Source organism: Treponema sp. UBA6852 (assembly GCA_002449305.1).
Taxonomy (GTDB): Bacteria; Spirochaetota; Spirochaetia; order Treponematales; family Treponemataceae; genus Treponema_D.
Window position 1 is genome coordinate 1 of sequence record DKDI01000006.1, and the last position, 115,343, is coordinate 115,343.

Consider the following 115,343-nt stretch of genomic DNA (forward strand, 5'->3'; position numbering starts at 1 on the left):
CCGGGATGTTCAGCTATGTCGGCTGGAATCTCTTCGGAAGCTCTGTTGGTGTATTCAAAAATCAGATTGTGAATATCCTTCTGAATCAGTTTTTCGGTTCACTTGCGAATGCTGCCAGGGCGATAGCTTCTCAGGTAAGCGCGGCGGTAACAAGTTTCAGCCAGAATTTCTCAACGGCAATACGTCCACAGATTATAAAGACTTATGCTGCGGAACAGAAAGAGGAATGTCTTTCTCTGACTTTCCGAGGCTGCAGAATGACATTTTTTCTGATGTATATTTTTACGCTTCCGCTTGCGCTTGAAATGCCGTTTGTCTTGGATGTCTGGCTGAAAAATCCGCCTGAAAATGCAGTTATTTTTGCGCGCCTCGTTTTGATTGATGCATTGGTCGATTCAGTGAGCTACCCAATTATGACGCTTGCTCAGGCTACCGGAAAAATAAAGCTTTATCAGAGTGTTGTGGGCGGAATTCTGCTTATGAATCTTCCTGCAAGCTATGTATGCCTGAAATGCGGACTTCCTGCATACAGTGTTCTTGTTGTTGCAATCTGTATAACATTTATTGCTTTTGTTGTTCGTCTTTTTATTATAAAAGCTTTAACGGACTTTTCTATACGAAGTTTCTTAATGAGCGTATGCCTGCCGATTTTTGCCGTTGCAGTTCTGTCTGCGGTTGTGCCTGTTGCCGCACGGTATTTCATTAAAGACAAAATTCTGAATTTTATCTGTGTTGTTTTTTTATCTGTCGCCTTTACTTCGGTATCAGTCTTGTTTGTTGGAATGAATAAATCAGAGCGTGTTTCTGTCTTAAATATGATGCGAAGGAGGATTTTTAATGCCTAGTCTTCCTTATGAAAAATGCTCTGGATGCGGCGCATGTGTTCAAATCTGTAATAAATCCGCAATTTCGATGATTGCAAACGATGAAGGATTTTTGTATCCGAAAGTTGACTCTTCTCTTTGCGTTGAATGTAGGCTTTGCGAGAAAACTTGCCCGGTTCTGAATGCAAAAACCTCAACTGGTTTTTCAGAAAGAAAAGCGTATGCGGCAATCTGCAGTGACGAGAAAATCCGTCTTGAAAGCTCTTCCGGCGGAATGTTCACGGTTCTTGCTGAAAAAGTGATAGCTGAGGGAGGCGTTGTTTTCGGTGCGGAATTTGACAGTGATTTTTCTGTAATGCACGGCTGGACTGATTCCGTTTGCGGGCTTGAGAGATTCCGTGGATCAAAGTATCTGCAGAGCCGCACGGAAAGCAGTTTTTTGGATTGCAGAAAATTTCTTGATGATGGAAGAAAGGTCCTTTACACAGGAACACCGTGCCAGATTGTCGGATTAAAGGCATTCCTAAAAAAGGACTATGAGAATCTTTTTACCGTTGACGTTATATGCCACGGAGTTCCAAGCCCGGCTCTCTGGCAAAAGTATATAAAATTCCGCGAAAAAAAATCCGCTTCGCGGATCGTGAAAACAGCTTTCAGGCGGAAGAATGACGGCTGGAAGCTGTTTTCACTGTCATTCACTTTCGCGAATGGCAGTGAATACAGCGTAAATCAATCTAAAGGAATGTGGATGCTTTCATTCAATAAAAATGTGATGATGCGGAATTCCTGCTATGATTGTGTTTTTAAAGGTTCTAAAATTCTTTCGGACATTACAATCGGAGACTTTTGGGGAATTCAAAACTATATTCCAGAAAAAGATGATGACAAAGGATATTCTATCTGTTTTTTAAACACTGATAAGGGGAAAAAACTTTTCAAATCTGTAAAAAGTTCACTTTTTGTTGATGAAATAAAAAATTACGACTGTAAAAGATTTAATACGCAACTTTTATATTCTCTCAAGCTTCCAAAAAATCGCAAAAAATTTATTTCGATCTGCTTAAAAAAGGGGTTTGATGTTGCATATAAAAAATATGTCAAAGTGAAGTTTCCAGTTAGAGTTTACTATGCTTGCCGACGGTTTGGAGGAAAAATCTTACGAAGATTAGGACTTAGAAAATGAAAATTGGAATAATGACTTGCTGGCAACCAGATGATAATTATGGTACTCAGATTCAAGGATTTGCACTACAGAAATACCTTGAAAAAATTGGTAATGATGTTTTTTTGATTCAGTATCATAGATTTGATGATATTTTAACTATAAAACGACCTTTTTGGAAAATTCTAAAAGGTTTGAATCCCTATTTGTTGATGCGTTTTATTAAGAACAAGTTGGATTCTAAAAACCAAAAAAATGAAACTTCTTTACATAATCGCAATGCTCCAGAATTCAGAAAGAAATATCTTCATTTATCACAAAATTATTATACATTCGATGAATTAAAGGAATCTCCTCCAAAAGCGGATGCTTATATTGTCGGAAGCGATCAGGTTTGGAATATTCAGTATTTACAGAAAAATAATCTGAACGCACATTTTTTGAATTTTGGAAAAAGTGAAACAAAACGGATTTCTTATGCTGCAAGTTTCGGTTTTTCAGAAGATAAATTGAATGAAAAATTTGCGATGGCAGTAAAACCTTTGATTTCCCACTTTGATGCTATCAGTGTACGAGAAAAAAGCGGTCTTGAAATCTTAAAGAAAATCGGTATCAAAGATGCAGTCCAGGTATGTGATCCAACTTTTCTTCTTACACCTGATGAATATCTTGAATTTTTCAAAGATGAAAAAGTTGTATTGCCAAAAAAAGAATATGTATTTGTATATGAACTTTCTGCAAGCTCATCTTTGGATATTAAAAAGATAAAAACATGGGCGTATAAACAGGGGCTTGATGTTGTATATGTAACAGGTCACGGAAAGTGTACTTCGGAGAAGAGAATATTTCCATCAGTACCGCAGTGGGTTAAATTTATAGCAAACGCAAGATATGTAATTACTAATTCTTTTCACGGAACAGTGTTTTCTCTTTTCTTTCATAAACCAGTTGCTGCCTTTTCTTTAAAAGGTTGTGCAAAAACTACAAATTCAAGGCTTGATACGCTAAATATGATGGTAGGACGGAATTTGACAATTCATAAAGCTTATGACTTTGAAAAAACTCTTTTGTCCAATTTTGACTGGAATTTTTTTGAAATACAAAAAAAAGAACTAAGAGAGAGAGGCATAAATTTTCTTTCAAACGCTTTAGTAGGGAAATAAATATATGTTGTATTGGTTGGATTAAGATATTCAAAATCAAATTCATAAAGGAATAAATAGATTACTTGAAATAATAAAATAATTGCAAGGAGGCACACTGAAAAGACAATTGATTTTTGATAAAACAACGGTATTTTCCTGTTGTTTTATAAGTTCTTTGACATTTCTATTTTTGATTTTACTGAGGCGAAAACGGAATCTTGTGCTATACTGTAACAGAAAATATTTGTATATTTATTACAGGAGGTATGTAATAAAAACTTTGTCTAAAATAGCGTCAAAGTTTTTATTCACAAGTTTGCGTTGCAAACTTTTTTATAAACTTCAATTTCCGCTGGAAACTTGCGTCGCGAGTTCACTTTGTTGCGAAATTGTGCAAAAAGTCAAATCGGAAATTGATATTTCCTCATTGACTTTTTATTGGAGGTTGATATGCGCGTGCTTTCAAAAGAGTATCAGGAACATTTGAAAAAGAATGAAGTTTATCAGTTTATTGTAAATCATCCGAAGCCTGATTTTAAGGAACTGGATAAAGAATGTGATGATTTTGAATTATGGATTTCAAATGTACATAAAAAAGAACGTTCAAAGTTGAAGGAGATTTCTAAAAAGTGATTGTTGAATTCTCGGTTTTAGACACAGACGATTTTTCAATTGAGCATATCTTTGATTCTTCGGAGAATGAGTCCTTGATTGCTGACTTTTGTGCACTGAATGGAGCAGAAGGGCTTGAAAATTACCTGAAAAATCAGGCTGCATCAGATGAAAAAGACTTGAACGCAAGAACGTATCTTGTAAAAGATAAAGTTTCGGGTGAACTTGCGGCTTATTTTACTTTGCGGAGCGGACTTATAACAATTCAAGTCTTTCATGAAAGTTTTGATACAATTCCTGCTGTTGAGCTTTCTAATTTCGCAGTGAATAAGAATTATCGTAACAATCATCCTGAGACGGCAAAAATCGGAGCATTTATACTAAGACGTTTTATCATTCCGCTTTGCCAGACGATGAGCAAATACATTGGGCTTGCTTCTCTTTATATTTATGCTCTCCCAGATGAGAAACTGATTGAGCATTATACGAAACTGGGGTTTACACGCCTTCCAAAAAAGCAGGAAAAATTCGTTCAGAACCATATAAAGCCAAAATATGACGAAGACTGCGTGTTCATGTTCCAAAATCTATAAGCATTAGCCTCTCTTAAAATTCAAAAATAGAAATCAGATAAAATCAATTCTCTTTTCAGCTAGAATAAATGGCTGGAACAATTCAAACAAAATATTCACATTACGACTATCTCATCGTAGGCTCTGGCTTGTATGGGGCGACTTTTGCCAATCTTGCTGCTAAAGCCGGGAAAAAGTGCCTTGTCATAGACAAACGTCCGCAGCTTGGCGGAAATGTTTACTGCGAGGATGTTGAGGGAATCCATGTCCACAAGTATGGCGCGCATATCTTCCACACCTCAAACAAAAAAGTCTGGGATTTTGTGAACAGCTTTGTTCCGTTCAACCGCTACACAAACTCGCCTGTCGCAAACTTCCGTGGAAAACTTTTCAACCTGCCGTTCAACATGAACACTTTCTACCAGATGTGGGGCGTAACAACACCTGCGGCAGCGATGGCAAAAATCGAGCAGCAGAAAAAGGAAAGCGGAATCACCGAGCCCAAAAACCTTGAGGAGCAGGCAATAAGCCTTGTGGGGCGCGACATCTACGAAACTCTTATAAAGGAATACACCGAAAAGCAGTGGGGACGCAAATGTACGGAGCTTCCGTCTTTCATCATAAAGCGGCTTCCGGTACGGTTCACTTTTGACAACAACTATTTCAACGACGCATATCAGGGAATCCCAATCGGCGGCTACAACAGACTTGTTGACGGACTTCTTGCCGGAATCGAGACGAAAACGAACGTTGACTATTTTACAGACCGTGAGAAATGGAACGGCATTGCGGAAAAAATCGTTTTCACAGGAAAAATCGACGAGTTCTTTGGCTACAAGGTTGGAAAGCTTGAATACCGAACAGTCCGCTTTGAGACAGAAACTCTTGACGTTCAGAATTTCCAGGGAAACGCGGTTGTGAACTACACAAGCCACGGCGAGCCGTTTACAAGAATCATAGAGCACAAGCATTTTGAGCCGGAAAATCCTGCATATTCACAAAATAAAACAGTAATCTCAAAAGAATACTCAACCGAATGGCACGAGGGAGTCGAACCCTTCTACCCGGTGAAAGATGCGAAAAACGCAGAAGTCTACAAGAAATACAAGGAGCTTGCAGAAGCCCAAGACAAAGTGATTTTCGGCGGTCGTCTGGCGGAATACAAATACTACGACATGGACGATGTGATTGAAAAGTGCATGAAAGACTGGGAGGAAGAAAATGAAAGGTAAAGTAACTCTGAACAAAGACAATTGCAAGATCCTGATATGCTGCCACAAGCCTTGTGAGCTTCCTCCTAATCCGGACGGACTGTTTCTGCCTATTCAAGTAGGAGCGGCAATCAGCAATGTTGATTTGGGAATGCAGCGTGATGACCAAGTGAACGGCGAACCATGCGACAACATCAGCGCAAAGAACAAAAGCTACTGCGAGCTTACAGCTCTTTACTGGGCATGGAAAAACATAAAGAAACTTTATCCTAATCTTGAATATATCGGTCTGAACCATTACAGAAGATATTTCAGTTTTGACAAGAAGAATTGTTTTGATGATGCAGTAGTTCTTCCTGAAGACGAAGTGAAGAATTACAGTTTTGACAAGACGAAATTGGAGAAAATCCTCTCAAAATATGATGTGATGATGGCAAAGTCGAGAGTCTATCCTTATTCATTGGAAGTTGACTATTCGGTATGCCATGTTTCAGAAGATTTACGCACTTTAAAAAAGATAATACATGAGAAATATCCTGAATACGACAAGGATGTTTATAGTGTGATGACCTGCGGATGTAGGTTATCACCCTATAACATGACTGTCATAGGGTGGAATGACTTTGACGCGTACTGCACATGGCTGTTCAATATACTTTTTGAGGCTGAAAAAAAAATCGATATATCAAAATATAATGCTGTTCAGGAACGCATTTTTGGATACATGGCGGAACGGCTTTTTAATGTATGGGTACGACATAATATAAAAAAGATGAAACTTCTAAATATCTTGAAATTTGTTGATGCAAAGACTCATTCTGGATTATGGCAATTTGCTTATCTGTTGAGAAATAAATTCTTGGGAAACATTTCTTTGATTGGAATGACGAAATTTTCTGAGGAATATTATGTAAAAATACTGATGTATTGAAAATCTAGGAAATTAATAATGGACGTTTCAATCATAATCGTAAACTACAACACAAAAGAGCTGACAAGAAACTGCCTGAAATCAGTCTTTGAGCAGACAAAAGATATTTCATTTGAAGTTATCGTTTCGGATAACTGCAGCAATGACGGCTCCGTTGAGATGATAAAATCCGAATTTCCGCAAGTGATTCTTATAGAAAACAATGCGAATCTAGGATTCGGGGCGGCAAATAACCGTGGACTAAAAATTGCGAAAGGAAAATACATTTTCTATCTGAACAGCGATACGATTTTGCTGAACAATGCCGTAAAGATTTTTTTTTGCTACTGGGAAAATTCTTCTGAAAAAGAAAAAATCGGGGTTTTGGGTTGTAACTTATCGGATGATAAAGGAAACTGCATACATTCTTGGGGGAAATTTCCGACATATAAAAATATTTTTAAATCTCTTTTTTATTGCCTTTCTGTTTCGTATGGAATGAAAAAAATTTGGAAATTCTTTTTTAAAAAAATAGGCATAATAAAACCTTTTTATGGCAACGTTGAATATATTACTGGCGCAGATAATTTTCTTTTGAATAATACAGACGCATTTTTTGATGAAAGATATTTTATGTATTTTGAAGAATCTGATTTGCAACTGAAACTTAAACATAAAGGAAAATCTAGTGTTTTAATACAAGGTCCTCAAATCATTCATTTTGAAGGTGCATCTTCAAAAGATAAAAATGAAAATTCTATGAATTATGATTTTCAAAAAAAATCAGTTGTGCTTTATTGGACGTCTTGCTGTAAATACGCTGAGAAAAATCTTTCAAGTGAAATGAAATTGTACTGTTTAAAAAGAATTCTTTTGTTTATATACAATTTGAAAAAAAACAAAAAATCAAAATCTCTGTTTTTAGAGGCTCTGAAATGACTATATATATTTTTTTCTTGTTTTTTTTACTTTTTTTTGCCGGTCGCTACAGTGTAAATAATAAGTATCTTTCAAAAAATTTACGGCTGATATTTTCTTTTGTGCTTATACTCTTATTTGCTGCGCTTAGATTTGATGTAGGATATGATTATCCAAATTATTGGCATTCAATTTTTCCAGATTTGAATAAAGATGAAGTTTACCGTTGGGAACTGTTTCCACGTTTTCTAGCTTTTTATTGTAACGAGTATAAATGTCCTTGGATGTTTTTTATTATTACAAGTGTTTTTGCATATTCTCTTGTTTATTATGGAATAAAGAAGTATTCCATTTCTTATTTTGAATCAACAGTAATTTATATCTCTTTATTTTTTTTGAGCGGATTAAGCACAGTTCGCCAGACTGTTGCAGTTTCTATAGTATTTTATTCTGCCAAATACATATTTGAACGTAAAATGCTTAAGTACATAGTTTTATGCATATTTGCATGTTTGTGGCATAAATCCGCTTTAATAGCAATTCCGATTTACTTTATTTACAACTATATAAATATTGCATTCTCTGTGATTTTCTTATCTATTATTTTAATTTCAAAGTTTTTTATTTTCAAAAAACTAAAAGAGCTAGGGCTTATGTTGTCTTACCTTGATGCATTGGAAAATTTAAAAGGCGGCTCTCTTATGAAGTATTTTTATATTTTAATTACTATATATTTGATTTTTATATCCTTGATTACCGGAACTTACAACAAGTCAAAACGTTTTTTTTCTATATTCATTTTGGGATTTTCTTTTCCACTAATTTTCGGTGGACACATGGGATTGCGATTTTCTGAGTACTATAACATTTATCTTTGTTTTGTCTATCCTGTTGTTTTTAGCAAGTTTAAAATAAAAGAACGGGCTTTAAACTTAATAATTTTCTATTTTGTCTTTATATTTACATTGCGTATTTCTGCAAGCAATATTACTCGTTCTCCATATATTCCTTATCAGTCAATACTTTTTATTAATAAGACGGATTTTACAAATTTAAAATCATTTAGATATAACTAAAGAGGAAGCTGTTTTAATATGAAAGTTCTGTTTATTTCCAAAGACTTTAAACAGTCTCAGTCTAATGGCGGTTTTGTAGTATCAAAAAGAAATTATGATTTATTCTTAAAACTGTTTGGTAAAGACAATATTGATTTATATGTTTTTCCAGTTCCAACATTTGTATCAAAAATAAAAGGACTTTTATTTAACCGTGATTACGGAATTACAAAAAAGATAGAGAATGAAATAAAAACGAAGATAAGCAGAGGAACATATAATTATGTATTTTTCAATTCTTCGTTATTTGGAAATCTTATTGAATACTGTAGAAACGGTGGCATCAAGACAATTACATTTTTTCATAACATTGAAAAAAAATATTATCACGATGTGTACAAATATAAAAAATCAGTTTCAACATATTTCTTTTATAAATATGTATCACGACTTGAAAAAAAATCATGTTTATTTTCAGACTGCAAAATTGTTTTGAATGAAAGAGATTCTGAAAAAATGCAAAAAGAATATTCTGTTCTGCCGGAATTGATTTTGCCTATTAGCATGGATTCTCATATCAATTTGACAAAATTCAATAACTCAAAAAAAGGAAAATGCGGTTTTATTGGCTCTGATATGTTTGCAAATAAAGACGGTATGTCATGGTTCATTAAAAATGTACTTCCTCACATTAACAAGCAATTTGTTGTTGCTGGTTCTATATGTGATTACTTAAAAGAGAGATTGTCAGCAAATTATGAAAATTTGGAAATGTTGGGGCATGTGGATAATGTTGATGATTTTTATAATTCCGTTGAGTTTGTTGTATCACCAATATTTCTTGGTTCTGGAATGAAAACAAAATCTGTTGAAGCTTTGTCTTATGGAATTCCAATAATAGGAACAAAAGAAGCCTTTGTTGGAATTGATTATAAAAATATTGGAGAACTTTGTCAAAGTGCTTCTGAGTTTATTGAAAAAATAAACAATTTTGATATTTCAAAATATAGTGGACATCCATATAAATATTTTGAAAAAAATCTTTCAAACTCAGTTGTATTGAAAAAATTAAAAACTTACATTGAAGGATGTGAAAAATGGATGCTCCACAAGTTTCAATAATAATGCCGTGCCACAACGGAGAAAAATATCTTCCAGACTCAATCACTTCTGTTATTTCTCAGACTTATACAGATTGGGAACTTCTTGTTGTAGACGACAATTCCACTGATAATTCTGTAAAAATAATAGAAGATTTATGCAAAAAAGATGCACGGATAAAATTGCTTCATACAGAAACATCATCCGGTATGCCGGCAACTCCTCGCAATGTCGGAATAAATGCTGCATCCGGTCGGTTTATTGCGTTTCTTGACTGTGATGATATGTGGCTTCCGACAAAACTTGAGCATCAGCTGCCGCTCTTTGAGACAAAAAATGTTGCGGTTGTATTTTCGTATTACGCAAAAATGAATGCCGATGGAAATTATGGAAATAATTCAATATCTTCTCCTGTTTTTGTTTCATACAATTATATGCTAAATGGAAACTGCATTGGAAATCTTACAGGAATGTACGACACAAAGAAATGCGGAAAAGTTTTTCAAAAGGAAATCCACCACGAAGATTATGTCATGTGGCTTGAAATTCTAAAGAAAGGATTTTTTGCAATCAACACAAATTCTGTGGAAGCCGTTTACAGAGAAAACAAATCTTCTGTTTCAGGCAGCAAATTGAAAATATTCAAATGGCAGTGGAATATTCTTCGCAAGGAGTTAAAAATTCCGTTTTTCAAAGCTTTTAAATATTTTCTTAATTATGCGGCTAGCGGATTCCTAAAATTCATAAAGTAGTAGATTAGGGCGTTTCCTGCCATTGGCAGGACGGGCTTTGCACCGTTCCGCTGTCGCTCCATTCGACGCAGCAAACTGCTTACGAACGCCTTCGGTGCGGTTTCAATCCCTAACGCATCTCTATATTTTGGAGGTTAAAACAAAATGACAATAACAGTTATCGGTGGCTCTGGGTTTGTAGGAACCCGGCTTGTAAAGAGGCTTCTGGATGCAGGACATAATGTAAGAATCGCGGACAAAAGAAGAAGCGTTGCATATCCTGATCTCTGGCTCCGCTGCGATGTGCGCAATTCCGGGAATGAGACGAACGAGTTTCCTGCGAGCCTTACGGACGAAGCTATGGCTCCGGGTGCGTATGAGGTTGCAAAGAAAGCACAGCCGATGCATTCTCTTCTGGAAGTTTTGAAAGGAAGCGATGTCGTTGTGAATCTTTCAGCCGAGCACCGCGACGATGTTTCTCCAAAATCCTTGTACGACGAAGTGAACGTGAAGGGCAGCGAGAACATCTGCAAAGCCTGCACGGAGCTTGGAATCCATCACATTTTCTTTACAAGCTCAGTCGCAGTCTACGGATTTGCCCCGGTCGGAACAGATGAGAGCGGCGGGATAAAATATTTCAACGACTACGGACGCACAAAGTATCTTGCCGAAGGAAAATACCGTGAGTGGCTTTCTTCCGACAAATCGAACTGCCTTACAATAATCCGCCCCACGGTGATTTTCGGCGAGCAGAACCGCGGAAACGTGTACAACCTTCTGCGCCAGATTGCAGGCGGAAAATTTCCGATGGTGGGCAAGGGCACAAACCGCAAGAGCATGAACTACGTTGAGAATGTTGCGGCGTTCATTCAGTTTTGCATTGAGAACGAGGAAAAGCTTCCCTGCTTTGAAAAGGAATACGACGGAACATCAGCCGGAAAGCAGCACCTGTTCAATTACTGCGACGAGCCGGCATACGACATGAACCATCTTGTGCTTGACGTTTACAAGCACCTCGGAAAACAGAAGAAGCATCTTGTCCATTTTCCGTACTGGCTTGCATATCTAGGCGGAAAAGGATTCGACCTGCTCGCGTTCATCCTGCACAAGAAGTTCGCAATAAACTCAATCCGTGTAAAGAAATTCTGCCAGAATACTTACTTCAAGTCATCAAGAGTTCCAAAGACAGGCTTTTCCGCACCGGTATCGCTTGAGGAAGGCTTGCGCCGCACAATTGACTACGAGTTTGTGAAGAAAGTGCAGGGGCATACTTTCAGCTGCGAGTAGATTTAAGAAGTTATTTTAACAACACATATCATTGTATAGCTTTATTCAATAATGGTATGTGCTGCATATTTTTCCTAGAGTGCCAAAAACGGTCTGTTAAATACTTTTTGAAGCCGGTAAAGCATTTCCAGTGTCGGATTTGTCTTTTTGGGATTTTCTAGCCGTTGATACTGTTGGTATGACATTCCGGCTTTTGCGGCAATTTCTTTTTGTGTTTTATGACCGCGGGTTTTTCGTAGCTCTATGGCAAAGGCGATTTTTGGAGAAACTTCAATTTCTAAGCCCTCATTGCATTTTGGTTCAGGAATCGGAAAGTTTTCTTCAATATCTGTTTCAAGAACAGCCTCCAATGCCTCTTTTGCCATTTTTTTTTGCATCGTCTACAGAAGTTCCGAATGTGGTTACATTTGCCATGTCTGGGAAATGTACAATATACATATTTTCATTTTGTTTTTTTATATCACAATAATATTTCATTGTTTCAGATGTGAGCAGCTTTATAATAGGTTGTTAGATCAAGTCTAGTAACATCTATTAAAATCAACACTTCACCTTGAATGTAGAAATCGCATGGTTGAGCGTTTCTACAGAGGCGTTGTTTTTGCTTACAGTTTCTGTGATTTTGATTGCGGCGGAAAGCAGAGTAGTTGCAGCGTCTTTGCATTCTGTAAGATTTTGCTCTACGCTTGAGTTCAAGTTAACAAGTTCACTGCAAATTGAGGACGCGGCGGTTGTAACTTCCACAATTTTTTCAGTTCCGGATTTTACGATTTTGGAACTGCTTTTCATGTTGTCAAGCGCGCTTAAAATTTCCTGGGCTTTTTGTCCTTGCACTTCTGCGGAAGATTTCAAGCTGTCTACAGAAGTACTGATGTTTCCGATTTTTTTGATTGTATTTTCAAAAGCTTTTTCAACGTCCATTGATGTGTCTGAAATTGTATCAATTTGAGTTTGTATAAGCTTGAGCGACTCAGAGGAGGTTTTTGCCTGCTTCGATGTTGTTTCTGCAAGCTTGCGGATTTCATTTGCAACAACAGCAAAACCTTTTCCGGCAGCACCAGCGTGGGCGGCTTCAATTGCGGCGTTCATGGCAAGAAGATTTGTCTGGCTTGCAACGGATGCAATCATTTTGTTTGTGTCAAGAAGATTTTTTGATTTCTCTTTTACTTCAAGAATCTGCGCAACTGAATTTTTTAGCTCATTTTTATTTTTGTCCGCAAATTCTACAAGCTCTGAAACATCTTTTGATGTTTCGGCAATTTTTTCATTTACCGCAAGAAGGTTGTTTGCCACAATTTCAATCGAGTCAGATGAATTGTCAATTGTTCTGTCCTGATTTTCAATTTCAGATTTAAGATTGTTGATTTGAGTTACGATTTCTGTAACTGACTGGCTAATTTTATCAACTGAACAAATCTGCGTTTGAACACTTTGCGCAACATTTTCTACGGAACCGTTTGCTGTTTCAACGCTTTGTCCAATTACATCTGAGGCTTCTGAAAGATTTTCTGTAATGTACCCGATGTCGCTTGCGGAATTTCTAATGTTTTTAATGAGAGAAGAAAGGTCAATGATAATGTTGTTGAATCCTTCTGCAAGCTCTGCCGCTTCTTTTGTGCTGCCTTCTTTTACTTCTTTTGTAAAGTCGCCCTGTGCAATTTCATTGCAGTTTTCAGCCATAAGTTTAAATTCTTTGGCGCTTGCTTTTGCACTGAAAAGAAGAATCGCCATTGCGGTTACAATTGCCGCAGTTATTATAAGTAAAACTTTTAATATTGCTGAATAGCTGTTTTTTGTAAAATCGGAAACTGGGCCATAAACTACAATGTACCATGGAGTAGAAGATGATTTGCATGCTCCATAAAAAATTCCACCCTTTATAATTGCATTTGCTGAATAAAAGAAATTATCTTTGCTAAAGTTATACTTTTTAAATTCAGGCTCATCAAAAATTGATTTTTCCATTAAAAACGATGTGTCGTCATTTGTAATAAACAGACCGTCTGTATTTACTATATATGCCTTTGCATTTTCAGAAATTTTAATATCCGACATTGCCACAGAAAGATTGTTAAGGATTATATCGATCGCGGCAACTCCAAGCAGATTGTTGTTTTCATCTTTTACGTCCTTGCTGATTGTTGTGCAGATTGAGTTTGTCATTGTGTCAACATAAGGATCTGTAATTGCAAATTCTCCGGAATTTTTTACAGCATCTTTAAACCACGGACGCTCAGGGGGAAGCCAGTCAGAATCAGGATTCCAGCCGGAACTGTCAGAATAAAATCCGCCTGGCTCATAGCGTGAAATTAAAGTTCCGTAGTAGAGGGAGAAATCTTCTGGCATATTTACAGTGAGAGCTTTTGTTGCGAGGTCTGCTGTTTCTTTGTCGTGCTTTTCTTTTACAATGTTCCGCAAGTGGTCAATTTGAGTTTCATATCCTTGAATAATCGTTGAGATTTTTCCGTCAAGATTTTCAATTGAAGTTTTTGTGATTTTTTCAATATCTGTGTTTATTGTTTTATTTAATACAATAAGAAAAGAACCAATTATAAATGTTGAAGCAAGAATTAATGGCAAAATGTTTCCCAAAAACATTTTTGTGGAAAGTGAAATATGTTTGTTTTTCATACAGCCTCTTTGAAATTTATTATTGATTAATAGTTCATTTCTTATAGCTAAAAAAGGGCTGCCAAATTTTGACAGCCCTTTTGCTGAAAATCAGTTTATTTTATTTTGTTGCTCCAGGAATCGCCTTCTCGAATTCCTTGTTTCCGTGTGTGTAGCGCGGAAGAATTTTCGGAGAAACAAGGTCGGATTTTATTCCGGCTGCGTCGCGTTCTTTTTCAAACGCCTTCACATGGTCAAGGTTCATTTTTGAAGTTTCAGAAAGCTGAATGTCCTTGAACATCTTACCAGCCTCAATTCCGGCCTCGCGTCCGAACACGACAACGTCAAGCAAAGAATTTCCCATCAGGCGGTTTGTTCCGTGAACGCCTCCTGAGGCTTCTCCTGCTACAAGAAGATTTGAGACATTCGTGTGGCAGGTCTTGTCAATCTCAACGCCGCCGTTCTGGTAATGGAGCGTAGGGTAGACAAGAATCGGTTCCTTTCGGATGTCGATTCCGTACTTGATGAACATATTGTACATCGCAGGAATTGACTTGAGGATTGTTCCTTCCCCGTGAATCATCTCGATCATCGGAGTGTCGAGCCAGACAGCGTCCTGAACCTCGTTGTGTACTCCGCGTCCGTTGCGAACTTCCTTGATGATTCCGGATGCGTTCACGTCGCGTGTCTCAAGCGGATGAATGTAGACTTCTCCGTTCTTGTTAATCAGCTTTGCGCCGAGCGAGCGTACTTTTTCAGTAACGAGCTTTCCGAGAATTTGGGTCGGATATGCGGCTCCCGTCGGATGGTACTGCAGCGAGTCCTGGTACAGAAGCTTTGCGCCGGCTCTGTATGCGATTACAAGACCGTCAGCAGTCGCTCCGTAGTGGTTTGATGTCGGGAAGCCCTGGTAGTGCATACGTCCGGCTCCTCCTGTCGCTATAATTACAACCTTTGCCTTTGCGATTCTGATTTCGTTTGTCTCAACGTTCATGAGAACTGCGCCGCAGGCGTTTCCCTTGTCGTCCTTGATGATTTCTATCGCTGCCGTAAAGTCAACTACTGTGATTTTGTCAGGGCGGTTGAGAACCTCATCGCGGAGAGTGCGCATGATTTCAGCTCCAGAATAGTCTTTGCAGGCATGCATACGCTTGCGGCTTGTTCCGCCTCCGTGTGTCGTAACCATAGTGCCGTCTGCTTCCTTGTCGAATTCAACTCCGAGGTCGTTCAGCCATTTGATTACAGAAGGAGCCTTGTTTACAAGAGTGTAGACGAGCTCAGGCTTTCCGTCGAAGTGTCCGCCGCCGAACGCGTCAAGATAGTGCTGGGCAGGGGAGTCGTTAGGCTTGTCCGCCGCCTGGATTCCGCCTTCCGCCATCATTGTGTTCGCGTCTCCGATGCGTAGCTTTGTTGCAAGAAGAACTTTTGCTCCTGCCTCGCTTGCCATGATTGCGGCCGATGTTCCGGCTCCGCCTCCGCCGATTACAAGAACGTCTGTCTCGTAGTCAACGTGGGCAAGGTCGATGTGCTCAGGCTCGATGCGCGGTTTTGCCTGAAGCATTGCCGCAAGCTCAATCGGCGCTTTCTGTCCCTTGTTCGGTCCGATTTTAAGTTCCTCGAACTGGCTTGCGATGCGGTCCGGATGGTATTCCTTGAGAAGCTGATCCTTTTCGTCAGCAGTGAGACGCGCATGTTCGAATTTAAGGTTTTCTTCACGTTTTGCAGCCACAATTTTTGCTGCTTCGTCCAATTCGTTTCCGTACATATAATTCTCCCTGGCACCAAGGAAGGTGCGTCAGTTGTGGTTTTATTTCTCGATTTCGCGGTTGTTGTATAGCTCTTTGATTTCCGCCAACGGCTTTTTCATCAGGTTCTGGATAAGCTCCTCGCATTTTCCCTCGTTGATTTCGTTCACGCGGTCAATAAGGTGCTGGCTCTGCGGCTGGATGTACTTTCCGTTAAGACGGCGGGCAAGCTCTGCGACCTGAGGATGGCTGATTCCGGCAGGACATCTTGAAGAGCAGCATCCGCACATTACGCAGTCAAATGAAAGGTCTGCGCACTTGGCGAAGTCTCCGCGCTGTGCATAGGCGATGTACTGCATTGTGTTCAGGCTCTGCGGACAGGCTCTTGTGCAGGCGTTGCAGCCCACGCATGAATAGATTTCCGGATAAAGCTGCATCATCACGGCCTGCTCCGGCTTCATTGTGTTCAGATCATAAACCTGTTTTACAAGAGGGAAGAACGGAAGGGTTGCGATGTACATATCGTCCTCGACCTTCTTTGAGCAGGCAAGGCAGGTCTGGAGCTGGTTCTCGCCCTTGATTCTGTAGATTGTGGCGCAGGCTCCGCAGAATCCGTTGCGGCATCCGCAGCCGCGTTTGAGCTGGTAGCCGGCATATTCCATTGCGTTCATGATTGTAAGTTCTGCCGGCACTTCGTATTTCTTGCCGAACAGATATATTGTAGCCATCTGTTTTGTTTCTGACATAATTTAATCTCCTCATGCGCCGCGGACGGCGCATCTGAAGTCTTATAAAAATTTTCGAATCTTCACAGGAAAATTCTTGAAATCAATACTCTGGAGGCAGTTCCCCAAGCTGGTCGAAGCTGAACACAGGTCCGTCCTTGCAGACGAATTTGTCGCCTATGTTGCATCTTCCGCATTTTCCGATTCCGCACTTCATGCGCATTTCCATGGTTGTGAAAACCTGGTTGTCCTTGAAGCCGAGCTTTTTCAATGCGTCGAGCGAAAGGTGAATCAGAATCGGCGGTCCGCACATGATTACTGTCATGCTTGGATCCGGGTTGCATTCCGTAACGTAAGGAGGAACGAATCCCACGTGTCCGTCCCAGTCGTCCTGAGGGCGGTCGATTGTAAGATTTATCGAGCAGTTCGGCTGCTTCATCCAGACGTTCTGCATCTCATCCAGACGCACGAGATCGGCCTTTGATCGGCTTCCGTAGATGACCTGAATCCGTCCGTAGTTCTCGCGGTGATCCATCATGTAGTTTACAACCGAGTGAACCGGAGCGATTCCGATACCGCCGGCAATAACGAGAATGTCCTTGCCTTTAAGCGCGCCCTCCACAGGGAATCCGTTTCCAATCGGTCCGCGAAGACATATTTCCTGTCCTACTTCTGCGGAGTGAAGCCATTCGGTGACGCAGCCGCACTTCTTGATTGAGAATTCCATGTGAGTTTCAAGAGTCGGGGATGATGTTATGGAAATCATCGATTCGCCCACACCCGGAACAATCAGCATCGCGCACTGTCCCGGAATGTGCTCGAACAATTTCTTTCCGTCAAGACCGACTACACTGAAAGTCTTTACATCAGGAGTTTCCTGCTTGATATCAATAATTTTTCCTACATAAGGAATAAAGCTTTCTTTGTTTTCCATCAGTTTCTCCTATTCCTTAGATGTCATCGCTCTCGTTGACGGCTTTTATGACCTTGACGATGTTCATGTTCACAGGGCAGTTCTCAACGCAGCGTCCGCAGCCCACGCAGCTGAACATTCCCTCATGCGCCATAGGGTAGTACATGAGCTTGTGCATGAATCTCTGGCGGCTTCTTTCCTTTTGGGTGTGGCGCGGATTCTCGGCGGCCATCTGGGTGAAGTCGTTGTACATGCAGGAATCCCAGCAGCGAACCTGGCGCACTCCGTTGCTTGTGGCGAAGTCGCGCACATCGAAGCACATACATGTCGGGCAGACATAAGTGCAGGTTCCGCAGCCTACGCAAGGCTCGGAAACCTTGTCCCAGATTTTCGAGTTGAAAATCTTGAGCATATCCTTGCCCTGGAACTTGGAGAGATCCAGATGAGCGAACGGAAGAGCCTCGACTTTTGCCGAGATGTCCTTTTTGCACTTGTCAACAGCCGATGTGTCAGCGTCCTCAAGCGCGGATTTCGCGTTCTCAACAAAAGCCTTGCCTTTGTCCGTGTTAGCCTCAAAATAGTATTTTCCGTCGGCAAGCCAGCAGCTCACGTCTCCTGCAGGTTTTGCAAGCGACGCGTCAATTCCGAATGTGGAGCAGAAGCATGTCTTTGCAGGCTCGTTGCAGGCAAGAACAATTACTGTTCCGTGCTCGCGGCGGTTCTTGTAGTATGAGTCCACCGGATTCATGTTCAGGTATACGTTGTCAATTGCGGTAAAGCCGCGGGCATCGCAGGCGCGCACACCGAAAATAACAAAGTCCTCAACTTCCTTGCGCGGATCAACGACCTTCACTTCCTTTCCGCTCATTTCATAGCTTACCAGATGCTCGGTCTTAGGGAAGAAGAAGTCCTTTGCGGATCTTGTGGTCTTTAGTTTTTCTGAAAGCTTTGTGCCTTTCTGCCATCTTGCAAAGTCGGCTTTTCCTGAATTGTTGTCAACAGGCAAATACAAAGGCTGCTTTGAACCGATAAGCTCAAATAATGAATCGATTTTATCTTTTGCGATACTAAGCATTATTCATTGCCTCCGTCTTTTGATCTGTCGTAAACAATCGTCGTCTCCGGATCGTCTTCCTTGAAACGGAGCATGGCCGGCTTTGTCTCCATGTCAGCTCCGGCCTGATAGTCGCCGTAGATTTCGTTGATGTCCTTGATGTATTTGCGGTTAAGAAGATAAAGCGGAATGTTCTGTGGGCAGACCCTTGAGCATTCACCGCAGTCCGTGCATCGTCCGGCCACGTGCCATGCGCGGATGATATGGAACAGGCTTTCCTCAAAGCTTGTCTCCGCGACTTTCTGCGTCGTGTAGAGCGCGTTGTTGTCGAACACGCATTTCTCGCAGGTACAGGCAGGGCATACGTTGCGGCAGGCGTTGCATCTGATGCAGCGGCTGAATTCATTTCTCCAGAATTCGTATCGCTCGTTCACTGACATGGCCTCAATCTTTGCAACTTCGTCCATTCTTGCGGTGTTCGGAGCAAGCTCTGCTTCCGGATCCACGCCGATATACTCATCGCATGAGACCGGCTTCTTTCCTGCGCAGTTTCCGCATGCATCTCCGCCGTCAATTGCGTCCTGGCACGGAACACCGATAGCATAGACATCACTTCTTGTAATGCGGCTTTCCTTGAGCAGCTGTGTGAATGAATATGTGTCGGAAGGCTTCAGGAATACAAGCACAACTTCGGACGGAATAGGCTTGTCCTGCGCATTCGGATCGCGCTGCTTCGCCATCGTGTTGTTCATGCGTGCCGTGCTTTTAGCAATCTCGATGTTTCTTGTGATTCCGACCAGATATTTTGAAAGGTTCGCCTTGCAGTATTTGTTGAAGACAAAATCCTTGTCCAGTTCTTCTGCGGTTGCAAATACGGCCGGAGTGATGTCGTCTTCAAATAGACCTTTTTTCCAGCCGGCAACCTTCTGTACCTTGCCTTCAGAAAGCAGCTCCTTGGCGCGGGCAATCAGTTTGTCTTGCATCTTACATCCTCCAGCTTCTTGTTTTCGCCAAGGGCTTTTATCTGCGATACGAAATCGTTCATGATTCCGGCAAAGCGGACACCTTCAGCGGCGGAACACCATTCGACGCGTGTGCGTCCCTTGTCAATTCCCAAGTAGTCAAGCATCGAGAAAAGCAGGGTCATGCGACGGCGCGCGAAATAGTTTCCTGTAGAGTAGTGACAGTCACCTGGGTGACATCCGCATAAGATTACACCGTCTGCGCCACGCTGGAATGCACGGAGAATGAACAGAGGATTCAGTCTGCATGAGCATGGAATACGGATGATTTTAACGTTCTTCGGATATTCAAGACGGTTGTTGCCTGCCAAGTCCGCACCGGCGTAAGAGCACCAGTTGCAGCAGAAGGCAACAATTCTCGGTTCCCATTCTTTATTTTCAGCCATAGTTCTTTTTTTCAGAATAAATAATTGCGTATTGCTGGTTGGGCATTGCGAATTACAGTACTGAATCAACCTCCGCCAAGATTTGTTTGTTGCTGAATCCTAACAGATCCATTGCGCCGGAAGGACAGGCAACCGTACAGGCGCCGCATCCGTGGCACATAGCCTTGTTCACCTGAGAAACGCGGCGTGTGATTGTAGTTCTGTTCGGTCCGCGGAAATTCTTCTCGATGTAAGTGATGGCTCCGTAAGGACAGACGTTCGCGCACTGACCGCAGCCGTTGCAGGCGTTCTCGTTCGGGTTCGCAGTGCAAGGGTTGTTCTTAAGCTTGTCCTTAACAAGCAGGCAAATCGCTTTCGCGGCCGCACCTGAAGACTGTGCTACAGTCTCCGGAATGTCTTTTGGTCCCTGACAGCATCCTGCAAGGAATATACCTGCTGTAGGAGACTCCACAGGACGGAGCTTTGCGTGGGCCTCAAGGAAGAAGTCGTTGTTGTCCATTGAAGTCGTAAGCATTGTGGCAAGCGGACGCGCCGACTTGTCAGCCTCAATTGAAGCGGCAAGAACAACCATGTCTGCCTTAATGTGAACCTGCCTGTTCAGAATCAGGTCAGAACCCTGCACATCAAGCGTTCCGTCCGAGAGCGGAGTTACTTTTCCCACCTGACCCTTTATGTAGTGGACACCGTACTGCTCAACTGCGCGGCGGTAGAACTCATCAAAGTTCTTTCCAGGAGTGCGCACGTCGATATAGAATACAGTGATGTTTGTGTCCGGATAGTGGTCGCGTGTAAGGATTGCGTGCTTTGCCGTGTACATACAGCAGATTTTAGAGCAGTATTCGTGGCCTTTTGTGGAGTCCGCAGAGCAGCGGCTTCCCACGCACTGGACGAATACAATGTTCTTAGGCTCCTTTCCATCGGAAGGGCGGAGAAGATGTCCGTTTGTAGGACCGGATGCGTTGCACAGACGCTCGAATTCAAGCGATGACACAACGTCAGGACTCTGGCTGTATGCATACTCGTCGAATTTCTCAAGGCTGATCGGATTGTAGCCGGTAGCCACGATGATTGCGCCGTATTTTTCCGTGAGCATGGTTTCTTCCTGATGGAAATTGATTGCTCCGGCGGCACAGGCTTTCTCGCAGAATCCGCAGACATTGTCCTTGCCGTTCTTGAGGCCTTTCATGTGAAGGCAGTAGTCCGCGGAGATTGCGGCAACTTTCGGAACTGCCTGGGCAAACGGAATGTCAATCGCCTTGCGGTTGTTAAGGTTCAGGTTGAATGCGTTCGGAACTTTCTTGTTCGGGCATTTTTCGATACATGCTCCGCAGCCGGTACACTTTGCCTCGTCGACATAGCGCGGATGGCGTTTGATGTCCACCTCGAAGTTTCCGATATATCCTTTCACACCTGCAACTTCAGAGTATGAGAGGATGCGGATGTTCGGATTCTGGCTTACTTCAGTCATTTTCGGAGTGACGATACAGGATGCGCAGTCCAGCGTCGGGAAGGTCTTGTCGAGCTTCGCCATCTTTCCGCCGACCGTATAGTCCTTCTCAACAATGTCAACAGGGAATCCCGCATCCGCAATGTCGAGAGCCGCCGTGATTCCAGCGATGCCGCCTCCGATTACCAATGCGCGTTTTGTCATTGGTGTCTCGCCTTCAATAAGAGGCGTGTCAAGGATTGTCTTTGCAACGGCCGCCTTGCCCAAAGCAATTGCCTTTTCCGTCGCATCGCCCATTTCCTTCATAACCCATGAGCACTGCTCACGGATGTTTGCTACTTCCACCTTGTAGGCATTCAAGCCAGCGCGCTCCGCACAGGAACGGAAGGTCTTCTCATGCATACGCGGAGAACAGGAGCACAGAACCACACCCGTAAGGTTAAGCTCGTGAATCTTGTCCTCAATCATTTTCTGACCGGCGGAAGAACACATATATGTGTAATGAGTTGAATAAACTACACCGTTCACCTTGCCGAGCTCTTCAGCTACTTTTGCAACGTCAACAGTGCCTGCAATGTTAGTGCCGCAATGGCACACGAAAACACCGATTCTTTCCATGATGCTGCTCCTATTTGCGGTACTTTCTGAATGCGCTCATCAAAAGCTGCTGCGGAGTCTCATCATCAAGTTTTTCAGGAACCTGAACAGGATCAAGATGAAGAGGACCGCGCTCACGCTCAACTACAGTGCGCACAGCGTCAATAAGCTTGGCCGGCTCGACCTGACGTGGACATCTCTCAAGACAGGCGAAACAGCTTAAGCAGGTATAAATCGACTTGCTCTTTAAAAGCGGCTCGATTTCTCCGTTTTCAACCATCTGCACGAACTGATGCGGATGATATTCCATGGAGTCGTAATTAGGACAGGTTCCGGAGCATTTTCCGCAGACCATGCATTTCTTCGGATTGACTCCGCTTGTTTCAAGGATCAGTTCCTTGTATTTCTGGATTTCTGACTCAAGCATTCACAGCCTCCTTTGCTACGGCATCCTTTACGCCGAGAGCTTCCGCAAGAAGTTCTGTAAAGTAGATGACATCAAGCTCTGAAGAGCCTTTGTTCTTTATGAGGTTGTAGCGGCACAGAGGGCAGCTTGTTACAAGAAAGTCCGCTCCCATGTCAGCCGCATTCGCGAGAATCGAAGCCGCTCTTTTCTGAGGAATTGTCTCGTCCTCAAACGCGGCATAGGCGCCGCAGCATTCGTTGCGCTGGGCATAAATGACCGGAGTTCCGCCGATTGCGGTTATGAAGTCCTCAAGGATTTTCGGATTCTCAGGATCGTCAAATTCCATCACCTTTCCCGGACGCAGAAGAAGACATCCGTAATAGGCACCGATTTTCTTTCCTTTGAAAGGATTCTTGACGGCCTTCTTGACGTTGTCCCAGCCGATCTCATCACGGAGAACTTCAAGAAAGTGGAGGACTTTCGCTTCACCATGGTATTCAATATTGTCTTGGGCGAGATAGTTGTTTACTTTTAAAATTGTATTCTCGTCATTCTGCAGGTCGTTGTTCACCTGCTTGATTACATTGTAACACGCTGAGCACAGTGTTACCAATGCCTGGTTCTTATCTCTGGATGCAGCCAAAGCCCGGACAGAAGGAAGCTTTGAGGCAATTTCATTTTTGCCGGTAGGATATACACCGCCGCAGCACTGCCACTCTTCGATTTCTTCAAGTTTGAAACCAAGAGCTTCAGCGCTTAAACGGCCGTATAAGTCCAAATCCTTCGCTTTGTTTTTTAGCGTGCAGCCTGGAAAATAAGAATAAGTCAGTGTGTGTGTCTGGTTCTCACTCATTCTTTGCTCCTAAGTGCAGGATATTTTTAGCTGGCCTCAAGAAAAACTCAAGGCCTTGTATTTTTATTTTTTCACGCCAGTCATTTCTTCTGGATGGAAAACCTCGTCAAATTTTTCAGCTGTAAGGAAGCCAAGCTGTACGCAGGCATCTTTAAGTGAAATATTTTCTTCGTAAGCTTTATGGCTTGTTTTTGCCGCGTTTTCGTATCCAATGTATGGATTCAGGGCTGTTACAAGCATCAGGGAATTGTACAAGTTAAAGTGCATTTTTTCCTTGTTTGCTGTAATTCCAACTGCGCAGTTTTTATTGAAGCTTACCATGACTTCAGCAAGAAGCCTTACGGACTGAAGGAAATTATACGCAATTACCGGCATAAATACATTCAGCTCAAAGTTTCCCTGAGAAGCTGCCATTCCAACTGCGGCGTCGTTTCCCATAACCTGAACGGCAACCATTGTCATTGCCTCGCATTGTGTCGGATTTACTTTTCCAGGCATGATTGAAGAGCCAGGCTCGTTTTCTGGAATGTGGATTTCGCCGATTCCGCATCTTGGACCGGAAGCAAGCCATCTTACGTCGTTTGCAATTTTCATCAAGTCAGCGGCAAGCGCTTTTAAAGCTCCGTGCGCAAAGACAATTTCATCTTTTGAAGTCAACGCATGGAATTTGTTTGGAGCTGTAACAAAGTCTTTTCCTGTAAGCTCTGAAACCTTTTTTGCAACAAGCGTGTCAAATTCAGCCGGCGCATTAAGTCCAGTTCCAACCGCTGTTCCTCCCAAAGCAAGCTGCTTTAAATATGGAAGGGAAGAAGAAAGCATTTCCTTGTCGCGCTCAAGAGAAGTTCTCCAGCCTGAAATTTCCTGCGAGAACTGAATTGGAACAGCATCCTGAAGGTGAGTGCGTCCTGACTTTACAATGCCTTCATTTGCTTTTTCCAGTTTTTTGAAAGTGTCAACAAGAATGTCGATTGCCGGAAAAAGCTTGTCTTCAACTTCAACAACAGCGGCAATGTGCATTGCAGTTGGAAATGTGTCATTTGAAGACTGGCTCATGTTTATGTCGTCATTTGGATGGCAAAGTTTTTCGCCTGCAATCTGGTTTGCTCTGTTCGCAATGACTTCATTTGTATTCATGTTTGACTGTGTGCCAGAACCTGTTTGCCATACAACAAGCGGAAAGTTTTCGTTCAATGAGCCTGAAATAACTTCATCGCAAGCCTGAGAAATTGCCTTGAGCTTTTTGTCTGTCATTTTTTCAGGTTTGAGCGCATTGTTTGCAAGAGCCGCCGCCTTTTTCAGATAGCCGAAAGCTTTTGTAATTTCAAGCGGCATTGTTTCAATTCCAACACCGATAAGAAAATTCTCGTGGCTGCGTTCAGTCTGAGCTCCCCAAAGTTTGTCAGCAGGAACTTTTACTTCGCCCATGCTGTCGTGTTCAATTCTGTATTCCATTTAGAACTCCAGCTGCTTTATTACGTCTTTGAGGCAGTCTGCGGAATGCTTGAGCTGGGCAATTTCGTTGTCTGTAAGAGGAGCAACAAGACGTCCTGTAATTCCGTGTCCGCCAACAACTGTGAGAATGCTCAAACATACATCGCTAATTCCGTATTCGCCTGTAAGCATAGAAGAAGCGATTGTAACAGAATCATTTGAATTTTTGATGATTTCGCAAAGACGAGCTGTTGTAGCTCCGATTCCGTAGTTTGTGCATTTTTTTGCTGAAATAATGATTCCGCCTGATTTGCGTACAAAGTCCTCGATTTCTGCGTGGTCAGGTTTTGCATTTCCTTTTCCATTAAGACTGTCGTAGTATGAATCTACAGGAACCGAAGCAACATTTACCAAAGACCACGGAACAAATGAAGAATCTCCGTGCTCGCCGAAAACATAAGCGTGAAGATTTGGCTGCCCGATTCCGTATACATCAGCGATTTTTGTGCGTAATCTTGCTGTGTCAAGCAAAGTTCCAGTTCCTATGATATGGTCGGCAGGAATTCCGGATGTTTTTACAAACTGATATGTAAGAATGTCAACAGGATTTGCAACAATAATATAAATTGCGTTTGGAGCAACTTTTGAAATCTGCGGAATAATTGACTTTGTTATGTTTACATTTGTCTGCGCAAGGTCAAGACGAGACTGTCCAGGCTTGCGTGCAACTCCAGAAGTCAAGATTACAAGGTCTGAATCTTTTGCGTCTTCATAAGAGCCGTCATGAATATTTACAGGGCTCATGTATGGAGTTCCCTGACGGATGTCCAGTGCTTCTCCCATAGCGCGGTTTTTGTCAATGTCAATCATAACGATTTCAGTTGCAATGCTTTTAAGACAAAGGGCATAAGCAATAGATGAGCCAACTTGTCCAGCACCAATAATGGTGATTTTGTTTGCCATAAATATCTCCTGTGTGCAAATGGTTTTAAAAGAGCCGCCGCATAGTCCGAAGAAAATTCCTTCCATGACAGCAACATTCAAATTATATTATAACACAAAAAAAAACACCTGTTAATGAAAATAAAAACGAAAACTGCCTTTTAAGAGTGATTTTGACGAATTTTCAATTTTTTTGTGAAATTTATAACAGTTTGCAGAAAATATTGTGATTTTATTCACATACAAAAACTTCTTGTTGAACATTTTTTTCTTTCACTCTAAAATACCGCTGATTATGGAAGCCTTGAAAAGATTCAGCCAAAATGTAATTGACACCATGCGCTCTGATATTAAAGACGCAGACGGAAATGAAGTTTTTTGGGCTGGAAAAATAAATTTAGAAGGCATTGTTGTTTCTGTTCAGGCTGGTTCCCGCGGAAACGAAAATTCCGTAGTTGTAAATAAAAACGCCGCAAGAGAAGGAAATGTAATAATCCATAACCATCCAAGTGGAAACCTTTCGCCTAGCGAGGCTGACCAAAACATTGCGTACAATGCTTCCGACACTTCGCTTGGATTTTACATAGTTGACAATGAAGTTTCCCGGGTTTACGTGGTTGTAGAGCCAGTCAAGCCTAAAAAAATTGAGCTTTTGAATGAGGATGAAACTGCATTTTTTCTTTCAAGCCAAGGTCCGTTCGCAAAATCCTACGGAAACTACGAAGAGCGTCCGTCTCAAATTTCACTTTCAAAAGAAATTGCGTCTTCATTTAATAAGGAAAAAATCGGTGTTTTTGAAGCAGGAACTGGAGTTGGAAAAAGTTTTGCGTATCTGATTCCTGCAATGCTTTGGTCGGTAAAAAACAAGGAATGCGTCGTTGTTTCCACAGGAACTATAAATCTTCAGCAGCAGCTTTTTGAAAAAGACATTCCGTTTGCACAAAAATTAATCGGAAAAAAAATAAAGGCGGTGCTTTTAAAAGGCCGGCAAAACTATATCTGTCTTCGAAGACTCTCTGAAGCGGAAAACGATAGAAGCCTTTTTAATGAAGAAATTGAAATTATTGACAAGATAAGTGAATGGACAAAAACAAGCGCAACAGGAAGTAAAAGCGATCTTACGTTTCTTCCGTCTGAAAGCGTGTGGTCAAAAGTCAACAGCGAAAGCGATGCTTGTCTTGGCGGAAGATGCCCGTTTAGGGAAAACTGTTTTGTAATGAAAGTGCGCAATGAAGCTGCCAGCGCGAACATAATAATTGTAAACCATCATCTTTTGTTTGCAGACATTGAAAGCCGAATGAGCGGAGCAGGTTACGACAACGCTGCAGTTTTGCCTCCTTACAGACGGATTATTTTTGACGAAGCCCACGGAATTGAAGACAGCGCGACAAGTTTTTTCAGTGAAATCATAACAAGATTTAAAGTGATGAAGCAGGTTAATCTTTTGTTCAGAACTTTTAGAAGCTCAAACACAGGTTTTCTTGTTCAGGCTGCAGCGTTTTCTTCAGCTGATGATTGCATGGAACGTGCGCTGTCTCTCGTCAATGGAATAAAAGATTCGCTTTTGGAACTTGATCAGATTTCGATACTTGAGCTTGATGAAAATTTCAATGCAAGAATTTACAGTGGAAACTCGCAGAAATTCAGCGGAACTTTTAATGCGCTTTCAAAACTGAAATCTGCAATTTCTGCATTCAATAACCTTGTGCGTGAAGTTCTAGAAAAAATAGACGATAAGGATTCTGAAGTTCCTGCAGTCTGGGAAGCAAAGACCGTTTTGCGACGTCTTGAATCTTTGGCTGCTTTGTGCGGAAATTTTTTACTTTGGGAAGAAAAAGATGACACTGTTTTTTGGCTTCAGAAAGTGAAAATTCCTCCGAAAGTTCCAGGCGAAGATTTTGTGACTTTTGTTCAGTTTATTCAAACTCCGCTGGACATTGCGCCTTTGATGAACTCTGGCGTTTTTGAGCCTATGAAAACTGTTGTGTGTACAAGCGCGACGTTGAGAATTGACAAAAACTTTGGCTACTGGACGCGCCGTGTTGGAATTTCTTTTGTAGAGCCTGAACGTGTTGCGCAAGGCAGTTTTGATTCTCCGTTTCTATATAAAGAAAATGTTTTGTTCTCAGTTCCGAATGACGCGCCTTTTCCAGACAGTCCATATTTTCAAACTTTTGTTGAAGAGGCTATTCCAAAGCTTATTTTGGCTGCAGGCGGAAAAACACTTGTTCTTTTTACTTCCTATGACAGCTTGAAATTTACTTTTAATGCAAGCCGGAATATTCTTTCTGAAAATGGAATAGAAGTTTTTAAGCAGGGCGATGAAGACAGATTCAGGCTTCTTGAAAAATTCAAAAAAGACACAAACAGCGTTTTGTTTGCAACCGACAGTTTTTGGGAAGGAGTTGATGTTCCTGGCAGCAGTCTTAGCCAAGTGATAATTGTGAAGCTTCCTTTTGCAGTTCCTAATGACCCGGTTTTTTCAGCAAGAAGTGAAGCTCTTGAAAAGAAAGGCGGAAATCCTTTTATGCAGCTAAGTCTTCCTCAGGCTGTAATAAAATTCAGGCAGGGTTTTGGACGGCTTGTGAGACGCGCTGATGACAAAGGCATTGTCGTTGTCTTGGATCGCCGCATAGTTGAAAAAAAATACGGCGGAATTTTTACAAGAAGCGTGCCGATGACAAAAAGAATGTATTCGCCTTTGGATGCCATTCTGCACGCTGTTAAAAATTTTTTTAATTGAAACTTATTTTCGGTTTCCAAAGAGCCTTAAAAGAGAAAGAAAAATATTTATGAAATCAAGATAAAGCTCAAGCGCGCCATAAATCGCAATTTTCTTGAATGTGTCTGAACTGTTCGCCCTTGAAGAAATGCGCATAATTTTCTGTGAGTCATAAGCTGTAAGTCCCGTGAACACAACAACAGAAACAACAGAAATCAGCCAGTCAAACATTGTGCTTCCGGCTCCAAAAAGGAACAAAATCCCATTTAGTAAAGAAGCTATAATAATTCCAAGGAGAGCCATCATAAGGTAGCGCCCAGCAGTTGTAAGATCTGATTTTGTTTTAAGTCCATAAAGCGACATTCCAAAGAACATAGCCGCCGCGGAAACAAAGCAGATTGCGATTGAGCTTGCTGTGTATGTAAAGAAGATTGTAGAAATTGTAAGTCCGTTTAATGCTGAATACAAAATGAATAAAAGCTTTGCGTTTGCTACAGAAATTTTTCTGATTGAAGAAGTAAGTCCGACTACAAGACCGATTTCCGCAATGCAAAGAATAAGAAGTCCCATTCCGCCTGTTGCCTTCAGAATAGAAATAATCAATCCTGATTCTGCTGCGAGAAATGAAATTGCCGCGCTTACAAGAAGTGCGATTCCCATCCATAAATAAGTTCTTGTTAAGAAAAGCTTCCTTTCAGTTTCTGTTGGAGCATAAAACGTCATTTGATTTTCCATAGATTCCTCCGAAATTATTTGTTTTTATAAATATAATATATTACACATAAAACCGCAAACTTTATTTTTTGTAACATGGCGTTTTCAGTTTGTTGGAAAAATCTCTTTTCTTTTGCAAAAATCCCCATTATAATGGCATGGAAGAATATGATAAGAATTTTTTCAGCTGGAATTTTAATTGCTGCATTTTTTGTTTCATGCGAGGCTTCTGTTGAAGAATTAGAAGTCAAAGATGAAACTTTAAAAAGTTCCGCAGAAAATTTTGAAAGAATCTCGTTGTGGACAAATGAAATTGAGCCAAATCTTTTAAAAGAAAAATTGCTCGCTGTAAAAAATATTTCTTCCAAAACAGTTTTGTCTCCGGCTTCTGTTGCTTTGGCTTCCATTGATTTAAAAGCCGTTTTTCCGAGTTTAAAAGATTCATTCAGCCTTGACGTTTCTTCAATGGATAAGGACGCATTAAAAACTCTTGATTCATTTTTTTATTCATTTGAAAAAAATGGGAATTGTGAAAAATATTTTGAAACAGAAAATCTTTATTCATTGGTAATTTTTTTGCATGATTTTGCTAAAATGAAAGCGAATGCTTTTAGTCATGTTTCAGGCGAACCTTTTTTTTATGATGGAATTTATCAATGCCCTGTAAGAATTTTTCTTAAGGCGAATGATGAAAAAAATTCAAGTGTTGACGTTTATGCATATTTAAAAAAAATAGAACAGGAATGGAAAATTTTTCAGCTTGAAATTTTCAGTTGGAAAAAAAATTAACAGGAGGAATGATGTCTGAAAACAAGGAACTTACAAAAATAGAAAGGGAGCTTGTGCTTCAATATCTTATGGACGACAATGTTCCTTTGACTGTTACGCTTGAAAAAAAGCCGGAGCAGGCTGATGCTGAAATGATTGGCGAAAAAGTTCCTGTGCTGGAAAAAGAAAGCCGTATTCCTGCGAGCGCAGTTTTTCCGGTTGCGATTCCTTCTGAGCAAATAAAAGTTTTGAACCAGGGAATAATTCTTTTAAAAAATCCTGCCCGCACGGTTCTTCCGTTTTTGGGAAAACTTGTAAAAGTCCAGTTTTATTTTAATCATCTTGGTCTTTATTTTATTACAACGATGAAAGAATGTTCCCAAGGACTTGCGATTGTTATTCCTTCAAGCATAAAAAGAATTCCAGAAGTTTTTTCAAAAAATGATTACGATTTCAGCGGAAAAATTTCTTACAAAGCGGCGGATTCTGTTGTTGAAATCGACTGCATTCCAATGAAAGGCTACAGAATTTTTTCTACTCCAAAGTGGTCTGAAATTCCAGAAGAAAATCAGCATGAGGCAAAGTCGCTCCTTGAAAAGTTTGTGCAGGAAGTAAAATCCGGGCAGACAAATCCAATTGGAAACGGCATTCAGCTTTTGAGCATTGTCCGCTATCTTTCTGAAAAAAATATTTTTCCGCAAGAACCAGTGGAAGGCAGAGTAAAGCCGTTTTTTATAATTTTTGCTGACGACAAAAGAATTGTGCTTGCCTGCGCTGAAAATTCTGAAAATCTTGACTCTGAATTAAAGTACAATCTTTCGCTTTTCTTTACACTTTCGGAAAACAAACTTTTAAAAAGAACAGTTCAAGTTGAATGTTCTGTTGAAAAAATTTATGAAAACGAAAATTCAAAGAATATAAAATGTATTGCACTTAAATATGAAAATTTAAAAGAAGAAGATTCCAGATTCTTATATGAAAGAATCACTGGAAAAATCTTAGGTAAATAGAAAATTGACAGATAGTTAAAAATCTGACTAATTACTTTTTTCTATTGAAAAGTGAAAATTTTCTTTTTCTGTTGTTGAAATTCGTTTTGTTTCCCAAAAGGACTCCAATTGGGTTTAGAATTTGAATATTTTCGCAGATGATTTTTATAATCACAAGAATTGGAACTGCAAGAATCATTCCAATAAATCCCCAAAGCCAGCCCCAAAGTGAAAGGCTTACAAGAATAAGAAACGGAGAAATTCCAAGATCAGAACCTTCCCAGCGTGGCTCAATAATATTTCCAAGAATAAAATTGACTGCAAGCACGGCTATTCCAACATAAATGATTTTGCCAAATGAAGGATAAAACTGAAGAACTGCAAATCCGGTTGTAAGCGCCCAAGAAAGAATAGAACCGAATGTTGGAATGAAATTCAAGATGAATGCAAGAAATCCCCAGATAATGGCAAAGTCAAGTCCAATCATAAAGCAGAACAAGAACACGAGAAGTCCTGTGAAAAACGAAATCAAAAATTTTATGGAAATGTAGCGCGTTACTTCTGCAATTGTTTTTGTTATTATGAACATTATTTTTCTGTTAAGATGTTCTTCTGGGAACGCAGTTTTTACTTTTTCTTTCATTCCGCGGATTTCAATCAAAAAGAAAACAATAAACAGTGCGATTACAAGTATTACTTTTGCAGTTGAAAACATATAGCTGCTTGCCGCCAATGCAAAGTTCTGAACAAATGTTCTTACGCCTAATGAATTCCAAAGATTTATAATAAGCGATGAATTTTCGTCAAACGGAATGTGGAAAGCTTCGGCAATAAGACTGTAAACTGTTGTGAATCTCGTTTCGTATTTTGGATATGCATTTAAAACTGTTCGGCAACTTGCAACCAAAAGGTTTCCGATTATAAAAAATGCCGCAACTGCCAAAATCACAACTAGAATTATTCCTGCAATCCACGGAATACGAAATTTCGTAAGGTTCTTTACAAATGGATAAAAAACAAACGAAAGCATCAGTGCGAGCGTGAGCGGAATAAAAAATGAAGATGTAATTTTTAGAATAACAGTTGCCAAAATTATGGAAGCAAATAGTAAAATGTAAAAAATGCCTTTTGAATAATTTTTGTCTTCCATAATTTTAACTTCCTATTATTTTATTTTTTGATTGTTTTATAGACTGGAGATGCTACATCTGTTTTTGGTCCGATTTTGTCGAAGCCGCAGTAAGGAACAAGAACTTCTGGAATTGTTACAGAGCCGTCTTCATTCTGGTAATTTTCAAGAATTGCAAGCATTGCTCTTCCGACTGCAACGGCTGTTCCGTTAAGCATATGGACGTATTTATTTTTTCCATCATCGTCGTGGTATTTTACATTCAATCTGCGTGCCTGATAGTCTGTGCAGTTTGAAGTTGAAGTTACTTCGCCGTAATCTCCATCCGGATGATTTTCATCAGCACGTCCAGGCATCCATGCTTCCAAGTCCCACTTTCTGTAAGCAGGCGCACCCAAGTCTCCAGTACAAGTGTCAACAACACGGAACGGAAGACCAAGTCCACTGAAAATTTCTTCTTCAATTAAGCGGAGTTTTTCGTGAAGAGAATCACTCTGTTCTGGAAGGCAATAAACAAACATTTCAACTTTATCAAATTGGTGAACTCTGTAAAGTCCTTTGCTGAACTGACCTGCAGCCCCTGCTTCTCTTCTAAAGCAATGTGAAAGTCCGCAATACATAAGCGGAAGCTTTGACTTGTCTAGAATTTCTCCTGAATGATAGCCACCAAGCGTTATTTCCGCAGTCGCAACAAGGCAAGTTCCTTCGTCTTCAATTGCATAAACATTGCTTTCGTTTCCGCGCGGATTAAATCCAATTCCTTTTAGAACTTCTTCGCGTGCAATGTCTGGAGTTATAAATGTTGTAAATCCATGTTTGCGCAAAATGTTGAGAGCGTACATTATAAGCGCCTGCTCAAGAAAAACAGCTTCATTTTTAAGATAATAAAATTTTGCTCCTGAAACTTTTGTTCCGCGCTCAAAGTCAATTAAATCCAATGACTCGCCAAGTTCTACATGACTTTTTGGCTTGAAGTCGAATTTTCTTGGCTGACCAACTTTTTTTACTTCAAGATTTTCTGTATCAACTTTTCCAACTGGAACTTCCGGATTTGCCATGTTTGGAATCTGACGTCCTGCTTCTTCAAGCTTTACTTCGAGCTCAGAAAGTCTTGCTTCCGCAGAAGAAACTGCGTCCTTTATGCTTTTTCCTTCTTCAATACATTTTGCTCTTGTTTCTGGATCGAGTTTTTGCTTCATCGCCGCCGCGTTTGCATTTCTTTTCTGCTGAAGATTCTGCAATTCTGTTGTAAGAGCTGTGCGTTCATCAAAAAGTTTCACTACTAAATCTGCGTCAGCTTTTGCAGGATCCATGTTGCGGTCTATGATATTTTTCTTTACTGCCTCAAGATTGTCTTTAATAAATCTGTAGTCCAACATTTTTTTCCTCTATGAAATAAAATATAATCAGTTTACTGAATTTCGTAAACTACTTCAACATTTACAGAAACGGAAGTTTTTCCTCCTGAAACTGGAGTAGAGCTGTTTTCTTTTTTTGCCGCATATAAAACTGTGTTCGATATGCTTTCTGTGATTGCCTGACGTTCTTTTATTGAAATGATTTTTCCGACAGAACATCCGCTTGTGCTTGCAAGAGTAATTGCTTTTTGTTCAGCATCACGCAACGCAAGAATTCTAGCCTGTTTTTCTGCCTCTGAAGTTTCTCCTGCGGAAAATGAAAGTGAATCAAACTGATTTGCGCCAGCCTTTACAGCTCCGTCTATTATCTGTCCAGTTTTTTCAATGGAAGAAATTAAAATATTTATGCTGTTTGAAACTACGTATTGCCCCAGGATTGTCCTCCCATTTGAATATGAAGTTTCCTGCTGAATATAAAATGATGAAGTTGAAATATTTTCTTTTCCGATTCCAAGAGCTTCAAAAGAATTTCTTACAGCTTCCATTTTTTTTGCATTGTCTTCGGTTGCTGCTAAAACACTTGAGCTTCTTGTTACAACGGAAAGTGAAATTACAGCTTTTTCATTGTCAAGTTTTACAGTTCCTTTTCCTGTTACAGAAATTGTTCTAGGCACATTTTTTTCTGCTTTAAAATTACAGGAAGTAAATGCAAAAAGAACAAAAACTGCTAATAGCAAATTTTTTTTCATTTTTTTTCTCCGAAAATTATCTTATATTGAAATAAAATTTTTTTAAGTAAGTAACCCGCTCGCTGGATTTTTTCCAAACCGAACTTTGAGGATAACGGCGTACAATTGTTTCATAATTATCAAGCGCGCTTTTTATATTTCTTTCTGATGAATTTGATTCGAAAATTTGCGCCTGAAGAAAAAGTCCTTCATCAATTCTTGAATCTGCTTTTTCAAAAAAACTTTCAAGGCATGCAAGCGAGTCTTTGTATTTTTTTGAATTGAAATTTTCCTGTGCGGCTTTTAAAAACTCATCAGAAGAAGAATCTGATGAATTGTTTTTTTCTATCGAAGAAATTTCCTGCGAAGATGCAACTTCACTTCCGGAAGATAATTCACTGAAAGTTTGTGTTGAAGGATTTTCATTTTCAAATTTTTTTTCATCAACTTGTTTTTCTTCTGGAATTTTTGGCGAACTTTCAGAATCTTCATTTTTCTGATTTGAAATTTCTGGACTCGAATTTTTTTCTTGCTTTTCATTTTTTTGCGCTGGCGGAACGATAGAAGAATAGTCAGGCGCTAAAATTCTTTCAGCTGAATAATTTTTTCCTTTTATTTCAACCTCCAAATAATCATCTATAAAAGCTCCAGTGAGCTGATCATTTTTATAAAAATGAAGAATTGTTTTTCCTTCTTCTCTGGAACGCAAACTGAACGAAGTATTTTTATCTCCGATTTTTCTTCCAAAGTAGCGCATTAAATTTTTTCCGTCTTCTTCGCCAAGATAAATCCAGCCTTTTCCAGGATAAACAATATCCAGGTACTGGCTGTTTTTTATTGAAACCGAACGTGATGGAATTACAGGAGGCTTTTCTGGTTCAGTTTCTTCTTCTTGTGAATTTGAATCTGCGGAATTTTCTTCGGCGTTTTCTTCCTCAACTTGGATTTCTGGCTGCGAAATTATTTCTCCTGAATTTTCTGTATTTTGAATTTCAGTTTTTGCATTTTCATTTTCTAAAACTTCAGGCTTTTCTTCAGCAGGAGATTCTGTTTGTTCTGTTTGAATTTCTTCTTCTGCATTTTTATTGCCGGAAATTTCTTGCGATGAGTTTTCTTTTTTTTCAGGCTCTATTTTTTCTTCTTGAATTTTTTCTTCCGGCGGAACAAGCGGAATTTCTTCTGTTTCTTCAATTGGCTCTATGACTTCCTGCTTTTCAAGAAAAACTGGCTCCGGGTCGCTTTCGTAATATCCTTGAATATCTTCTTCAATCGGCTCAAGTTTTATTTCTTCTTGATTTTCTTCTGGCGGATTTTCGTCTGGTAAATTTTTTTCTGGCGGATTTTCGTCATTTGGAACTTCAGAAGCTGATTCTTGTGTTTCTTCTGTTTCATGTTCCTGTGGCTGAATTTCTTCAGCGACCTTTTCTGTTTGTGAAGGCAAAACTGCTTTTGCATTTTCTTTTGGAGATGAGGCACATGAAAAAAATAAAAATGTAAAAAGTAAAGCTAAAAAAAATTTTATCACGGAGCTGCTCCTAAAATTTCATTTGCAATTTTTTCATTTGATTTTCCAAGAGCTTCAACATTTTCCTTGGAAGGAACAGAAAACCATCTGTCAAATTCATCCTTGCTCCAAACGGAATTTTGTTCTCTTGAAAAATAATAATCTTCGGTTATAGAATCTTCTTTTGGCGGAAAAAAATTTTCTACAGCTGAAAAAGGAATTTGCTCTGGAAAAACAAAAGTTTCCTGTTTTTTTTTCTCTTGAAAAATTCCCGATGCAAAAGCAAAAACTGCAAGGGCAACAAGCAAGATTGTTATTCCCGCTGTAATCTTTGTGTTTTCCCGGAGAAAATTTTGCAGATTTTCCTTTATAATTTCAAAGAAATTCATTGCTGGCTGCTGGTTTCCTCTGTTTCATATTTTGCATCAGTTTTTAATGTTCCGTCTGGATTGTGTTCTCTTCTAGGAGGACGCGGCGGAATTACAATTCCTTCTTCAGGCTGAACATCTTCTTCCACAAAATCTGACTGGTCGTTAAAGACAATGTTTCCGTTCATGGTGTCTTCGTCAAGGCGGACTTGCAGAACTTTTGTGATTCCAGATTCTTCCATTGTAACGCCGAGCATTGTCGATGCGCCCATTACAGTTTTTCTGTTGTGAGTAATTACAATATACTGGCTTATGTTTCCGAATGCGCGCAATGTGCTTACAAAACTTGCAACGTTTTTGTCATCAAGAGCCGCATCAATTTCGTCCAAAAGACAAAACGGACTAGGGCGGACTTGATAAGTTGCAAAGAGAAGAGCTACTGCTGTCATCGTTTTTTCACCGCCTGAAAGAAGTGAAATATTTACAAGTTTTTTTCCAGGCGGCTGGGCGAGAATTTCAACACCGCTTGAAAGAACATTTGCCGGATCAACAAGCCTAAGCTCGGCTCTTCCTCCATTCATAAGTCTGCGGAACATATTATGGAAATTTTTTCGAATTTTATTATATGTGTCCAAAAACATTTCCGAAGATTTTGTCCGTATTTCTTCACTTACGCGAACAAGATTTTCCAACGTCTTTTGCGTGTCGTTGTAGTTTGCCTGCTGACGTTCGTAGCGTTCCTTTTCTTCTGCAAACTGCTCAATTGCCATTAAGTTCGGAGTTCCAAGTTCCTGAATTTTTTGCTTTACCTGTGCTAACTTTTCTTTTAAAGCTGAAACTGGAGTTGTTATAGTGTACATCCGCTCTTCAAATTCCATCAGGTCGCGCGAAAAATTTTCCTGGAAATTTTGTTTAACATTTCTGATTTCAGTGTCGTACTGCGCAATTCCAACGCTGAATTTTTCAAGCTGACTTTGATATTTATTCCGCTCCTCTTGTTTTTTCTGAAGCGCGCTTTGTTTTCCGCTTACCTGGCTGTTGCATTCAGCAATCTGCTTATCCAAATCATTCAATTCAGAGGTAATTTTTTGTCCTTGAGCTTCTAGTTCCGCAATTGATTCTTCAGTTTCTTGAAGCTGTTCTTCGTTTTCTTCCCGGCGCTTGTTTTCTTCAAAAAGCTCATTCTGCTGTTCCCGAAGCGAAGTTTCCTCGGAAGCCAAAGTTTTTCGCAAAGTTGAAATTTGCTGCTCGCATGAAGTTATTTGCTGAGCCATCTGCGCTTGGTTTATTCTTAATTTTGAAAGAGTGTCTTTGTATTCATCAATTTTTTTATTAAGTGCATTGTTTTTTGAAGTGAGTTCCGCACTTTCATTTTTTATTGAATCGATTGTAGCAAGATTCTGTTGAATTGAAGAGTCGATTTCGCGTTTTTTTGTGATAATTCCTTCCGGCGAAAGAAAATCGTCAATAAACTGCGGTGTTGTTTTTGTATATTCAGAAATCGACTGCGAAAGTTCTTCCAGCATCCGCAAAATTTCTGTAAATGCCGCAACCGCATCAATTCCCATTTGCGCAGAATCTTTTTCAGAATGTGAAGGAAGAGATGAAAAGTCCTTGAAAATATTTGCCCGTCCGTTCGCATAAATTTTTATTTTTTCAAGAGCTGTATCAAGAGCTTCTTTTGCTTTTTTATTTGAAGTGCTCGAATATCCTGCGTCTTTTAATTTTGCGTCAAGTTCTGTAACAATATCTTCAGTTATCGATGTAAGCTGTTTTTGAAGCTCCACGCGCTCTGAGTCAAGGTTGTTGATTTTTCCGGAGTTTGTGTTTATGAGTCTTAAATTTTCTTCAATCTGACTTGAAGACTGCCTGATATTTTCAGAAAAATTTTCAACATTTTTATTTATATCTGAAAGCTGCTTGTGTTTTTCGTGAAGCTCCGCATTTTGGCTGTCAATTTCTTCATTATATTCATCAATGCGCTCTTCAATGTTTTTTATGCGGTTTTCAATTTGCCCGATTTTTTCTTTCATCTGGCTTTGATGTTCGTGAAGCTGCCGAGCCATAGCTTTTTTTCCGGTTTGCTCTGCGCTGATTTTTATGACAAGCTGCTGTTTTGTGTTTACTTGTTCCTGAAGTTCTTTTACTTTGTCCGTGTTGACTTGAAGCGTATTTAAAATTTCTTCAATTTCATTTGCCGCGGAATTTCTTTTTTCTTCAGCTTCTTTTCTGTTCTGCTCATGGCGCGCCTTGTTCTGCGTAAAATCCTTGAGCTTTAAAAGCTGAATGTCAAGCTCGCATTCAAATTTTTCATCTTGAAGTTTTCTGTATTTTGCAGTTTTTTCAGCCTGAACTTTTAAAGTTTCGTAGCTGCGTTTTGTTTCCGCAAGTCCAATATCAATTTGAGCCAAATTCGCCCTTGTTTTTTCGAGCTCACGTTCTGCATCTGCAACTTCTGCCTTTGAACGGCTGATTCCTGCGGCTTCCTCAAAAAGATAACGTCTGTCTTCCGGCTTGCTTGAAAGAATCTGGTCGATTTTTCCCTGCTCCATGACAGAATAGGCTGCTTTTCCAACTCCAGTGTCCATAAAAAGCTTGCGGATTGAAGAAGCACCAACTTGATTTGAATTTATAAAATATTCGTTTTCACCGTTGCGGTAAAGCCTGCGTTTTATTGCGATTTCAGAATCTTCAAGAGGAAGAAGTCCGTTTTCGTTTGCAATTGTCAGTGTAACTTCCGCCATAGAAAGTGCCGGACGAGTTTCTGTTCCGTTGAAAATTACGTCTTCCATTGATTCGGCGCGAAGATTTTTTGAGCGGTTTTCTGCAAGAACCCATTTTATTGCATCAACAACATTGCTTTTTCCGCAGCCATTAGGACCAAGCAGGGCAGTAATTCCGTCAGCAAAATTTATATGAGTTCGATCGGCAAATGACTTAAAACCGAATATTTCAAGACTTTTTAAAAACACAGGAAGTTCCTTAATTTAAAATGTTTTTCTATTATAGCAAAATGGCCTTTGAGCCTCAAGTATTAAAGGAATTTGGATCAACAACATTGCCTTTATAAAGCATTTTTGGAAAAACTTTTATCTTCAGTTTTTTCTCGAGTCGGGCATAGTTTTCCATTTCCCAGGCATCTCCGATTACACAGTTTATTCCAGTTGCTCCGGCTCTTGCAGTTCTTCCTGCACGGTGAATAAAAAAATCTTCTTTTTCAGGCAAATCCATCTGAACAACGTGAGTTATGCCTTCTATGTCAAGTCCTCTAGAAGCAAGATCTGTTGTAATGAGAATTTTGGCTTTTCCGCTTCTGAATCTGTCGATTGCCGATTTTCTGTCAACCTTGTTCGTTTTTCCGCACAAAGTTTCGCAGTCGATTTTTTTAAACCTTAGTTTTGAAGCAATGTTTTCAATTTGATCAGATTTTGAAGTGAAAACAAGAAGCTTTTTTGGTTTTTCCGCATTTATAAAACTTCTCAGCGTGTCGATTTTGTCTCTTCTTTCTGCAAAAATTGCCCAATGCGAAATTTGCTTTCTAAGAACATTTTCCATGGGAAGCGCAACAAAAAGAATCGCGTTTTCCTTTTCATCATTTAAAATTCCGTTTCTTGCTTTCTGAAGAATTTCTCGTGTGTATTTGCTTACAGTGGCGGAATTTCCTATAAGCTGAACTGATTTTGGGAGACGCTCCATAAGATCTTTTGTGCTGTCCCTAAGTTCAGGACTTAAAAGACGGTCAGCCTCATCAAGAACAAGAGTTTCAATTCCGTCAGCCTTGAGTTTTTTTAAATGAATCAGCTCAAGAAGCCGTGCAGGCCCTCCAATTACAATTTCTGGCTTTTCCTTTAAAAGTTCGATTTGACGTGAAATTGGTGCTCCGCCAATAAGCAAGGCGCATTTTATTCCGCTGATTTTCTGCACTTGAACTTTTATTTGGGAAGCAAGTTCGTAAGTCGGGGAAGCAATCATAAGACGCGCCATTCTTTTTTCTGTGGAATTCAATCGGCTAAGCAGCGGCAGCAAATATGCGAACGTTTTTCCAGTTCCAGTTTCGCTTTGGAACATTATATTTTTTCCTTCTGAAATAAGCGGAATTATTTTTTTCTGCACCTCGGTAGGTTCTTTTATGCCGATTTCTTCAAGCTTTGCGACAATTGACTCGTCAACTTTTAGTTCTAAAAATTTGTTCATAAACAAAATATAGCATATTTTTAAAGTTTTGTGATATACTATGCAAATATGAAAATTGGAATTGATACGTTTGGTTGCGACCACGGTAAATCCGGGCTCGGCTCATACCTTATGTCTTTTATAAATAATCTTCCTGCTGAAAATGAATTCAACTTTGAACTGTTCGGGGAAGAAATCGACAGATACACTTATAACGCAAAGCGCGATGTTCCTTTTTCTAGCATTGGAATAAAACCGACTCCTGGAGCAATTCGTCTTTGGCATTATTTGTCTGCAAATCGATTTATAAAAAAAACTGGATACAATGCGGTTGTTTTTCCGGCTGGAGCTAGACTTATTCCTTCAAAATTTAAAGTTCCCGGCATTGCAATAATAAATGACATTCCTGGAAATATTTTTAAAAACGAAAACTGGCTTGCGCAAAAGCACATAAAAACCGGACTTTCAAATGTTGACTGCATAATTGTTCCGAGCATGTTCGTAAAGAAAAATCTTGAGCGTTTAGGACTGAAATGCAGGCGAATAGAAATTGTCCACAACGGAATCGACCACAGCATTTTTTTTCCGATTGACTCTCTTGGAATTGAAAATGAAATTGCTGATATAAAGCCGTTCGCAATAAAAAAGCCTTATATAATTTATGCAAGCCGTATGCAAAGTCCTGAAAAAAAGCACATTGAGCTCATAAAAGCATTTTCGCTGTTTAAGGAAAAAACAAATTTGCCGCATAGACTTGTAATTGCCGGAAGCGACGGACCTTACAGCGATGAAGTTCACAAGGCGGCATTTGAATCTTCTGCGGCGAGCGACATTTTTATAACCGGATATTTTCCGCATGAAAGTTTTCCTGAGTTATATAGAAATTCTGAGGCCTGTGTTTTTCCTTCTGTGAATGAAGGGGCGGGGCTTCCTATTCTTGAAGCTATGGCGACTGGAATTCCTGTTGCCTGTGCAAAAGCCGGAGCTCTTCCGGAAGTTGCTGGGAACAATGCGCTTTTCTTCGATAGCAATAACATAGAAGAATTTGCTTCATGCATAGAAAAAATAACAACAGACGAAGTTTTTAGGAAAAAAATATCAGAAAGTGCTCTTGTCTGGTCAAAAAGATTTTCTTGGGAAAAATGTGTGCTTGAAACTTTGGAGATAATAAAAAGTATTTTAAAATAAAAAAGGAGCTTCCGTTAGCTGTTGCATTTGAAAGCTCCTTTCATTTTTTTAAGCTGTTTTTTGTTCAATCAAAAGGGATTCCGCAGTTGGAAGTTCTTTTTGATTTACAATATCTTTTGTGATTACAAGTTTCTTTTTGCCTTTTACACTCGGAACTTCGTACATAAGGTCAAGCAAAATGTGCTCTACAATTGCCCTTAGTCCGCGTGCTCCAGTTTTGCTTCTTATTGCCATTTCTGCAATCTGGTCAATCGCATCATCGTCAAAAGAAAGCTCCACATCGTCTATCGCAAAAATAGCCTGAAACTGTTTTGTTATTGCATTTTTTGGCTCTACAAGAATTCTCTTTAAGTCTTCCTTGTTGAGTTCCTTTAAAGCACAGGTCATTGGAAGTCGTCCGATAAGTTCTGGTATAAGACCGAATTTTACCAAGTCATCGCTTGTAACTTGATTCAAAAGCTCCATTCGCTCTTCATTTGTTCTGTGAGTGCCTTCCGCTCCGAATCCTATTGAAGCAGTTGAAAGACGCTGCTCAATTATTTTGTCAAGTCCAACAAAAGCTCCGCCGCAAATAAACAGAATATTTGTGGTATCAATATCAATCATTTCCTGATTCGGGTGTTTTCTGCCGCCCTGAGGAGGAACTGAAGCATGTGTTCCTTCAAGAATCTTTAAAAGCGCCTGCTGAACGCCTTCACCAGAAACATCGCGTGTAATTGAAGTGTTTTCACTTTTCCTTCCGATTTTGTCTATTTCGTCAATAAAAATGATTCCTCGTTCTGCTGCTGCAATATCTCCATCCGCCGCATTGATGAGCTTTAAAAGAACATTTTCAACGTCTTCGCCAACGTATCCGGCTTCAGTAAGGGTAGTGGCATCCGCAATTGCAAATGGAACATTCAGTTTCTGCGCAAGTGTTTTTGCAAGAAGTGTTTTTCCCGAGCCAGTTGGCCCTAAAAGAAGAATGTTCGATTTTTCAATTTTCACATCCATTGTAAGCTGCTGTTCTCTTGAAATCGAAAGCTGCTTGTAATGATTGTATACTGCCACGGAAAGAACTTTTTTCGCATAATCCTGACCGATAACGTACTGGTCAAGATACGATTTGAATTCTTTTGGAGAAGGAATTGCGCTCATGTCGATTGGAGCGATTGTGTGGGCTTCATTGTTTAAAATCGTCTGGCAAGTTGCAACACAATGCTCGCAGATATAAATCATGTCATCTGGGGAACTTACAACTCTTCTATGTTCATCAGCAGGACGACCGCAAAATGCGCATACCGGCTGATTGTTTCTGCCTAATCTGGCCATTATTGAACTCCTTTTTTCGCGCTGTTCATTATATGGTCAATTATTCCATAATTTTTTGCATCTTCTGCTGGCATATAAAAATCACGCTCCATATCAACTGCGATTTCTTCTTCTTTTTTTCCTGTCTGCATGGAAAGATATTTTATGCTAAGTTTTTTTAAGCGTCCGATTTCCTTTGCCTGAATCGCAATGTCGCTTTCCTGGCCTTGAGTTCCGCCCCAAGGCTGATGAATCATCACACGGCTAGAAGGAAGAGCGTATCTTTTTCCGATTGTTCCGCCGGCAAGAATAATTGCACCCATGCTTGCTGCCTGTCCCATGCAAATAGTCTGAATATCGCATCTTACATATTGCATAGTATCGTAAATTGCAAGTCCTGCTGTAACTGAACCGCCAGGGCTGTTTATATACATGCTTATGTCTTTTTCTGGATTTTCGCTTTCTAGATAGAGAATTTGCGCCACAATCAAATCTGCTGTTTCATCGCGGATTTCTCCATCCACAAAAATTATTCTGTCCTTTAAAAGCCTTGAATACAAGTCATAGGCACGCTCTCCGTTTCCGCTTCTTTCAATGACAGTCGGAACAAGAGTATTCATAAATTCATTCATTAAATTTTCCTCTGATGAATAGTGTAAACAAAAAAAACGGAATGGGCAACACTCCGTTTTTTTCTTATCGTCAGAAATTTTATAAACTAGCGATTGTTTTTAAAAAGATCCGCAAAGTCAACTTTGTCGCCTTTTGAAACTTTCACCTGTTTGTAAAGCTCATCGTAAAGCTTGTTTTCTTTTATTTCATCAATAATATATTCTTTTGCACGTGCATCTTTGTAGTGCTCTTTTACTTCATCAAGAGTTGAGCCTGATTCATCTGCAATTTTTGCGAATTCTGCTTCAACTTCTTCTGGAGTAACCGCAATATTTTTCTCACGGATAAGAGCATCAACAATCAGGCGGCTTTTGAGCATTTTTTCAGCATCTCCAGTCCACTGTGTGAGCATATTTTCTTTTGACTGTCCAGAAGCTGAAATCATTTTTTCAAGCTGCTCTGGTGTTGTCTGGAACTGCTGCGCCATCATTCTCCAGCGGCTTTCCATTTCTGCCTGAACCATTGACTTTGGAAGCACAATCGGATTTTTTTCTACAAGCTGCTCAAGAAGACTCTGCGATTTAAGTTCTGAAATTTTTCTATTTTTTGCGCTTTCAAGACCTTTAGAAATATCTTTTTTAAGATCATCAAGTGTTTTGTATTTTTCGCTTACATCCTGCGCAAGCTCGTCATCAAGAGCTGGAAGATTGCGGAGTTTTATAGCTTTTACAGTTACGCTGATTTTCTTTGTTTTTCCGGCAAGATCTTTGTTTTCATCTTTAGCATCATAAGTCTTAGAGATTTCCTTTGTCTCATCCTTTTTCATGCCAATGATTTCGTCATCAATCTTGTAGATATTCTCACCTGTTCCAACAGTGAAAACAAAGCCTTCGCGCTCGCTTCCTTGAATTGCAGCTCCAGAGTCATCAAGCTCTTTGTAGTCGATTGTAACAATATTGTCTTTTTCAACAGGCTCGCCTTCTTTTTTATCGATTACAACAGCGTTTCTTTCCTGAATAGCTTTCAATTCTTCATTGAGTTCTTTTTCGCCAATTTCAACCTGAGGCTCTTTTACTTCAATTTTTGAAAAATCTTTTACTTCAACAGAAGGGAAAACGTCATAAACAACAGAAAAAGTCAAATCTTTGTCTGTGCTGAATTCTGGAAGCTTGTCGCCGTCAAGACGTGGCTGAGTGTAGGGAAGAGGACGGATGTCTTTTGATTCTTCCTCTGCGAAAATCTGGTTCAAAGATTCATCGATAAGATCTGCGAGAACTTCCTGCTTTAGGGAATCTCCATACTTTTGTTCAAGAACTTTTACAGGAACATGACCTTTGCGGAATCCTGGAAGCTGAACATTTTTTGCGTATTTAGAAATGTTTTTGTTGTATCCAGAAACAACATCTTCTTTTGCAATTGTGGCAGTGAGTTTTACTGCTGAATTTTCAAGTTTGGAAATTTCCTTTGTTACCTTCACGTGGGAACCTCTCGATTATAAAATACACCGGGTCAAGGCACGCTTCATTTTAATCCTTGACACAGCCGTTTTTAGGGATTTATAAGCCCTAAATAAAAAAGCGATTCAGAAAAAATCCAAATCGCTTCGTCGTCGAGCGGAAAACGGGAATCGAACCCGCAACATCGACCTTGGCAAGGTCGCGCTCTACCATTGAGCCATTTCCGCAAATTGCGTCGCAGCAACTGAATCCAGCACTGCTTTTAATAATGTAAGAGCGGAAAACGGGAATCGAACCCGCAACATCGACCTTGGCAAGGTCGCGCTCTACCATTGAGCCATTTCCGCAAAACCTCTGCGTTTTGTATTAATTTCTTTTCAACTAAAAAGAAGATTAAAAATATGCGAAAGGAGGGACTTGAACCCTCACGCCTAGGGCACTAGATCCTAAGTCTAGCGTGTCTGCCAATTTCACCACTCTCGCGTGAATTTTTTGACCTACACAGAGTGTTTCAAAATCCTTTGAGCGATGGGAGGATCGAACTCCCGACCCACAGATTAAGAGTCTGTTGCTCTACCAGCTGAGCTAATCGCCCGATTTTATGCGTCCGACACGGCTCGAACGTGCAACCTTCGGATTCGAAGTCCACTGCTCTATCCAGTTGAGCTACGAACGCGTCCTGCTGCACGGCTCCACGTTGGAATCCGGGTGCCTGGTGGGATTTGAACCCACGACAACCAGATCCACAATCTGGCGCTCTACCCCTGAACTACAGGCACCATGCAATCAACGAAATAGAATATATCTGAATTACTTTTGTTGGTCAAGCAGAAACTACAAAATTTCTAAAAAAAAATTCATTTTATAAAGTTTCCCAAGATACTCACCGCAATCAGTAAAAATGACACGGCAAAGCACACAAAGTCCCGCGCTTTATATGGATATTTTTTTAGGCAGCAGCCGGATGTCCGCAGTTTGAAGCCGCGCAAGTCAGCCGCAATTGCCGTTCCGCTTGTTTTTCTCACAGAAGAAACCAAAAGGGGAGCGCACAAAGGCAAAATCAGCGCAAGTTTTTTCAGCGGATTTTTTGTGTCCAGCTGGATTCCGCGTGAAGTCTGAGCTTCCTGAATTCCTTCCATTTCCTGCGCAAAAACCGGAATAAAACGGATTGCGGTTGTCAATGTAAATGCGTATTTGTACGGAACGTGAAGTTTTTCAACAAGCGCGTTTGAAAGGTCGGCAAGTTTCGTAACAGAAAGCATCAGGGCAAGCGGAAGAGTTGCGCCGCAAAGTTTAAGCACAAGATTCAGCGAGGTTGCAAGCCCGGCATCTGTTATTTTCAAAAATGAAATCTGGTAAACAACATTGCCGCTTCTTATTATCAAAATCTGAAGAATAAAAAGGAAAACTGAAATTTTAACAAGCCCTTTCAAAAGCCTGAATGTCCTTGCTGAAATTCCGCAGAGAATTCCCGTCGCAATGTCAACGGCAAGAAGCAGAACCAGAATTTCAGCGGACGAGGAAATAAAGCATGATGCGCAAACCGCCATTGAAAAAATCAGCTTTGAAACTGGATTCATTTTGTGGAAAACAGAAGTTCCCGGAACGTAATCGACAAGTCCTTTCATTTTATTGCCTCCTGAATTTTTGCGGCAAGCTCATCTGCTGTGCGGACGTTTTCAAAATTGAATCTGCCCGGAAATTTTTCTTCAAGCTCAAGCGCAATCTGAATAATCTGCGGAGGAAGAAGGCTAGCTTTTTGCAAGATTTCTTTGCTGCGCATTATTTCAAGAGTTTTTCCGTCCGCCTCGATTTTTCCGTTTGCAAGAACAATCATCCGCTGTGCGAAGTCAAGAACAAGCTCCATGTCGTGGCAAACCATAATTACTGTTGTTCCGTTTTGGTTCAGCTCTTTTACTGCGCTCATGATTTCCATGCATTCCTTGTAGTCAAGCCCGGTTGTCGGCTCGTCAAGAATCATGACTTTCGGTTCGACTGCAATAATTGAAGCCAATGCAAGCCGCTGCCTTTGTCCTCGGCTAAGTGAAAATGGTGCTTCATCCGGATTGAATCCAAATCGCCCGATAATTTTTTCTGTGCGCTTAGAAATTTCCTCTTCAGTTCCTGTTTTCAAAGCTTTCTGCCCGAATGCAATTTCGTCCCGGACTGTGTAAGTGCAAAGCTGGCGGTCAGGATTCTGAAAAAGAAAGCCTGTGTTTTTTGCAAGCACGCTGTTTTTCGCTTTTTTTGTGTCGATTCCGTTTACGCTGATTTTTCCGTCGGAAGGCTTTAAAATTCCTGCAAGAAGTTTGCTGAATGTTGACTTTCCGGCTCCGTTCTCTCCTGTGAGCGCAACAAATTCTCCATCTTTTATTGAAAGTGAAATTCCGTGAATAAGCTCGGCATCTTTTGTTTTTCCGTAGCCGAATCGGACTGAATCGCATTCAATCATAAAAGTCCTCCTGCAAGCGAAACGGCTTCTTTTGTGTCAATGCAAATTTCTTTTTCCGGCGTTATCATTTTGCGTGAAAGAAGGCTTTTGTAAAAATCAACTGCGCGCGGATAATTTACGCCAAGCAAAGCAAGCTCGCTGGAATTTTTTAGAACATCGCGGATATTTCCAAAAGACTTTAAAGAGCCTTTGTCAATCACGGCAAGTTTTTTGGCAAATTCACAAAGCAGCATGATTTTTTGTTCTATTACAATAATTGTCATTCCGTAAGATTCATTCAGGTCTTTTAGAATTCTAAAAATGTTTCTGCTGGATGCCGGGTCAAGTTCGCCGGTCGGCTCGTCAAGCACAAGAATTTTAGGCTTCAGCGCGAGAATTGCGGCAACTGCGGTTTTCTGTTTTTGTCCGCCGCTCAGTCCGGAAATTTCCCGGCTGCGGAGATTTTCAATTCCGGTTTCTTTCAACGCCCACTCAAGCCGGCTTTCGATTTCGTCTTTTGGGATTCCAAAATTTTCAAGTCCGAAAAGAATTTCATCTTCAACAATGGAGCAAGTCATCTGGCTGTCGATGTCCTGAAAAACGCTTCCGACTTCAAGCGCAATGCTGCACGGATCGTTTTCAAAAACATCTTTTCCGTTTACGCAGACTTTTCCGTAATATTCGCCTTTGTAGTGGTGCGGAATGATTCCGTTTATCGCGCAGCTGAGTGTTGTTTTTCCGGCTCCAGACGCTCCGATTATTCCGACAAAATCGCCGTCTTGAATTTCCATTGAAATATTTTTCAACACAGGAACTGAACTTCCGCTATACGCAAAGCTTAAATTTTCTATGCTTATCATTTTGCCACCGATTGTTATTTCAAAGTCATTTTCAGCGGAATATAAAGCAGCTGGACAAGAACCGCGTTAATGCAGGCCGTGCAAAGAACAATCGGAATGTAAGCCGCAAGTGTCGCCTTGTCTGCGCGGAGAGCAAAAATCAGCAGAACTGTGTAAAGTCCGCCGCTCACGAATGTGCTGAACAAAGTTGCGACTGCTGGTTTGAAATCGATTTTTCCAAGCTTAGGAAGCGGAATTTTTATCAGAAGCGACATCACGATTGCGCCCGCAAATTCGCTTGCAAAGTTCAAGTACGGAGTTCCCGGAAAGAACTGGCAGATTGCGCCTGCAAGAATTCCGATTACCGCCGCCGCTGCTACATTTGCGTTAATCAATGCAATCGCCATGCAGTACATTGCGATAATAAAGTTTGGTTTCATTCCGCCGATGTTAATGAGCGAGCCTACAAAAAATTTTAGAACCGCTCCGGCCGCAAGCAAAACTGCAACTAGAATCAAGTCGCGGATTTGAAGTCCTTTTTTCTCTGAAGTTTCAAGAACACGTTTTTCACCAAGATTTTCGTTTTCATTCATAAAAAGCTCCTGTCTATTTTGTTTCTGTTAGTAGAAACGTATATCTGATGTGCTTTTTTGTCAAGAGAGAAAATTATTTTTTTTTCAAAATGAAATTTTAAGGCAATAGACTTTTGAACAAAGCTAAGCTATAATTTAAGAATGAAATGGTTGATTGTTGCTCAGACGGCTCAGGAAGAAAATGCAAACCGAGCTGAAATTTTTTTTACTTCAAATAAATGCGATTCTGAAAAAATTGTTTTAAATCAATATGAAAAAAATTTAAAAGACATTTTTGAGAAAATTTCAATTTTTGACGGTTTTTTGTTTTTTTCTAATTCTGAAAATTCTGCGCTGCTTTTGTCTTGGGCATTTGGCTTTTGCTATGGAAAAAAAATACAAGTTCTTGCTTTAGATGAAGAAAAAAAATACAGCGAGTTATTTCCTTTTGAAAATGAAAAATCATCTTTAAAAAATTTCTATTCTGAAAACGAGCTTTTTAAATGGCTTGAAAAAAATATCGATGAAATAAAATCAGACAGTTTAAAACGCGCAAATAGAAATTCACTTTTGGAGCAAGGAATTACATGCAACGCGGACAGTTTTGAATTTTATCTTGAAAAAGAAAAAACTGAAATTTGCAAATCAATTTTGAATTCTGGAATAGACGTGAATTCAAAAACATTGCAAGGAGTTCCGCTTTTGTGTGTCGCAACAAGAAATGACAACAAGGAAATGCTTGAGCTTCTACTTGAAAAAGGCGCGGACATAAATGAAGTTTCCGAAGACAGAGGATATTCTCCTGTGATGGATGCTGTCTGGCGGAAAAACTACGAAATTGCAAAACTTCTTATAGATCATGGCGCGGACTTGAGCACAATGAGTTCAGACGGGCAGTCTATTCTTGTGCTTGCAGTTGGAAACGGAAATTCAAAAATTGTAAAACTGCTTTTGGATTCCGGCGCAGATCCAGACATAAAGGACAGCATGGGGATGAGCGCGCGTGGATATGCGTCGCTTTTCAAAAATGAAGAGCTTATGAAGCTGATGAAAAAAAAATAAAAAAATGTCTAAGAAAAAAATTGTAATCGCTTTTGCAGGCGGCGGAACAGGCGGACACATATACCCGGGAATTGCCATTGCTGATGAACTGAAAAAGTTTTCCAATGAATCAACTGAAATAGAAATTCACTGGATTGGAAATTCCAAGGGAATGGATTCTGCAATAATTGAAAAAAATCTTTTGTCATTAGGTGGAAGCATTTCTTGTTTTCATGGAATCCCATGTGGAAAGCTTAGGCGTTATTTTTCGCTGAAAAATTTCACAGACTTTTTTAAAATATTCGCAGGATTTATAAAATCATTTTTTATTCTAAAAAAAATAAAGCCGGATTTTCTTTTTTCAAAAGGCGGATTTGTAAGTGTACCTCTGTGCGCCGCCGCTGCTCTTTTAAAGATTCCGTATTTTACTCACGAGTGCGATTTTACTCCGGGACTTGCAACACGAATCAACAGCAAAAAAGCTTCTAAAATTTTAATTTCATATGAGGAAACAAAAAAATATTTCAATGATTTTCAAAAGAAAAAATGCATCGTTACAGGAAATCCAGTTCGTCCGGCATTTTACAATGACAGTTCAGAAGCTGGAAAAAAATTTCTTGGCATAGATAATGGTTGCAAAAAAAATATTCTTTTAATTTTAGGCGGAAGCCTTGGCGCAAACCAGATAAATAATCTTGTGATTGAATGCCTTGATGAACTTAAAAAAGATTTCATAGTCGTTCATCAAACTGGAAAAAAATTTGCACAGGAAAATCATGACATTATGGCTTTTGGCGATGACAACTACAAGCCTTACGAATTTATTTTTAATGAAATGGTTTCTGTAATTCAATCCGCGGATATAATAATTTCCAGAGCTGGAGCAAATTCTTTATGGGAATGCGCCGTTTGTTCAAAGCCGATGATTTTAATTCCTTTGTGCGGTGCAGGAACAAGAGGCGATCAAGTTGACAATGCAGAATATTTTGCAAACAGAGGTGCTGCCATTGCTTTAACAGGAAAAGATGCTACAAAAGAAAATCTTCTTGATGCATTATCTGAAATGAAAAATTCAGAAACTAGAAATAAATTTGCTGAAAGCTGCAAGTCCATTTGCAAAGAAAAAAAGCCTTCTGAAATTATAGCAAATCTGATTTTGGAGCAGATAAAAATATGATGTTCCCCGCAATCGATATTGTTTTTTTGCTTGTTGTTTTGACGTTTGCAATTATTGGAGCAATAAACGGATTTTTAAATGAAGTGTTCGGAAAAGCAGCTCCAGTTGTAAGTATTTGGGTTGCAATTCTTTTTTACGGACGGCTGGTTTCTCCAATTGAAAAGCATTTGAAAATTCATTTAGTTTCTGTTGTGCTTTCTTTTTTGCTGATTTTTATAATTGCATTTATAGTTATGAAAATTCTTCAGACTGCAATAAAAAATATTTTTGGCGGTGAAATTTTCAAAGATCTGGATAGATTTTTAGGCTTTGTTTTTGGATTTTTGGAAGGACTTGCAATTGTTGGAGTTGTTTTAATTTTAATGAAAGCTCAGCCTTGGTTTAAGGTTGATTCAATTCTCAATGAAAGTTTTTTTTCAAAAGTGCTAAGTCCAGTTATTTCAATTCCGCTTGAAAGCCTTACAAAAGCAGTTGAAAAAAATTCATCAGTTCCGCTTGCCATTCCACTTGAACAAATCCAAGGAAATTAAAAATGTTTGAAAATATTTTGAACCAAAGCGCGACAAAATTATTGCAAGAAGACATTGAAAAAAAACGCTTTCCAAATTCAATCCTGTTTTCAGGACCTTCATCTTCTGGAAAACTTTCCTGTGCTTTGGAAACTGCAAGAGTTCTTTCATGCGCAAATTCTGGCGAATGGAATTGCACTTGTTCAAACTGCCGGCAACACAAAGCTATGGTAAGTCAAAATCTTCTTATTTGCGGTGCTGGAAACCGAACGTTGGAAATTGCTGCAGCGAAAAAAACTTTAATAAGTCAAAATATTCAAAACACAAAACATCTTGAGGCTTCAAGGTATCTTTATTTACGCGCAGTAAGAAAACTTATTTCAAAGTTCAATTCTGTGCTTTGGGACGGAGATGACAAGCTTCAAAAATTTTCTCCACTTTTACAAAATATAGAAGAGGGACTTGAAAAAATTCAGCCAGGAAGAATTCTTCCAGATGACGAAGAGTTAAAAAAAATTTTAGACTCAATTGAAAAAGATTGCATAAAACTTGAAAACAGTTTTTTATACAGTTCACTTCCTGTTTTGCAGATAAGGAATTTTTCTTCCTGGGCGCACTTAAGCTCGAGCAATGGAAGAAAAGTTCTGGTTATTGAAAATGCAGATTTAATGGCAGACAGCGCAAGGAATGCTTTGCTTAAAATTCTTGAAGAGCCTCCAGAAGATGTAGTATTTATACTTACAACTACAAAACGAGGCGCAATGCTTCCGACAATTCTTTCAAGAGTCCGCACTTACAATTTTTTTGAACGCTCGCCAGAACAGCAGAAAAATGTCATAAATAGAATTTTTCACTATGAGCCTGTTTTCAATAATGAAAAAGAATTTTGTAGCATAACGGAATTCTTGCAGTCATTTTTAACAGTAAACCCTGAGCTTGTAAAATCTTGCGCAGCTGACTTTTTCAATAACGTAGCTCAAGGACACGTTCCTGATATTCCAAAAATAATTTCAACTTGCGCTTCATTTGAACCAAGAATTCTTTTTAAAATTTTTATCTGCGGAATTATTGAATCTCAAGAAAAATTAAAATCCTCTGCTGCAGGTTCAGAAGTTTCTTTTATGATTTTAAAACTGCTTAGAACTTCATTAAATAATGTTGAAATTTTTAATCAGAATCCATCAGCCTGCCTTGAAGAGCTTGCAAGAAATTTAATGCATATAAATTACATGAATGACGGCATTCTAAAAAAATTAGCTTGATTTTTTTGAGGAAAATTTAAATGACAGATTTCGTTGAAAAGGCATCTGAAAAAATCACAAAGCTTTCTGATGAACAGCTTGAACGTCTTTTGAATACAGTCCGTGAAGAAAATGAAATATATGATTCAATAATTCAAAGCATTCCTTCAGGACTTGTAATCGTTGATAAAAATTGGTACATAACAAAAATAAACAAATCTGCAAAACGTTATCTTCATTTTTTTCATCTTCATCAAATAAAATCAGAACCTGTTTGGAATCTTATAGCGGATGAGGAAGTTTCAAATTTTATTTCCTTTTGCGCGCAGGAACAAAACACAAATACAAGTGAAGAATTTTCTATAGTTTCCGCGGATGATAAAGCAAGGTTCATCGTTGTTTCAATTTTGCCTCTTGTGCGTGATGGAAAAATCGCAGGAACAATTATTTTTATTGAAGACATAACTGCAAAACGTCAGCAGGAAATTTTAATGCACAGAATGGAAAGTTTAAAAAGCCTGACAAATCTTGCCGCATCAGTTGCACATGAAATAAAAAATCCGCTTGGCGCAATAAGCATTCATATTCAGCTTTTGCAAAAATCAATAAAAAAATGCAGGGAAGGCGACGGTCAGCTTCCTGATGAAAAATTCATGGAAAAATATCTTTCCGTCGTGAATGAAGAAATCGAAAACTTGAATAAAATCGTAATGGATTTTTTGTTTGCAGTGCGCCCTTTAAAAGTAAACATGACTCTTTCTGATCCTGACTCAATAATAGAAAAATCAATAAATTTTTTCATGCCAGAATTTGAAAACTGCGGAATAGAAGTTTCTGTAAATTTGCAAGGAGAAGGAAACAGGCTCTTAATTGATGAAAAACTTTTCAGAGAAATTTTTATAAACATTGTGCAAAATGCAAAAGCTGCAATTCTTTCTAGCAAAAAAAACAACGGAAAGCTCGCTGTAAATTCTTTTATAAAAAATGATCATTATATACTCACAATTGCAGATAACGGATGCGGAATGGACGAAGCGACTTGCTCAAGAATTTTTGAGCCTTACTACACAACAAAAGCAGACGGAACTGGACTTGGACTTACAACTGTTTATAAAATTGTAAAAGAGTTTAGAGGAGAAATAACTGTAAATTCAGAACTGAATGAAGGCACTGTTTTTACTGTGCAAATTCCTGTGCCACAAAAAGAAACTATGCTTCTTGAAGAATAATTTATAACCTAACGCTTGCTTTAATATAAAATATTTATTGATTTTAATTGATTCTTTTTTTTTAGGAGGAAAAATTGAAATTTACAATTTTAATTATAGATGATGAAAAAAATATCCGGGAAGGACTTGCGGCTAATTTTGAGCTTGAAGATTACAATGTAAAAACAGCAGCTTCTGGAAAAGAAGGACTTGATCTGATTTCAAAAGGCGACATAGATTTAGTAATTACAGATTTAAGAATGCCAGGAATTTCCGGTGAAGAAGTTTTAAATCATGTTGCAACAGAAACTCCAGGAATTCCAGTCATTATTCTTACTGGCCACGGAAGTATTGATTCCGCAGTAGATGCAATGAGACATGGCGCTTACGATTTTCTTACAAAACCGTTGAACCTTGATCAACTTGGAATGATTGTAAAACGCGCGCTGGAAAGCAGGCAAATCAAAATTGAGCATCAAGAGTTAAAAAAAGAAGTTGCTGAAAATTCTGCATTAAAAGAAATGATAGGTTCTTCCGCCGTAATGCAAAAAATCCAGGAGACAATAAAAAAGGCGGCTGCATCTAAAGCGAGCGTTCTTATCACTGGTGAAAGCGGAGTTGGAAAAGAAGTTGTTGCCCGGGCTATTCACGCTTTATCTGGAAGGCACGATAAGACTATGATAAATGTTCATTGCGCGGCTCTAAGTGAAACTCTTTTGGAAAGTGAGCTTTTCGGACATGAAAAAGGAGCTTTTACTGGAGCTGACCATTTGCAAAAAGGCAGATTTGAACTTGCCCACGGAAGCACAATTTTTCTTGATGAAATCGGGGAAATAAATCAGAATGTTCAGATAAAAATTCTTAGAGTTCTTGCTGAAAAAAAATTTGAACGTGTCGGCGGAGAGCAGACTATAGAAGTCGATGTCCGTGTAATCGCAGCAACAAATAAAAATCTTGAGGAAGAAATAAAAGCTGGAAGATTCCGAGAAGATTTATATTACCGCCTAAATGTAATTCACATTCATGTTCCGCCTCTCCGGGAACGAAAAAGTGACTTACCGCTTTTGATTTCAGCATTCTTGGAAGAGTTCAACAAAGAAAATGGAAAAAAAGTAAAAGGATTTTCAGGAAAGGCGAAAGCCGCAATTATGAAATATGATTGGCCGGGAAATATAAGAGAACTTCGCAATTGTGTTGAAAGCGCAGTTGTAATGAGTTCAGGAGATGAAATAAACATTGAAGATCTTCCGCCGGCAGTTGCGAAAAGCTCACAGGAAAACAGCATTGAAATTCCATTTGGAATAACTTTAGATGAAGCTGAAAAAATAATCATTCAACAAAATTTAGCATCAAACAAAAACAACAAAAGCAAAACTGCGGATATTCTTGGAATCGGAAGAAAAACATTGCAGCGAAAACTTTCAGAGTGGGGCGAAGACGAGGAAAAAAAAGATGGAGACAATGTATGACAAGCTCGGGGATCTTTTAAATGAAACTTTAAAATCCGGGCAAGTAAAATTTAAAAAGAAAATAAAATATTCAGAAAAAGAAATTCCTCCTGAAAAAAAATCAGAAGAAAATTCTTATAAAGAAAATATCAGCAAGAACAAAAGTAAGGCAGAACCAAAAAATCAAACAGAGCCTTTAAAAAATAAAAATTCATCTTTAAGAAAGATAACGCCGGAAGTTGAACGCGCATGCAGGTTGCTTGATATAACTGCTTCTGCAAATCAAAACGATGTAAAAAAAGCTTATAAAGAAAAACTGAAATATTTTCATCCAGACAAATATGACAAAAATCCTGTGCTAAAAAAAGTTGCAACAAATAAAACGCAAATGATTGTTGAAGCCTACGAGCTTTTAATGAAGTCTTTTTAACTTTATGATGAAAACGCAGCTCTATAAGAAGATGGAGCAAGCCCCGTGCATTTTTTAAATACTCTCGAAAAATGAAACTGATTTTCAAAAGAAAATTCATCCGCAATTTCAGAAACTGTGCTTGAAGAATTTATCAAGGCGAGGGCAGCCGTTTGAATTTTTAGCCGCATAAAGTATTGATGCGGAGTCATCTGCATTTCATCTTTAAAAATTCGTATGAAATGCTCTTCCGAAATTCCGCAGAAATTTGCAACCTCTGAAACAGAACATCTTGCGTAAACTTTTTTCTCCATAAATTTTATTGAATGTTCAACGTAGTTTTTTGCAGTTTTTGATTTTTTTTGCTCAGCGATTTTTGTTTCCGTTTTATTTTGTTTTCCGAACCAGCGGAACAGGCAGCTTTCAAGAAGCAATTCCGCCGATTTTTTTAAGTCCGCAGAATCCGACTTTGAAAATTTCATTATGTCTTCAAGTATAAATTTTATAGAAGCAGTTTCATTGCTGGCAACCGGCTGATTTTTTTTTCTGCTTGAAGAATTTATCAATAATTGATATAGCTTTTTTTCAGACTTGCTCAGTGAAAAAAGAACTGCATAGTAAGTAAGTGGCTTTTTTACTTCTTTTGGCAAAATTGAATGAAATTCGCGCGGAAAAACTAGAAACAATGTGTTATTCCTTATGCTGTAAGAAGTTCTGTTTGAAAAAAAAGTTCCTTCACCTTCCGAAAAAAAATGAATTTCAAATTCCATTTCTCCATGTGAATGATAACGTCCGTGCCATGCAAGTTTCTCTCCGGCAATCAATTTGTAAATAAAGGCAGTTTCTTTTATTTCCACAATATTTTTCCTGTTTATTTTAAATATTTTAGCATGAAAAATCAATTTTGGATATATAAAATCAGTTTTCTGTATTGCTTTATAGTCATTTCAGGCTGATACTATTTTTGTAAGCGAAACGAATTTTAATTTTTTCTGGAGGTTTTTATGAAAACTGTCGCTGGAATTGACTTGGGAACACAAAGCATGAAAGTTGTTCTCTATGATTATGAAACTAAAAAAACTATGGAAAGCTCGTCTTGCCCAATGGAGCTTATTTCAGAATCAGACGGAACAAGAGAGCAAAAAACTGAATGGTACAAAAAAGGTCTTGAAGTCTGTTTTTCAAAACTTTCTTCAGAAGGAAAAAAATCAATACAAGCGCTTGGCGTTTCTGGCCAGCAGCACGGATTTGTTCCTTTGGATTCAGAAGGAAATCCGCTTTACAATATAAAGCTTTGGAACGACACTTCAACTGCAAAAGAATGCGAGCTTATTACAAACACTGCAGGTGGACAAGATGAAGTTGTAAAAGAGGTTCAGAATTTTATTTTGCCTGGATTTACCGCTCCAAAAATTTTGTGGCTCAAACTGCATAAAAAAGAGCTTTTTGAAAAACTTCATTACATAATGCTTCCTCATGATTATTTGAATTATATTCTTACTGGAAATTATGTGATGGAACAAGGAGACGCTTCTGGAACTGCTTTGTTCAATTCAAAAGAAAAAAGATGGTCAAAAAAAATCTGCGACGCAATTGATGAATCTCTTATAGAAAAACTTCCAAAAATTATTGCAAGCGATGAGCCTTCAGGATTTGTTTCAAAAGAAACTGCTGCTTGGCTTGGAATTCCAGAGGGCGCGCCTGTTTCTTCTGGAGGCGGAGATAATATGATGAGCGCAATTGGAACCGGAGCTGTAAAAAGCGGAACACTTACAATGAGCATGGGAACTTCTGGAACTTTGTACGGCTTTAGCGATTCTTCTGTTTCTGATCCGGCGGAAGGCATTTCAGGATTCTGTTCCTCTTCCGGAGGATATTTGCCTCTTCTTTGCACAATGAACTGCACGGTTGCTTCCGAAGAAATCAGGATGCTTTTAAATCTTGATGTAAAGGAATTCGACGCTGAAGCTGAAAAGTCAAAACCGGGATGCGAAGGAGTTTTTGTGCTTCCGTTCTTTAATGGAGAGAGAACTCCGAATCTTCCGCACGGAAAAGCAAGCATAACTGGACTTACGGTAGCAAATTGCAGCCGGGTGAATATCGCAAGAGCCGCACTTGAAAGCGCAGTATATTCAATGAGAGCCGGACTTGATTCATTTAAAAAACACGGCTTTACACCAAAGGAACTTCGGCTGACTGGAGGAGGAGCAAAAAGCAAAGTGTGGAGACAGATTGCGGCAGATATTATGAACCTTCCTGTAAAAGTTCCAGTTTCACCAGAAGCCGCGGCATTTGGTGCTGCACTGCAAGCTTTGTGGTGCTTAAAGAAATTGCAGGGAAATCCGGTTTCAATGGAAAGTCTTGCGGAAACACATGTTGCGCTAGACGAATCCAAGACAACTTTGCCGGACGAAAAAAATGTCCAAGAATACAGCAAGTCATTTGAAGAATATAAAATTTTGGTGAACCAGCTTTCGCCATTGTACAAGTAAAAAAAAGTTTGCGGTGCAAACTTCAATATAAAGAGCCGGTTTAAAAAATAAAAACTGGCTTTAGGAGGATTTATGTCATTTTTCAAAGGCTCAAAAGAGTACTTTCCAGGAATCGGTCAGATCAAGTATGAAGGTCCAAAATCAAAAAATCCGCTGGCATTCAAATACTATGATGCTGAAAAAGTTGTAATGGGCAAAAAAATGAAAGACTGGCTCAAATTCACAGTAGCCTACTGGCATTCTTTCTGCGCAGACGGAGGAGATCCTTTTGGAAGCGGAACGCGTGAATTCACCTGGAAAACTCCAGAAGAAAAAGTTGACGCAGCATTTGAATTCATAACAAAACTCGGCTGCGAATATTACGCCTGGCACGACCGCGACATCTGCCCGGAAGGATCAAGCCCTGCCGACAGTGAAAAAAAACTTTCACATATAACAGATCTTCTGCTTGAACGTCAGAAAGAAACCGGCATAAAGCTTCTGTGGGGAACAGCAAACGTATTCAATAATCCGCGCTACATGAACGGAGCCGCAACAAATCCCGACTTCGATGTAGTTGCGCAGGCAGCAAGCCAAATAAAGGCAGCAATTGACAACACAATCAAACTTGGAGGAGCGGGCTACACATTCTGGGGCGGACGAGAAGGCTACATGAGCCTTCTGAACACAGACATGAAAGCAGAAAAAGAGCACCTCGCCATGATGCTTACTTTGGCACGCGACTACGCAAGAAAACAAGGATTCACAGGCTGCTTCTACATAGAGCCTAAGCCAATGGAGCCAACAAAGCATCAGTATGACTACGACTCAGAAACTGTAATCGGATTTCTTCGCGCTCATGGACTTGACAAGGACTTCAAGCTGAATATCGAAGCGAATCATGCTGAGCTTGCAGGACACGAATTTGCGCACGAGCTTACAATCTGCGTAGACAACGGAATGCTTGGCTCAATCGACGCAAACCGAGGAGACCCTGTAAACGGCTGGGACACAGACCAGTTTCCGGTAAGCATTTACGAAACAACACAGGCAATGCTTCAAGTAATCAGAATGGGCGGATTCACAACAGGTGGACTTAACTTTGATGCAAAAGTCAGAAGAAATTCCATTGCTCCAGAAGATTTGTTTATAGCGCACATCGGCGGAATGGATATTTTTGCTCGCGGACTTGAAAAAGCAGTTCAGCTCATTGAAGACGGACGCATTCCTTCAATGGTAAAAGAACGTTACGCAAGCTTTGATTCTGGTAACGGAAAACTTTTTTCTGAAGGAAAACTCACACTTGACCAAGTTGCTTCACTTGCAAAACCTTATGAGCAAGTTGCAAAAACTTCAGGCAAGCAGGAACTTTATGAAAATATTCTCAACCAGATTTGCCTTGGATAAATACGTCTGGTCAAGGTACGCTTACACTCAAGGCCTTGACTCAGCCGTTTTTAGGTTTTTGATAAACCCTAAATAAAAAAAAGCAGTCTTCGGAGTTTTCCCGATGGCTGCTTTTTCCCAATGCAATCGGGAAGCTCCCGAAACCAGCTTTTTGAAAATTTCATCTTCGAAAAAATCCCGAATGATGTTTTTTGTACAGATGAGTATTCGGGAATTTTCCGAATGCGAATTTCAGCATAATTCCATTATTTGCAAAAACATTGTTTCTATTGTAAAATGTCTTCCATGGAAAAATCGATTCTCCCTCAAGACTTAACCGGAGTTCACATACATTTTGTTGGAATCAAAGGCACTGGAATGGCGGCTCTTGTAGAAATTCTTTCTGCCCGCAAAGCTGTAATCACTGGCAGCGATGTTTCAGAAAGATTCTACACTGACGAAATTCTTGAAAAGCTTGGAATCAAAGCCCTGCCGTTCAGCGAAAAAAATATTACAGAAAAAACTCAGCTTGTAATCTATTCAAGCGCGTATTCACCTGAAAAAAATCTAGATCTTGCGCAGGCAAAAAAACTTGATATTCCGCTTCTTTTGTACAGCGAGGCTTTGGGCGAAATTTCAAGAACTGCATATAGCTGCGGAATTTGCGGTGTCCATGGAAAAACCACAACAACCGGTCTTGCAGGAACAATGCTAAAGGAGCTTGACCTTCCGTCTCAAGTTCTAGCAGGAAGCATTATTTCTTCTTTTGGAAATTCCTGCACAATGACTTCCCAAGAATTTTCAAATTCCAATTCAACTAAAAAAAAGTACTTTGTTGCGGAAACTTGCGAGTACCAGCGGCACTTTATGTCTTTTTTTCCGCAGAAAATAATTTTGACTTCCGTTGAAAGCGATCATCAAGATTACTATCCGACTTTTGCCGATATTCAAAATGCTTTCGTTGACTACATCTGCAAGCTTCCAGAAAACGGAGAGCTGATTTTTTGCGCTGACGACAAAGGAGCTTGCGAGACAGCCGCTCTTGCAAAGAAAAAACGAAGCGACATAAATTTTATTCCTTATGGTGAAAATGCTGAAGGCGACTTTAAACTTTCATTTGGAAAAGTTGAGGGCGGAAAACAGTTCTTTAAAATCGGGAAAACTGAATGCGCTCTTCATGTGCCTGGAAAACACAACGCAAGAAATGCCGCTGCCGCATTTGCTCTGTGCTTCAAACTTTTGCAAGCCGCCGGAAAAAATCCGCAGGAATATTTTGACAAGTTAAAAAACGGACTTGAAAAATTTTCAGGCGGAAAACGCAGAAGCGAAATTGTTGGGCGCGCGAAAAATAAATTCGGACAGGACATAATTTTTATCGATGACTACGGACATCATCCGACAGCGATAAAAACGACCTTGGCTGGATTCAGACAATTTTATAAAGACCACAAAATTATAGTTGACTTTATGAGCCATACTTACACGCGGACAGCGGCTTTGCTTGAAGAGTTCGCATCAAGTTTTGAAAGCGCGGATATGGTTGTCATAAATAAAATCTACGGAAGCGCACGGGAAAAAGCAGACAGTTCAACTGTAACTGGAAAAATTCTTGCCGAGCACGCAAAAAAATATCATCCGAATGTTGTCTATGCAAAAGAATTTGAAGAGGCTGCTCAAATAATAGAAAGCGAACTGAACAAAAAATCCGATGCAAAAGACGGATACGTTTTTGTTACAATGGGAGCAGGAGACAATTTCAAAGTCGGTCAAATGGTTATTGAAAAATTTAAAGTTTAGGAAAAATGTATGAACAGCATGACAGGCTACGGCTTTAAAGAAGCTATTGTAGAAAACACGCAGATAAGCGTTGAAATAAAATCAGTCAATTCACGCTTCCTTGATTTATCTGTAAACATTCCATCTTTTTTGAATCCGCTTGAAGCAAGAATCAGAAAGGCTGTAAGCGAAAAAATTGTCCGCGGAAAAATCGACTTGACAATTCGGGTTCGCGACAACAATTCAACAGCAAAGGTCAGTTCAGATCCAGCTGCGGCAAAAATGTACAGCGACGCGATTTTGGAAATTGCAAAGGCTTTGGGAAAATCAGAGTCAGAAATTCCTTTGAGCCTGATTGTTTCGCAGGAAGGCGTTTTGAATGTTTCTCATGAATACGACGCTGAATCCTACTGGAAAAAAATTGAAGGTGTTTTTTCTGAAGTTCTTGAGCAATTTATAAAAGACCGCAAGCGTGAAGGTGAAAATTTAAAAAATGATTTGCTTGAAAAACTTTCTACGCTTGATGAATGCGCCACATTTTTTAAGAAGTGGCAACCTGAAATGGAAAAAAAATTCCGAGAGCAGATTTCAGCAAAATTCCATGAACTTCTTGCAGACAAAGCGGACGAAAATCGCATAATGTCTGAAACTGCGGCGATGATTGTAAAGTACACAATCAACGAGGAAATCATAAGGCTTCAAAGCCACTTGCAGGCTCTCAGAAAAGAAATCAACGAAAATCCAATTCCGGGTAAAAAAATTGATTTTATCTGTCAGGAAGCGAACCGCGAGATTAATACAATTGGAAGCAAAAACCAGTTTACAGAAGTCGGTGAAAAAGTAATTGACGCAAAGAATGCCCTTGAAAATATAAGAGAGCAGGGCAAAAACGTTGAATAGCAATAATTGAAACTTTCTATTTGACTTTTTATAGGAGTTGTTATGAATTATAAAATTCCACAAGGAAAAGAACTTAGAGTTGCCATAAGCGGAAAATCTGGCTGCGGAAATACAACCGTAAGCACTTTGCTTGCACAAAAACTGAATGTAAAACTTATAAACTTTACTTTCCGTCAGCTTGCGGCAGAAAAAAATCTTACGCTTGCACAAGTAATTGAAAATGCAAAAACTGATGACAGCTATGACATTGCAGTTGACACAAGGCAGGTTGAGCTTGCAAAAAAAGAGAGTTGTGTTCTTGGAAGCCGGCTCGCAATCTGGATGCTGAAAGAAGCTGATTTAAAAGTTTATCTTATTGCTGATGACAATATCCGCGCACAAAGAATCTTGAACAGAGAAGGCGGCTTACTTGAAGAAATAAAAAGGTTCACTGCAATGAGAGATTCTGAAGACAGCCGCCGCTATAAAAAACTTTACAACATCGACAACAGCAGCTTTGACTTTGCAGATTTGAAAATTGACACGGCTTTATTCAGCCCAGAGCAAATAGTAGAAAAAATTCTTTTGGAGCTTGAAAAAAGAAACCTTGTAACAGCTGAATAATTTTTTTAGCCACTGCAATTATTGATGAAAAAAGCCTCGGAAAAATCCGAGGCTTTTTTCATATAAAAATTCTACAAATTTGAAATCAGCCATTCCTTGAATGAGTCGTAATCTTTGCTCATTGGAATTGCGTTATCAGGAAGAGAAATAACTTTTTCCAGACGTTCAGGAAGAGCAGGCTCTTGTCCGATTGCCTTATAAACTGTTGCACCGAATTTTGCAGGATGAGCAGTTTCAAGAATTATTGCAGATGCTTTTTTGTCTACAACAGTTTTTGCCCAAGAAGGAACATTCGGTGTAAGGCCTGGTTTTGTAAAATCATTTTTCTGACCGTTTACAAGTTTTTCCATTTCTCCGCCACGAATATCATTCCAGGCTTTCCAGGCAACAGCTCCATGAGGATCTATTACATATCCAGTTTTGTTTTTGCAGCTTTTTATTCCGTCAATAGTACCTTCGTCATCTGTCCAATATGAAGCAAAAAGATTTCTCACTTGCTCAAGCGAATACATTGCGGCAATTCTTTCATAGTTGCTAGGAGCGCCAACATCCATCGCATTACTTAATGTCGCAACAGAAGGACGTGTTTTGTATTGGCCGCTTGCAATCCAATCTGGCACTGTATGGTTTGAATTTGTCGCGGCAACAAATCCTGTTATAGGTGCTCCCATTTCACGCGCAATAAGTCCCGATGTAAGATTTCCAAAGTTTCCGCTTGGAACAATAACAATAATTGCGTCCCCTCCATTTTTGCTGTCAAACGGAATTCTCTTTTTTACAACGAGAGATGAATACATATAATAGAAAGACTGCGGCAAAAGGCGGGAAATATTAATTGAGTTTGCAGAAGAAAGCCTGAACTTGGATCTTAAATCTTTATCTGTAAACGCAGTTTTAACAAGTTTCTGGCAGTCATCAAAAGTTCCCTTTACTTTCAATGCGCGGACATTTCCTGTGAAAGTTGAAAGCTGCTTTTCCTGCAATGGTGAAATTTTTCCGTCCGGATAAAGAATTGTAACGTCGATTCCTGGAACATTGTGAAACGCGCTTCCTACAGCGGAGCCTGTGTCTCCGGAAGTCGCAACCAAAATATGAAGGTTGTCATTTTCTGAGCGGTTGAAATATGACATTACGCGCGCCATAAATCTTGCTCCAAAATCCTTGAATGCGCAAGTCGGTCCGTGGAAAAGCTCAAGAACATAAGTTACAGGATCAATTGGAACAACTTTTGAAGAAAATGGATAGCAGTCCTGAATTATAGATTCCAAGTCTGTATCTGGAATTTCATTTTCAACATAAGGCTTTGCCATTTCGTAGGCAATTTCGCGGAATGAAGGTTCTGGATTACGCTCCAAAAATGAATTTTCAAGATGCGGAAAATCAGTCGGCATATAAAGTCCGCCAGTTTCTGCATTCATTCCATTCAAAACCGCAGTTCTAAAATCAACACTTACTTTTTTATCTCTTGTATCTGTATATTTCATAAAATTCCTCATGTGAAAATTATTTCAAAAGTATACCAATGATTATAAAGTTTTACAACAGCACAGAAAATACAACAAGCGAAAGATTATAGATAAAATGGGCTGCAAAAGAAGGCGCGATTGAAGCCGTTTTTATTCTGCAAAGCCTTAGGACTGCGCCGCAAAAAGCCGCATTGCAAACAGAAATCCATCCTAAATATCTGTGGGCAAGCGCGAAAATTACAACTGAAAATATTTCCACGGGAATTTTCCATTTTTCCAAAAGTGAATTTAAAGTTTCTGGAACAAACTGCCTGTAAAGAACTTCTTCAAAAAATGCGCCAGCTGCCAATGTAAAAATAAGAAAAGCCCAAGACAAAACATTTTCTGGCTTTTTTAATAAAATTTCAGTTTGAGCGGAAGAAACTTTAAAGGCAAAAGAAAAAGCATGGACGGCAGCAAAAATCAGCATTAAAAAGCCAAGTGTAAGCGCGCTCCATTTCAATGAATTAACAAGCCAAATAAATTTTTCATTCGCAGATTTTTTTTTGCATTTGTTTTCTATTTTAAATTGAAACTGAAGAATTGCCGCAATAAAAAATTCAGCCAGCACAGAAAAAGAAAATTCTTCGCTTAAATAAGTTCCTTTGTCTGCAAAAATCGGCGGAATCAGCAAAAAAACAAAAACAATTAAAAGCTCTGCTAAAATGTATCTTTTTTTCATTTTGGTATGTTATACTATCAAGAAACTGCAAAATTTACTATAATAAATACGTAAATGCATAAAATTCTGGAGGTGGTTTTGTGCCAGCTGTAATTTCCGTAATTATAACTCTTGCTTTTATTTTAGCGCTTTTTAAATTGTACAAGGCTTCAACTGAAAAAATGAATTTTTTTTCAAAAGGTTTTGACTATGGATTCAAGCATTCTGAAATTTCTGCGCTATGGCAACTTGCAAAAAAATGCGGAATTGAAGAGCCGCTTTCGCTTTATATTTCAGAAAATTCCGTGAATAGATGCATTTCTTCAGTAATCGAAGAAGCAAAGCAAAAAGGCGCAGAAGACTCAACGCAAGTCCAGGCATTTCTTGAAAAACTTTATAAATTCAAAACGCGCGTAATTCTTGACAAGGAAAACAAGCGCGGAATAGAAAGCACAAAATCACTTGATGCAAACCAAAAGCTAAGCGTCATTTTAAAAGGAAAAGGAGTTTTCAAGTCGCGCATTTTAAACAATGGAACTCAGCTCATAATTCTTCTTCCGTATCAAATTTCAAAGCAGTCCAAGCGGCCGGAATTCCTTTCTGAATCAGAATGGGACGGAAAAGAAATTTCAGTTTACTTTTGGCGCAACGGAGATGCAGGCTACGCTTTTGACACAAAAGTTATCGGAACTGGAATTTTCAGAAGCGACAAAGCATTGTTTTTAATGCATTCAACAAAACTCGACCGCACTCAAAAAAGGCAGTCAATAAGATGCAAATGCGAAATTTACGCACAGATGTACATTGTCCAGCAAGGCGAAAAAATCGAATACGACAAAGTTGAAACCGCGCCCGGATACAAATGCCTGCTTGAAGACATAAGCGAAGACGGTGCAATGATAAGAATCGGCGGAAAAGGAAAGACGAATGTCCGCATAAAAATTCAATTTGAAATAAACGGCGCGCTCGTTGTCATGCACGGCGTAATCAGAGCGGTTGAGTGGAACAGTCAGCTTGGCCAGTCAAGAATTCATTTTGAATGCACGCACATTGAAAAAGGCATGAGAAACACAGTTCTTGCGTTTGTTTACAATGTGATTCCGCCGGAGCAAAAAGAAATTCATCAGGCAATCGAGCAGGCTTCTTCGGAAGAAAATCAAGTTCAAGAAGAAACCAGCACAGAAGAAAATGTTCAAAAGGAAAATTCAAGCCAGTAGTTTTTGAAGCGGTCGGAATGTATAGAAATTTTTCTATATATTTTATATTATTTACAAAAGAAGATTTGCTATGAAAAAAAATTTATTTAAACAAATATTTTTAGTTGCTCTTTCAGTCTGCGGATTTTGCTATGCGCAGGAATCTTATATGTCTGATTTTTACAAAGGAAACTTGGTTGAAAAAAAGCAAGTTGTAGAATCATCAAGCGCGGCTGGAGATTCTTCAATTGCAATCGCTTCACTTGACTTTTCAATTTCCGCTTATGATGCGCTTAGTTCAGACGCTGATTTTATAAATCTTGTTGAAACTTCTGTAAAATCACTTACAGCAGGAAACAGCAAAGGCAAGGAAAAAATCATCTCTGAAAAGCTTAGGACAATATTTAAAATTTTTAACAATTCAAAAATAAAAGTCGCAGTGATTGACGCCTTTTCTGTTTTTCAGTCGCCGGAAAATCTTTATCTTGTAAATGACTTTTTCTACAGCAAAATGCAGAAATCGCAGGAAATGGACGAAGCTCTTTTAAAGGCAGTTCTTTTTATGGGCTCCTACGGAAATTCCGCATCGTTCAATATGCTTTTTATTGCTGACATTCTCGATGTCTGGCCGTCTTACAGCGCAATTTTAGCTTCATCTTACGGCGGACTTGCAAACGAAAGCGAAAAGGAAATTCTTCAGTTTTTGTCGACAGTTCCAATTGAAAAAAAGATTTTGATTTTAAAAAGGCTTGATGAAAATCCAAAAGTTTCAAAAAAAATCTGCGGAGAAGCTGCAGAAAACGCATTGTCATCAATTATATATAATATTGAAGGAGCAAAACCTGATTTTTCAGGAAGCAAGCTGAATTTGACTCTTGTCTGCCTTCAAGTATTTTCTGACACACAATGGACTAGAGCCGCATCTTTAATTGCTTCGTGCTTTAATGGAATTAAACAAGAATATGAAAACGGAAATCTTTCCGATGAAGACTTTTCTTCTACAATAAAAAACATGGCTTCTGTTTCATCTTCGGAAACTTCATCTGCGCTTTCATCTTATCTTGATTTTCTAAACAAGCAAACTGAAAAAAATTTGCCTCCTAGCAAAGCCGTTGTGCTTTCTTTAATCAATTCATTGGGGGAAATGGGCGACAAGGCCGCTTTTGACAGCCTGCTTTATGCAACTTATCTTGATTATCCGGAGGAGGTTATAGCTGCCGCAAAAAATGCCCTTGCAAAATTAAAGTGGTAGAATTCTTAAAAGAAAATTTTCTAAATCCTTTTGTTCTTGCGGCGGTAATATTTTGCATTTTTATTTACTCAGGAATTTTTAAATGCAAAGAGCGTTTTCCATACAAAAGTCTGATTCCTTTAGAGAAAATAGAAACAGCTTCTGGCATAGTTTGTTCCAATCCTTCAAAAATTTCTTCTGGAAAATTTTACGTTGTGAAATTAAAGCTTTCCACTGTTTCTGGAGAAATTTCAGGAGCAAAAATAAATTCACAGGCATCCGGAAAAATTTCAGTTCTTGTTCCTGCCAAAATTATTGAATCTTTATATCCTGGAAAATTGTACTCATCTTCAAAAAATAGAGTAATTATCGAAGAAGGAGAAGCTGTAACATTTTATGGAAAATTTTCAAAATCATTTTTTTCAGCAGAAAACGCAGGACAGCTGGAGCAGACTCCGTCATTAAAGCAAAAAATTTTCAGGTTCAGGTCTATTTGCAGACTTGCTTTTAAAAGACTCATGTACGGCTGGGGAAGCGCAGGCGGTTTTATCTTGGCTTTGCTTTCAGGTTCAAGAGAATACACAGACAGTTTTCTATGCGAAACATTCAAAAATGCAGGGCTTTCCCACGTTCTTGCATTGAGCGGAATGCATCTTTCTTTTTTTTCATCAATTGCCGGTGGAACTGGAAAAAGAATTCTTGGAAAAAAATTTGATTTTTGGCTTAGGCTTTTTGGAATCTTATTTTTCGTATGGTTTGCAGGACTTTCACCTTCATTGTTCCGCGCGCTACTTTGCTCATTGATTCTGCTTTTCTGCGGAATTTTCTTTTGTGTTCAAGTAAATTTTTTCAAGGTTCTTTGTTTTGTATTTTTGCTTCACTGCATAATTTTTCCTGACGATATTTTTTCTGCGGCATTTATACTTTCTTACGGCGCGCTTGCAGGAATTCTTCTTTTTGGAAACGTGTTCAAATGTTTTTTTCAATGTTTTTTTCCTAAAAAAATTTCAGATTCACTTTCTGTTTCTGCCGGTGCTCAGAGCGCGACTTTTCCTGTAAGCCTTGCGCTTTTTAAATCAGCAGCTCCAGGAGGAATTCTTGCTTCTGTTGCAGTATGTCCGCTTGTAAGCGTTTTTTTGACCAGCGCAATGGTTGCAATTCTGTTTTCTTTTATGATACCTTTTCTTTCTCCGTTCTTTGGGGCTATAATGAATTTTCTTTATCAGATAATAAAATTGACGGCAGAACTTTTTGCGCTTTTGCCGCTTGTAGAATTTTAAATTTTTGGGAGCAAACATGAATCATCCTGATTACAATTCGCCATCGGAACTAAAAGCATTTCTTGAGCAAGCAGGAATGGCAATGCAAAAAAAATTTGGCCAGAACTTTATGATAAATCAGTCTGCAAGAGAAAAAATAATTTCTGTCCTTGAATTGAAAAAAGACGAGCTTGTATGGGAAATAGGACCTGGACTTGGCTGCATGACAGAACTCATTCTTTTAAGCGGCGCAAATCTTGAAGTCTTTGAAATCGACAGAGGCTTTATTTCTATATTAAAGCAGTTTTTTAAACAGCAGGAAAAATCAGGGCAGTTTAAAATTGTTGAGGGCGATGTTTTAAAAAACTGGAAAAAAGCTCTAAACGAAAACCCGCAAAAGCCTGCAAAACTTTTTGGAAATCTTCCATATAATATTGCGGCGACTTTTATTGCCGATACAATCACAGAAAATGTTGTGTTTGAAAAATGTGTTTTTACAGTTCAAAAAGAAGTTGCCCAGCGGATGGCAGCAAAAAAAGGCACTGAGAATTATTCGGCATTTAGTGTTTTATGCCAGTGGGGCTACAATGTAAAACTGGATCTTGTTCTTGGCTCCAGCAGTTTTTGGCCGCGTCCTACAGTTTCCTCCCAAGCAGTTATTATGACAAAAAAAGAAAAGCCTTTCAGCGGAAACTCTGCGCTCTTTGTAAAAGTCGTCCATGCTCTTTTTTCAGCAAGAAGAAAAACAATTCAGAACAACATAAAGCCTCTTCTTGCGGAAAATATTTCAGCGGAAGAATTTTTTGAAAAATGCGGAATCTCTAAAACTGAACGCGCGGAAAATTTGGCAGTAGAGGATTTTATAAGAATTTCAGATATGTTGAGCCAACTCAAGCAATCTGATAAAATACAACAAGAGGCTTGAAAAATGACAGCAGAACAAATTGCAGAAAATTTTGAATCAGTTAGAAATCAAATAAAGGAAGCTGAAAAAAAATCAGGCAGAAATGAAGGCTGCGTAAAACTTTGCGCTGTAAGCAAATTTCATCCTGCAGAAGCTGTCTTGGCCGCATTAAAAACTGGACAGACGCTTTTTGGCGAAAACCGTGTGCAAGAAGCCTTTGCAAAATTCACGCAGATAAATTCAGTTTCAAAAATAAAACCTGAGCTGCATATAATCGGAAGCCTTCAGACAAACAAAGTAAAAAAAGCAGTTGAAATCGCATCTTGCATTCAATCCGTGGACAGAGAAGAACTTTTGGCGGAAATTGAAAAGCAATGCGCAAAAATAGAAAAGAAAATTGAAGTGTTCTTTGAGATTCATACAGGAGAAGATTCAAAAAGCGGCTACAAAGAAAAGGCCGTATTGCTGAAATCCGTAGAAAACTGCGCAAATGGAATTTATCCGCACATTGTTCCAAAAGGCCTTATGACGATGGCTCCTTTTACTCAAGATGAAAAACTTATACGCGCATCTTTTTCTGAACTAAGAAATTTAAAAGATGAACTGAATAAAAATTTCCCTTCACTTGAAATAAACGAGCTTAGCATGGGAATGAGCGGCGACTACAAAATTGCAATTGAAGAGGGAAGCACCTTAGTCCGCATAGGAACGGCATTGTTTGGAGAACGCGACTATTCTTAGCAGAATGAAACATTTGCATTTTATTTTGATTATTTTTATTTTATCTCTTTTTTTGCCGTTGCAGGCTTTTTCGCAGTCTTCGGAAAATGCAGATTCAACTCCAGAACCATACACCGAAAATGAGTTTCCGCAGTGGTCAAAAGACTTGCGGCGGTTTGAAATTGTTTCCCTCGGAGCAGTTCCGTTTGTCGCAATCAGTGTGAATTTGGGCTACAGCGCGTATCAGTATTTTTCCGGGAACTCTTCAACATTTGAAACACCTTTCAGCAAGGGAACTTCTTTTACGGAAGGGGAACAGATGAAAATTTTTTGCGCTTCAGTTGGCGCAGGAATAGTTATTGGGCTTTCAGACCTTGCAATAAATCTTGTAAAACGCCACAACGAAAAAAAACGCCAGCAGAAAATCCTTGAAAGCCACGATCAAATTATAGTTGTTCCGTTTCAGGAAAATGAAAATATAAAAAATGAGAATTTAAATTCGGAGCAATAGATGTCTTTTTTTACAAACAAAGTTCCTCCAACATACAAAGGCGAAATTCGACTAGATAAATATATCGCATCTCTTCCAAACGGAATGAACAGAAGCAAACTGAAAAGCGGAATTGTCTGCATTCAAGTGAATGGAAAAAAACAGAAAATTTCGTGCCAAGTAAAGGCAAATGATATAATCGATATTCAGTGGGAAGAAAATGTTCCAGACAATATTGAGCCGGAAAATATTCCGCTTGATATTATCTATGAAGATGAAAATGTCTGCGTTGTAAATAAAAAACAGGGAATGGTAACACATCCTGCCGCAGGCAACTGGAAAGGAACTTTGGTAAACGCGCTTTTATATCACTGGGAAAGAGAATCAATCCCTGAACTTAAGGAAGGGCAGGTTTCAAAAATTCTTTCGAATCGCAGACCTGGAATTGTCCACAGGCTGGACAAAGAAACTTCCGGCATAATTATAACTGCAAAAAATCACGACACGGAAGAATTTCTTTCATCCCAGTTCAGAAACCACAGTTCAATTGTAAAAGAATACATTGCAATCTGCATAGGACGGCCTCAGCATCAGCATGGAATTATTCAGACAAATATAATCCGCGACCCAAAAGAAAGAAAAAGATTCAAGGCAGTAGTTGGCACGGAAGAAGGAAAACCAGCCGAAAGCTACTACGAGTGCATAAGCTGCTATGGAGAATATTCATTGATGAAAGTCCGGATAAATACCGGAAGAACTCACCAAATAAGGGTACACATGAAATACCTAAACTGTCCTATTCTTGGAGATGGTATCTATGCTCATCAGGACAAAAAGTTCCCAAAGGCAAAACTTATGCTGAATGCAAGGCTTTTAAAAATAAAAATTCCAGGAAAAGAAGAGCTTTCAACTTTTAAATCTCCAACTCCGGAACGTTTTATAGAAGTTATGAAAGTTTTAAAGCGCGACTACACAAAAGTGATTCTTCCAAAGGACAAGTAACAGACAATGGATGCAGAAAAACAGATACAGATTGTCATTGAACCGTCAAAAGAAAATCCGTTCGTTGTTATAAAAAAGCCACGTGGACTTCCAAGCGCTCCGCTTTTTGAAGGGGACAAATGCGCATTTTCTCAAGCTGCAAAACTGTACCCATATATTTTGGAAGTTTCCGGGAAAAAGGAAATAGAGCACGGACTTGTGCATAGAATTGACACAGAAACAGAAGGCTTGCTTTTAATTGCCGCAACACAAGAATGCTATAACGTATTTATAAATTTTCAACGTGAAGGCAAGTTTTTAAAAGGATATTCTGCAAAATGCCAGAAAATTGAAAAACAGATTGAAGGATTTCCTCCAGCTGAATTTCTGATAGAAAACAAATCAGATAGTGTAAAAAAATATACAGTCTCTTCAAGGTTCAGGCCTTTTTCTTTAAAATCAAAGCAAGTCCGCCCTGTAACAAACGGCTCTGGAAAAGCGGCGCAGAAAAAATGCAGCGAAAAAATTTACACAACGGAAATAATTTTGGACACAGAAAAACTTTTTGCAAAATGTTCTATAAAAGAGGGCTACCGTCACCAAGTAAGATGCCATTTAGCTTGGCTTGGTCTTCCAGTCCGCGGAGACAAGCTTTACAATCCGCTTTGCAGCCAAAATGAAGAAATGCAGTTCTTTGCGGACTACTTAAAATTTCCTCATCCTTTAACCGGCAAAATTATTGAATGCTCCTACTAATTAGCCCAAATACTAATTACGTTTCTGTTTCTTATTGACTTTTGTTAAAATGTTGTTTATATTTTGGTTACCGATTATTCGGTAACACTATGGGCAATTATGGAAAAGAAGCAGAATTCAACAAGGGACAAAATCATCCAGTCAGCATTCTCTTTTTACGATATGCTTTTTTTTGAAAGAATTTCACTTTCAAAAATTGCTGCAAAAGCCGGCATTACAAAACCTGCTATTTACAAACATTTTAAAAGCCGCGAAGACTTGGAAAACGCAATGAAGTCTTTGATTCTTAGCGATATTGCCGATACAATCAAAAGCTGCGGAAAATATAAAAACGAAGAAACAATCCTTGAAAAAGTCATAGTTCTTCTTTGCAAGAAAAAATCGTATTTTTACTTTATACTTTCCAATTCACTTGAATTCAGCATTGACAACTTTTTAATGGAGATAGAGAAGCACGATATTGCTGACTTAAATTTAGAAACCATTTTTGACAGTTGCGGAAACGTTGCAGACATTGAAGTTTACAAAAAAATTCTTTTTGTTTCCGCCACAATGATTTTTTTCCAAGGCGCAAGAGACTTTATTCTGCTAAACAAAAAGCTACCTGATTCTGATGAAAATATTCAGGAATATGCGGAAAAACTTTCCAAGTTCATTATATCCGGCGGACTTGGACATGACATAAAAGACACTGACGCTCTCAGGCTTTCCCAGCTTGACCTTCTTTGCAGCAAGGAAATTCAGTCTTTAAAAGAGCCTTGCAAGTTTTTTATAGCCATCGGAAATGTTGTGCGCCGTGTGGGATTTTCAAAAACCACAATTGAAGAGCTTGCAAAAGAGCTTGGACTTGCAAAAAGCAGCCTGTACACAAATTTCAGCTCAAAAAAAGAAATGTTCGAAGCTCTCATAAAAGAAGAATGCCTGAATTTATTTCACGTTATCAAGAAGAATCTTCTTTATGCAAAAAACAGCGCGGAATGTGTCTACATTTTTATGGAAACAGAAATTGAATTTTTCCTAAAGAGAAAAGGCTTGCTTTATGTTTGCCGCTGGCTCACGTTCCAAAATTCAAAGGATGATTTTAAAATCAAGGCAATGCACGAAAAAAGAGAAAAGACAATTGGCAAAGACGAGCAGCTTGACTTTACGTCTTTTATTCTCAACGCCGACATTATAACCCAGATTCCAGATTTTGGAACTCCAAAGATGGATGTGCAGATTATGTTCTCATGGATTTTCCATATGCCGATTTTTTTCTTGCTGCACAATGATCTTCATGATTTTCCAGAGGAATCAGTTCACGCTGCAATGAAGGACTTTTTTTATTGCATGGAAAAAGGAATTAATTTTATTGATAATAATGAAAATAATATTTCAGGAGGAAAGAAATGATTTTCAGCAAAAAGACATTTTTTAAGATTTCAGTCTTGCTTGCTATGTCTGGAGCTTTTGTCTTTGCTCAGGAAGCTTTGGTGCAGAACACTGAATCTGACAAAAAAACTGTAAACCTGACAATTTACGAAGCCGTGGACTATGCGCTTGAACACAGCCATTCACTCAAGACTGCCGACATTGACCTTGAAATCAAGGAGCGCGCCGGAAAAAACGCATGGAATGTTTTGCTTCCTACAGTTCAGGCTACAGGAACTCTTAACAGAACAACAGACATTTCTTCAAATTTGTCAGGAACAAACACAATGATGAAACTTCACGGACTTCCTGAAATTGAAGAGACTGAAAGCATGAAATGGACAGGAATCGCAAGTCTTTCTGTTGACTGGAATTTCAGCCTTGCAATGATTCAGCAGATAAGAGCTGCAAAAGCGGGCTACGAAGCCGGAAAAATCAGCTATGAGCAAAGTCTTGTTGAAACAGAAGTAAATGTAAAAAAACTTTTCTACAGACTTCTCTTGCAGCAGGAAAATTTAAACTTGCAGAAAACAACTCTTGAAAATTCAAGAAGACGCATGGTTCAGGCAGAAGCGAACTTTAAAAATGGAATGGTTCCAGAACTTTCAATGCTCCAGGCGCAGGTTACATACCAGAACAAAAGCCCGGAAGTAGCCCAGATGGAGCGTAAATTCCGCCAGCAGCTTGATACTTTTGCATTCCTTTTGGGACTTCCAGTTGGAACAGACATTGTTTTGCAAGGAAGCATTGAGCCTTTTTATGTTGACTTGCACTACGACACTCTTATTGAACGCTACGGAAACAACAGCCTAGACCTTCAGTCAATTGACAAGAACATTGAGCAGCGTCAGCGCAACCTTGACGCTTTAAATCTTAGCACTTACACACCGTTTTTCAATCTCAGCTACGGATTCAAGCCTATGCTCACTGATTTTCTTGACGCAGACAAAGGCGGATTCCCTACAGGCGGAGATTGGACAGATTCAGGCTCTATAAGCTTTACAATCGGATGGAACCTTACAAACATTCTTCCGTTCTCGTCAAACAGGCAGCAGGCAAAAGACTTGCAAGCAAATCTTGACAAGCTCAAGGTAAGCAGAGAAATGCTTCTTGAAAAACAGAAAATGACTGTCCGCAAATCCGTAGACACATTGATTCAGGCACGCGAGCAGATTCAGTCCATGAACAGAAGCATAACACTTGCACAGCGTTCTTACGACATGACAGTACGCGCTTACCGCAACGGAACAAGAGAACTTCTTGATGTGCGCGATGCAGAAGACCAGCTTAACACTGCAAAGTTCGGACTTGCAAAGCAAAAGTTCAACTATATTTCAGCATTGCTTGACTTGGAAACAACTCTTAATACAAAACTCACTGGAGGAGAAAAATAAAATGAAAAAAACAAGTGCAAAACTACCTTTTATCTTGATGGCAGCGGCAATCTTGTCATCCGCATTGGTTTCCTGCAAGGAAAAATCAGAAAAAACAGCAAAGGAAGAAGAAGCTGAAACAATTTATGCTGTAAACGCAGACATTGTTCAGGCCGGAAACCTTGACGACTACTTGGAATTCGGCGGAGACGTTTCTTCTGTTTCCGCAGTTGACGTTTACCCAGACGCAGCAGGAAAAATCTCACGCATAAGAGTTGCTGTAGGCGACCTTGTAAAAAAAGACCAGATTATAGCCTACGTTGATCCAAGCCGTCCTGGAATGAACTACAGCGAAAACCCTGTAAAATCTCCTATTTCAGGAAGAGTAACTTCATTTCCGCCAACAATTGGCACAATGGTTTCACAAAGCTATTCAATTGCAAAAATCAGCGACACAGACGAGCTTCAGATAAAGGTAAATGTAGCAGAACGCTTCATCAGCAGAATCCGCGAAAACCAGACTGCTGTTGTAAGTTTTGACGCATATCCTGGAGTTGAATTTAAGGCACGCGTTTTTGAAGTTTCTCCAGTTTTGGACACAACAAGCCGTACAATGCTTGCAAAGCTTAAAGTAGAGCCAGCCGACTCAAGAATAAAGGCAGGAATGTACGCCCGTGTAAAGCTCATCACCGACACAATCGAAGGAGCCGTTGTTGTTCCAAATGACGCCATTGTTTACCGCGACGGTAAGCCTTATGTATTTACAGCAAAATCAGAAAATGCGGAATCCAGCGTAAACATGGTTTCTGTAAAAGAAGGTCTTTCCGTAGACAATAAGACAGAAATTCAGGAAGGTCTTAAAGAAGGAGACGTTATAATTGTAAAGGGACAGTCTCTTTTGAGCGACGGTTCCAAAGTAAAGATTCTTTCAATTTCTGGAAAAGCAGTTGAAAGCAAAACCGAAAACAAGGACTAAAATATGACATTTTCAGAAAAATGTGTAAATAAACCAGTAACAACACTGCTGATCTTTTTTATAATGGTCGCGCTGGGTATTTTCTGTATATTCGATATGCCGGTAGATATGTATCCAGACATGGACTTGCCGTATATGCTCGTTTATACAGCTTACGATGATGCAGGCCCGGAAGAAGTAGAACAGAGCCTTACAAGAACAATGGAAAGCTCACTTTCTGGACTTAGCGGACTTAAGAAAATGCAGTCTCAGTCGCAGTCTGGAGCAAGCATTATATTTCTTGAGTTTGACTACGGAACAAACCTCGACACAGCGGCTATAGAAATCCGCGACAAGATTGATATTGTTCGAAGCTATTTGCCAGAAGATGCAGATTCTCCAATTACACTTAAGCTTGACCCTTCCATGATGCCTATTATGAACATTGTAGTTCAGGGCGACTTGACCCCGGAAGAGCTTAGAACAATCGCCGAGGACACAATCCAGCCGCGTCTTGAGCAGCTTGATGGAGTTGCTTCTGCAAACGTTATCGGCGGACGCGAGGAATCTATAAACGTAGACATTCCTAGAGACCGACTTGAAGCCTACGGACTTTCAATTTCTACAATCGCACAGATGATTGGAGCGCAGAACGTTCAAAGCTCAGGCGGAACAATCACTTCAGGCGATAAAAACTATACTATTAAAACAAGCGGAAAATACAAAAGCTTGGAAGATCTCAAGAACACGGTAATCACTTACAAAGCGGACTCTTTAGACAGCTCAAGGCTTGTTACAGTAAAGCTCCGCGACATTGCCGATGTCTATGACGGCTACAAAGATGAAAGCACTCTTGCGTATTTGGACGGAAAGCCTTGCGTAATGCTTATGATTCAAAAGCAGAGTGGAAAAAATTCCGTTACAGCCGCAAAAAATGTAAGAAAGGCTATTGTAAAGCTCAAGGCGGATCTTCCTGCTGGAGTTGAGCTTGTAGAAACTTCAAACACAGTAGATATTATTGAACAGACAATCAATGAAGTTGTTTCTTCTGTTGTTCAGGGCGCGCTTCTTGCAGTTGCAGTTTTGTTTATATTCCTGCGCTCTCTAAAAAGTACATTTATCATCGGACTTTCAATTCCGATTTCAGTATTTGTAACACTCATGCTTATGTACTTTAAAGGCATGACAATAAACATGATTTCCATGGCAGGACTTCTCCTTGGAATCGGTATGCTTGTAGACAACTCAATCGTTGTTCTTGAAAATATCTACGCTTACCGCCAGAGAGACGCCAAGCCAAAAGTAGCGGCAATTCTCGGAAGCCAGGAAATGGTAACTTCCATAACCGCTTCAACTTTGACATCTGTTTGTGTTTTCCTTCCGATGATTCTCTTTAGAAAAAAGCTTGGAGTCATGGGGCAGATGTTTGACAGCCTTGCCTACACAATTATTTTCTCATTGATGTGCTCTCTTATTGTTGCGATTGCCCTTGTTCCAGTTCTTTGTTCAAGCTATCTTAAAATCGACAAGATTGTTGACGAAAAGAAAAGCGGAATCGGGTACGGAATAAACCAGGCATTCAACAAATTCTTCTTGAATCTCGACAACGGATATGCAAAAGGTGTCCGCTTTGTTCTTCACCACAGAAAGACATTTATCATAGTTCTTGTATGCTGCTTTGTCCTTTCTATAGTGAGCGTAAAATTCGTAGGCTTTATCTTTATGCCGGAATCCGCCTCAAACACAGTCGGAATTGAAGTTGAGCTTCCAATGGGAACAACACTTGAAGTTACAGAAGACACCTTGAGAACACTTGAGGAAATCGGAAAGAAAGAGCTTGTAGGCGTAAAATACACATCTGTAACAGTCGGCGGAACAAGCGTAATTTCCGCAAGCTCCGAAACAAACACAGGCGCAATAACTTGGACTTTGTACGAAGCCAAAGAACGCGAAAAAGGCTGGGACAACGAAAAATCTGCAAAAGACAAGCTTAGAAAGTACTTCAACACGATTCCGGGCGCAACACTTTCATTTTCAACAAATTCGAACAGCGCGTCTTCTGGAGAAATGAGCATCGATATCCGCAGCAACGACCTTGATCTTGTCCGCAACACAGCAGCTCAGGTTGAAAAAATTCTTAAAGAGCAGGCGACTGAACTTGTAACAGAAGTTTCAAGCGATGTTGAAGATGGACTTCCTCAGGCAGAAATTGTAGTTGACCGCGACAGAATGTACGAGCTTGGCTTGAACATTTACAATGTAGGCTCTGAAATCAATGCCGCAATCAATGGAAAAACTGCCAGCCGCTACACAAAGCTTGGAGACGATATTGACGTTATTGTCCGCCTTGCAGAAAAAGACAAGAAAAAACTTGCAGACCTTGACCAGGTTTCTGTAGTGAATTCAATGGGACAGAGAATTCCTCTTTCAAGCTTTGCACGTTACGAGGAAAATCTTTCGCCTGTTACGATTCTTCGTGAAGATCAGTCAAGAATTGTCCATGTTACAGCAAAGCCAGTTTCCGGTGTTTCCCTCGATGTTGTTCAGACAGGACTTTTAAAGATTATAAACGACAACATTCCAAAAGACGACGCTGTAACAATCTCCATAAGCGGAGACTACGAAGACATGATGGAAGCTGTTGTTAACTTCGGCGCAATTATAATTCTTGCCGCGGCATTGGTTTTCATTGTTATGGCAAGCCAGTTTGAGTCTCTTATTGACCCGTTCATTGTTATTCTTACAATTCCGTTCTCGTTCATCGGAGTTATGATGACTTACGCAATGGTCAATCAGCGTCTTAGCGTTGTTACAATCATGGGTATGCTCGTTCTAGTCGGAACAATCGTTAACAACGGTATTGTTCTTGTTGACTACACAAACCTTTTGAGAAAGCGTGGCTATGAGCTTGAGGAAGCTTGTGTTGAAGCTGCAAGAAACAGACTTCGTCCAATCTTGATGAGTACACTTACAACAGTTATTTCCCTTGCTCCAATGGCATTCTTCCCGGGCGAAGGCTCAACTTCAATGCAGCCTATTTCACTTACAACATTCGGAGGAATGACATTCGGTTCAGTAATGACACTGTTCCTTATGCCGTCTATTTACTACATCATAAACTCAAGAAGAATGAAGAAAGCCGCAAAAAAGGCTGCCAAAAAAGAAGCTCTTCAGAAAAAGAAGCTTGAAGCCCTTGAAGCAAACAACGCTTAGCTTTTGATTGGAGGAAAATTATGGCTGATGAATACGAAAAAAATATACAGCGCGTGCGTGTAGAAATAATCTGTTCCCAGGCATTGGAAGAAGACTTTGCCGAGGAATTTGAAAAAAACAAAGTAGGCAAGCACTACACAAAAATTTCCCCTGTAATGGGAGCAGGCTACAGCAATCCGCATTTAGGAGACGCAGTCTGGCCGCAGCTCAACACAATGTACATAATCTACTGCAGCGAAGAAGAAGCTGAAAAAATCAAGCAGATTGTGGTTAAGCTTAGAAAACTCTTTATTACAGAAGGAATCGGTTGCTTTATAGGAAGCGGAACTGAAATCTAAAAATTAAATCCTGCTGGTTTTTACTGGCAGGATTTTTTTTCGACAAAAAATTGAAGTAGAATTACAAAATCTTGGAGGAAAAATGTCAAAGGATGCTTGTAATAAAACGGACGAAACGGTAACTCAACAATAGATAGTGATACTTCTCGCCGTATAACTTCGCTTAGATTTCTTTTAATCGTTCTTGTCGTATTCATTCATAACTGTTACACACCTCAATCAATTCAGAGAATTATGGATAATGGTGACATGCCACCTCTTTTTGTGAAAAACTCATTTGTGCATTGGGTAAAAATCTTTATAACATTTGGAATATCACGTTGTGCAGTTTCGTTGTTTTTTATGTTTGCGGCTTTTTTGCAGGCGAAGAAGAATGACAGTTATCTTGTTCTTCTAAAGAAGCGGGCAAAATCTCTTTTGTTGCCGTATGTGCTTTGGATGTCGCTTCTTGTTTTTTTTCTATGGTGGGCTAAAATTGATTGTAGCAAGAATAGCTCCGCAGTTTCTTGGTCATCCAGAAAATACTTGCCTTACATGGACTGTTTTGGATTGGGTTCACAAGGTCTTGGGGTACAAGCCGAATCTAGATGGGAGCGGTTTTGATTTTCCAGAATTTGCTACGCAGTTTTGGTTTATTAGAGACCTTATGATTCTTGTTGTTGTTTCGCCTGTGATAAAAGCCCTTATCAAGAAGTTTCCAGCCGGCTTTTTTGCATATACTTTTACAATCTTTATAATTCCTGTCCGCATGTATTTTGTCGAGACAACGGCTTTCTTCTTTTATATAGCTGGCTTGTATTGGGGAATGTATGACGTTCCATTATTCCAGAAGATTGACAGAATCCAGTGGAAGGAAATACTCTCGCTCTTTGTGGTTTCTGTTATATTTGCATTTACGCTTGGCGGCGGAGAACATACCACTTCGCGTAACTTTATGGTAATTTTCTCCTGTGTGATTGTGATAAAGTTTTCTGCCGTCATTGTGCGTAAAGAAAAATTGTATTCGCTTTACTCATACCTTGCAGGCTTTTCGTTTTTCCTGTTTGCAATTCATGCTCCGCTTGTAAACGAATATACCTCAAAACTGTGGATTTTGTTCTTTCCGATAAAGAACACATCCTGGAGCTTGTGCCAATATTTTATCCCGACTTTCTTAACAATCGTTATCGGAACCGGAATCGGGATTGTGATTAAGAAAATTTGTCCGCCTTTATTTAGGGCTTTGAATGGGGGAAGGTAAAAAAAACAAGAATTACAGAATATTCATAAATTGAACAAAATCTTAGTTTTTACCTTGTCAACAGACAATAATAAGTTTATACTAATCAGAACTTACTTTAGAGGTTTAAAGACGAAATGTGTAGATTCATAGGCATGGAATATCTGGCCGCAGCCGCATTTATTGCATTTGATAAGGAAGATGTTACTTTGGACGAGTTATCTCAGTATGGAATCAAGGTAACAAAAATTCTTGAAGATAGCCATATCTCTGCTGTTATTCTTTGCTCGGAGCATTATGCTTTGGAAATGGTAAGGAACTTTTCCGATTGTTTTGACCTTATTAATGATGATACTATCTTACATTTGAAAGTAGAGAAGAATATTTTAATTGCAAGATTTCTGACGTATATGTCAAAAGACCTTCTTTCGGCTTTTACGAAGCAAAAGGTTAAATGAGCGACATAACAAAAATAAAAGACCCTCTTTATGGTTATATCAAAGTCGAGGATTCTGATATAACCACAATTTTAAATAGTGCCGAATTTCACCATCTTTGTGATATTGTACAAACAAGCTATTCTTCGGTTTTTCCTACATCTACTCACAATCGATTTACTCATTCATTAGGTGTTTATTACTTAGGAACGATAGCCAGTGCGTCTCTTGTAAATTCATTTGACTTTTTAAGAATTAAGGGATTTGGAAAAGAAAAAATAGAAAAGTATAAACATCTGTTTCTGCTTGCCTGTTTGCTGCATGATGTAGGGCATGCTCCATTTTCTCATACAGGTGAGGCTTTTTATTTGGAGAATAAACAGAATCCAATATGGGAGCAGCTGAAAGCAGAGGTAGGTGACGAATGTTTTGACAGTGACTCGAAAGGTCGTTCTGTTGGTGCTCCTCATGAAATAATGAGTGCATTTGCTTCCTTAAAATTTTTCCCGAATTTGTTTACAAACAGTGAAGAGAAATCTTTCTTTGCTCGGTGCATTGTTGGATTAAAATATAGCGAAAATTCTGATGTATCCAGTATCAAAAACTGTTTTGTAGAATTGCTCAATTCAAAGACAATAGATGTTGATAAACTTGATTATCTTTTGCGGGACAGTTTTGTTACAGGCTTTAGTAGCGTAGATATTGATTATAAACGCTTGCTTTCTGCTGTGTGCGTTGCAGCAAAGAAAAGTAATTCTTCCAAAAAGCTGGTGCTTGCTTTTAACAAATCCGCTCTTAGTACTTTGGAAAGCGTGATTCTTGCACATGACATGGAGCGCAAATGGATTCAAAATCATCCTGTAATTCAATATGAGAACTATCTTGTAAAGTATATCATTTCAGAAGTCGTAAAATATTATCAGAGGAAGAATATATCCATATTTTCATTCCATGCGCTAGCTGTTAAAGGGTGCTCCAATGATGTTGAGGTAAAATCTTTTATAGACTTTATAAAAAGTAATACAAGTAACAAAAATGTATTAAAGTGGCTTGATTATGATTTCGAAACTTTGTTGAAAGACTTCCTTGAAAAGAACAATATTAATTTAAATACTAACATTCGGCTTCTTACTGATTCGGATGTTTTGGCAACGGCTAAAAATTGTCTGCCAGAGAATGCCATTATAAATGAATATTTTGACCGAAGTTCGAGAAAAAAAAGTTTTTGGAAGTCCGAATCTGAATATAAGATTTTGTTTGAACAAGATGCAATCAGTAAGGAAGCTTTGAAACAGTTGGAAGATAGGTTTACTTCTATTGAGAACGGATTAAAAATAGCTGATATGCTACCAATAATAAATGCCGATGCATTGCAGTATTTTAAGGAACAAAAGTTAAAACTGGATTTTTTTCCTGGATATGAGAAAGTACAGCAAAGAGAATTGAATAGTACAATCGCTCTGCTTGAGTTGTTAGAAAACTTTGCAAACGAACAGAGAATACCATTTGAATTTGTTACGATTTCTGCAAATCAATTTAATACAGGATTCAATAAAAAAGATTTTAAGGAAATCAATGTATATTTTCCGAATTTGAGCAATGTCAGTTTCTTGAAAGATGCCATAAACCTTTTTGATGCAGAACAGCCCCGTTCGAATTTCTTTTATCTCTATGCAAAAATGGAAAACAGAGATTATCAGGCAATCTCGAATTTGGTAAAAAAACTGATACGTTTTGCTACGGATAATTTTACCAGCGATAAATCATTCATAAAATGAACTGATTGCAAATAAAAAATCTTAATGGTAAACTTTTTTCTAAAATTTTCACTGGGGGAGCAAAAATGGAAAATTACTGCATAATGGTGCAGACTGGAAGCGAAGAAAAATTCAAGGAAGAGGCGGCGACTAGACTTTCAGAAACAGAAAACAGCAGCAAAGTACAGTTTTACTTCTTTAAGAAAATGATGCGGACAAGCAAAGGCAAGACTTTTGAAGAGCCGCTTTTTCCAGGATATATTTTTTTAGAGGCGGACTCCCTGAACACAGAATGCGTTACAACCTTAAAAACAGTAAAAAATTTCTACCACTTTTTAAAATCCAACAGCGACATAACAGAGCTTAAAGGAACAGACCTTGCGGTTGTAGAGCAGTTCAAGCGGTGCGGAGAGCGGCTAGGCTTTTCAAAGCTATATTTTGAGCCGGGCAGAAAAATCGTAGTCGTAGAAGGACCTCTGCAAGGACTTGAAGGAAAAATAATCGCAGTCAACAAAAAAAGATGCCGCGTAACAATCCAGCTTGACATGATGCCAAACGTAAAAAAAATAGACTTGATGTACGACCTTGTTCAGCCGGTGTAGGAGATGTGGGCTGTTTAACACGCAAACCGCGAAACAATAATCACACGCTGGGTAAAATATTTTGGAATTTAATCGAAAGGAGGTTTTTATGGGAATTTATTACAGCACTGTTGACGGCATAGTTCTTACTTTTTCAAAAATCCGCAAAAACGGCATATTTGACGAAATCGACTTTCGCTTTGAAAGACCAAATGACAAAGGAGGATTTGATTTTGCCGAGGGAAAGCTGCCTAACAATACATTCAATAAGTCATACGGATTTTCAGAAGACGAGCTTTTAGATTTGGAAAAGTATCTTAAAAACAATGCCTTTTTGATCTGGGAAATTGCACGTGAAACCGCATAAAATAATTGCATAGCAACTAAAGCATTCTTACAGTTTTCTTTATATACAATATTATGGCAAACAACTTTGATATTTTCTTTATTGACAGCGGTTTAATATTTGATTTATAATCTATAAGATACGTTGCAACTGTTTATTGATGTCCGGTAGGGACGTAAACGTGTACAGCTCCAAGCCTTTTTTTAGTACGCTGGGATTTTTCTCATTGCGGAAAGGGTGGAGGTGTATGCGGAATGGAATAGCTGAAAAACTTCAGCTATTATTGTCCAATAAACTACAAATTGACTTTTTAATAAAAGTGTTATATTTTTGCCGTTAGTATGAATGAAATGCAGAAAGAGGATTTGTATCAGATTCAGGTACGGCTGTGAAAACAAGCGAAAATGAGTACACAATGGAAACTCTTGCAGCTCTTGCCGGCAAGGTCATAGCAAAAAAGAACGGAATTTCTGATATTCAAGGTTTTGACTTGCTTATGAATTCAAAGACCGGCGAAATGCTTTTTGACGACAATTACAACCTTTGGAATAACGGTCCGGACTACATTGCAGCGGAATACTTTCTGGAAAAAAAAGCGGAGTAGTGTTTTTTTATACTATCAGAACAAGAACACATTTGACCTGATAAAAATAAAACTCGTTGTCAAATAATTTTCTGCAGGATATACGCGATAATAGCCATGTGTATGCATTTAAGTAAATTATAAAGCAAATTAGTGTCCAGTATTTGCTTTTGTATAATCCAGTATGAAACGTTGTAGCGTCCACTGTGATGCTTTGTAACGTCCAGTGTGAAATGATGTAGTGGACAGTGTGAAAGGTTAAAATAGGCATTTTTGTTTTATTCAATGATGTTTAGCTTAAAATAAATTGCTTCTAATAAAATCACATATTTATACATAATTGATTTAATCAAATAAATCAAACAAACGTACAATCAAACTGATTTCTAACAAAAAACAATGAACGAACCAAAAATTATTCAGCTCCCCAAAATAAGTGACCCTAGGGGAAATTTGTCTTTTTTTGAGAACGACAATCAGCTGCCGTTTAAAATCAGACGTTCCTACTGGATTTATGATGTTCCAGGAGGAGAAAACCGTGGCGGACATGCCTACAAGAATACAGAAGAGTTTATAGTTGCTCTTTCTGGAAGTTTTGATGTCGTGCTAGATAATGGAACAGAAAAGAAAACATTCGCTTTGAACCGCTCTTATTACGGCTTGTATGTTCCAAAGCTTTACTGGCGCGAGATGGAAAATTTTTCCACAAACTCGCTTGCAATGATAGTTTCTTCTACGGACTACAATGCGGATGACTATATCCGCGACTACAATGAATTTTTGTCAAAGGTAAAAAATGAACAAAGATAAAACAACGGTCTATGACTGCACAATGATTGAGCTTAGCAAGAATCACCGCGAAAAGGGAAATCTTACAGTTGTTCAGAATGAAAAAGAGATTCCTTTTGACGTAAAGCGGTGTTATTACCTTTATGATGTTCCAGGCGGCGAGGAGCGTGGCGGTCACAGCCACAAACAGCTTAAGCAGCTGATTATTGCTGCAAGCGGAAGTTTTGATGTCCGCCTTGATGACGGGCAGGTTAAACGTACTTTTACACTGAACAGACCGTATCAGGGGCTTTTTGTTGTTCCCGGAATCTGGCGAGATTTAGATAATTTTTCCAGCGGCTCAGTATGTCTTGTGCTTGCAAGCGAGGTGTATCAAAAAGAAGACTATATCCGCAATTACAATGAATTTCTGGAGTGGAAGAAATGATTCATGAACTTGCTGACTGCAAAGCTGAAAACATCGGTGAAAATACAAACATCTGGCAGTTCTGCGTTGTTTTTCCTAAAGCTAAAATCGGCGATAACTGCAATATCTGCGCAAATGTTCTGATAGAAAACGAAGTTATTATAGGAAACAATGTGACGGTCAAGTCCGGCGTGCAGCTTTGGGATGGAGTTGTGCTGGAAGATAATGTTTTTGTCGGACCGAATGTAACATTTACAAATGACTTGTTTCCTCGTTCAAAAGTTCATCTAGATGAATATAAAAAAACTATTATAAAAAAAGGAGCAAGCATTGGTGCAAATAGTACAATAGTTTGCGGTCATATAATAGGAGAAAATGCAATGATTGGAGCAGGAAGCGTTGTAACAAAAGATGTTCCGGCAGGAGAGCTTTGGCTTGGCAATCCGGCTAGATTTGTAAGAAAAATTGATGATTTGAAAATTAACGGGGGGGGGTACAACTGTAAAGTAAAAATTGTCATAAATAAATCAAAGCGGTATTGCAACTTGTCTCCAATAATGGAGGCGGCTGCATGATTTCTTCTATAAAAAATGTCAGAATTGCTGGTGTTTCTTGTGTTGTGCCTACAAAATCAAAATCTTTATATGATGAGCCAAATCTTTATGATGGGAATCAAAAGAAAATTAAGAGAATTGTTGAATCAAGTGGGTTTTTGAATAGAAGAATTGCAGATGAAAATGTAACAACTTCTGATCTTTGTTATAAAGCAGCTCTTGATTTACTTGAAAATTGTCCAGTTGAGAAATCAGATATTGATGCAATCCTTTTTGTAAGTTATACGCCAGATTATTTTATGCCAGCAACTAGTTATGTTTTACATAATAAGCTTGGTTTGAATGAAAACTGTATCTGTATGGATATTCCACAAGGTTGTAGCGGTTATGAAGTTGGATTATATCAAGCTGGAATGTTGATTAATAATGGCTGTAAAAAAGTTTTGCTTCTTGTTGGTGATACATTCAGCAAATTTTCTGATATGTTCATAAATAAAACAGCTCCGGTTTTTGGTGATGCAGGAACAGCAACTCTTATAGAATATTCTGAAAACGTAGCGCCTTGGTATTTTTCATTTCATACGGATAGTTCTGGATATGATGCTTTGATTTGTGAGAATGGAGCATTTAGAAATCCTGTAAGAAGGTCTGATTTCTATGAAGAAGGAGCTTTTGAATATAAAGCAAAAATGGATGGTGCAAGAGTTTTCGATTTCACTATGAAAAGAATCCAGCCGTCTATTATGGAGATTTTAAAAAATAATGGAATTTCCAAAGATGATATAGATTATTTTGTGCTTCATCAGGCTAATAAAATGATTTTACAAAATATTGCACTTGCATTAGAAATCCCCTTAGAAAAAATGCCTATTGGAACAATGACAGAATATGGAAATCAATGTGGAGCTTCTATTCCTTGTACTTTTAGTAAATTCTTAAAAAAAGATTTTTCTTCAAAGAAAAGTAGAGTTTTATTAAGTGGATTTGGAGTGGGATTAAGTTGGGCAAACTGTATTCTGGATATAGATAACATTTATGTTTCAGAATTGATTGAATATTAGTTTTAGGAGGAATATTTATGACTAAAGAAGATTTTATTTTAAAATTTGCAGACATTCTTCAAACTGAAGAAAAAATTACACTGGATACAGTTCTTGATGATTTAGAAGACTGGGATTCTTTGAATATTATGGCATGTGTAAGCTGGTTTCTAGAAAATAAAATTAATATTACAACGAAAGAAATTACAAGTTGCAAAACTGTAGGTGATATTGCTAAAAAATTTGGTGTTAATTAATGGCAATTTTTTCATCGAATGATATTTTTATAGTAACAGGTGCAAGTTCTGGAATCGGTAGGGCGGTGGCTTTTAAGTTGATTGAAGAAGGCGCAAAAGTTGTTGCAATTGGTCGTAATGAAGAAAAACTTGCCGCTCTTAAATTTGAGTGTATAAATTCTGAGCATTGTTTTATTGAAAAAGTAGATTTAAACGAGCATCTTTCAGATATGCCATTATTTTTGCAAAGTTTGAAAGAAAAATATGGAAAGTTTACAGGTCTTGCTTATTGTGCTGGTTCAATTTTGCTAAAACCTGCGAGTGCTATAAGTTATGATGAAGCATTGAATTTGTTCAATATAAACTATTTTGCACCTGTTATGATGTTAAAAAGTTTTTGTGATAAACGCATCTGCATAGGTCGAGGGGCGTCTGCTGTGGCGGTCGCCTCAGCAGACGCCTTTCTCAGAGAGAAAGGCCTCTGCATCTATAGTGGAACAAAGGCTGCATTGCAAGCAAGTTTTTCAACTGTAGCAAAAGAAGTCGCTCCACGAGGAATGAGGATAAATACCGTAAGTCCTAGTGATATAAAAACTCCAATGACTATGAATGATACGATGAAAGAAATGCGTCAGGACCGAGAAAAATTGTATCCATTTGGATATGGAGAACCTCAAGATGTTGCAGAACTTGTTGTATTTTTATTGAGTCAAAAAGCAAAATGGATTACAGGGCATGACTATATAATTGATTGTGCAACATTTTAGGAAATAATTTATGGGTGGAAAAATAGTAACTGAAGCTTTAATTGGTAAGTATGTAAATCTTAGAGAAGTAAAAATTGACGATGCTGATTTTATCTTAAAACTTCGTTGCGATGATAAGAAGAGTCAGTTTCTTCATAAAACTGAATATAATTTAGAAAAACAACAGTCTTATATTAATCATTACCTTAAAATTCAAAATGAATGGTATTTTATCGCAGAAGATAAAAATGGTATTAGGATTGGAACCTACAGAATATACGATATTCAAGGGGATAGTTTTTGCATCGGAAGTTGGCTTATGGAGGACGGCGTTTCGGCAGAACAGAGTTTTGAAACTGATTATTTAGTTAGAATGTATGGTTTTAATATATTAGGATTTAATCGAATTCATTTTGATGTTAGAAAAGGAAATAAAAAAGTATGGCGATACCATATGTCATTAGGGGCTGTAAAAACAGGGGAAACAGAACTTGATTATCTATGGGAAGTGACAAAAGCGGATTATTTGAAAAGGGCTTTGCCTATGTGCAATGCTATGGGAATTTAAATATTATTTTACATAATTGATTTTTTTTATAAATTGTATTATATTTTGTATAGTAAGTATTACTTTAATAAAAGGAAAAATATGAAAGCTTATCATCATGAAATAATAGATAACGTAGTATCATATATTTCTCAAAAATATTTTCAGGCATTCAAAAAAAATATTACTCAGACTTTGCTATTTAAAATTCTTGCCTTGTTTGACTTTCGTGTTTTAAAGCAAAATGGCAGACCTTGTCTTGAACTTTATTATACTGCAAGAGACAGAGGTCCTGTTCCTGAACAGTTGTATAATGTTGATTTATCCGAATATAAGAGTTTTAAGGTAAAGGATAAAAAGAATGGAGATTATAAGACTAGATATTTTATTTCTGTTAAAACTCCAAATTTAGACTATTTAGCTCCATCTGAACAAAAGATTTTAAATTTGTTAGTTGATGACATTATAAAAAATAAAATCAATGGCAGTAAAGCTTCTGATATTACTCATAAAGAAATATTGGCATGGAGAACAGCATATAGTGCTAAGCATAACTCTATAATGTCCTATGAGGATGAATTTCCAGGTATTAAAGATAAAAGCATCAATGAAATGACAATTCCAGAATTAAATTTTAAAAAGTATATGGAATTGTCGAATGTATAAGATTGGGACTGTTATTAGAACTACCTTGCCATATAAATCATTTGGAGTTGACGAAAAAGAAAGGTGGTTTGTGTTTCTTGGGAGAGTGAACTTTACTCGTTCCCCTAGAAATGTTTATCTATGTACTACAACAACGCAGATTCAAAAATATAAGGAAAATCCATCTTCTACTTATGTTTTTTTCTCTGAGAAAAATTCTTGTTTTGACAGGGATTGCATTCTTTGCTTGGATGAAATTGAAGATTCATATACCGAAACGAAATTCAATTTAAAATTCAAACCTGAATATAAAGGTGAGATTACTAAAGAAAAATTAAGAGAAATTGCAATAAAAATAAAAAAAGCAGATTTGCCTAAGATTATTATTGATGATATTTTGGAGTCTTTTAAGCTGGAAGGAATTTCCACAAAATAGTCCCTCTAAAGAATAATTCAAGCATAAATATCTTTTCTTTAAAACATTACATAACAATTTTATTTCTCATACAAGGACAAAAATATGCAAGTTCAGTTTCAAAAAAAATCTCTACGACTTTACAGTATTGATATATTTAGATGCTGTTGTGCATTTGCTGTATTTTTGTTTCATGCAAGGATTCATTTAAATGTGAATTTTGGAATCTTAAATAATTTTATTGGAGATTCGCATATTTTTATGACGGCATTTTTTATGCTTTCAGGCTTTTCATTGTATTATAGTCAAAATATGATTTGTGGGGGGGATAGTAATTTCTTTATAAAAAGAATTGTATCAATATTTCCACTTTATATTGCAATATGGTTTTTATGGTCTGTATTTGAATTTATTAAAGGAAACTTTCTACCTGCATGGAAGCATCTGGTTATTGCTCCTGTTGAATTTTTAATGTTGCAGTCAATTTATGACGGAAGTTTTGGAATTCTTCATAATGGAGGAACATGGTTTATCAGTTGCATTTTTATCTGCTATTTGATTTACCCATATCTTGAATCTATAATTAAAAAAAATAAAAAGAAAACAAATATTGCTCTTCTGATATTATTTTATTTGATTATTTCATACTCTTATGTGCCTGTTTATATTTTTAAATTTGGTGATATTTATGCAAATCCATTTTTCAGACTTCTTGAATTTGCGGAAGGAATTATTTTGGCCTGGTTGTTTTTGCAAAATAAAGACAAGAATATTTCAAAGAGAACAAATCTTTTAATTCCTTTTTTTATTTTTGCCTTGATTGCTGTAATATCTTTTGGTGTTCATTTTGGTTTTGGATATGTACTGCTATATAATTTTTTAGCAGTTCCTGTGTTTGGATTTATTCTGTATTTTTGCGGAAGATTAGAAATGCGCTATAAGATATGCCGCTTTCAAAAGATAATTTCATTATTAAGTGAATGCAGTTACGCTTTTTTTTTAGCACAGTTTTTCTGTTTTGACATAACAAAATATCTTGCAAGACATACTTTATTTTTTCAAAAAGGTGGAAATTCAAAATTATTTTTCTGTTCATTTTTCTTTTGCTGCATTATAAGTATTTTTCTGCATTTCTTAATTGAAAAGCCGATTAAAAAGTTTTTAACTAAAAAGCTTTATTTTTAATTTTTACAAGGACAACAATATGCAAGTTCCATTTTTAAGTTTAAAAGAGGTTACAGAGCTTCATTCTAAGGAAATCAATGAGGCTGTTGGCCGGGTTGTGAATTCTGGATGGTATCTGCAAGGGGCTGAAAATGAAAAGTTCGAGGCTGACTTTGCAAAGTATATCGGCACAAAATACTGTGTAGGGGTTGCAAACGGACTTGACGCGTTGATTTGGATTCTGCGCGCATATATTGAACTTGGCCGTCTGCATAAAGGCGACGAGGTGCTGGTTCCGGCGAACACATACATCGCCACTATTCTTGCAATCAGCGAGAACGGCTTGGTGCCTGTTCTTGTAGAGCCAAAACTTGAGACTCTTGAAATTGATGATGATTTGCTTGAGTCAAAAATCTCGTCAAAGACTAAGGCTATTATGATTGTGCATCTGTACGGACGCTGCGCTTATACCAATAAGATAGAAGAAATATGTAAAAAACATAATCTTTACCTGTTTGAGGACAACGCGCAGGCTCATGGCTGTCAGTTCAATGGAAAAAGAACAGGAAGTCTTGGAAATGCGGCTGCCCACAGTTTCTATCCGGGAAAGAATCTTGGCGCATTGGGAGACGCAGGGGCTGTAACAACAGATGACGAGGAAGTTGCAAAATGTATCAGGGCATTGGCAAATTATGGCTCAAGCAAAAAATATGTCTTTGACTATATAGGGCGCAACAGCCGCTTGGATGAAATTCAGGCCGCTGTTCTTGATGTAAAGCTTAAATATCTTGAGCAGGACAATGACCGCAGAAAAGCTGTTGCCAAAACGTATATTGACGGAATAAAAAATCCTAAAATATTTGTTCCTGAAACAAAAGATTTTACTGCAAATGCGTTTCATCTGTTTCCTGTTCTTTGTGAAAAGCGGGATGAGCTTCAGCAGTATTTAAAAGAAAAAGGCATAGGAACAGTTATTCATTATCCGATTCCGCCTCACAAGCAGAAGTGCTACAAGGACTGGAACGGAATGTCGCTGCCGGTTACAGAAAAAATCGCCGCGCAGGAGCTTAGTCTGCCGATTGGACCTACAATTGCGGATGAGCAGGTGCAGTATGTTGTTGACTGTGTGAATGAGTGGGAATAGATTGTGAATATCCTTAATAAAATAAAACATTTCTTCAGTATGGTGCTTCCTGCTAATTTAAAAAGATGTATAAAACGTTTGCAATGTAAAAATCTTATAAAATCCACTTATAGACATTATTCAGAAATTGAAGAGGAGATTAAAAACAGAAATCAAAAAAACTTAAGATTTGCAGCTTATGTTGTTTATGACTCGACTTTTGGCGCTTATGATTTATTTGATTTAATGCTTTCTGATTTGGAGCATTACACGCCAAAAATTGTTGTTATTCCGGATGTTTCCCGTGGGAACGAACATATGATAAAACAGTATCATGAAACAAAAAGTTTTTTTATAAGAAAATATGGTTCAGAATTTGTTCTTGATGGATGGAATGAAGGCGAGAATAAATTTGTTGACTATAGTGATGAATTTGACGTGGTTTATCTTGCAAATCCTTATGATATCATGGTTGATAAAATTCACGGACTTTCATATTTAAGTACAAAAAATATTCTTCCTATATATATGAGTTATGGTTGTATGCCTGATAATTATGGATGCAAAATTATTATGCCATTAAAAGAAATAAGTCTTTTTTGGAAAGTTTTTGCAGATAATAAGATGACATATAAAGACTATTGCCGATATGAACTTGCAAAAGGAAAAAATGTTGTACTTTCTGGTTATGCAAAAATGGATTCCCTTGCAAAATTCAAAGAGAATTCAAGAGTTAAAAAGCGCATAATAATTGCACCGCATCATACAATCAATAATCCTGCATTGCCATTATCTAATTTTCTTGAGTATCAGAATTTTTATTTGGAACTTCCAAAATTATTTCCGCAGATAGAGTTTGTTTTTAGACCCCACCCATTGCTATTTATAAACATGATAAATGAAGGGTATTGGAATGCAACTCAAGTAAATGAATATATTAAAAAAGTAAAAGATAATGGAATGATTTATTCTACTGGCGGTGATTATTTTGATATATTTGTTAATTCCGATGCAATGATTCATGACTGCTCTTCATTTGTGGTTGAATATCTTTTTACAAAGAAACCATGTTGTTTTATGGCGAAAAAGAACTATAAAAAAATTTTCTCTTCATTAGGAAAATCCTGCTTAAAGAATTATTACCTTGCATTCAATAAACAGCAGATAATAGAGTTTATACAAAATGTAGTTATTGATGAAAAAGATGAATTAAAACAAAAGAGAGAATTATATACTGCTAAATGTTTAGCTGTAAATTATCCTAATGCCTCGGAAAAAATATTAGAAGAGATTTCTTTATAAATAAGAAGGTGAATTTATGTATTATTTGGATAAAAATATAAAAAATCTTGACCGTATTTTTGATCAAAATAGTCGAGAGGGCTATCTTAGACTTGATTTGAATGAAAATCCTGAAGGTCTTCCGCAGGATTTTATAAATAAAGTATTAAAAGATATAACTCCTGAATTTGTTGCAAAATATCCAGAAACTTTGGACTTTACTCAGATTTTGGCAGATTATCTGAATACAGACATAGACCATATTTGTCTTACAAATGGTTCTTCAGAAGGTATTAGGCAAATAATAGAAGCTTTTACTTCTCCGAACGGTAGAATTGTAGGTGTTACACCTACGTATGCTATGTTTGAAGTGTATCCAAAAATGTATGGGCGTAATTTTATTCCTGTTAAGTATGCTGATGATTTGAGGATGCCAGTTGAAAATATTTTAAAGGAGCTTACTCCAGAAACAGAGTTGCTTATTCTCTTGAATCCGAACAATCCTATGGGAAATGCATATTCTGAAATTGAGTTTCAGAGAATTATTGACAGTGCAAAACAAAATGAAATAACTGTATTGATTGATGAAGCTTATATGTATTTTTATCCGAATAGTTTTATAAATTATGCACTTACAAATGGACATATTTTTGTGACAAGAACATTTTCAAAATTATTTTCCCTTGCGGGGTGCCGACTTGGTTATGTCGTTGGATGGCCAGAAGGTATAAAAATGGTTCAAAAGTTATGCACTCCGCATAATGTGAATGCTTTTGCAATGAAATTTGCAAAGGAAATAATCAAAACTCCGAGAATGATAGATGATTTGATTCTGCATTATAAAGAAGGAAAAGAATTTCTTATAAAATCGTTAAAGGAACATGAATATTCTTTTAATGCAAAAGAAGGAAATTTTATCTTTATAAAACCAAAAACTGATGCCTATGCTCTTGTAAAAAGAATGAAAAATGAAGAAAGCATCCTTATAAAAACATATTCAGGAATAGGAAAATTGGGAACATGCTTGAGGGTAACAACTGGAGGAATAAAGCCGATGAAACGCTTCTTGGAGGCCTTGTATAAACTGGATTTAGAAAATATGTCGGGGGGGGGAGTAATGTAATAACGAAGCCACTCTACTTTATTGGAGTGGCTGCATGATAAACTTCACCGTTGGTCCGGTTCAGATGGACGAAGAAACTTTGTCTCTTGGAAGCAGTCAGATTCCGTATTTCCGTACAGAAGAATTTTCCGTTCTTATGAAAGAGAATGAAAATCTGCTCTGCAAGTTCTTTGACGCTCCTGAAAATTCGCATGTTGTTTTTATGACAGGAAGCGGAACTGCGTCGATGGAAGGCGGAGTCATGAATTTCTTTGATTCTTCTGACAAGGTTCTTGTTGTGAACGGCGGAAGTTTCGGTTCTCGTCTTGTGGAGCTTTGCCAGATACATGATATTCCGATTACAGAAATAAAGCTTGATTTTGGAAAGCCTCTGACTTATGAAATTCTCTCTCGGTATGAAAATCAGGAATATACAGGTTTGCTTGTCCAGCTGTGCGAGACTTCCAGCGGCGTTCTTTTCGACATGAATCTTATCGGGAATTTTTGTAAGAGAAATGGAATCTTTCTTTTTGTTGATGCGGTAAGCGGATTTATGGCTGACGAGTTTTCAATGAGAAAAATGCACGTGAATGCTACGATTACAGGAAGCCAGAAAGCACTTTCACTTCCTCCGTCAATGTCGTTCACCGTTATGGATGAAAAAGCTGTAGCTCGTGCTCAAAAAATTAATGTCAAAAACCTGTACTTCAACTATCCGCTTTATCTTAAAAACGGCGAGCGCGGACAGACTCCTTTTACTCCGGCTGTCGCAACCTTGATTATGCTGAATGACAGGCTCAAGAGAATTGAAAAGTCCGGCGGAATAAAAGCTCAGAATGAAATTATGCGAAACAGGGCTGAATATTTCAGGGAAAAAATAAAACAGATTCCATTTGAAATGTTTGTTGCTAGGGAAAATGCTTCAAATTGTGTAACCGCATTGCGTCCTGAAAATCCATCGGTTGATGCACATAAAATTTTTGAAATCCTGAAAGATGAGTACGGAATCTGGATTTGTCCGAATGGCGGCGAATATGCAGAAAAAGTATTCCGTGTCGGTCATATAGGCGCGGTTTCGGAAGAACAGATTGATAACTTAATAGATGCGTTTGAGGATTTGCAGAAGCGTAATCTATTGTAAAACGTAAAAGAGGAGAAGATAAAAATGATAGCTGGAAAAACTGTTGTGTATACAAGCGGAACTTTCGATATGCTTCATGCGAACCATATAAAGATGATTGAATACGCACGCTCATTGGGCGAAATTTTGATTGTTGGTGTAAACACGGACGAGCTTGTAGCCTCGTATAAATCCCAGCCGATTATTCCGTTTGAGGAGCGGATTGCTCTTGTCAAGGCTCTGAAATATCCGGACATTGTGATTCCTCAACGTTCTCTGAACCATGCGGACAAAGTGAAAAAACTTAACTTTGATGTTTTTGTTGTAGGCGATGACTGGGCAGGCAAATATGACTATTTGAAAGATCAGGATGTTGATGTGGTGTACTTTCCTTACGGTGCCGGCATAAGCTCAAGCAGTCTGAAAGAACGTGTCTACGAACGTTACAGCGAACTTAAGAAAACTGCGGACAATCATTTTCCGAATGATGTGGATGTAAGGAAATAATTTTTCTTATGGAGCAGAATTTAACACAAAAAACAAAATTCGGAATGTTGTGGAATGCCTTTGAGAAATTTGCATCTCAAGGAATTGCATTTGTTTTGAATATAATTCTTGCCAGACTGCTTACTCCTCATGATTATGGTGTCATAGGAATGTTGACTATCTTTTTAACATTTTCAAATGTATTTATAGATAGCGGATTTTCAAGGGCTTTGGTTCAAAAGCAAGATAGAAATGAGAAGGATTTTTCTACAGTCTTACTATTTAATGTTTCTGTAAGCTTAATTTTATATGTTGCCCTGTTTTTATGCTCTCCTGCCATAGCTAGGTTTTATAAGACACCAGAACTTGTCCAGCTAGAAAGAGTCTTTTTTATTGTGATAATTTTGAATTCATTAACTGTTGTTCAAAACTCACAGCTACAGGCAGCCGTTGATTTTAAACATATTGCTTTTATAAATACTATTACACAGATATGCTCAGGTGTTGCAGGAATTGTTGCAGCATTTTACGGACTCGGAGCATGGGCTTTGGTAATACAAGCTTTGTCCAAATCTTTTATATCCGCCGTTCTTTTTTGGTGTATAGGAAAATGGATTCCAAAAACAGGGTTTTCATATAAATCTTTTAAATCTTTGTTTGGCTTTGGTTCAAAGCTTCTTGTAACAGGGCTTCTAAGTACAACTGTAACAAATATAAATAGCATTGTTGTGGGTAAGATTTACAGTCCAGCAAATTTGGGGTTCTATACAAGAGCACAACAGTTTCCAGAACTGGTTTCAGGAACTTTGGGAAGTGTGTTAAATAATGCAACTTTTCCGCTCATGGCAGCTCTTCAAAATGATAGGGAGAATTTAGTATATATATTTAAAAAACTTATAAAAACTGCTGCTATGGTTGTTTTTCCTGCAATGGTGGGATTGGCAATTCTTTCTAAGCCTATTATAAGCGTTCTTCTTGGAGAACAATGGTTGCCTGCGGCTGAATTATTGTTTTGGCTTTCTCTGTCATATATTTTTACACCGCTTTCTATAATTAATATGAATATATTAAATGCAATTGGACGTTCCGATTTGTTTATGAAAGTTGATTTTTCAAAAATTCCTTTTATTGCTATAACAATGCTGATTACATTTCCTATAAGTTTAAAGGCTGTTGTTATCGGAAGTTTTGTAAGTGCATTTATTTATTTTTATATAAATGCACTTATGCCAGGCCGTCTTTTTAAGTATGGGGCTTTTAAGCAATTAGCAGATATGTGGAAATATACAGTTTCAAGCATTATTATGGGAGTTGTAGTTATCTTTGTAATTTCATTTATAGAATCAAGTATCATTCAGTTGTTTTTTGGAATTTCGATAGGAGTTGTAGTTTATGTAGGATGTTTATTGTTGTTGAGAGACACTGAAGTAAGGATATTTTTAGAAAAAATAAAGGTTCTAAAGAAAAATGGAAAATAGTAAAATAAGAAATTCAAACATCGAGCTTCTCCGCATTGTGCTTATGTTTTTTGTCATAACGCTGCATTATAACGGAATGGGCGGTCATGCGCTGGAATTGTATGCTTCTGGACTTGTTTTTTATTTTACTCGCTTTACGGAAGCATTGGGAGTTTGCGCTGTTGACTGTTTTGTGTTGGTTAGCGGATATTTTCTTTCTTATAATAGGAAAATAAAGGTAAAGAAAATTCTTCATATTCTTCTTGTCGTTATCGGGTTGAAGTTTTTTGATTTCTTCCTTCAGATTCTTATTGATGGAAACAATTTCTCTCTAAGACATTTTGTGGCTTGTTTTCTTCCGACAAATTATTACGCGACTTTTTATCTTGTCTTGTATGTTCTGAGTCCGTTTATTTCAAAGCTTTTTGATTCCTTCAAAGATAAAAAACAGGCCGCCGTATTTATCGGAATTCTTATTTTTCTGTTCTCGCTGTTTCCATTTTGTCTGGAATTTGCCAATAATATTTTGGGCTTTAATGTCGGTGGAATGAACACAGTTAATGCATTCTCAGGAAGCGAAAGTGGATACACAATTGTGAATTTTATGCTTCTTTATTGTGTTGGATCTTTTCTTTCTCGGTATAAAATCAGTTTGAAAAATACATATTCTCTGACCGGCTATGTTCTTTCTTTGATTTGTATTTTTGTTCTTGAGTTTATTGATTCCAGTTCCGCCTCGTCTTATGCCTCGCCATTTGTGATTTTGAATGCAGTCTGTCTGTTTATGCTGTTCTTAAAAATCTCTTTCAGCAGCAAAGTTGTGAACTGTGTGAGTGCAGCAACGTTCGGTGTTTTTTGTCTGCATACAGGAAATTTCTTGGGAACAAAGTGGTCTTTGTTTGAGATTCCGGCTCTAAAAAATTCACGGGGGGGGGTACTATTAAATTCCTTATTTGTGGTGTTTGCGATGACCGCCGTATGCTATGGAATTGACTTGGTGCTGCGGTTTTTAGTTTCCCCGTTGCGGAAAAAGTTGAATGAAACCAGCCTTTATAAAAAAGAATTTGTTGTGGAATGATGTATGGAAAATATTTAAGAATTTCTATAATATAAATTAAGTATGAAGATTGAGCGTTTTTTATCCGATATTGATTGTGTATATTATAAAGGTTAAGGTAAAATATGCCATTTAATAAGGAAATTATAGAAGAAGTCTGGAAGAAAGCAACTGCCATACAAGGATATGATGAAGAGCATTTTAGAAAGGATTGCTGTGGTGCTATTATAGCAAGAGAAAAATACGGTGATCTAGACAGTGTTTTTGGATGGCAGATAGATCATGTTTATCCTCAAAGTCTAGGGGGTACTGATATTATAGACAACTTAAGAGCTATGCAATGGCAAAATAATGAATCTAAAAAAGATGACTATCCTTCTTATTATTCATCAGTAGTAGCAAATGGTATTTCTAACATTGAATCTAGGGTTCGTCATGTAGTGAATCCAAGCTTGCAAAAAAAATTAAAAGAAATTTACGGAATTTAGAAAATGTTGGTTTCAAGTTTTTATATAAAAAAATTATTTGATTTATATACATATAAAATAGATTTTACTCATTATGCTGATAATCTATGTATACTTACAGGTGCAAATGGATATGGAAAAACTACTGTCTTAAAAATTATCAATAGCCTTTCAACGCTTGATTTATTTTTCTTTTATACAATTTCATTCGAAAAAATAGAATTAGTTTTTTCAAATTCTGATAAACTGGAAATTACACATTCATCTCCATCTCATGGTCATGAATATGATGATGATACTGTTGAATATCCTGATTGTGTAACATTTTCTTATGTTAATAAAAATTTAAATCATAGAGTTTTGTTTGATCTGAATCTTGAAGATATTACAAGGCTTATGCCCCTTTCAATTCGGAGAGAAATAGATTTTTCTTTTATAGAGGAGGGGCGCATTGAAGTTTTAAAAAACTATCTTACTAACCATAAAGAAATATATGAAGAAATTGCTGCAAATAAAGGAAACAAAGACTTTTTATCTCTTTTAAATGAACTTAGAACAGTTTTTATACCTGCCCAACGACTTTATTATACAGAACAGGAGCGGGAACATAATTATACGAATTATCGAAGAAGTCATTTTGTTAGAAAATCTTCTATTGACAGAATGATTTCTGATTTAAAAAATGAACTTCAAAGAAAGCGTTTGGATTATTTGCTCGAAACACAGCGACATGATAACCAATTTATAAATAAGTTGCTTTCATCTTCTTCCAAAGGCTATGATGAAAATATTTATAACGAAAAAAAAGATTTGCTACAAGAAAGGTTGGATGAGTTATTTTCATATGGATTAATAGAAAAAACGCCTATTAATCCATATATGGAGAGTAAAAAAGAAATACTTTCTGTTTATATTGATGATTTGTTAGAAAAAATAGATTCGTATAATGAACTGCTAAAAAAAATTCGCCTTTTTTCTACTATTTTAGAAAAAAAAGAATTTGCTAATAAAAAAATAAGTTTTTCTCCAGAGCATGGATTAATAGCAACTTCTGCAAATGGAACTGAAATAAATCCAAACTTCTTATCAAGTGGTGAGCAAAATGAACTTATTATGCTTTATGATTTTATTTTTCGTGTAGAAAATGGAACCATACTTCTTATTGATGAGCCTGAAATATCTTTACATGTATCATGGCAATTAGACTTTCTTCATGATATTGAATCAATTTGTAATAATAAAAAAATACAAGTAATAGTTGCTACACATTCTCCCCAAATCATAAATGAGTATTGGGAAGCTTGTTTCGATTTTTATAAAAATAATAACAATGAATAAAGATATACAAGGTTGCAGTGATTCGGTTGTACTACGCGAAAATACGATAAAGTTGCTTTTTAATAGTGATAAGTTAAAGAATAAAAGTTTATTGATTATTGAAGGAAAATCAGATTTTAAAATTTATCGAAGTCTATTTGATGATAAAAATGTTTATTTGTATAAAAATGGCTCTTGTGATGGTCTGATTCCTTTGTTGGAACATTTGAATTTAGAATACATGGATTGTTGTTTAGCAATAAAGGATGCTGATTTTGATAATTTGGAAGGAAAAAAATATCCTCAATTGCAAAACTTATTTTTAACCGATTTTCATGATATTGAAATGATGATGATAGATGATGATGCGGAAAATAAAATTTGTAGCGAATTTTTGGATAAAAAAGAAATTGATATTTTTAAAAAATGCATAAACGATATAATCTATATTTCATATATAAAATGGTTAAATATTTCTAAGAAACTATGCTTATGCGTTGATGTGTTTTTTCATCTTGGTGATATTTATGATGGAAATACTCCTGTAAAACTTAATAGTTGTGAAGAGAAATTAAAAAGAGTGGAGAGCAATGTTGCAAAGTGCCGTGATTTTGAAAAAAATATTGAATCTTTTATAAGTGAAAATCAAACTAGTGATTTTCTAAATTTGACGAATGGTCATGATTTTTGTAATGCATTGGCAATTTTTATAAAAGCTCATAATGGCGAAAATATAAGTGGCATTAATTTAGAGCGATTTATTAGGGCAACTTATTCTTTTGAAAAATTTAAAAAATCTAAACTGTTTGCACATATAAAAGAATGGGAAATTGCGCATTGTAGAAAACTTTTTAAATAAAAATCTTTTGAATTTCTTGTAAATTAAAAATTTCTATAGGTTGTGTTTTTTCTCTTTTTGAATATTTACTTATTGTTTGTTACGTAGTTAGTCTATTTTTTCTTTCTTCTCTGCGGAAAAAATTGAATGAAACCAGCCTTTATAAAAAAGAATTTGTTGTGGAATGATGTATGGAAAATAAAACTAACGGTCTGATGTTTTCTGTTGCTGTAATAACTTACAACCAGGAAAAATACATAGCACAGACTTTAGACAGCATAATAAATCAGAACCATGATTATTCCTATGAGATAGTGGTCGGAGATGACTGCTCATCTGACAATACAAGGGAAATAATCAGACAATATGCGGAAAAATATCCTGAAATTGTAAAACCGGTTTTTAATGAAAAAAATCTAGGGATTATAAAAAACTATTTCAATGTAATTTCTCATTGTTCAGGAAAATACATAATGGAATGTGCTGGCGATGATTTCTGGCTTCCTGGAAAAGTCGAGCTGCAAATCCCGTTTATGGAAAGAAATCCTGAGGTGGGAATGTGTTACGGAAAAGTGCAGTCATATAAAAACGGAAAAAAAAGTTCAGAGCTGAAAGGTTTGAAAAGAGAGAATTTTGATGAGCTTCTTATAGGAAATGTTATTCCGGCTGCCACAGTCTGTTTTAAGAACGAATTAATTAGAAGATATATAGAAGATATTCAGCCGGAAAATAGAAACTGGCTGATGGAAGATTTTCCTATGTGGCTGTATTTTGCACATGAAAGCAGAATAAAATTTATTGATAAAGTTACAAGTGTTTATAGAGTGCTGGAGAATTCGGCAAGTCACAGCAAGGATATAAAAAAACAGCTGGCTTTTGAAAAATCCTACTGGGAGATAAAGAATTTTTTTTCAGAAAGATATCTGAATAGAATGATTCCTGCTTTTGATGAGCATTTAGTTTTAGCGTATATCTATTTGCGGAATAGTGACAGAAAAGCTGCCAAGAAAGAATTTTTACAAAGCAGAGAACAGACTTTCAAGGTTAGAGCTTATGAACTGATTTGCTCGTTTGAGATTTTGTTTAGACTTTTGATGATTAAATGGAGGAATTTATGAATTGTTGTATTTGTGGTGTTGAATTAACAGGAGAAAATACCTCTATTGAGCATATTATACCAAATGCAATTGGAGGGCGGTTAACTAGCAAAAATATTTTTTGCAAGCAATGTAATAGTAATTTTGGTACTGCTATAGACAGTAATTTTGTAAAAATATTTCAGCCGATACAAGACTTTGTAAAAATTGATAGAGATAGAAAAACTAAAGGTGGAAGTTACTCTGGATTTGTTTTTGATAAATTCAGTAAAAAAATATATGAAGCAAACATAAAGAATGGAAAAATTACTTCAATGTTTGATGAGAATAAGAAAACTATAATATATGATCCAGAAAAACATAAGATATTAGCGTGTAAATTTAATCTTGATAATAATGCATTTAAAAGAGGTCTTGCGAAAATCTCATTTGATTTTGCAATAGAAAAAGGTCTATCAACGACTGCACTAGATGAAATTTTTGACATTCATAATAAGACTATAAAAGAAAAAATAACAATAATTCCATTTATTCCATTAACTTCTTTTGATGTTTTTATGGAATGTAATATGGACGCTATGTTTCATCTGGTTAGATTGTTTAATTGTGATAAATTTTTGTTTACTTATATAGAATTGTTCAGTACATTTCAATTCTATATTTTGTTATCTAAAGAGTATACAGGAAGTCAAGTTGATGAAATTTTCTGTCAAAAAATAACTAAAGAAGTGCTTGATGAAGAAAATATTAAGAAAAGTTTTGAAATTCGCTACAGGGAAGACATGGATATAATTTCGGGTTCTTATGGAATAGATGTAAAAGAAGTGAAAAAAAACTTAAAAAATACAGGTGATGTAAATGAAGATTTTAATAATTTGTTTGAAGCTGTATCAAAACAAGCCTTTGAAAATTATAGAAAATCCACTTATGAAATCGATTATTATGAAACAATGAGAAATTGTATTTCGCCTAAAGACCTTATTCATATAAAGCGTTCTCGCAATGTAAATTTCTTAGATCTTTTTTATTTTTATGAAAACCAGAATTCTGAAAAACTTAATGATTTTTATAAAAAGTACATAAAAATAAATGGAAAAAAATGTATATATCCGAATAAAATTGCTTCGGTTATCTCTGCGCATTCGGATAATAAATGTTACAAAATTTATGGATATTATAAGTTTTGTAAATTGATGGGATTGCAAAAAAAATAGTGATTTACAAAAATGACATACATAAGGCAAATTAATACAAAAATAATATCTCCTCTTCTATATTTTTCAGTTTCATGGTCAATTGTTCTTGTTGCATATTCTCTTTATTGGTCAGAACTTCTTCCAAAATTGACTATAGATATTGTTACCTTTTTTATATTTTTAATATCCGTTTGTTTTATTTTATTTAGATATTCAAAATCATTGGAGTTTAAATTTGAAATTAACAAACAAAAAATAGAACGAAAATTAAAAAGAGGTGGCATGGTTTGCATTCTGCTCTTTTTATTAGAAGCTATTGCTGAAAAAGGTTTTCCTCTTCTGTTTATCATAAAAGGACAGTTTGTATATGGAGCATTTGGATTGCCTTTTGTCCACGTAATTTTATATGCTTTATCATCAATTTATATATGTATTTCCTTTTTAGCATATAAAATTACCCAAAATAAAAAATTTCACAAGTATACAGTGTTTTTCTTTTTTCCTTATGTCCTTTGTTTTACTCGATCTGCTGTAATTTATAACTTCCTTTATATATTGATGATTAGTTTTTCATTTAAAAAAATTAACTTAAAGATAATTTTTAGAACATTATTATTGTCATTTATAATTGTCTATATGTCTATCATTGCATTTGGCTATTTAGGAGAACTTCGCAGTGGAAATGATAATAATAAAATTGGTGGTTATATTGAGGCAATCTCTTATCCAACAGAAAAATTTGATAAAACAGGGCTTTCTCCCTTGTTCTTGTGGGGATACATTTATATTACAACTCCATTGGGAAATTTACAAAATACAATTGATTCAGGAGCATATTCACCTTGTTCATCTGTAGATAATGCAGAACTTATTTTATATCATTTTTTACCAGATATTTTTAAGAAAAGGCTTTTTCCAAATGCAGAAGAAAAAACTAAGCTGATAGTTCCATATTTTAATGTTTCCTCAATTTTTACAGATGCATGGGCAAAACTTGGGTGGTTAGGTATGATTTATTCTTTTTTAGGTATGCTTACTGTTATATCTGTTATTTATAATCTTAAAAAAAGAAATAATATTTATTCATACCTATCATTTATTTTTTTGAGCACGATAATCTTTTTTAATATGTTTACTAATATGTTCAATTTCATGGGACTTGCACCACAGTTTTGGATTGCCTTTTTAATGTCATTTTCATGGAAGAAAGTTTTTAAACTAGAAATTCAAAAACAATAGAAATCATAACTTTTATCTACTTAAATCTATACCCCTTTAAAAATTCTATGCTCACTTTCATAATAGTACTCTACAACCAGAAAATTTCTGCGGAAAAATTTTCTATGCTTAATGGAAGAATTGTCTTTTGCGATAATTCTACTGACGCAGAGATAAAAAGATTCAATGTTTCTTTTGCGGAAAATTTGAAAAATGACAATTTTTTTTATCTTGATATGCACGGAAACAAAGGGCTTTCAAAGGCTTATAATTCCGCAGTTGAAAATTTGAAATTAAATGCAAATGACTTTGTCGTGATTTTTGATCAGGATACTTTGATTCCTCAGAATATGCAGTTTCAATATGAAAATTTTATTTCAGAAAACAAAGACGCTGACATAATATGCCCTGTCGTTCTTGATTCTGTCGGCGTAATGTCTCCAAGCGTTGTAAGCGGAACAAAATTTAGGCACATTGCTTCAATTTCTGAAATAAACGAAAAGAACATTTTTGCTTATTCTTTTATAAATTCAGGAATGTGCATAAAACGCAGTGTTTTTGAAAAAATAAAATATGATGAAAATATGTTCTTGGATTTTGTTGACCATGATTTTGTTATAAGCGCGAAAAAAAATGGATTCAAAATAAAAATATGCAAGGAAGTTGTTTTAAATCAGAACTTTTCTGGAGTTACAAAAAATACATATAAGCAGGATTTTTCACGGTTCTGCATTTATATGAAAGATGCAAAAGTTTTCTACAAAAAATGGTTTGATAAAAGCTATAAACTGGTTATTTTTCCAAGAGCAATAAAACTTTCTCTGATTCACAAAAATCTTTCATTTCTACTCACTTTACTAAGGAACAAATAAACTTATGATTTCTGTCTGCATGCCGACTTACAATGGCGAAAAATTCATACGGATTCAGCTGGAGTCAATTCTCTCTCAGCTTGGAAACGGTGATGAGGTTGTTATTTCCGATGATTCTTCGACTGACAAAACTGTTGAGATAATAAAGTCTTTCAACGATAGCCGGATTCATCTGCTTGAAAACAATTCTTTTCATTCTCCGGTTTACAATCTTGAAAATGCCCTGAAAAATGCGAAAGGCGATTTTATTTTTCTTTCTGACCAGGACGATGAATGGACTGTGGACAAAGTTTCAGTCTGCCTGGAAAAACTTAAAGACTGCGACCTTCTGATTCACGATGCGGACATTGTTGACGGAAACGGAATTCAGACTGCAAAATCTTTTTTCAAACTGAACCATACCAAAAAAGGAAAGTTCTATAACCTTCTTAAAAACGGTTATCTTGGATGCTGCATGTGTTTTTCAAAAAACTTATTGAGCCAATTTTTGCCTTTTCCAAAAAAACTGCCAATGCATGACATTTATATTGGGAACTTTGCGGCATTTAATGGCTATAGAATAAAATTTATAGAAGACAAGCTTATTCATTATCGCCGTCATGGAAATAATGCAAGCATAACATCCGAACACAGCCATCGAAAACTGCTTTCAAGAATATCTGACAGAATAATAATTCTAAAAAACATATAAATATTAAAAACAAATTTTATACAAACAGGATTCTCCAAAAAAAATCATGAAAATCTCAATCATCACAGTCTGCTATAACAGCGAGGCTACAATCGAGCGGACTATAAAATCCGTTCTTGCGCAAAAAAATGTAGAACTTGAATATCTTATTATTGATGGTGCTTCAAAGGACGGAACGCTTGGCATTATAAAAAACTATGCGGAAAAAAATCCTTGCATACACTTTGTAAGCGAAAAGGATAGGGGAATTTACGATGCCATGAACAAAGGAATTTCTATGGCGACTGGAGATGTTGTCGGAATCTTGAACTCTGATGATTATTATGCTTCAGATGATTCAGTTTCTTCTATTATAAACGTATTTGGACAGAACGATGTAGAGATGGTGTTTGGAAATATTCTTTATGTGAAGAATAATAAACCCTATCGCTATTGGAAGAGCAGAAAGCCAAAAACATTTAAATTCGGCTGGATGCCGCCTCATCCGGCTCTGTTTGTAAAAGCTGAAGTCTATAAAAATAACGGAGTTTTCAGACTTGACTGCGGAATAAATGCCGACTACGAACTTATGCTCCGCTTCTTTGAAAAAGAAAAACTTTCTTCATTCTGGCTAGATAAAATTATAACCTGCATGGAAGCCGGCGGCACGAGCAACAATGGGATAAAATCAAGAGTTGCCGGAATAAAGAACGATTCATTAGCATGGAAAGTAAACGGACTAAAAAAGCATTGGTATACAGTTATTTTTAAAAAGTTAAGAAAGATTCCTCAGTTTTTTGTTTTGGATAAAAAGTTGCCAATATGAATGAGAGGGTATTGAAATAAAAAGGGGATTATTTATGAAAAATCTTATTATGACGGAAACAATCAATCTGCAATGAAAAAAATATAAATCGGCAAAGAAAGTATAAGAATGAATTTAAATCAACGGTTGTTTTTCAATATTAGATTAAGACTCACGACTTATATATTTGAGGCGTTTTCTGTAGAAAATATGGTAATAAAGTATAATTTAATATATAATGCTAACTGATAAGGGAGTTGTTTATGTCAAAAAACAAAGTTTATTATGGTGAATATACATTAAAGCATTGGATAGATTTAATATTAAGTAAGAATATTGTTCTACCAGAATACCAAAGGCTGTTTGTCTGGGATAAAAATAAAGTTGCAAAATTAATCGATTCATTTAGCAAAGATTGTTTTGTTCCTCCTGTTACAATAGGTTCATATAAAAAAGATGGTAAGCAGTTAAATTTAATAATTGATGGTCAGCAAAGACTAACAAGTTTACTGCTTGCATATTTGTCAATATATCCAAAAGAAGATTGTTTTAAACCAACTTCAAAAGATATAGATAGTTTTGCAGATGAAAATGATGATTTTAGTGATGATGAAACATCTATTTTGGGTTGGACATTTAATGAACTCTTGAAAAAAGGCAATAAAAAGGAAACAATCAAGAACACAATAGAGAATACTGAAAAAGAAAACTACTGTGATTTAGATTTTGATATTACTGTAGATGATGAATTTCTTGAAAATCATTATTTGGGATTTTGTTATCTGATTCCTCAAGAAAATCAGCAACAGTATTTTTCAAGTGTTTTTAGAGATATAAATGCCGAGGGCAAAAAGCTTACAGCTCTTGAAACTCGAAAATCTCTATATTTTCTTGCAGACGGATTTAATGATTTCTTTGATCCTGCCTGTATTCATGGAATTACAATTAAAAAAGATGATGGCGTTGAAAGAATTGACTTTGTAAGATATTTGGCGCTTCTTTTTCAATATAATAAAAATGGATATGATTCTGTCGCAAAAAATTATGGAAGAAAACTTGAAGAGTACTATGAAAAGTTTATTGATGCAATGATAAATCAGAATAACGATTCAGATTTTACAGCTTACGATGATATTTATAAAAACCGTTTGCAGACTTTTGATGCTGAATTAAAAACTTTTGAGCTTGACAAAAAAGTTTTTCCGTCAATTATTGATGCTGATATTTATATGTTCGGATTGATTTATTTCATACTCTTAAAGAATAAGCAATTAGATGAAACAAAGAAAGAAAATTTATTTAATGATTTGAATACAAAAATTAATGAATTGAAGGAAAACCCTTCTACAGGATATTTGCATAAAAAAACACCTTCGGCTTTAAAATATTTACGGCAAAGAATTTTTGAATCAATAAATATCTATGGAAAGTATTTAAAATGAGAGTGCATGAGAAATTTATAAAGTCTTCAATAATAAATATTTTGAATGAGGCCATGCACTCAGTTTCGGCTTGCGGAAATGGCATGGAGACTTATCCATTATGTGAATATATAATGCAGTCCACATTCTTGCAAATGACAGGCTTTAACGAACAGAAACTTAAGTGTATTTTATGGGAACTTGCCACAGATGATTTTGAATTTAGATATAAATTTTTAAAAAACAATTACAATGAATATTCGTCATATGAAGATAAAAAACACATTTTCAACGATTTGATTAATGAGATAAATAAAAGCGATTATAATTTTTCAGTAAATGAAATAAGGTCAGATTTATTTGACTCTGTGAATAATGAATGTAAAAGTATTTTTGAGTCTTCGCTTATGAAGATTTGGTTGCCAAGACAATATGAACATTATATTCAATTTTTAGAAACTATTACTATTAATAAATTTTTGCAAGGTAAATCTTTGTTTTCAAATTGCTTATTATCTGCTTATGAAAAACTTTATAGACATAGAAACAGATGTGCTCATAATCTATTGTCATATCAAGATAATTTGCCGACATTAACAACATTAAATTCTGAAGATTACAAATATGACAATTGGTTCATAAGATTTTTTCTGTTAGTATTGATAGATGAAGTGTTTACTAGGTTGTATAAAATATATTTAGACAGTAATCATTATTTTTAATAAACGAGGAAAAAAATTAATGAAGAAAAACAAAATTGGTATTTCTATATTATTATTTGTTGCTATTATTGCAATAGCATTGACAACTCTTGATGTTTTTCCTTTTTTGATAAATAAATCAATATTAGGATTTGCTGTTATGCTTATTTTGTTTTCAGCTATAGCATTTTTAATTTTTAAAGTAAAATCAGAATTTTTCTTATTATATTCACTGCTTGAAATTATATTTTCTATCGGAGGCAGCATTTGGGGATTTTACACAGAACTTAACGATTCCAGGATGACCAATTTAATAATAATATTTACAGCTGTCTTTTTACTATCCCAAGGTTTTGAAGATTTTCAAAATGCCTTGCCTAATAAGAAAAAGAATGATTTATAGTTTTGAGCTTGAGGAAGGCTTGCGCCGCACGATTGACTATGAGTTTGTGAAGAAAGTGCAGGGGCATACATTCAGCTGCGAGTAATCAGAATGCGAAAATTTTATTTCATCTTTGCTTTACAAATGCAACTTTTTGTATTATTTTGTTTAATATGAGCACAACAGCGACAAACATAAGAATTGATTCACAGTTAAAATCTGAGGTTACTCCTCTTTTTGAAGGATTGGGGCTTTCTTTGTCTCAGGCTATAACTCTTTTTCTCCGCCAGTCTGTTTTGCGTAATGGGCTTCCGTTCAAAGTTGAATATCCGGAATATTCCAAGGAACTGCTTTCAGCTGTTGAGGAGGCAAAAAAATTGGAGAATTCAAAAGAAACTCCTCGCTATACTGACATGAAAAAAATGTGGGCGGACTTGGACAAGTGATTTATGAGGTGATTTGGACTACTCAGTTCAAAAAATCATATAAGCTGGCAAAGAAAAGAGGACTGCCAATCCAGGAACTGCATGATATTGTTGAAAAGCTAAGAACCGACGCTGTTATTGAGCAAATATATCATGACCATGAACTTGCCGGGCTTCTCAAAGGAACTCGTGAACTGCATATACGTCCTGACTGGCTTCTTTGCTATCGAAAGACAAAAAGCACGCTTACTCTGGTATTGGTTGAAACTGGCTCTCACTCCGATTTGTTTGGTAAATAGAATAGCATTTCGTTGCTTTGGTAAAAACTTTGTGCTATCTTTTAATTGCTCTTGTCTTACAGGAGGTGCTTTTATGTCTTATGCAATTTTAGAGAAGTATAATATTCTGACAGATGAGTTAAAATCAGAAGTGAATGATTTTATTGATTTTCTTCTGAGAAAGAATACTTCTAATCCCGGACAGTTTTCTAATAACATTGTTTTGTCGAAAACATCGCCTTCTGCCACATTGAAAAAGATTCAATCTCTTTTTGAAGAAGATAAAGGATGGAACTCCGAATCAGAAATGATTGAGGATATGAGACAGTTCAGACAGAGCAGGGCGAAGTGAAAATTTTTATTGATACAAATGTCCTTGTTTCAGCCTTTGTTTTTGGCGGTACGGCTGGTAAACTTTTTGAATTGTTGTTTGATAATGAATTTGAGCTTCTTGTTTCTGAATATGTTGACAAGGAATTCAAAGATAAACTCGAATTAAAGTGGCCAGATAAGGCAAGCACAATTTATGAACTGTATCATACATTGCCAATAAAATTCTGTAAAAGTACAGAAAAACAGTTTGGAACTTTAAGGGATAAAAAAGATATTCCAGTTCTGAGCGATGCAATATTTAATAACGCAGATATAATTCTTTCGGGAGACAAAGACTTTTTGGAAGCAGATATAGAGAATCCCTTGATATTTTCACCAAAAATGTTATTGGATTTTCTTATAAAGAAGGAATAAAGTTTCACCTCTGTTTTACAAAATGCAATAGGTTCTCACTCCGATTTGTTTTGAAAATAAACATTAACTTGTAAATTTTTACACAAAAAATAATTTTTTCTCTCTCCCATTCACCTGCCACATTTCCGGCAGGTCATTTTTGTTGTCGTCAGCTAATTTTTAGAAATACACATCTCATTTTTCATAGGAGAATAAAATGAAAAAAGCGCTTATCACTGGGATTACCGGGCAGGACGGCTCGTTTCTTGCGGAATTCCTTTTGGACAAAGGTTATGAGGTTCACGGAATTATCCGCCGTTCCTCGTCGTTTAACACAGGCCGGATTGAGCATCTTTACATTGACGACCTGATTGAGGATATGCACAAGAACCGCAAGGTTTATCTTCACTACGGCGACCTTACCGACAGCGAGAGCATGATACGTCTTATCCGTGAAATCAAGCCGGATGAAATCTACAATCTTGCAGCTCAAAGCCATGTTCAGGTTTCTTTTGAGGTACCGGAATTTACTGCGGACACTGACGCGACAGGCGTTCTTCGCATTCTTGAGGCGGTTCATTTCCTTGGAATGGAAAAAACTTGCAGGATTTATCAGGCTTCTACATCCGAGCTGTTCGGGCTTGTTCAAGAAGTTCCGCAGAAAGAGACCACGCCGTTTTATCCGCGCTCGCCTTATGCCGTTGCAAAACTGTACGGATTCTGGATTATGAAAAACTACCGTGAAAGCTACGGAATGTTCTGTTCAAACGGAATTCTTTTCAATCATGAGTCGGAACGCCGCGGAGAAACTTTTGTCACAAGAAAAATCACTCTTGCCGCAAGCCGTATTGCAAAGGGATACCAGAAGCGTCTTTATCTTGGCAACCTGAACGCGCTCCGCGACTGGGGATACGCAAGGGATTACGTTGAATGTATGTGGCTGATTCTTCAGCAGGAAAAGCCGGATGATTTTGTTGTTGCGACAGGCGAGCAGCATTCTGTCCGAGAATTCTGCAAGTGCGCTTTTGCAGAGGCTGGAATCGAGATTGAGTTCAAGGGCGAAGGTGTTAACGAGAAGGGCTATAACAAGGCTACAGGCGAATGTCTTATAGAAGTTGACCTCAAATATTTCCGCCCGGCGGAAGTTGAGACACTTCTTGGCGACCCGACAAAGGCAAAGAAAACTCTCGGCTGGAATCCTACAAAGACATCGTTCAGGGAGCTTGTGCACATAATGATGCAGCACGACCTTGATTACGTTGAAAAGGAAAGGACTCTGCACAAAAGGTAATTCTTGTCATTTCGTTTTCCGCATGTTAATATTAATGAAAAATAGGAGGCTAAAAATGACATTAAGGGTTGTGTTGGAATACGACGACGCTGTTAATTCTTGGGCGGCATATTGCCCGGAGCTTCCTGGAATAAATTCATGCGGAGCGACTTTGGAGGAAGCTTCTGAAAATTTCAAGGAAGCTGCGGAACTTTTCTTTGAACCGTCAGATTTTCAAGTGCCTGCCGAATCAAAAGTGCTGCAGATGGTTATTTAGATACCGGTCAGACTGTCTTCAAAAGAAATTGTCCGTATCTTGAAGGACAATGGATTTGTATTAATCGGACAAAAAGGCTCGCATCAGAAGTGGCATAATGCGGAACTTGGCGCGACAACAATTGTGCCTTGCCACGGAAACAATCAGCTGCCTATCGGAACACTTTATTCTATAATCAGGGCTTCAAAACTTGAAAAGTCTTTGTTCGGATTTTAATAAAGCTTATCAGGATTAATAAAAATGCAAAAATCATCAAAAATTTACGTAGCGGGACATCGCGGACTGGTCGGCGGTGCGATTCTCCGTGAACTTCAGGCGCGCGGCTATACGAATATCATTACAAGAACTCACAGCGGGCTTGACCTTCTGAATCAGGCGGATGTTAACAGATTCTTTGAGGAAGAAAAACCGGAGTACGTTTTTCTTGCTGCGGCTCATGTTGGCGGAATCGGGGCGAATTCAGCTTATCCTGCGGATTTTATCTATCAGAACATGGTGATTGGATTCAATGTCGTTGAGGCGGCGCGCAAAAACGGCGTAAAAAAGCTGATGAACCTCGGCTCGACCTGCATCTATCCTAAAATGGCTGAGCAGCCGATAAAGGAAGAGTCTCTTCTTACAGGTCCGCTTGAGCCTACGAATGACGCTTACGCTCTTGCAAAAATCAGCGTGATAAAGCTCTGCACGGCGTACAACAAGCAGTTCGGAACAAACTTCCTTTCTGTGATGCCGACGAATCTTTATGGAATCGGCGACAATTATGAGCTTGCTGGAAGCCACGTTTTCCCTGCGATGATTAGGAAATTTCACGAGGCAAAGGCGAGCGGCGAGGATGTCGTTCACCTTTGGGGCGACGGCTCTCCGTTGCGCGAATTCCTTTTTGCAGGCGACTTGGCGGATGCGGTTGTCTACCTTATGGAAAACAAGAACGCAGAAGATTTGCGAACTCCGACTGGAGACTTCGTGAATGTTGGAACCGGAAAAGAGCTGACAATCAAGGAACTTGCCGGAACAATCCGTGAGGTCGTTTATGCTGATGTTGCGGAAACTGGAAGAACTTGCCGGATTGAATGGGATTCTTCAAAGCCTAACGGAACACCAAGAAAACTCTGCGATGTAACCCGCCTGAACAACCTAGGCTGGAAGGCAAAAGTCGATGTCCGCAAGGGAATTGAAATCAGCTATGACGACTTTCTGCATGGAAAGGTGCGAAAGTAAACATCATTTTTTTTTAGCAAAATAAAAGTAAAAGGCTTCGATATTGTTTAGTTACCGAAGCCTTTTTTATTTTAACATCAAGAAAAAATTTGCCTAATTTTTAGTTGTCATTTACTTTATTAAAAATCTGTCATTCTTTATAAATTTTTCTAGGCTTTCTTGCCATTCAGGAATTTTAAATTTCAGCAAAGTTTGAATTTTATCTTTGCTTAAAACTGAATATGCCGGGCGTTTTGCGGCGCATGGATATTCTTCGGTTGTGCAGGAATTTATAGCGCAGTCCTTTGTGATTCTGCCGTACTTTTTTCCAAGTTCATATATTTTTTTTGTAAAATCGAACCAAGTCGTTTCACCTAAATTTGTAAAATGATAAACTCCATAAGGCAGAGCTGATTTTTTTCCAAACAGGCTTTTTGCTTTTTCTGATGTGGATATAATTTTTAAAATTGCAGAAGCCAAGTCCACAGCGCAAGTCGGAGTTCCTTTTTGATCGCAAACAACACTGACTTCATCTTTTGAATTCATCGCTTTTGTCATTGTGTAGACAAAATTTTTTCCATCGAATCCGTAAAGCCATGCAGTACGCAAAATATAGTACTGGGTCATTTCTTTTTCCACAAAATCTTCGCCTGCCGCTTTTGTCCTTCCATAAACTGAATCCGGGCATTTCAGCATATCTTCTGTATATGGAAAATTTCCCGTTCCGTCAAAAACATAATCTGTTGAAATGTGAATCAGTTTTGCGCCAAGCTCACGTGTAATCCTTGCAATATTTTTAGGACCTTCAGCATTAAGTTTTTCTGCAAGCTCAGAATCTTCTTCAGCCTTGTCTACGGCAGTGTAGGCGGCGCAGTTTATTACCCAAGTTATTTTTTCTGGAACAGTTCCTCGGGCAACAGAAATTCCAGTTCTTCCGGCGGCCGTTCCATGATTATGAGCAAATTTTGAAAGCTCTGCAGGATTTGTTATGTCAACATCTCTGTCGCTTCCAATCCAGTCAATTTTATTTTCTGTAAGCTGCTTAGCAATTTCACTTCCAAGCATTCCTTTGCAACCGATAAGCCAAACCATTTTTTGCTCCAAAGTAATAAAACGCTTTTACTGTTTTTCCTTGAATTTTTTTACAACGTCTCTAATAGAAGAACTCGCACCTTTTTTCATAACAAGGATTTTACCATTTTTCACAACAACAATCAAATCCTGCACTCCGCAAAGGGCAACCGGCATATCGGAATAGACAAAGTTTCCGCCACTTTCAACTGAAATAAATTCTTCTTCACCTTGCTCAAAATATTTTTCAAATGAATCCCAGCTTCCAACATCATCCCAGCTAAAAGAAGCTTTTACACAAACCGCATTCTGAGTCCGTTCGGCAACTGCATTATCAACTGCAATTGATTTTACAGAACTGT

The 115,343-nt window shown here is 37.7% G+C and carries 117 protein-coding genes, 6 tRNA genes and 1 pseudogene (1 of these 124 running past the window's edge); 85 read left to right on the plus strand and 39 right to left on the minus strand.

Going from position 1 to position 115,343, the window contains the following annotated elements:
- From B3209_RS01320 to B3209_RS01375, 12 genes are all read left to right on the plus strand, one after another.
- Positions 1-845 (plus strand): lipopolysaccharide biosynthesis protein (locus B3209_RS01320; protein WP_414718096.1); only part of this gene is annotated, 845 nt, incomplete at its 5' end.
- Complete coding sequence (locus tag B3209_RS01325; protein WP_296689587.1) at positions 838-2,007, plus strand: Coenzyme F420 hydrogenase/dehydrogenase, beta subunit C-terminal domain; 1,170 nt, start codon at positions 838-840, stop codon at positions 2,005-2,007. The genes B3209_RS01320 and B3209_RS01325, both read left to right, overlap by 8 nt.
- The gene (locus B3209_RS01330; protein WP_296662465.1) at positions 2,004-3,149 is read left to right on the plus strand and encodes a polysaccharide pyruvyl transferase family protein; all 1,146 of its coding nucleotides are present in this window, start codon (positions 2,004-2,006) and stop codon (positions 3,147-3,149) included. The genes B3209_RS01325 and B3209_RS01330 overlap by 4 nt, the downstream gene beginning before the upstream one ends.
- Before the next feature lie 432 nt (positions 3,150-3,581).
- Positions 3,582-3,764 (plus strand): hypothetical protein, encoded by a 183-nt coding sequence (locus B3209_RS01335; RefSeq protein WP_296012623.1) that lies wholly within the window; start codon positions 3,582-3,584, stop codon positions 3,762-3,764.
- On the plus strand, positions 3,761-4,336 hold the full coding sequence (locus tag B3209_RS01340) for a hypothetical protein (protein ID WP_296662467.1): 576 nt from the start codon (positions 3,761-3,763) through the stop codon (positions 4,334-4,336). Before B3209_RS01335 ends, B3209_RS01340 begins: the two co-directional genes overlap by 4 nt.
- Positions 4,337-4,404: 68 nt before the next feature.
- Positions 4,405-5,547 carry a UDP-galactopyranose mutase gene (glf, locus tag B3209_RS01345; protein WP_296662468.1) on the plus strand — a complete coding sequence of 381 codons (1,143 nt, stop codon included), beginning with the start codon at positions 4,405-4,407 and terminating at the stop codon, positions 5,545-5,547.
- Positions 5,537-6,457 (plus strand): DUF4422 domain-containing protein, encoded by a 921-nt coding sequence (locus tag B3209_RS01350; protein ID WP_296662470.1) that lies wholly within the window; start codon positions 5,537-5,539, stop codon positions 6,455-6,457. The genes glf and B3209_RS01350 overlap by 11 nt, the downstream gene beginning before the upstream one ends.
- 18 nt (positions 6,458-6,475) lie before the next feature.
- Positions 6,476-7,375 carry a glycosyltransferase family 2 protein gene (locus B3209_RS01355; protein WP_296662472.1) on the plus strand — a complete coding sequence of 300 codons (900 nt, stop codon included), beginning with the start codon at positions 6,476-6,478 and terminating at the stop codon, positions 7,373-7,375.
- A complete protein-coding gene (locus B3209_RS01360) occupies positions 7,372-8,430 on the plus strand; it encodes an EpsG family protein (protein WP_296662474.1) in 1,059 nt (352 codons plus the stop codon). The genes B3209_RS01355 and B3209_RS01360 overlap by 4 nt, the downstream gene beginning before the upstream one ends.
- A gap of 18 nt (positions 8,431-8,448) precedes the next feature.
- Positions 8,449-9,531 carry a glycosyltransferase gene (locus tag B3209_RS01365; RefSeq protein ID WP_296662475.1) on the plus strand — a complete coding sequence of 361 codons (1,083 nt, stop codon included), beginning with the start codon at positions 8,449-8,451 and terminating at the stop codon, positions 9,529-9,531.
- Positions 9,507-10,262 (plus strand): glycosyltransferase family 2 protein, encoded by a 756-nt coding sequence (locus B3209_RS01370; RefSeq protein ID WP_296662477.1) that lies wholly within the window; start codon positions 9,507-9,509, stop codon positions 10,260-10,262. Before B3209_RS01365 ends, B3209_RS01370 begins: the two co-directional genes overlap by 25 nt.
- 144 nt (positions 10,263-10,406) lie before the next feature.
- Positions 10,407-11,528, plus strand: a complete 1,122-nt coding sequence (locus B3209_RS01375; protein ID WP_296662478.1) for an NAD-dependent epimerase/dehydratase family protein — start codon at positions 10,407-10,409, stop codon at positions 11,526-11,528.
- Positions 11,529-11,602: 74 nt separating this feature from the next.
- Here B3209_RS01375 and B3209_RS01380 read toward each other — a convergent pair whose 3' ends face one another.
- The 13 genes from B3209_RS01380 to B3209_RS01440 all read right to left on the minus strand — a co-directional run bounded on the left by B3209_RS01380 (position 11,603) and on the right by B3209_RS01440 (position 25,680).
- Positions 11,603-11,893 (minus strand): type II toxin-antitoxin system HicB family antitoxin, encoded by a 291-nt coding sequence (locus B3209_RS01380; RefSeq protein WP_296662480.1) that lies wholly within the window; start codon positions 11,891-11,893, stop codon positions 11,603-11,605.
- 175 nt (positions 11,894-12,068) lie between these two features.
- Complete coding sequence (locus tag B3209_RS01385; RefSeq protein WP_296689589.1) at positions 12,069-14,159, minus strand: methyl-accepting chemotaxis protein; 2,091 nt, start codon at positions 14,157-14,159, stop codon at positions 12,069-12,071.
- Between the two features lie 100 nt (positions 14,160-14,259).
- Positions 14,260-15,903, minus strand: a complete 1,644-nt coding sequence (locus B3209_RS01390; RefSeq protein ID WP_296662483.1) for an FAD-dependent oxidoreductase — start codon at positions 15,901-15,903, stop codon at positions 14,260-14,262.
- Positions 15,904-15,945: 42 nt separating this feature from the next.
- Positions 15,946-16,629, minus strand: coding sequence for a 4Fe-4S dicluster domain-containing protein (locus B3209_RS01395; protein ID WP_013701516.1), 684 nt, complete (start codon positions 16,627-16,629; stop codon positions 15,946-15,948).
- A gap of 82 nt (positions 16,630-16,711) precedes the next feature.
- Positions 16,712-17,542 (minus strand): FAD/NAD(P)-binding protein, encoded by an 831-nt coding sequence (locus B3209_RS01400; RefSeq protein WP_276749901.1) that lies wholly within the window; start codon positions 17,540-17,542, stop codon positions 16,712-16,714.
- A 16-nt stretch (positions 17,543-17,558) separates the two neighbouring features.
- Positions 17,559-18,596 carry a 4Fe-4S dicluster domain-containing protein gene (locus tag B3209_RS01405; RefSeq protein ID WP_296662485.1) on the minus strand — a complete coding sequence of 346 codons (1,038 nt, stop codon included), beginning with the start codon at positions 18,594-18,596 and terminating at the stop codon, positions 17,559-17,561.
- A complete protein-coding gene (locus tag B3209_RS01410; protein ID WP_296662487.1) occupies positions 18,596-19,558 on the minus strand; it encodes a 4Fe-4S dicluster domain-containing protein in 963 nt (320 codons plus the stop codon). Before B3209_RS01410 ends, B3209_RS01405 begins: the two co-directional genes overlap by 1 nt.
- Complete coding sequence (locus B3209_RS01415) at positions 19,543-19,983, minus strand: hydrogenase iron-sulfur subunit (protein WP_013701512.1); 441 nt, start codon at positions 19,981-19,983, stop codon at positions 19,543-19,545. The genes B3209_RS01410 and B3209_RS01415 overlap by 16 nt, the downstream gene beginning before the upstream one ends.
- A 52-nt stretch (positions 19,984-20,035) precedes the next feature.
- A complete protein-coding gene (locus tag B3209_RS01420) occupies positions 20,036-22,048 on the minus strand; it encodes a CoB--CoM heterodisulfide reductase iron-sulfur subunit A family protein (protein WP_296662489.1) in 2,013 nt (670 codons plus the stop codon).
- 10 nt (positions 22,049-22,058) lie between these two features.
- The gene (locus B3209_RS01425) at positions 22,059-22,454 is read right to left on the minus strand and encodes a 4Fe-4S dicluster domain-containing protein (RefSeq protein ID WP_295798332.1); all 396 of its coding nucleotides are present in this window, start codon (positions 22,452-22,454) and stop codon (positions 22,059-22,061) included.
- Positions 22,447-23,286, minus strand: coding sequence for a CoB--CoM heterodisulfide reductase iron-sulfur subunit B family protein (locus B3209_RS01430; protein WP_296662491.1), 840 nt, complete (start codon positions 23,284-23,286; stop codon positions 22,447-22,449). Before B3209_RS01430 ends, B3209_RS01425 begins: the two co-directional genes overlap by 8 nt.
- Positions 23,287-23,349: 63 nt before the next feature.
- Positions 23,350-24,738: a class II fumarate hydratase gene (fumC, locus tag B3209_RS01435; protein ID WP_296662493.1), complete on the minus strand. Its 1,389-nt coding sequence runs from the start codon at positions 24,736-24,738 to the stop codon at positions 23,350-23,352.
- A complete protein-coding gene (locus tag B3209_RS01440) occupies positions 24,739-25,680 on the minus strand; it encodes an L-lactate dehydrogenase (protein ID WP_296662495.1) in 942 nt (313 codons plus the stop codon).
- 274 nt (positions 25,681-25,954) lie between these two features.
- On the opposite strand from B3209_RS01440, the gene B3209_RS01445 reads away from it, so the two are divergent.
- A complete protein-coding gene (locus B3209_RS01445) occupies positions 25,955-28,402 on the plus strand; it encodes a helicase C-terminal domain-containing protein (RefSeq protein ID WP_296662496.1) in 2,448 nt (815 codons plus the stop codon).
- 3 nt (positions 28,403-28,405) lie between these two features.
- Here the strand turns inward: B3209_RS01445 and B3209_RS01450 are convergent, their stop codons facing one another.
- Positions 28,406-29,116, minus strand: a complete 711-nt coding sequence (locus B3209_RS01450) for a Bax inhibitor-1/YccA family protein (RefSeq protein WP_296662498.1) — start codon at positions 29,114-29,116, stop codon at positions 28,406-28,408.
- A 132-nt stretch (positions 29,117-29,248) separates the two neighbouring features.
- On the opposite strand from B3209_RS01450, the gene B3209_RS01455 reads away from it, so the two are divergent.
- Positions 29,249-29,884 (plus strand): hypothetical protein, encoded by a 636-nt coding sequence (locus B3209_RS01455; RefSeq protein WP_296689592.1) that lies wholly within the window; start codon positions 29,249-29,251, stop codon positions 29,882-29,884.
- 11 nt (positions 29,885-29,895) lie between these two features.
- Complete coding sequence (locus B3209_RS01460) at positions 29,896-30,873, plus strand: hypothetical protein (RefSeq protein WP_296662501.1); 978 nt, start codon at positions 29,896-29,898, stop codon at positions 30,871-30,873.
- A 31-nt stretch (positions 30,874-30,904) separates the two neighbouring features.
- Here B3209_RS01460 and B3209_RS01465 read toward each other — a convergent pair whose 3' ends face one another.
- Genes B3209_RS01465 through B3209_RS01495 form a run of 7 tightly spaced genes read right to left on the minus strand, consistent with a single transcriptional unit; the run spans position 30,905 to position 40,133 of the window.
- On the minus strand, positions 30,905-32,002 hold the full coding sequence (locus tag B3209_RS01465; protein ID WP_295799681.1) for an AI-2E family transporter: 1,098 nt from the start codon (positions 32,000-32,002) through the stop codon (positions 30,905-30,907).
- Positions 32,003-32,022: 20 nt separating this feature from the next.
- Complete coding sequence (serS, locus tag B3209_RS01470; protein WP_296662503.1) at positions 32,023-33,360, minus strand: serine--tRNA ligase; 1,338 nt, start codon at positions 33,358-33,360, stop codon at positions 32,023-32,025.
- Positions 33,361-33,392: 32 nt separating this feature from the next.
- Entirely contained in the window at positions 33,393-34,088 is a 696-nt protein-coding gene (locus B3209_RS01475) for an SIMPL domain-containing protein (RefSeq protein ID WP_296662504.1), read from the minus strand.
- A gap of 16 nt (positions 34,089-34,104) precedes the next feature.
- Positions 34,105-35,592 (minus strand): hypothetical protein, encoded by a 1,488-nt coding sequence (locus B3209_RS01480; RefSeq protein WP_296662506.1) that lies wholly within the window; start codon positions 35,590-35,592, stop codon positions 34,105-34,107.
- Positions 35,589-35,960 carry a hypothetical protein gene (locus B3209_RS01485; RefSeq protein WP_296662507.1) on the minus strand — a complete coding sequence of 124 codons (372 nt, stop codon included), beginning with the start codon at positions 35,958-35,960 and terminating at the stop codon, positions 35,589-35,591. Before B3209_RS01485 ends, B3209_RS01480 begins: the two co-directional genes overlap by 4 nt.
- Positions 35,957-38,911 carry a chromosome segregation SMC family protein gene (locus B3209_RS01490; RefSeq protein WP_296662509.1) on the minus strand — a complete coding sequence of 985 codons (2,955 nt, stop codon included), beginning with the start codon at positions 38,909-38,911 and terminating at the stop codon, positions 35,957-35,959. Before B3209_RS01490 ends, B3209_RS01485 begins: the two co-directional genes overlap by 4 nt.
- A 55-nt stretch (positions 38,912-38,966) precedes the next feature.
- The gene (locus B3209_RS01495; protein ID WP_295799542.1) at positions 38,967-40,133 is read right to left on the minus strand and encodes a DEAD/DEAH box helicase; all 1,167 of its coding nucleotides are present in this window, start codon (positions 40,131-40,133) and stop codon (positions 38,967-38,969) included.
- 48 nt (positions 40,134-40,181) lie between these two features.
- Here B3209_RS01495 and B3209_RS01500 point away from each other — a divergent pair, with 48 nt between their 5' ends.
- A complete protein-coding gene (locus tag B3209_RS01500; RefSeq protein WP_296662511.1) occupies positions 40,182-41,300 on the plus strand; it encodes a glycosyltransferase family 4 protein in 1,119 nt (372 codons plus the stop codon).
- 48 nt (positions 41,301-41,348) lie between these two features.
- On the opposite strand, the gene clpX is transcribed toward B3209_RS01500, so the two are convergent.
- The 13 genes from clpX to B3209_RS01565 form a co-directional block, all read right to left on the minus strand.
- Positions 41,349-42,611: an ATP-dependent Clp protease ATP-binding subunit ClpX gene (gene clpX / locus B3209_RS01505; RefSeq protein ID WP_296662512.1), complete on the minus strand. Its 1,263-nt coding sequence runs from the start codon at positions 42,609-42,611 to the stop codon at positions 41,349-41,351.
- Complete coding sequence (gene clpP, locus B3209_RS01510; protein WP_296662514.1) at positions 42,611-43,222, minus strand: ATP-dependent Clp endopeptidase proteolytic subunit ClpP; 612 nt, start codon at positions 43,220-43,222, stop codon at positions 42,611-42,613. Before clpP ends, clpX begins: the two co-directional genes overlap by 1 nt.
- An 86-nt stretch (positions 43,223-43,308) precedes the next feature.
- Positions 43,309-44,679 carry a trigger factor gene (tig, locus tag B3209_RS01515; protein ID WP_296662516.1) on the minus strand — a complete coding sequence of 457 codons (1,371 nt, stop codon included), beginning with the start codon at positions 44,677-44,679 and terminating at the stop codon, positions 43,309-43,311.
- A gap of 135 nt (positions 44,680-44,814) precedes the next feature.
- Positions 44,815-44,886: transfer RNA gene (locus B3209_RS01520), tRNA-Gly, on the minus strand.
- A gap of 48 nt (positions 44,887-44,934) precedes the next feature.
- Positions 44,935-45,006 (minus strand) — tRNA-Gly (locus tag B3209_RS01525).
- A 55-nt stretch (positions 45,007-45,061) separates the two neighbouring features.
- Positions 45,062-45,142: transfer RNA gene (locus B3209_RS01530), tRNA-Leu, on the minus strand.
- A 39-nt stretch (positions 45,143-45,181) separates the two neighbouring features.
- A tRNA-Lys gene (locus B3209_RS01535) sits at positions 45,182-45,254 on the minus strand.
- Positions 45,255-45,261: 7 nt separating this feature from the next.
- Positions 45,262-45,335 (minus strand) — tRNA-Arg (locus tag B3209_RS01540).
- A 31-nt stretch (positions 45,336-45,366) separates the two neighbouring features.
- Positions 45,367-45,438, minus strand: a tRNA-His gene (locus B3209_RS01545).
- Positions 45,439-45,516: 78 nt separating this feature from the next.
- Positions 45,517-46,287, minus strand: a complete 771-nt coding sequence (locus tag B3209_RS01550) for an energy-coupling factor transporter transmembrane component T family protein (RefSeq protein ID WP_296662782.1) — start codon at positions 46,285-46,287, stop codon at positions 45,517-45,519.
- Positions 46,284-47,111 carry an energy-coupling factor ABC transporter ATP-binding protein gene (locus B3209_RS01555; RefSeq protein WP_296662779.1) on the minus strand — a complete coding sequence of 276 codons (828 nt, stop codon included), beginning with the start codon at positions 47,109-47,111 and terminating at the stop codon, positions 46,284-46,286. The genes B3209_RS01550 and B3209_RS01555 overlap by 4 nt, the downstream gene beginning before the upstream one ends.
- Positions 47,108-47,950 (minus strand): energy-coupling factor ABC transporter ATP-binding protein, encoded by an 843-nt coding sequence (locus B3209_RS01560; protein ID WP_296662776.1) that lies wholly within the window; start codon positions 47,948-47,950, stop codon positions 47,108-47,110. Before B3209_RS01560 ends, B3209_RS01555 begins: the two co-directional genes overlap by 4 nt.
- Positions 47,951-47,964: 14 nt before the next feature.
- Positions 47,965-48,522, minus strand: coding sequence for a tryptophan transporter (locus tag B3209_RS01565; RefSeq protein ID WP_296662773.1), 558 nt, complete (start codon positions 48,520-48,522; stop codon positions 47,965-47,967).
- 141 nt (positions 48,523-48,663) lie between these two features.
- Between B3209_RS01565 and B3209_RS01570 the strand changes: the two genes are divergently transcribed.
- From B3209_RS01570 to B3209_RS01600, 7 genes are all read left to right on the plus strand, one after another.
- Positions 48,664-49,563 carry an ankyrin repeat domain-containing protein gene (locus tag B3209_RS01570; RefSeq protein WP_296662769.1) on the plus strand — a complete coding sequence of 300 codons (900 nt, stop codon included), beginning with the start codon at positions 48,664-48,666 and terminating at the stop codon, positions 49,561-49,563.
- A 4-nt stretch (positions 49,564-49,567) separates the two neighbouring features.
- A complete protein-coding gene (gene murG / locus B3209_RS01575; protein WP_296662767.1) occupies positions 49,568-50,719 on the plus strand; it encodes an undecaprenyldiphospho-muramoylpentapeptide beta-N-acetylglucosaminyltransferase in 1,152 nt (383 codons plus the stop codon).
- A complete protein-coding gene (locus B3209_RS01580) occupies positions 50,716-51,249 on the plus strand; it encodes a CvpA family protein (protein ID WP_296662766.1) in 534 nt (177 codons plus the stop codon). The genes murG and B3209_RS01580 overlap by 4 nt, the downstream gene beginning before the upstream one ends.
- Positions 51,250-51,251: 2 nt before the next feature.
- A complete protein-coding gene (locus B3209_RS01585; protein ID WP_296662765.1) occupies positions 51,252-52,490 on the plus strand; it encodes a DNA polymerase III in 1,239 nt (412 codons plus the stop codon).
- 20 nt (positions 52,491-52,510) lie between these two features.
- Positions 52,511-53,698, plus strand: a complete 1,188-nt coding sequence (locus tag B3209_RS01590) for a two-component system sensor histidine kinase NtrB (protein ID WP_296662763.1) — start codon at positions 52,511-52,513, stop codon at positions 53,696-53,698.
- Positions 53,699-53,772: 74 nt separating this feature from the next.
- Complete coding sequence (locus B3209_RS01595; RefSeq protein WP_296662761.1) at positions 53,773-55,146, plus strand: sigma-54-dependent transcriptional regulator; 1,374 nt, start codon at positions 53,773-53,775, stop codon at positions 55,144-55,146.
- Positions 55,130-55,555, plus strand: a complete 426-nt coding sequence (locus tag B3209_RS01600) for a DnaJ domain-containing protein (protein ID WP_296662758.1) — start codon at positions 55,130-55,132, stop codon at positions 55,553-55,555. The genes B3209_RS01595 and B3209_RS01600 overlap by 17 nt, the downstream gene beginning before the upstream one ends.
- Before the next feature lie 2 nt (positions 55,556-55,557).
- Here B3209_RS01600 and B3209_RS01605 read toward each other — a convergent pair whose 3' ends face one another.
- Entirely contained in the window at positions 55,558-56,391 is an 834-nt protein-coding gene (locus tag B3209_RS01605; protein ID WP_296662755.1) for an AraC family transcriptional regulator, read from the minus strand.
- Between the two features lie 147 nt (positions 56,392-56,538).
- Between B3209_RS01605 and xylB the strand changes: the two genes are divergently transcribed.
- The 5 genes from xylB to cmk all read left to right on the plus strand — a co-directional run bounded on the left by xylB (position 56,539) and on the right by cmk (position 62,670).
- The gene (xylB, locus tag B3209_RS01610) at positions 56,539-58,026 is read left to right on the plus strand and encodes a xylulokinase (protein WP_296662752.1); all 1,488 of its coding nucleotides are present in this window, start codon (positions 56,539-56,541) and stop codon (positions 58,024-58,026) included.
- Between the two features lie 72 nt (positions 58,027-58,098).
- Positions 58,099-59,412 (plus strand): xylose isomerase, encoded by a 1,314-nt coding sequence (gene xylA / locus B3209_RS01615; protein WP_296662747.1) that lies wholly within the window; start codon positions 58,099-58,101, stop codon positions 59,410-59,412.
- 285 nt (positions 59,413-59,697) lie between these two features.
- The gene (murC, locus tag B3209_RS01620; protein ID WP_414717761.1) at positions 59,698-61,188 is read left to right on the plus strand and encodes a UDP-N-acetylmuramate--L-alanine ligase; all 1,491 of its coding nucleotides are present in this window, start codon (positions 59,698-59,700) and stop codon (positions 61,186-61,188) included.
- 9 nt (positions 61,189-61,197) lie between these two features.
- Entirely contained in the window at positions 61,198-62,067 is an 870-nt protein-coding gene (locus B3209_RS01625) for a YicC/YloC family endoribonuclease (protein ID WP_296662736.1), read from the plus strand.
- A gap of 42 nt (positions 62,068-62,109) precedes the next feature.
- Positions 62,110-62,670, plus strand: coding sequence for a (d)CMP kinase (cmk, locus tag B3209_RS01630; RefSeq protein ID WP_296662732.1), 561 nt, complete (start codon positions 62,110-62,112; stop codon positions 62,668-62,670).
- Between the two features lie 71 nt (positions 62,671-62,741).
- Here the strand turns inward: cmk and thrC are convergent, their stop codons facing one another.
- Positions 62,742-64,154 (minus strand): threonine synthase, encoded by a 1,413-nt coding sequence (gene thrC, locus B3209_RS01635; RefSeq protein ID WP_296662728.1) that lies wholly within the window; start codon positions 64,152-64,154, stop codon positions 62,742-62,744.
- A 52-nt stretch (positions 64,155-64,206) separates the two neighbouring features.
- On the minus strand, positions 64,207-64,857 hold the full coding sequence (locus B3209_RS01640; protein ID WP_296662724.1) for a CPBP family intramembrane glutamic endopeptidase: 651 nt from the start codon (positions 64,855-64,857) through the stop codon (positions 64,207-64,209).
- Positions 64,858-64,937: 80 nt separating this feature from the next.
- Here B3209_RS01640 and B3209_RS01645 point away from each other — a divergent pair, with 80 nt between their 5' ends.
- The 57 genes and pseudogenes from B3209_RS01645 (at position 64,938) to B3209_RS01920 (ending at position 113,931) form a co-directional block, all read left to right on the plus strand.
- On the plus strand, positions 64,938-66,053 hold the full coding sequence (locus B3209_RS01645; RefSeq protein WP_296689596.1) for a PilZ domain-containing protein: 1,116 nt from the start codon (positions 64,938-64,940) through the stop codon (positions 66,051-66,053).
- 70 nt (positions 66,054-66,123) lie between these two features.
- Complete coding sequence (locus tag B3209_RS01650; protein ID WP_296689598.1) at positions 66,124-67,284, plus strand: hypothetical protein; 1,161 nt, start codon at positions 66,124-66,126, stop codon at positions 67,282-67,284.
- A complete protein-coding gene (locus B3209_RS01655) occupies positions 67,278-68,543 on the plus strand; it encodes a ComEC/Rec2 family competence protein (RefSeq protein ID WP_296689599.1) in 1,266 nt (421 codons plus the stop codon). The genes B3209_RS01650 and B3209_RS01655 overlap by 7 nt, the downstream gene beginning before the upstream one ends.
- Positions 68,544-68,559: 16 nt before the next feature.
- On the plus strand, positions 68,560-69,447 hold the full coding sequence (gene rsmA, locus B3209_RS01660) for a 16S rRNA (adenine(1518)-N(6)/adenine(1519)-N(6))-dimethyltransferase RsmA (protein ID WP_296689602.1): 888 nt from the start codon (positions 68,560-68,562) through the stop codon (positions 69,445-69,447).
- A 3-nt stretch (positions 69,448-69,450) separates the two neighbouring features.
- Positions 69,451-70,167 (plus strand): YggS family pyridoxal phosphate-dependent enzyme, encoded by a 717-nt coding sequence (locus B3209_RS01665; RefSeq protein ID WP_296689604.1) that lies wholly within the window; start codon positions 69,451-69,453, stop codon positions 70,165-70,167.
- Positions 70,168-70,171: 4 nt separating this feature from the next.
- On the plus strand, positions 70,172-70,657 hold the full coding sequence (locus B3209_RS01670; RefSeq protein ID WP_296689608.1) for a hypothetical protein: 486 nt from the start codon (positions 70,172-70,174) through the stop codon (positions 70,655-70,657).
- Positions 70,658-71,638: an RluA family pseudouridine synthase gene (locus tag B3209_RS01675; RefSeq protein WP_296689609.1), complete on the plus strand. Its 981-nt coding sequence runs from the start codon at positions 70,658-70,660 to the stop codon at positions 71,636-71,638.
- Between the two features lie 6 nt (positions 71,639-71,644).
- Complete coding sequence (locus B3209_RS01680; protein WP_296689612.1) at positions 71,645-72,373, plus strand: pseudouridine synthase; 729 nt, start codon at positions 71,645-71,647, stop codon at positions 72,371-72,373.
- Between the two features lie 99 nt (positions 72,374-72,472).
- The gene (locus B3209_RS01685; protein ID WP_296689614.1) at positions 72,473-73,765 is read left to right on the plus strand and encodes a TetR/AcrR family transcriptional regulator; all 1,293 of its coding nucleotides are present in this window, start codon (positions 72,473-72,475) and stop codon (positions 73,763-73,765) included.
- On the plus strand, positions 73,762-75,177 hold the full coding sequence (locus tag B3209_RS01690; RefSeq protein ID WP_296689617.1) for a TolC family protein: 1,416 nt from the start codon (positions 73,762-73,764) through the stop codon (positions 75,175-75,177). The genes B3209_RS01685 and B3209_RS01690 overlap by 4 nt, the downstream gene beginning before the upstream one ends.
- 1 nt (position 75,178) lies before the next feature.
- Positions 75,179-76,132, plus strand: a complete 954-nt coding sequence (locus B3209_RS01695; protein WP_295800711.1) for an efflux RND transporter periplasmic adaptor subunit — start codon at positions 75,179-75,181, stop codon at positions 76,130-76,132.
- Positions 76,133-76,135: 3 nt separating this feature from the next.
- A complete protein-coding gene (locus B3209_RS01700) occupies positions 76,136-79,324 on the plus strand; it encodes an efflux RND transporter permease subunit (protein ID WP_296689620.1) in 3,189 nt (1,062 codons plus the stop codon).
- Positions 79,325-79,344: 20 nt separating this feature from the next.
- Positions 79,345-79,662, plus strand: a complete 318-nt coding sequence (locus tag B3209_RS01705) for a PG0541 family transporter-associated protein (protein WP_276752243.1) — start codon at positions 79,345-79,347, stop codon at positions 79,660-79,662.
- 153 nt (positions 79,663-79,815) lie between these two features.
- A pseudogene (locus tag B3209_RS11755) lies at positions 79,816-80,118 on the plus strand (acyltransferase family protein); the annotation flags it as partial.
- A gap of 19 nt (positions 80,119-80,137) precedes the next feature.
- Positions 80,138-80,902: an acyltransferase family protein gene (locus B3209_RS01710; RefSeq protein ID WP_296689623.1), complete on the plus strand. Its 765-nt coding sequence runs from the start codon at positions 80,138-80,140 to the stop codon at positions 80,900-80,902.
- A gap of 134 nt (positions 80,903-81,036) precedes the next feature.
- Positions 81,037-81,339 (plus strand): hypothetical protein, encoded by a 303-nt coding sequence (locus B3209_RS01715; protein WP_295801031.1) that lies wholly within the window; start codon positions 81,037-81,039, stop codon positions 81,337-81,339.
- Positions 81,336-83,096, plus strand: a complete 1,761-nt coding sequence (locus B3209_RS01720) for an HD domain-containing protein (protein ID WP_296689627.1) — start codon at positions 81,336-81,338, stop codon at positions 83,094-83,096. Before B3209_RS01715 ends, B3209_RS01720 begins: the two co-directional genes overlap by 4 nt.
- A gap of 65 nt (positions 83,097-83,161) precedes the next feature.
- Entirely contained in the window at positions 83,162-83,677 is a 516-nt protein-coding gene (locus tag B3209_RS01725) for a transcription termination/antitermination NusG family protein (RefSeq protein WP_296662057.1), read from the plus strand.
- Positions 83,678-83,765: 88 nt separating this feature from the next.
- Entirely contained in the window at positions 83,766-84,023 is a 258-nt protein-coding gene (locus B3209_RS01730) for a hypothetical protein (protein ID WP_295801040.1), read from the plus strand.
- A gap of 367 nt (positions 84,024-84,390) precedes the next feature.
- The gene (locus B3209_RS01735) at positions 84,391-84,606 is read left to right on the plus strand and encodes a hypothetical protein (protein ID WP_296689629.1); all 216 of its coding nucleotides are present in this window, start codon (positions 84,391-84,393) and stop codon (positions 84,604-84,606) included.
- Between the two features lie 378 nt (positions 84,607-84,984).
- Entirely contained in the window at positions 84,985-85,395 is a 411-nt protein-coding gene (locus B3209_RS01740) for a sugar 3,4-ketoisomerase (RefSeq protein WP_296689631.1), read from the plus strand.
- Positions 85,382-85,801, plus strand: a complete 420-nt coding sequence (locus tag B3209_RS01745; RefSeq protein WP_296689634.1) for a sugar 3,4-ketoisomerase — start codon at positions 85,382-85,384, stop codon at positions 85,799-85,801. The genes B3209_RS01740 and B3209_RS01745 overlap by 14 nt, the downstream gene beginning before the upstream one ends.
- Positions 85,798-86,355 (plus strand): acyltransferase, encoded by a 558-nt coding sequence (locus B3209_RS01750; RefSeq protein ID WP_296689637.1) that lies wholly within the window; start codon positions 85,798-85,800, stop codon positions 86,353-86,355. The genes B3209_RS01745 and B3209_RS01750 overlap by 4 nt, the downstream gene beginning before the upstream one ends.
- On the plus strand, positions 86,352-87,395 hold the full coding sequence (locus B3209_RS01755) for a 3-oxoacyl-ACP synthase III family protein (RefSeq protein WP_296689640.1): 1,044 nt from the start codon (positions 86,352-86,354) through the stop codon (positions 87,393-87,395). Before B3209_RS01750 ends, B3209_RS01755 begins: the two co-directional genes overlap by 4 nt.
- 17 nt (positions 87,396-87,412) lie before the next feature.
- The gene (locus B3209_RS01760; RefSeq protein WP_296689642.1) at positions 87,413-87,631 is read left to right on the plus strand and encodes a hypothetical protein; all 219 of its coding nucleotides are present in this window, start codon (positions 87,413-87,415) and stop codon (positions 87,629-87,631) included.
- Positions 87,631-88,377, plus strand: a complete 747-nt coding sequence (locus B3209_RS01765) for an SDR family oxidoreductase (RefSeq protein WP_296689644.1) — start codon at positions 87,631-87,633, stop codon at positions 88,375-88,377. Before B3209_RS01760 ends, B3209_RS01765 begins: the two co-directional genes overlap by 1 nt.
- A gap of 10 nt (positions 88,378-88,387) precedes the next feature.
- Positions 88,388-88,924 carry a GNAT family N-acetyltransferase gene (locus B3209_RS01770; RefSeq protein ID WP_296689645.1) on the plus strand — a complete coding sequence of 179 codons (537 nt, stop codon included), beginning with the start codon at positions 88,388-88,390 and terminating at the stop codon, positions 88,922-88,924.
- 81 nt (positions 88,925-89,005) lie between these two features.
- Entirely contained in the window at positions 89,006-89,569 is a 564-nt protein-coding gene (locus B3209_RS01775; RefSeq protein WP_296689646.1) for a type II toxin-antitoxin system antitoxin SocA domain-containing protein, read from the plus strand.
- Positions 89,562-89,984, plus strand: coding sequence for a hypothetical protein (locus B3209_RS01780; RefSeq protein ID WP_296689649.1), 423 nt, complete (start codon positions 89,562-89,564; stop codon positions 89,982-89,984). The genes B3209_RS01775 and B3209_RS01780 overlap by 8 nt, the downstream gene beginning before the upstream one ends.
- Before the next feature lie 84 nt (positions 89,985-90,068).
- Positions 90,069-91,148, plus strand: a complete 1,080-nt coding sequence (locus B3209_RS01785; RefSeq protein ID WP_296689652.1) for an acyltransferase family protein — start codon at positions 90,069-90,071, stop codon at positions 91,146-91,148.
- 19 nt (positions 91,149-91,167) lie between these two features.
- Positions 91,168-92,271: a DegT/DnrJ/EryC1/StrS family aminotransferase gene (locus B3209_RS01790; RefSeq protein WP_296689654.1), complete on the plus strand. Its 1,104-nt coding sequence runs from the start codon at positions 91,168-91,170 to the stop codon at positions 92,269-92,271.
- Positions 92,272-92,274: 3 nt separating this feature from the next.
- Positions 92,275-93,552: a CDP-glycerol glycerophosphotransferase family protein gene (locus B3209_RS01795; RefSeq protein ID WP_296689656.1), complete on the plus strand. Its 1,278-nt coding sequence runs from the start codon at positions 92,275-92,277 to the stop codon at positions 93,550-93,552.
- A 16-nt stretch (positions 93,553-93,568) separates the two neighbouring features.
- Positions 93,569-94,654 carry a pyridoxal phosphate-dependent aminotransferase gene (locus B3209_RS01800; protein WP_296689659.1) on the plus strand — a complete coding sequence of 362 codons (1,086 nt, stop codon included), beginning with the start codon at positions 93,569-93,571 and terminating at the stop codon, positions 94,652-94,654.
- Positions 94,655-94,688: 34 nt separating this feature from the next.
- Positions 94,689-95,774 carry a pyridoxal-phosphate-dependent aminotransferase family protein gene (locus tag B3209_RS01805; protein ID WP_296689661.1) on the plus strand — a complete coding sequence of 362 codons (1,086 nt, stop codon included), beginning with the start codon at positions 94,689-94,691 and terminating at the stop codon, positions 95,772-95,774.
- A gap of 24 nt (positions 95,775-95,798) precedes the next feature.
- A complete protein-coding gene (locus B3209_RS01810) occupies positions 95,799-96,260 on the plus strand; it encodes an adenylyltransferase/cytidyltransferase family protein (RefSeq protein ID WP_296689663.1) in 462 nt (153 codons plus the stop codon).
- Between the two features lie 8 nt (positions 96,261-96,268).
- Positions 96,269-97,717, plus strand: coding sequence for a lipopolysaccharide biosynthesis protein (locus tag B3209_RS01815; protein ID WP_296689665.1), 1,449 nt, complete (start codon positions 96,269-96,271; stop codon positions 97,715-97,717).
- On the plus strand, positions 97,707-98,774 hold the full coding sequence (locus B3209_RS01820; protein ID WP_296689667.1) for an acyltransferase family protein: 1,068 nt from the start codon (positions 97,707-97,709) through the stop codon (positions 98,772-98,774). The genes B3209_RS01815 and B3209_RS01820 overlap by 11 nt, the downstream gene beginning before the upstream one ends.
- 104 nt (positions 98,775-98,878) lie before the next feature.
- Positions 98,879-99,241 (plus strand): HNH endonuclease, encoded by a 363-nt coding sequence (locus tag B3209_RS01825; protein WP_296689670.1) that lies wholly within the window; start codon positions 98,879-98,881, stop codon positions 99,239-99,241.
- 3 nt (positions 99,242-99,244) lie between these two features.
- Positions 99,245-100,558 (plus strand): AAA family ATPase, encoded by a 1,314-nt coding sequence (locus B3209_RS01830; protein ID WP_296689671.1) that lies wholly within the window; start codon positions 99,245-99,247, stop codon positions 100,556-100,558.
- Positions 100,551-101,396: a DUF4435 domain-containing protein gene (locus B3209_RS01835; protein WP_296689674.1), complete on the plus strand. Its 846-nt coding sequence runs from the start codon at positions 100,551-100,553 to the stop codon at positions 101,394-101,396. The genes B3209_RS01830 and B3209_RS01835 overlap by 8 nt, the downstream gene beginning before the upstream one ends.
- A 170-nt stretch (positions 101,397-101,566) precedes the next feature.
- A complete protein-coding gene (locus tag B3209_RS01840; protein ID WP_296689676.1) occupies positions 101,567-102,493 on the plus strand; it encodes a glycosyltransferase in 927 nt (308 codons plus the stop codon).
- Entirely contained in the window at positions 102,490-103,686 is a 1,197-nt protein-coding gene (locus B3209_RS01845; protein ID WP_296689678.1) for an HNH endonuclease, read from the plus strand. Before B3209_RS01840 ends, B3209_RS01845 begins: the two co-directional genes overlap by 4 nt.
- A 12-nt stretch (positions 103,687-103,698) precedes the next feature.
- Positions 103,699-104,907, plus strand: a complete 1,209-nt coding sequence (locus B3209_RS01850; protein ID WP_296689679.1) for an O-antigen polymerase — start codon at positions 103,699-103,701, stop codon at positions 104,905-104,907.
- 47 nt (positions 104,908-104,954) lie between these two features.
- Entirely contained in the window at positions 104,955-105,758 is an 804-nt protein-coding gene (locus tag B3209_RS01855) for a hypothetical protein (protein ID WP_296689680.1), read from the plus strand.
- A 4-nt stretch (positions 105,759-105,762) separates the two neighbouring features.
- Positions 105,763-106,449: a glycosyltransferase family 2 protein gene (locus B3209_RS01860; RefSeq protein WP_296689683.1), complete on the plus strand. Its 687-nt coding sequence runs from the start codon at positions 105,763-105,765 to the stop codon at positions 106,447-106,449.
- A gap of 46 nt (positions 106,450-106,495) precedes the next feature.
- Entirely contained in the window at positions 106,496-107,254 is a 759-nt protein-coding gene (locus tag B3209_RS01865; RefSeq protein ID WP_296689685.1) for a glycosyltransferase family 2 protein, read from the plus strand.
- A 242-nt stretch (positions 107,255-107,496) separates the two neighbouring features.
- Positions 107,497-108,675, plus strand: coding sequence for a DUF262 domain-containing protein (locus B3209_RS01870; RefSeq protein WP_296689687.1), 1,179 nt, complete (start codon positions 107,497-107,499; stop codon positions 108,673-108,675).
- A complete protein-coding gene (locus B3209_RS01875; protein ID WP_296689690.1) occupies positions 108,672-109,376 on the plus strand; it encodes a hypothetical protein in 705 nt (234 codons plus the stop codon). Before B3209_RS01870 ends, B3209_RS01875 begins: the two co-directional genes overlap by 4 nt.
- A 19-nt stretch (positions 109,377-109,395) precedes the next feature.
- A complete protein-coding gene (locus B3209_RS01880) occupies positions 109,396-109,758 on the plus strand; it encodes a hypothetical protein (RefSeq protein ID WP_296689693.1) in 363 nt (120 codons plus the stop codon).
- Positions 109,759-109,910: 152 nt separating this feature from the next.
- Entirely contained in the window at positions 109,911-110,183 is a 273-nt protein-coding gene (locus tag B3209_RS01885) for a type II toxin-antitoxin system RelB/DinJ family antitoxin (RefSeq protein ID WP_296689696.1), read from the plus strand.
- The gene (locus B3209_RS01890) at positions 110,162-110,461 is read left to right on the plus strand and encodes a type II toxin-antitoxin system YafQ family toxin (RefSeq protein ID WP_296689697.1); all 300 of its coding nucleotides are present in this window, start codon (positions 110,162-110,164) and stop codon (positions 110,459-110,461) included. Before B3209_RS01885 ends, B3209_RS01890 begins: the two co-directional genes overlap by 22 nt.
- Positions 110,462-110,534: 73 nt before the next feature.
- On the plus strand, positions 110,535-110,792 hold the full coding sequence (locus tag B3209_RS01895; RefSeq protein ID WP_296021713.1) for a hypothetical protein: 258 nt from the start codon (positions 110,535-110,537) through the stop codon (positions 110,790-110,792).
- Positions 110,789-111,187, plus strand: a complete 399-nt coding sequence (locus B3209_RS01900; protein WP_296689700.1) for a putative toxin-antitoxin system toxin component, PIN family — start codon at positions 110,789-110,791, stop codon at positions 111,185-111,187. The genes B3209_RS01895 and B3209_RS01900 overlap by 4 nt, the downstream gene beginning before the upstream one ends.
- Before the next feature lie 196 nt (positions 111,188-111,383).
- Positions 111,384-112,457, plus strand: coding sequence for a GDP-mannose 4,6-dehydratase (gene gmd / locus B3209_RS01905; RefSeq protein WP_296689703.1), 1,074 nt, complete (start codon positions 111,384-111,386; stop codon positions 112,455-112,457).
- A 55-nt stretch (positions 112,458-112,512) separates the two neighbouring features.
- The gene (locus B3209_RS01910; protein ID WP_296021693.1) at positions 112,513-112,713 is read left to right on the plus strand and encodes a type II toxin-antitoxin system HicB family antitoxin; all 201 of its coding nucleotides are present in this window, start codon (positions 112,513-112,515) and stop codon (positions 112,711-112,713) included.
- A gap of 27 nt (positions 112,714-112,740) precedes the next feature.
- Complete coding sequence (locus B3209_RS01915) at positions 112,741-112,929, plus strand: type II toxin-antitoxin system HicA family toxin (RefSeq protein WP_296689716.1); 189 nt, start codon at positions 112,741-112,743, stop codon at positions 112,927-112,929.
- Between the two features lie 24 nt (positions 112,930-112,953).
- Positions 112,954-113,931 carry a GDP-L-fucose synthase family protein gene (locus B3209_RS01920; protein ID WP_296689706.1) on the plus strand — a complete coding sequence of 326 codons (978 nt, stop codon included), beginning with the start codon at positions 112,954-112,956 and terminating at the stop codon, positions 113,929-113,931.
- Positions 113,932-114,042: 111 nt separating this feature from the next.
- Here B3209_RS01920 and rfbD read toward each other — a convergent pair whose 3' ends face one another.
- Together rfbD and B3209_RS01930 are read right to left on the minus strand one after the other, a co-directional pair.
- A complete protein-coding gene (gene rfbD, locus B3209_RS01925) occupies positions 114,043-115,002 on the minus strand; it encodes a dTDP-4-dehydrorhamnose reductase (RefSeq protein WP_296689707.1) in 960 nt (319 codons plus the stop codon).
- Positions 115,003-115,029: 27 nt separating this feature from the next.
- Positions 115,030-115,343: the final stretch of a mannose-1-phosphate guanylyltransferase gene (locus B3209_RS01930; protein ID WP_296689709.1), read on the minus strand. Its footprint extends 802 nt past the window's final position; 314 of the gene's 1,116 nt are visible here — the last part of the coding sequence; its start codon lies beyond the right edge, outside the window — the gene reads right to left on this strand; it ends in the stop codon at positions 115,030-115,032.

What these genes read in the sequence shown, in the direction of transcription:
- B3209_RS01325 (WP_296689587.1), top strand. Translation starts at nt 838, where the DNA reads ATGCCTAGTCTTCCTTATGAAAAATGCTCTGGATGCGGCGCATGTGTT.
- B3209_RS01330 (WP_296662465.1), top strand. Translation starts at nt 2,004, where the DNA reads ATGAAAATTGGAATAATGACTTGCTGGCAACCAGATGATAATTATGGT.
- B3209_RS01335 (WP_296012623.1), top strand. Translation starts at nt 3,582, where the DNA reads ATGCGCGTGCTTTCAAAAGAGTATCAGGAACATTTGAAAAAGAATGAA.
- glf (WP_296662468.1), top strand. Translation starts at nt 4,405, where the DNA reads ATGGCTGGAACAATTCAAACAAAATATTCACATTACGACTATCTCATC.
- B3209_RS01350 (WP_296662470.1), top strand. Translation starts at nt 5,537, where the DNA reads ATGAAAGGTAAAGTAACTCTGAACAAAGACAATTGCAAGATCCTGATA.
- B3209_RS01355 (WP_296662472.1), top strand. Translation starts at nt 6,476, where the DNA reads ATGGACGTTTCAATCATAATCGTAAACTACAACACAAAAGAGCTGACA.
- B3209_RS01360 (WP_296662474.1), top strand. Translation starts at nt 7,372, where the DNA reads ATGACTATATATATTTTTTTCTTGTTTTTTTTACTTTTTTTTGCCGGT.
- B3209_RS01365 (WP_296662475.1), top strand. Translation starts at nt 8,449, where the DNA reads ATGAAAGTTCTGTTTATTTCCAAAGACTTTAAACAGTCTCAGTCTAAT.
- B3209_RS01370 (WP_296662477.1), top strand. Translation starts at nt 9,507, where the DNA reads ATGGATGCTCCACAAGTTTCAATAATAATGCCGTGCCACAACGGAGAA.
- B3209_RS01375 (WP_296662478.1), top strand. Translation starts at nt 10,407, where the DNA reads ATGACAATAACAGTTATCGGTGGCTCTGGGTTTGTAGGAACCCGGCTT.
- B3209_RS01380 (WP_296662480.1), bottom strand. Translation starts at nt 11,893, where the DNA reads ATGGCAAAAGAGGCATTGGAGGCTGTTCTTGAAACAGATATTGAAGAA.
- B3209_RS01385 (WP_296689589.1), bottom strand. Translation starts at nt 14,159, where the DNA reads ATGAAAAACAAACATATTTCACTTTCCACAAAAATGTTTTTGGGAAAC.
- B3209_RS01390 (WP_296662483.1), bottom strand. Translation starts at nt 15,903, where the DNA reads ATGTACGGAAACGAATTGGACGAAGCAGCAAAAATTGTGGCTGCAAAA.
- B3209_RS01395 (WP_013701516.1), bottom strand. Translation starts at nt 16,629, where the DNA reads ATGTCAGAAACAAAACAGATGGCTACAATATATCTGTTCGGCAAGAAA.
- B3209_RS01400 (WP_276749901.1), bottom strand. Translation starts at nt 17,542, where the DNA reads ATGGAAAACAAAGAAAGCTTTATTCCTTATGTAGGAAAAATTATTGAT.
- B3209_RS01405 (WP_296662485.1), bottom strand. Translation starts at nt 18,596, where the DNA reads ATGCTTAGTATCGCAAAAGATAAAATCGATTCATTATTTGAGCTTATC.
- B3209_RS01410 (WP_296662487.1), bottom strand. Translation starts at nt 19,558, where the DNA reads ATGCAAGACAAACTGATTGCCCGCGCCAAGGAGCTGCTTTCTGAAGGC.
- B3209_RS01415 (WP_013701512.1), bottom strand. Translation starts at nt 19,983, where the DNA reads ATGGCTGAAAATAAAGAATGGGAACCGAGAATTGTTGCCTTCTGCTGC.
- B3209_RS01420 (WP_296662489.1), bottom strand. Translation starts at nt 22,048, where the DNA reads ATGGAAAGAATCGGTGTTTTCGTGTGCCATTGCGGCACTAACATTGCA.
- B3209_RS01425 (WP_295798332.1), bottom strand. Translation starts at nt 22,454, where the DNA reads ATGCTTGAGTCAGAAATCCAGAAATACAAGGAACTGATCCTTGAAACA.
- B3209_RS01430 (WP_296662491.1), bottom strand. Translation starts at nt 23,286, where the DNA reads ATGAGTGAGAACCAGACACACACACTGACTTATTCTTATTTTCCAGGC.
- fumC (WP_296662493.1), bottom strand. Translation starts at nt 24,738, where the DNA reads ATGGAATACAGAATTGAACACGACAGCATGGGCGAAGTAAAAGTTCCT.
- B3209_RS01440 (WP_296662495.1), bottom strand. Translation starts at nt 25,680, where the DNA reads ATGGCAAACAAAATCACCATTATTGGTGCTGGACAAGTTGGCTCATCT.
- B3209_RS01445 (WP_296662496.1), top strand. Translation starts at nt 25,955, where the DNA reads ATGGAAGCCTTGAAAAGATTCAGCCAAAATGTAATTGACACCATGCGC.
- B3209_RS01450 (WP_296662498.1), bottom strand. Translation starts at nt 29,116, where the DNA reads ATGGAAAATCAAATGACGTTTTATGCTCCAACAGAAACTGAAAGGAAG.
- B3209_RS01455 (WP_296689592.1), top strand. Translation starts at nt 29,249, where the DNA reads ATGGCATGGAAGAATATGATAAGAATTTTTTCAGCTGGAATTTTAATT.
- B3209_RS01460 (WP_296662501.1), top strand. Translation starts at nt 29,896, where the DNA reads ATGTCTGAAAACAAGGAACTTACAAAAATAGAAAGGGAGCTTGTGCTT.
- B3209_RS01465 (WP_295799681.1), bottom strand. Translation starts at nt 32,002, where the DNA reads ATGGAAGACAAAAATTATTCAAAAGGCATTTTTTACATTTTACTATTT.
- serS (WP_296662503.1), bottom strand. Translation starts at nt 33,360, where the DNA reads ATGTTGGACTACAGATTTATTAAAGACAATCTTGAGGCAGTAAAGAAA.
- B3209_RS01475 (WP_296662504.1), bottom strand. Translation starts at nt 34,088, where the DNA reads ATGAAAAAAAATTTGCTATTAGCAGTTTTTGTTCTTTTTGCATTTACT.
- B3209_RS01485 (WP_296662507.1), bottom strand. Translation starts at nt 35,960, where the DNA reads ATGAATTTCTTTGAAATTATAAAGGAAAATCTGCAAAATTTTCTCCGG.
- B3209_RS01495 (WP_295799542.1), bottom strand. Translation starts at nt 40,133, where the DNA reads ATGAACAAATTTTTAGAACTAAAAGTTGACGAGTCAATTGTCGCAAAG.
- B3209_RS01500 (WP_296662511.1), top strand. Translation starts at nt 40,182, where the DNA reads ATGAAAATTGGAATTGATACGTTTGGTTGCGACCACGGTAAATCCGGG.
- clpX (WP_296662512.1), bottom strand. Translation starts at nt 42,611, where the DNA reads ATGGCCAGATTAGGCAGAAACAATCAGCCGGTATGCGCATTTTGCGGT.
- clpP (WP_296662514.1), bottom strand. Translation starts at nt 43,222, where the DNA reads ATGAATGAATTTATGAATACTCTTGTTCCGACTGTCATTGAAAGAAGC.
- B3209_RS01550 (WP_296662782.1), bottom strand. Translation starts at nt 46,287, where the DNA reads ATGAAAGGACTTGTCGATTACGTTCCGGGAACTTCTGTTTTCCACAAA.
- B3209_RS01555 (WP_296662779.1), bottom strand. Translation starts at nt 47,111, where the DNA reads ATGATTGAATGCGATTCAGTCCGATTCGGCTACGGAAAAACAAAAGAT.
- B3209_RS01560 (WP_296662776.1), bottom strand. Translation starts at nt 47,950, where the DNA reads ATGATAAGCATAGAAAATTTAAGCTTTGCGTATAGCGGAAGTTCAGTT.
- B3209_RS01565 (WP_296662773.1), bottom strand. Translation starts at nt 48,522, where the DNA reads ATGAATGAAAACGAAAATCTTGGTGAAAAACGTGTTCTTGAAACTTCA.
- B3209_RS01570 (WP_296662769.1), top strand. Translation starts at nt 48,664, where the DNA reads ATGAAATGGTTGATTGTTGCTCAGACGGCTCAGGAAGAAAATGCAAAC.
- murG (WP_296662767.1), top strand. Translation starts at nt 49,568, where the DNA reads ATGTCTAAGAAAAAAATTGTAATCGCTTTTGCAGGCGGCGGAACAGGC.
- B3209_RS01580 (WP_296662766.1), top strand. Translation starts at nt 50,716, where the DNA reads ATGATGTTCCCCGCAATCGATATTGTTTTTTTGCTTGTTGTTTTGACG.
- B3209_RS01585 (WP_296662765.1), top strand. Translation starts at nt 51,252, where the DNA reads ATGTTTGAAAATATTTTGAACCAAAGCGCGACAAAATTATTGCAAGAA.
- B3209_RS01590 (WP_296662763.1), top strand. Translation starts at nt 52,511, where the DNA reads ATGACAGATTTCGTTGAAAAGGCATCTGAAAAAATCACAAAGCTTTCT.
- B3209_RS01600 (WP_296662758.1), top strand. Translation starts at nt 55,130, where the DNA reads ATGGAGACAATGTATGACAAGCTCGGGGATCTTTTAAATGAAACTTTA.
- xylB (WP_296662752.1), top strand. Translation starts at nt 56,539, where the DNA reads ATGAAAACTGTCGCTGGAATTGACTTGGGAACACAAAGCATGAAAGTT.
- xylA (WP_296662747.1), top strand. Translation starts at nt 58,099, where the DNA reads ATGTCATTTTTCAAAGGCTCAAAAGAGTACTTTCCAGGAATCGGTCAG.
- murC (WP_414717761.1), top strand. Translation starts at nt 59,698, where the DNA reads ATGGAAAAATCGATTCTCCCTCAAGACTTAACCGGAGTTCACATACAT.
- B3209_RS01625 (WP_296662736.1), top strand. Translation starts at nt 61,198, where the DNA reads ATGAACAGCATGACAGGCTACGGCTTTAAAGAAGCTATTGTAGAAAAC.
- cmk (WP_296662732.1), top strand. Translation starts at nt 62,110, where the DNA reads ATGAATTATAAAATTCCACAAGGAAAAGAACTTAGAGTTGCCATAAGC.
- thrC (WP_296662728.1), bottom strand. Translation starts at nt 64,154, where the DNA reads ATGAAATATACAGATACAAGAGATAAAAAAGTAAGTGTTGATTTTAGA.
- B3209_RS01640 (WP_296662724.1), bottom strand. Translation starts at nt 64,857, where the DNA reads ATGAAAAAAAGATACATTTTAGCAGAGCTTTTAATTGTTTTTGTTTTT.
- B3209_RS01650 (WP_296689598.1), top strand. Translation starts at nt 66,124, where the DNA reads ATGAAAAAAAATTTATTTAAACAAATATTTTTAGTTGCTCTTTCAGTC.
- rsmA (WP_296689602.1), top strand. Translation starts at nt 68,560, where the DNA reads ATGAATCATCCTGATTACAATTCGCCATCGGAACTAAAAGCATTTCTT.
- B3209_RS01665 (WP_296689604.1), top strand. Translation starts at nt 69,451, where the DNA reads ATGACAGCAGAACAAATTGCAGAAAATTTTGAATCAGTTAGAAATCAA.
- B3209_RS01670 (WP_296689608.1), top strand. Translation starts at nt 70,172, where the DNA reads ATGAAACATTTGCATTTTATTTTGATTATTTTTATTTTATCTCTTTTT.
- B3209_RS01675 (WP_296689609.1), top strand. Translation starts at nt 70,658, where the DNA reads ATGTCTTTTTTTACAAACAAAGTTCCTCCAACATACAAAGGCGAAATT.
- B3209_RS01680 (WP_296689612.1), top strand. Translation starts at nt 71,645, where the DNA reads ATGGATGCAGAAAAACAGATACAGATTGTCATTGAACCGTCAAAAGAA.
- B3209_RS01685 (WP_296689614.1), top strand. Translation starts at nt 72,473, where the DNA reads ATGGAAAAGAAGCAGAATTCAACAAGGGACAAAATCATCCAGTCAGCA.
- B3209_RS01690 (WP_296689617.1), top strand. Translation starts at nt 73,762, where the DNA reads ATGATTTTCAGCAAAAAGACATTTTTTAAGATTTCAGTCTTGCTTGCT.
- B3209_RS01695 (WP_295800711.1), top strand. Translation starts at nt 75,179, where the DNA reads ATGAAAAAAACAAGTGCAAAACTACCTTTTATCTTGATGGCAGCGGCA.
- B3209_RS01700 (WP_296689620.1), top strand. Translation starts at nt 76,136, where the DNA reads ATGACATTTTCAGAAAAATGTGTAAATAAACCAGTAACAACACTGCTG.
- B3209_RS01705 (WP_276752243.1), top strand. Translation starts at nt 79,345, where the DNA reads ATGGCTGATGAATACGAAAAAAATATACAGCGCGTGCGTGTAGAAATA.
- B3209_RS01715 (WP_295801031.1), top strand. Translation starts at nt 81,037, where the DNA reads ATGGAATATCTGGCCGCAGCCGCATTTATTGCATTTGATAAGGAAGAT.
- B3209_RS01720 (WP_296689627.1), top strand. Translation starts at nt 81,336, where the DNA reads ATGAGCGACATAACAAAAATAAAAGACCCTCTTTATGGTTATATCAAA.
- B3209_RS01725 (WP_296662057.1), top strand. Translation starts at nt 83,162, where the DNA reads ATGGAAAATTACTGCATAATGGTGCAGACTGGAAGCGAAGAAAAATTC.
- B3209_RS01730 (WP_295801040.1), top strand. Translation starts at nt 83,766, where the DNA reads ATGGGAATTTATTACAGCACTGTTGACGGCATAGTTCTTACTTTTTCA.
- B3209_RS01740 (WP_296689631.1), top strand. Translation starts at nt 84,985, where the DNA reads ATGAACGAACCAAAAATTATTCAGCTCCCCAAAATAAGTGACCCTAGG.
- B3209_RS01745 (WP_296689634.1), top strand. Translation starts at nt 85,382, where the DNA reads ATGAACAAAGATAAAACAACGGTCTATGACTGCACAATGATTGAGCTT.
- B3209_RS01750 (WP_296689637.1), top strand. Translation starts at nt 85,798, where the DNA reads ATGATTCATGAACTTGCTGACTGCAAAGCTGAAAACATCGGTGAAAAT.
- B3209_RS01755 (WP_296689640.1), top strand. Translation starts at nt 86,352, where the DNA reads ATGATTTCTTCTATAAAAAATGTCAGAATTGCTGGTGTTTCTTGTGTT.
- B3209_RS01760 (WP_296689642.1), top strand. Translation starts at nt 87,413, where the DNA reads ATGACTAAAGAAGATTTTATTTTAAAATTTGCAGACATTCTTCAAACT.
- B3209_RS01765 (WP_296689644.1), top strand. Translation starts at nt 87,631, where the DNA reads ATGGCAATTTTTTCATCGAATGATATTTTTATAGTAACAGGTGCAAGT.
- B3209_RS01770 (WP_296689645.1), top strand. Translation starts at nt 88,388, where the DNA reads ATGGGTGGAAAAATAGTAACTGAAGCTTTAATTGGTAAGTATGTAAAT.
- B3209_RS01775 (WP_296689646.1), top strand. Translation starts at nt 89,006, where the DNA reads ATGAAAGCTTATCATCATGAAATAATAGATAACGTAGTATCATATATT.
- B3209_RS01780 (WP_296689649.1), top strand. Translation starts at nt 89,562, where the DNA reads ATGTATAAGATTGGGACTGTTATTAGAACTACCTTGCCATATAAATCA.
- B3209_RS01785 (WP_296689652.1), top strand. Translation starts at nt 90,069, where the DNA reads ATGCAAGTTCAGTTTCAAAAAAAATCTCTACGACTTTACAGTATTGAT.
- B3209_RS01790 (WP_296689654.1), top strand. Translation starts at nt 91,168, where the DNA reads ATGCAAGTTCCATTTTTAAGTTTAAAAGAGGTTACAGAGCTTCATTCT.
- B3209_RS01800 (WP_296689659.1), top strand. Translation starts at nt 93,569, where the DNA reads ATGTATTATTTGGATAAAAATATAAAAAATCTTGACCGTATTTTTGAT.
- B3209_RS01805 (WP_296689661.1), top strand. Translation starts at nt 94,689, where the DNA reads ATGATAAACTTCACCGTTGGTCCGGTTCAGATGGACGAAGAAACTTTG.
- B3209_RS01810 (WP_296689663.1), top strand. Translation starts at nt 95,799, where the DNA reads ATGATAGCTGGAAAAACTGTTGTGTATACAAGCGGAACTTTCGATATG.
- B3209_RS01815 (WP_296689665.1), top strand. Translation starts at nt 96,269, where the DNA reads ATGGAGCAGAATTTAACACAAAAAACAAAATTCGGAATGTTGTGGAAT.
- B3209_RS01820 (WP_296689667.1), top strand. Translation starts at nt 97,707, where the DNA reads ATGGAAAATAGTAAAATAAGAAATTCAAACATCGAGCTTCTCCGCATT.
- B3209_RS01825 (WP_296689670.1), top strand. Translation starts at nt 98,879, where the DNA reads ATGCCATTTAATAAGGAAATTATAGAAGAAGTCTGGAAGAAAGCAACT.
- B3209_RS01830 (WP_296689671.1), top strand. Translation starts at nt 99,245, where the DNA reads ATGTTGGTTTCAAGTTTTTATATAAAAAAATTATTTGATTTATATACA.
- B3209_RS01835 (WP_296689674.1), top strand. Translation starts at nt 100,551, where the DNA reads ATGAATAAAGATATACAAGGTTGCAGTGATTCGGTTGTACTACGCGAA.
- B3209_RS01840 (WP_296689676.1), top strand. Translation starts at nt 101,567, where the DNA reads ATGGAAAATAAAACTAACGGTCTGATGTTTTCTGTTGCTGTAATAACT.
- B3209_RS01845 (WP_296689678.1), top strand. Translation starts at nt 102,490, where the DNA reads ATGAATTGTTGTATTTGTGGTGTTGAATTAACAGGAGAAAATACCTCT.
- B3209_RS01850 (WP_296689679.1), top strand. Translation starts at nt 103,699, where the DNA reads ATGACATACATAAGGCAAATTAATACAAAAATAATATCTCCTCTTCTA.
- B3209_RS01855 (WP_296689680.1), top strand. Translation starts at nt 104,955, where the DNA reads ATGCTCACTTTCATAATAGTACTCTACAACCAGAAAATTTCTGCGGAA.
- B3209_RS01860 (WP_296689683.1), top strand. Translation starts at nt 105,763, where the DNA reads ATGATTTCTGTCTGCATGCCGACTTACAATGGCGAAAAATTCATACGG.
- B3209_RS01865 (WP_296689685.1), top strand. Translation starts at nt 106,496, where the DNA reads ATGAAAATCTCAATCATCACAGTCTGCTATAACAGCGAGGCTACAATC.
- B3209_RS01870 (WP_296689687.1), top strand. Translation starts at nt 107,497, where the DNA reads ATGTCAAAAAACAAAGTTTATTATGGTGAATATACATTAAAGCATTGG.
- B3209_RS01875 (WP_296689690.1), top strand. Translation starts at nt 108,672, where the DNA reads ATGAGAGTGCATGAGAAATTTATAAAGTCTTCAATAATAAATATTTTG.
- B3209_RS01880 (WP_296689693.1), top strand. Translation starts at nt 109,396, where the DNA reads ATGAAGAAAAACAAAATTGGTATTTCTATATTATTATTTGTTGCTATT.
- B3209_RS01885 (WP_296689696.1), top strand. Translation starts at nt 109,911, where the DNA reads ATGAGCACAACAGCGACAAACATAAGAATTGATTCACAGTTAAAATCT.
- B3209_RS01895 (WP_296021713.1), top strand. Translation starts at nt 110,535, where the DNA reads ATGTCTTATGCAATTTTAGAGAAGTATAATATTCTGACAGATGAGTTA.
- gmd (WP_296689703.1), top strand. Translation starts at nt 111,384, where the DNA reads ATGAAAAAAGCGCTTATCACTGGGATTACCGGGCAGGACGGCTCGTTT.
- B3209_RS01910 (WP_296021693.1), top strand. Translation starts at nt 112,513, where the DNA reads ATGACATTAAGGGTTGTGTTGGAATACGACGACGCTGTTAATTCTTGG.
- B3209_RS01920 (WP_296689706.1), top strand. Translation starts at nt 112,954, where the DNA reads ATGCAAAAATCATCAAAAATTTACGTAGCGGGACATCGCGGACTGGTC.
- rfbD (WP_296689707.1), bottom strand. Translation starts at nt 115,002, where the DNA reads ATGGTTTGGCTTATCGGTTGCAAAGGAATGCTTGGAAGTGAAATTGCT.